Source organism: Variovorax sp. OK212 (genome assembly GCF_900112425.1).
Classification (GTDB): Bacteria; Pseudomonadota; Gammaproteobacteria; order Burkholderiales; family Burkholderiaceae_C; genus Variovorax.
This window is the reverse complement of sequence record NZ_FOLP01000003.1, coordinates 1-111695: the sequence shown is the minus strand read 5'-3', so window position 1 is coordinate 111695 and position 111695 is coordinate 1. Positions and strand designations below refer to the sequence as shown.

At 67.5% G+C, this 111695-nt stretch carries 104 protein-coding genes, 2 tRNA genes, 1 other RNA gene and 1 pseudogene (2 of these 108 only partly in view); 43 read left to right on the top strand and 65 right to left on the bottom strand.

Features of this window, described 5'->3' with window-relative positions; translation table 11 throughout:
- Positions 1-7, bottom strand: the start of a protein-coding gene (locus tag BM004_RS10955) for a VOC family protein (protein ID WP_093122620.1). It extends 362 nt beyond the left edge of the window; the window shows 7 of its 369 coding nt (coding positions 1-7); its start codon is at positions 5-7; its stop codon lies beyond the left edge, outside the window.
- Positions 1-900 carry the 5' portion of a helix-turn-helix domain-containing protein gene (locus tag BM004_RS10950; protein WP_093213206.1) on the bottom strand. The gene continues 15 nt to the left of window position 1, outside the view, so 900 of the gene's 915 nt are visible here — the first part of the coding sequence; its start codon is at positions 898-900; the stop codon falls past the left edge of the window. The genes BM004_RS10955 and BM004_RS10950 overlap by 22 nt, the downstream gene beginning before the upstream one ends.
- A gap of 37 nt (positions 901-937) precedes the next feature.
- Positions 938-3268, bottom strand: a complete 2331-nt coding sequence (locus BM004_RS10945; RefSeq protein ID WP_093213204.1) for a xanthine dehydrogenase family protein molybdopterin-binding subunit — start codon at positions 3266-3268, stop codon at positions 938-940.
- Positions 3269-3493: 225 nt separating this feature from the next.
- Here BM004_RS10945 and aat point away from each other — a divergent pair, with 225 nt between their 5' ends.
- The 3 genes from aat to BM004_RS10930 are packed head-to-tail and all read left to right on the top strand — an operon-like array spanning position 3494 to position 5958.
- The gene (gene aat / locus BM004_RS10940; protein ID WP_093213202.1) at positions 3494-4258 is read left to right on the top strand and encodes a leucyl/phenylalanyl-tRNA--protein transferase; all 765 of its coding nucleotides are present in this window, start codon (positions 3494-3496) and stop codon (positions 4256-4258) included.
- Entirely contained in the window at positions 4255-5088 is an 834-nt protein-coding gene (locus BM004_RS10935) for an arginyltransferase (protein WP_093213200.1), read from the top strand. Before aat ends, BM004_RS10935 begins: the two co-directional genes overlap by 4 nt.
- A 30-nt stretch (positions 5089-5118) precedes the next feature.
- The gene (locus BM004_RS10930; RefSeq protein WP_093213198.1) at positions 5119-5958 is read left to right on the top strand and encodes an IclR family transcriptional regulator; all 840 of its coding nucleotides are present in this window, start codon (positions 5119-5121) and stop codon (positions 5956-5958) included.
- A 98-nt stretch (positions 5959-6056) separates the two neighbouring features.
- Here BM004_RS10930 and BM004_RS10925 read toward each other — a convergent pair whose 3' ends face one another.
- From BM004_RS10925 to BM004_RS10890, 8 genes are all read right to left on the bottom strand, one after another.
- Entirely contained in the window at positions 6057-7247 is a 1191-nt protein-coding gene (locus tag BM004_RS10925; protein WP_093122635.1) for a serine hydrolase, read from the bottom strand.
- A 117-nt stretch (positions 7248-7364) separates the two neighbouring features.
- Entirely contained in the window at positions 7365-8903 is a 1539-nt protein-coding gene (locus tag BM004_RS10920; protein WP_093122637.1) for a 2-isopropylmalate synthase, read from the bottom strand.
- A gap of 59 nt (positions 8904-8962) precedes the next feature.
- Positions 8963-10666: a 2-isopropylmalate synthase gene (leuA, locus tag BM004_RS10915; protein ID WP_093213196.1), complete on the bottom strand. Its 1704-nt coding sequence runs from the start codon at positions 10664-10666 to the stop codon at positions 8963-8965.
- Positions 10667-10873: 207 nt separating this feature from the next.
- Complete coding sequence (gene pssA / locus BM004_RS10910) at positions 10874-11698, bottom strand: CDP-diacylglycerol--serine O-phosphatidyltransferase (RefSeq protein ID WP_093122643.1); 825 nt, start codon at positions 11696-11698, stop codon at positions 10874-10876.
- Between the two features lie 184 nt (positions 11699-11882).
- Positions 11883-12899 carry a ketol-acid reductoisomerase gene (ilvC, locus tag BM004_RS10905; protein ID WP_093122648.1) on the bottom strand — a complete coding sequence of 339 codons (1017 nt, stop codon included), beginning with the start codon at positions 12897-12899 and terminating at the stop codon, positions 11883-11885.
- 55 nt (positions 12900-12954) lie between these two features.
- Positions 12955-13218: a DUF4282 domain-containing protein gene (locus BM004_RS10900; RefSeq protein ID WP_093122651.1), complete on the bottom strand. Its 264-nt coding sequence runs from the start codon at positions 13216-13218 to the stop codon at positions 12955-12957.
- A 53-nt stretch (positions 13219-13271) separates the two neighbouring features.
- Positions 13272-13763 (bottom strand): acetolactate synthase small subunit, encoded by a 492-nt coding sequence (gene ilvN / locus BM004_RS10895; RefSeq protein ID WP_093122653.1) that lies wholly within the window; start codon positions 13761-13763, stop codon positions 13272-13274.
- Positions 13764-13874: 111 nt separating this feature from the next.
- Positions 13875-15659, bottom strand: a complete 1785-nt coding sequence (locus BM004_RS10890; protein WP_093123350.1) for an acetolactate synthase 3 catalytic subunit — start codon at positions 15657-15659, stop codon at positions 13875-13877.
- Positions 15660-15952: 293 nt separating this feature from the next.
- Here BM004_RS10890 and BM004_RS10885 point away from each other — a divergent pair, with 293 nt between their 5' ends.
- From BM004_RS10885 to BM004_RS10860, 6 genes are read left to right on the top strand one after another with little or no spacing between them, the layout of a single operon-like run.
- Positions 15953-16519, top strand: coding sequence for an RNA polymerase sigma factor (locus BM004_RS10885; protein WP_093054421.1), 567 nt, complete (start codon positions 15953-15955; stop codon positions 16517-16519).
- Positions 16516-16941 carry a DUF3619 family protein gene (locus BM004_RS10880; RefSeq protein WP_093122656.1) on the top strand — a complete coding sequence of 142 codons (426 nt, stop codon included), beginning with the start codon at positions 16516-16518 and terminating at the stop codon, positions 16939-16941. Before BM004_RS10885 ends, BM004_RS10880 begins: the two co-directional genes overlap by 4 nt.
- 32 nt (positions 16942-16973) lie before the next feature.
- A complete protein-coding gene (locus tag BM004_RS10875) occupies positions 16974-17804 on the top strand; it encodes a DUF3106 domain-containing protein (protein WP_093122659.1) in 831 nt (276 codons plus the stop codon).
- A 19-nt stretch (positions 17805-17823) separates the two neighbouring features.
- Positions 17824-18417: an RDD family protein gene (locus tag BM004_RS10870; protein ID WP_093213194.1), complete on the top strand. Its 594-nt coding sequence runs from the start codon at positions 17824-17826 to the stop codon at positions 18415-18417.
- Positions 18414-18821 (top strand): diacylglycerol kinase, encoded by a 408-nt coding sequence (locus BM004_RS10865; protein ID WP_093122665.1) that lies wholly within the window; start codon positions 18414-18416, stop codon positions 18819-18821. Before BM004_RS10870 ends, BM004_RS10865 begins: the two co-directional genes overlap by 4 nt.
- Positions 18822-18852: 31 nt before the next feature.
- Entirely contained in the window at positions 18853-19443 is a 591-nt protein-coding gene (locus BM004_RS10860) for an LOG family protein (RefSeq protein WP_093122667.1), read from the top strand.
- 58 nt (positions 19444-19501) lie between these two features.
- Here BM004_RS10860 and BM004_RS10855 read toward each other — a convergent pair whose 3' ends face one another.
- Positions 19502-19840, bottom strand: a complete 339-nt coding sequence (locus tag BM004_RS10855) for a P-II family nitrogen regulator (protein ID WP_093122670.1) — start codon at positions 19838-19840, stop codon at positions 19502-19504.
- Positions 19837-21534, bottom strand: coding sequence for an NAD+ synthase (locus BM004_RS10850; protein ID WP_093213192.1), 1698 nt, complete (start codon positions 21532-21534; stop codon positions 19837-19839). Before BM004_RS10850 ends, BM004_RS10855 begins: the two co-directional genes overlap by 4 nt.
- Positions 21535-21553: 19 nt before the next feature.
- Between BM004_RS10850 and BM004_RS10845 the strand changes: the two genes are divergently transcribed.
- Together BM004_RS10845 and BM004_RS10840 are read left to right on the top strand one after the other, a co-directional pair.
- Positions 21554-22708, top strand: a complete 1155-nt coding sequence (locus BM004_RS10845) for a GNAT family N-acetyltransferase (protein WP_093122676.1) — start codon at positions 21554-21556, stop codon at positions 22706-22708.
- Between the two features lie 92 nt (positions 22709-22800).
- Complete coding sequence (locus BM004_RS10840) at positions 22801-23562, top strand: hypothetical protein (protein WP_093213190.1); 762 nt, start codon at positions 22801-22803, stop codon at positions 23560-23562.
- 66 nt (positions 23563-23628) lie between these two features.
- On the opposite strand, the gene ppa is transcribed toward BM004_RS10840, so the two are convergent.
- Positions 23629-24156 carry an inorganic diphosphatase gene (gene ppa, locus BM004_RS10835; RefSeq protein ID WP_093122682.1) on the bottom strand — a complete coding sequence of 176 codons (528 nt, stop codon included), beginning with the start codon at positions 24154-24156 and terminating at the stop codon, positions 23629-23631.
- A 255-nt stretch (positions 24157-24411) separates the two neighbouring features.
- Between ppa and BM004_RS10830 the strand changes: the two genes are divergently transcribed.
- The 8 genes from BM004_RS10830 to BM004_RS10795 all read left to right on the top strand — a co-directional run bounded on the left by BM004_RS10830 (position 24412) and on the right by BM004_RS10795 (position 34880).
- Positions 24412-26928, top strand: coding sequence for a sodium-translocating pyrophosphatase (locus BM004_RS10830; protein ID WP_093214052.1), 2517 nt, complete (start codon positions 24412-24414; stop codon positions 26926-26928).
- A gap of 1 nt (position 26929) precedes the next feature.
- Positions 26930-27298, top strand: a complete 369-nt coding sequence (locus BM004_RS10825) for a nuclear transport factor 2 family protein (RefSeq protein ID WP_093213188.1) — start codon at positions 26930-26932, stop codon at positions 27296-27298.
- A 71-nt stretch (positions 27299-27369) separates the two neighbouring features.
- The gene (locus BM004_RS10820) at positions 27370-29271 is read left to right on the top strand and encodes a YhgE/Pip domain-containing protein (protein WP_093213186.1); all 1902 of its coding nucleotides are present in this window, start codon (positions 27370-27372) and stop codon (positions 29269-29271) included.
- A gap of 44 nt (positions 29272-29315) precedes the next feature.
- Positions 29316-30038, top strand: a complete 723-nt coding sequence (locus BM004_RS10815) for a MerR family transcriptional regulator (protein WP_093213184.1) — start codon at positions 29316-29318, stop codon at positions 30036-30038.
- A 4-nt stretch (positions 30039-30042) separates the two neighbouring features.
- A complete protein-coding gene (locus BM004_RS10810; protein WP_256219855.1) occupies positions 30043-31530 on the top strand; it encodes a TolC family protein in 1488 nt (495 codons plus the stop codon).
- Positions 31530-32516: an HlyD family secretion protein gene (locus tag BM004_RS10805; RefSeq protein ID WP_093214048.1), complete on the top strand. Its 987-nt coding sequence runs from the start codon at positions 31530-31532 to the stop codon at positions 32514-32516. Before BM004_RS10810 ends, BM004_RS10805 begins: the two co-directional genes overlap by 1 nt.
- A 19-nt stretch (positions 32517-32535) precedes the next feature.
- Positions 32536-33720: an ABC transporter permease gene (locus tag BM004_RS10800; protein WP_093213183.1), complete on the top strand. Its 1185-nt coding sequence runs from the start codon at positions 32536-32538 to the stop codon at positions 33718-33720.
- Entirely contained in the window at positions 33720-34880 is a 1161-nt protein-coding gene (locus BM004_RS10795) for an ABC transporter permease (RefSeq protein ID WP_093214047.1), read from the top strand. The genes BM004_RS10800 and BM004_RS10795 overlap by 1 nt, the downstream gene beginning before the upstream one ends.
- 3 nt (positions 34881-34883) lie before the next feature.
- On the opposite strand, the gene BM004_RS10790 is transcribed toward BM004_RS10795, so the two are convergent.
- Positions 34884-35513, bottom strand: a complete 630-nt coding sequence (locus BM004_RS10790) for a TetR/AcrR family transcriptional regulator (protein WP_093213181.1) — start codon at positions 35511-35513, stop codon at positions 34884-34886.
- 141 nt (positions 35514-35654) lie between these two features.
- Between BM004_RS10790 and BM004_RS10785 the strand changes: the two genes are divergently transcribed.
- Entirely contained in the window at positions 35655-36515 is an 861-nt protein-coding gene (locus tag BM004_RS10785; protein WP_093213179.1) for a metal-dependent hydrolase, read from the top strand.
- Positions 36516-36522: 7 nt separating this feature from the next.
- Here BM004_RS10785 and BM004_RS10780 read toward each other — a convergent pair whose 3' ends face one another.
- The 8 genes from BM004_RS10780 to BM004_RS10745 all read right to left on the bottom strand — a co-directional run bounded on the left by BM004_RS10780 (position 36523) and on the right by BM004_RS10745 (position 44128).
- Positions 36523-37110, bottom strand: coding sequence for a hypothetical protein (locus BM004_RS10780; RefSeq protein ID WP_093122701.1), 588 nt, complete (start codon positions 37108-37110; stop codon positions 36523-36525).
- 255 nt (positions 37111-37365) lie between these two features.
- Positions 37366-37596: a hypothetical protein gene (locus tag BM004_RS10775; RefSeq protein ID WP_093122703.1), complete on the bottom strand. Its 231-nt coding sequence runs from the start codon at positions 37594-37596 to the stop codon at positions 37366-37368.
- Complete coding sequence (locus BM004_RS10770; protein ID WP_093213178.1) at positions 37583-37945, bottom strand: hypothetical protein; 363 nt, start codon at positions 37943-37945, stop codon at positions 37583-37585. The genes BM004_RS10775 and BM004_RS10770 overlap by 14 nt, the downstream gene beginning before the upstream one ends.
- Before the next feature lie 27 nt (positions 37946-37972).
- On the bottom strand, positions 37973-38884 hold the full coding sequence (locus BM004_RS10765; protein ID WP_093213176.1) for a DUF6999 family protein: 912 nt from the start codon (positions 38882-38884) through the stop codon (positions 37973-37975).
- A gap of 19 nt (positions 38885-38903) precedes the next feature.
- The gene (locus BM004_RS10760; protein ID WP_093213174.1) at positions 38904-40829 is read right to left on the bottom strand and encodes a StlD/DarB family beta-ketosynthase; all 1926 of its coding nucleotides are present in this window, start codon (positions 40827-40829) and stop codon (positions 38904-38906) included.
- A 4-nt stretch (positions 40830-40833) separates the two neighbouring features.
- A complete protein-coding gene (locus BM004_RS10755) occupies positions 40834-41790 on the bottom strand; it encodes a fatty acid desaturase (RefSeq protein ID WP_093213173.1) in 957 nt (318 codons plus the stop codon).
- Positions 41768-42544 (bottom strand): sterol desaturase family protein, encoded by a 777-nt coding sequence (locus BM004_RS10750; RefSeq protein ID WP_093213171.1) that lies wholly within the window; start codon positions 42542-42544, stop codon positions 41768-41770. The genes BM004_RS10755 and BM004_RS10750 overlap by 23 nt, the downstream gene beginning before the upstream one ends.
- A gap of 9 nt (positions 42545-42553) precedes the next feature.
- Complete coding sequence (locus BM004_RS10745) at positions 42554-44128, bottom strand: phospholipase D family protein (RefSeq protein ID WP_093213169.1); 1575 nt, start codon at positions 44126-44128, stop codon at positions 42554-42556.
- A 130-nt stretch (positions 44129-44258) separates the two neighbouring features.
- Here BM004_RS10745 and BM004_RS10740 point away from each other — a divergent pair, with 130 nt between their 5' ends.
- Positions 44259-44813 (top strand): peroxiredoxin, encoded by a 555-nt coding sequence (locus tag BM004_RS10740; protein ID WP_093122721.1) that lies wholly within the window; start codon positions 44259-44261, stop codon positions 44811-44813.
- A gap of 75 nt (positions 44814-44888) precedes the next feature.
- On the top strand, positions 44889-46322 hold the full coding sequence (locus BM004_RS10735; RefSeq protein WP_093213168.1) for an aldehyde dehydrogenase family protein: 1434 nt from the start codon (positions 44889-44891) through the stop codon (positions 46320-46322).
- Positions 46323-46365: 43 nt separating this feature from the next.
- On the opposite strand, the gene BM004_RS10730 is transcribed toward BM004_RS10735, so the two are convergent.
- Positions 46366-47238, bottom strand: a complete 873-nt coding sequence (locus BM004_RS10730; protein ID WP_093214045.1) for a ZIP family metal transporter — start codon at positions 47236-47238, stop codon at positions 46366-46368.
- 68 nt (positions 47239-47306) lie between these two features.
- Complete coding sequence (locus tag BM004_RS10725) at positions 47307-47942, bottom strand: superoxide dismutase (RefSeq protein WP_093213166.1); 636 nt, start codon at positions 47940-47942, stop codon at positions 47307-47309.
- Between the two features lie 194 nt (positions 47943-48136).
- On the opposite strand from BM004_RS10725, the gene BM004_RS10720 reads away from it, so the two are divergent.
- The 5 genes from BM004_RS10720 (at position 48137) to glp (ending at position 53454) form a co-directional block, all read left to right on the top strand.
- Positions 48137-48850 (top strand): hypothetical protein, encoded by a 714-nt coding sequence (locus BM004_RS10720; RefSeq protein ID WP_093213164.1) that lies wholly within the window; start codon positions 48137-48139, stop codon positions 48848-48850.
- Between the two features lie 97 nt (positions 48851-48947).
- Positions 48948-50258, top strand: coding sequence for a serine hydrolase domain-containing protein (locus tag BM004_RS10715; protein WP_093122728.1), 1311 nt, complete (start codon positions 48948-48950; stop codon positions 50256-50258).
- A gap of 58 nt (positions 50259-50316) precedes the next feature.
- Positions 50317-51480 (top strand): GTP 3',8-cyclase MoaA, encoded by a 1164-nt coding sequence (moaA, locus tag BM004_RS10710; protein WP_093213162.1) that lies wholly within the window; start codon positions 50317-50319, stop codon positions 51478-51480.
- Between the two features lie 14 nt (positions 51481-51494).
- Positions 51495-52127 (top strand): molybdenum cofactor guanylyltransferase MobA, encoded by a 633-nt coding sequence (mobA, locus tag BM004_RS10705; protein ID WP_256219854.1) that lies wholly within the window; start codon positions 51495-51497, stop codon positions 52125-52127.
- A gap of 4 nt (positions 52128-52131) precedes the next feature.
- Entirely contained in the window at positions 52132-53454 is a 1323-nt protein-coding gene (gene glp / locus BM004_RS10700) for a molybdopterin molybdotransferase MoeA (protein WP_093213158.1), read from the top strand.
- Here the strand turns inward: glp and BM004_RS10695 are convergent.
- From BM004_RS10695 to BM004_RS10635, 13 genes are all read right to left on the bottom strand, one after another.
- A complete protein-coding gene (locus BM004_RS10695; protein ID WP_093213156.1) occupies positions 53451-53942 on the bottom strand; it encodes a GAF domain-containing protein in 492 nt (163 codons plus the stop codon). The genes glp and BM004_RS10695 overlap by 4 nt on opposite strands.
- Before the next feature lie 95 nt (positions 53943-54037).
- Positions 54038-55027 (bottom strand): acetamidase/formamidase family protein, encoded by a 990-nt coding sequence (locus tag BM004_RS10690; RefSeq protein ID WP_093213154.1) that lies wholly within the window; start codon positions 55025-55027, stop codon positions 54038-54040.
- An 18-nt stretch (positions 55028-55045) separates the two neighbouring features.
- Positions 55046-55744 (bottom strand): ABC transporter ATP-binding protein, encoded by a 699-nt coding sequence (locus BM004_RS10685; protein WP_093213152.1) that lies wholly within the window; start codon positions 55742-55744, stop codon positions 55046-55048.
- Between the two features lie 180 nt (positions 55745-55924).
- Positions 55925-56647: an ABC transporter ATP-binding protein gene (locus BM004_RS10680; protein ID WP_093122747.1), complete on the bottom strand. Its 723-nt coding sequence runs from the start codon at positions 56645-56647 to the stop codon at positions 55925-55927.
- Entirely contained in the window at positions 56644-57741 is a 1098-nt protein-coding gene (locus tag BM004_RS10675) for a branched-chain amino acid ABC transporter permease (protein ID WP_093122750.1), read from the bottom strand. Before BM004_RS10675 ends, BM004_RS10680 begins: the two co-directional genes overlap by 4 nt.
- Positions 57742-57796: 55 nt before the next feature.
- On the bottom strand, positions 57797-58663 hold the full coding sequence (locus BM004_RS10670; protein WP_093122752.1) for an ABC transporter permease subunit: 867 nt from the start codon (positions 58661-58663) through the stop codon (positions 57797-57799).
- A gap of 24 nt (positions 58664-58687) precedes the next feature.
- Positions 58688-59926, bottom strand: a complete 1239-nt coding sequence (locus tag BM004_RS10665; protein WP_093213150.1) for an urea ABC transporter substrate-binding protein — start codon at positions 59924-59926, stop codon at positions 58688-58690.
- 42 nt (positions 59927-59968) lie between these two features.
- Positions 59969-61378, bottom strand: coding sequence for an amidase (locus BM004_RS10660; protein WP_093213148.1), 1410 nt, complete (start codon positions 61376-61378; stop codon positions 59969-59971).
- Between the two features lie 130 nt (positions 61379-61508).
- Positions 61509-62918, bottom strand: a complete 1410-nt coding sequence (locus tag BM004_RS10655) for an amidase (RefSeq protein ID WP_093213147.1) — start codon at positions 62916-62918, stop codon at positions 61509-61511.
- Positions 62915-63139 carry a hypothetical protein gene (locus BM004_RS10650; RefSeq protein ID WP_143072425.1) on the bottom strand — a complete coding sequence of 75 codons (225 nt, stop codon included), beginning with the start codon at positions 63137-63139 and terminating at the stop codon, positions 62915-62917. The genes BM004_RS10655 and BM004_RS10650 overlap by 4 nt, the downstream gene beginning before the upstream one ends.
- A 181-nt stretch (positions 63140-63320) precedes the next feature.
- Positions 63321-64256, bottom strand: a complete 936-nt coding sequence (locus BM004_RS10645) for a helix-turn-helix domain-containing protein (protein ID WP_093122765.1) — start codon at positions 64254-64256, stop codon at positions 63321-63323.
- A 121-nt stretch (positions 64257-64377) separates the two neighbouring features.
- Complete coding sequence (gene rnhA / locus BM004_RS10640; RefSeq protein WP_093213144.1) at positions 64378-64827, bottom strand: ribonuclease HI; 450 nt, start codon at positions 64825-64827, stop codon at positions 64378-64380.
- Between the two features lie 53 nt (positions 64828-64880).
- Positions 64881-65651: a class I SAM-dependent methyltransferase gene (locus BM004_RS10635; protein WP_256219853.1), complete on the bottom strand. Its 771-nt coding sequence runs from the start codon at positions 65649-65651 to the stop codon at positions 64881-64883.
- Between BM004_RS10635 and gloB the strand changes: the two genes are divergently transcribed.
- Positions 65650-66429: a hydroxyacylglutathione hydrolase gene (gene gloB / locus BM004_RS10630; protein ID WP_093213142.1), complete on the top strand. Its 780-nt coding sequence runs from the start codon at positions 65650-65652 to the stop codon at positions 66427-66429. The two genes, BM004_RS10635 and gloB, sit on opposite strands and share 2 nt — an antisense overlap.
- On the top strand, positions 66426-68030 hold the full coding sequence (locus BM004_RS10625) for a transglycosylase SLT domain-containing protein (protein ID WP_093213140.1): 1605 nt from the start codon (positions 66426-66428) through the stop codon (positions 68028-68030). Before gloB ends, BM004_RS10625 begins: the two co-directional genes overlap by 4 nt.
- 78 nt (positions 68031-68108) lie before the next feature.
- On the opposite strand, the gene BM004_RS10620 is transcribed toward BM004_RS10625, so the two are convergent.
- The 8 genes from BM004_RS10620 to dnaX form a co-directional block, all read right to left on the bottom strand.
- Complete coding sequence (locus BM004_RS10620) at positions 68109-69290, bottom strand: low temperature requirement protein A (protein ID WP_093213138.1); 1182 nt, start codon at positions 69288-69290, stop codon at positions 68109-68111.
- A 119-nt stretch (positions 69291-69409) separates the two neighbouring features.
- The gene (locus BM004_RS10615) at positions 69410-70255 is read right to left on the bottom strand and encodes an ABC transporter permease (RefSeq protein WP_093122780.1); all 846 of its coding nucleotides are present in this window, start codon (positions 70253-70255) and stop codon (positions 69410-69412) included.
- Entirely contained in the window at positions 70255-71070 is an 816-nt protein-coding gene (locus tag BM004_RS10610) for an ABC transporter ATP-binding protein (protein ID WP_093213137.1), read from the bottom strand. Before BM004_RS10610 ends, BM004_RS10615 begins: the two co-directional genes overlap by 1 nt.
- Before the next feature lie 65 nt (positions 71071-71135).
- Positions 71136-72173 (bottom strand): ABC transporter substrate-binding protein, encoded by a 1038-nt coding sequence (locus BM004_RS10605; RefSeq protein ID WP_093213135.1) that lies wholly within the window; start codon positions 72171-72173, stop codon positions 71136-71138.
- A 150-nt stretch (positions 72174-72323) separates the two neighbouring features.
- A complete protein-coding gene (locus BM004_RS10600) occupies positions 72324-72716 on the bottom strand; it encodes an MAPEG family protein (protein ID WP_093213134.1) in 393 nt (130 codons plus the stop codon).
- A 13-nt stretch (positions 72717-72729) separates the two neighbouring features.
- Positions 72730-73320: a recombination mediator RecR gene (gene recR / locus BM004_RS10595; protein WP_093122790.1), complete on the bottom strand. Its 591-nt coding sequence runs from the start codon at positions 73318-73320 to the stop codon at positions 72730-72732.
- 7 nt (positions 73321-73327) lie between these two features.
- A complete protein-coding gene (locus BM004_RS10590) occupies positions 73328-73660 on the bottom strand; it encodes a YbaB/EbfC family nucleoid-associated protein (RefSeq protein WP_093213132.1) in 333 nt (110 codons plus the stop codon).
- A 73-nt stretch (positions 73661-73733) separates the two neighbouring features.
- Entirely contained in the window at positions 73734-75644 is a 1911-nt protein-coding gene (gene dnaX, locus BM004_RS10585; RefSeq protein WP_093213130.1) for a DNA polymerase III subunit gamma/tau, read from the bottom strand.
- Positions 75645-75823: 179 nt separating this feature from the next.
- Here dnaX and ffs point away from each other — a divergent pair.
- An RNA gene (ffs, locus tag BM004_RS10580) (signal recognition particle sRNA small type) lies at positions 75824-75920 on the top strand.
- A 90-nt stretch (positions 75921-76010) separates the two neighbouring features.
- Here ffs and BM004_RS10575 read toward each other — a convergent pair.
- The 3 genes from BM004_RS10575 to BM004_RS10565 are packed head-to-tail and all read right to left on the bottom strand — an operon-like array spanning position 76011 to position 83097.
- The gene (locus BM004_RS10575; protein WP_093213128.1) at positions 76011-77249 is read right to left on the bottom strand and encodes a TIGR03862 family flavoprotein; all 1239 of its coding nucleotides are present in this window, start codon (positions 77247-77249) and stop codon (positions 76011-76013) included.
- On the bottom strand, positions 77246-80545 hold the full coding sequence (locus BM004_RS10570) for a UvrD-helicase domain-containing protein (RefSeq protein WP_093213126.1): 3300 nt from the start codon (positions 80543-80545) through the stop codon (positions 77246-77248). The genes BM004_RS10575 and BM004_RS10570 overlap by 4 nt, the downstream gene beginning before the upstream one ends.
- Positions 80542-83097: a PD-(D/E)XK nuclease family protein gene (locus tag BM004_RS10565; RefSeq protein ID WP_093213124.1), complete on the bottom strand. Its 2556-nt coding sequence runs from the start codon at positions 83095-83097 to the stop codon at positions 80542-80544. Before BM004_RS10565 ends, BM004_RS10570 begins: the two co-directional genes overlap by 4 nt.
- Before the next feature lie 168 nt (positions 83098-83265).
- Between BM004_RS10565 and trxA the strand changes: the two genes are divergently transcribed.
- Both trxA and rho read left to right on the top strand, forming a co-directional pair.
- Positions 83266-83598, top strand: coding sequence for a thioredoxin TrxA (gene trxA / locus BM004_RS10560; RefSeq protein WP_042578306.1), 333 nt, complete (start codon positions 83266-83268; stop codon positions 83596-83598).
- A gap of 179 nt (positions 83599-83777) precedes the next feature.
- On the top strand, positions 83778-85043 hold the full coding sequence (gene rho, locus BM004_RS10555) for a transcription termination factor Rho (RefSeq protein ID WP_081266259.1): 1266 nt from the start codon (positions 83778-83780) through the stop codon (positions 85041-85043).
- Positions 85044-85106: 63 nt separating this feature from the next.
- Here the strand turns inward: rho and BM004_RS10550 are convergent, their stop codons facing one another.
- The gene (locus BM004_RS10550) at positions 85107-86165 is read right to left on the bottom strand and encodes an oxidoreductase (RefSeq protein ID WP_093213122.1); all 1059 of its coding nucleotides are present in this window, start codon (positions 86163-86165) and stop codon (positions 85107-85109) included.
- A 173-nt stretch (positions 86166-86338) separates the two neighbouring features.
- On the opposite strand from BM004_RS10550, the gene BM004_RS10545 reads away from it, so the two are divergent.
- The 3 genes from BM004_RS10545 to BM004_RS10535 all read left to right on the top strand — a co-directional run bounded on the left by BM004_RS10545 (position 86339) and on the right by BM004_RS10535 (position 89768).
- The gene (locus BM004_RS10545) at positions 86339-86608 is read left to right on the top strand and encodes a type B 50S ribosomal protein L31 (RefSeq protein WP_093122806.1); all 270 of its coding nucleotides are present in this window, start codon (positions 86339-86341) and stop codon (positions 86606-86608) included.
- Between the two features lie 76 nt (positions 86609-86684).
- A complete protein-coding gene (locus BM004_RS10540) occupies positions 86685-88421 on the top strand; it encodes a hypothetical protein (protein ID WP_093213120.1) in 1737 nt (578 codons plus the stop codon).
- A 3-nt stretch (positions 88422-88424) separates the two neighbouring features.
- On the top strand, positions 88425-89768 hold the full coding sequence (locus BM004_RS10535) for an MATE family efflux transporter (RefSeq protein WP_093122812.1): 1344 nt from the start codon (positions 88425-88427) through the stop codon (positions 89766-89768).
- 22 nt (positions 89769-89790) lie between these two features.
- Here BM004_RS10535 and phoR read toward each other — a convergent pair whose 3' ends face one another.
- The 7 genes from phoR to pstS are packed head-to-tail and all read right to left on the bottom strand — an operon-like array spanning position 89791 to position 96446.
- Positions 89791-91134, bottom strand: coding sequence for a phosphate regulon sensor histidine kinase PhoR (gene phoR / locus BM004_RS10530; RefSeq protein ID WP_093122814.1), 1344 nt, complete (start codon positions 91132-91134; stop codon positions 89791-89793).
- A 44-nt stretch (positions 91135-91178) separates the two neighbouring features.
- Entirely contained in the window at positions 91179-91871 is a 693-nt protein-coding gene (gene phoB / locus BM004_RS10525; protein ID WP_007836652.1) for a phosphate regulon transcriptional regulator PhoB, read from the bottom strand.
- Positions 91872-91899: 28 nt separating this feature from the next.
- Positions 91900-92601 carry a phosphate signaling complex protein PhoU gene (gene phoU / locus BM004_RS10520; protein WP_093122816.1) on the bottom strand — a complete coding sequence of 234 codons (702 nt, stop codon included), beginning with the start codon at positions 92599-92601 and terminating at the stop codon, positions 91900-91902.
- Positions 92602-92617: 16 nt separating this feature from the next.
- Positions 92618-93400: a phosphate ABC transporter ATP-binding protein PstB gene (gene pstB, locus BM004_RS10515; RefSeq protein WP_093122819.1), complete on the bottom strand. Its 783-nt coding sequence runs from the start codon at positions 93398-93400 to the stop codon at positions 92618-92620.
- 17 nt (positions 93401-93417) lie between these two features.
- The gene (gene pstA / locus BM004_RS10510) at positions 93418-94302 is read right to left on the bottom strand and encodes a phosphate ABC transporter permease PstA (RefSeq protein ID WP_093122822.1); all 885 of its coding nucleotides are present in this window, start codon (positions 94300-94302) and stop codon (positions 93418-93420) included.
- On the bottom strand, positions 94299-95381 hold the full coding sequence (gene pstC, locus BM004_RS10505; RefSeq protein ID WP_093122825.1) for a phosphate ABC transporter permease subunit PstC: 1083 nt from the start codon (positions 95379-95381) through the stop codon (positions 94299-94301). Before pstC ends, pstA begins: the two co-directional genes overlap by 4 nt.
- 30 nt (positions 95382-95411) lie before the next feature.
- On the bottom strand, positions 95412-96446 hold the full coding sequence (pstS, locus tag BM004_RS10500) for a phosphate ABC transporter substrate-binding protein PstS (RefSeq protein WP_093122828.1): 1035 nt from the start codon (positions 96444-96446) through the stop codon (positions 95412-95414).
- 306 nt (positions 96447-96752) lie between these two features.
- Between pstS and BM004_RS10495 the strand changes: the two genes are divergently transcribed.
- On the top strand, positions 96753-98273 hold the full coding sequence (locus tag BM004_RS10495; RefSeq protein ID WP_093213118.1) for a Ppx/GppA phosphatase family protein: 1521 nt from the start codon (positions 96753-96755) through the stop codon (positions 98271-98273).
- 42 nt (positions 98274-98315) lie between these two features.
- On the opposite strand, the gene BM004_RS10490 is transcribed toward BM004_RS10495, so the two are convergent.
- From BM004_RS10490 to BM004_RS10480, 3 genes are all read right to left on the bottom strand, one after another.
- Positions 98316-98777: a SixA phosphatase family protein gene (locus BM004_RS10490; RefSeq protein WP_177206482.1), complete on the bottom strand. Its 462-nt coding sequence runs from the start codon at positions 98775-98777 to the stop codon at positions 98316-98318.
- A 19-nt stretch (positions 98778-98796) separates the two neighbouring features.
- Positions 98797-100935, bottom strand: coding sequence for a polyphosphate kinase 1 (gene ppk1, locus BM004_RS10485; protein WP_256219852.1), 2139 nt, complete (start codon positions 100933-100935; stop codon positions 98797-98799).
- 239 nt (positions 100936-101174) lie between these two features.
- Positions 101175-102083, bottom strand: coding sequence for a GNAT family N-acetyltransferase (locus BM004_RS10480; RefSeq protein ID WP_093213114.1), 909 nt, complete (start codon positions 102081-102083; stop codon positions 101175-101177).
- 189 nt (positions 102084-102272) lie between these two features.
- Between BM004_RS10480 and BM004_RS10475 the strand changes: the two genes are divergently transcribed.
- The 4 genes from BM004_RS10475 (at position 102273) to BM004_RS10460 (ending at position 105222) form a co-directional block, all read left to right on the top strand.
- Positions 102273-103952: an FAD-dependent oxidoreductase gene (locus tag BM004_RS10475; RefSeq protein WP_177206480.1), complete on the top strand. Its 1680-nt coding sequence runs from the start codon at positions 102273-102275 to the stop codon at positions 103950-103952.
- Positions 103953-104029: 77 nt separating this feature from the next.
- Positions 104030-104293, top strand: a complete 264-nt coding sequence (locus BM004_RS10470; protein WP_093122846.1) for a UBP-type zinc finger domain-containing protein — start codon at positions 104030-104032, stop codon at positions 104291-104293.
- Between the two features lie 95 nt (positions 104294-104388).
- Positions 104389-105096 carry a glutathione binding-like protein gene (locus BM004_RS10465; RefSeq protein WP_093122849.1) on the top strand — a complete coding sequence of 236 codons (708 nt, stop codon included), beginning with the start codon at positions 104389-104391 and terminating at the stop codon, positions 105094-105096.
- Positions 105097-105145: 49 nt separating this feature from the next.
- Positions 105146-105222: transfer RNA gene (locus tag BM004_RS10460), tRNA-Pro, on the top strand.
- A gap of 69 nt (positions 105223-105291) precedes the next feature.
- Here the strand turns inward: BM004_RS10460 and BM004_RS10455 are convergent.
- The 5 genes from BM004_RS10455 to BM004_RS10435 all read right to left on the bottom strand — a co-directional run bounded on the left by BM004_RS10455 (position 105292) and on the right by BM004_RS10435 (position 109792).
- On the bottom strand, positions 105292-106146 hold the full coding sequence (locus tag BM004_RS10455; RefSeq protein WP_093213112.1) for an alpha/beta fold hydrolase: 855 nt from the start codon (positions 106144-106146) through the stop codon (positions 105292-105294).
- Between the two features lie 26 nt (positions 106147-106172).
- Positions 106173-107249 (bottom strand): alkene reductase, encoded by a 1077-nt coding sequence (locus BM004_RS10450; protein WP_093214044.1) that lies wholly within the window; start codon positions 107247-107249, stop codon positions 106173-106175.
- Between the two features lie 56 nt (positions 107250-107305).
- Complete coding sequence (locus BM004_RS10445) at positions 107306-108010, bottom strand: SDR family oxidoreductase (RefSeq protein ID WP_093213110.1); 705 nt, start codon at positions 108008-108010, stop codon at positions 107306-107308.
- A gap of 67 nt (positions 108011-108077) precedes the next feature.
- The gene (locus BM004_RS10440) at positions 108078-109079 is read right to left on the bottom strand and encodes an NADP-dependent oxidoreductase (protein WP_093213108.1); all 1002 of its coding nucleotides are present in this window, start codon (positions 109077-109079) and stop codon (positions 108078-108080) included.
- 107 nt (positions 109080-109186) lie between these two features.
- Positions 109187-109792, bottom strand: a complete 606-nt coding sequence (locus BM004_RS10435; protein ID WP_093213106.1) for a TetR/AcrR family transcriptional regulator — start codon at positions 109790-109792, stop codon at positions 109187-109189.
- A 220-nt stretch (positions 109793-110012) separates the two neighbouring features.
- Between BM004_RS10435 and BM004_RS10430 the strand changes: the two genes are divergently transcribed.
- The 3 genes and pseudogenes from BM004_RS10430 to BM004_RS40635 form a co-directional block, all read left to right on the top strand.
- Positions 110013-110089 (top strand) — tRNA-Arg (locus BM004_RS10430).
- Between the two features lie 174 nt (positions 110090-110263).
- Complete coding sequence (locus BM004_RS10425) at positions 110264-111502, top strand: tyrosine-type recombinase/integrase (RefSeq protein WP_093213104.1); 1239 nt, start codon at positions 110264-110266, stop codon at positions 111500-111502.
- Between the two features lie 71 nt (positions 111503-111573).
- A pseudogene (locus BM004_RS40635) lies at positions 111574-111695 on the top strand (IS3 family transposase); the annotation flags it as partial.

Below are 111695 nucleotides of genomic sequence, written 5' to 3'. Positions count from 1 at the left end.
CGTACATGATGGCTTCCTGCTCGATGGGTGGATCAGGCGGTCATCATCTAAAAGTGCGGCGATCCGGTCTTGGAAAATCTTGCGGTCGCCGCGCGCGGCCTTGCGAAAGCCGCCCGGCGACACGCCCGCGGCGCGGTGGAAGGTGCGCACGAAGTTGCTGAGGTCGGCAAAGCCCACGTCGAGCGCCACGTCGGTGACGGGACGGCCCGCGTCGTCGGCCAGCAGCCGCGCGGCATGCCGAAGGCGCGAGCGCACGAGGTACTGGTGCGGCGTGACGCCCAGCACCTGCGAGAACAAGCGCAGGAAATGAAAGGCGCTCAGCCCGGCCTCGGCGGCGGCGCCTTCCAGGCCGATGTCGCGCTGCGAATGCGCGTCGATCCACATGGCGGCGTCGACCGCGCGGCGGCGGTCGCGCGGCGCGGCATCCGATGGCCTGGCGGCCTTCTTGCCGCCGGAGACGACCTCGACGAAACGGCTCGCGAACCACATGCCCAGTTCGTCGAGCCCGGCATCGCCCTGCCCATCGGCCGCGGCCTGCGCGAGTTCACCGATGACCACAAGCTCGGCCAGGGGCGGCAGGCCGCCGGTGCGCCAGGTCTTGCGGTCGCCGCCGATCAGCTCGACGAAGCCGGGCGACAGGTGGAAGGCCAGGCATTCGTCGCCGCACACATGGTGGTCGTGCGTGCACATGTACTCGTCGCCCGGGTGGCCCACGAGCACCGAGCCTGCAACGAGTTCATAGGCCTGGCCGCGCGTGCGGTAGCCGAAGCTGCCCTTGCGCACGTAGGACACCGAGTAGCCCTCGTGCAGCTCGGTGAAGGGCTGCGCGTCGGGCCCCGCGTCGCAGCGGTAGCTGGCGACGCGGATGGGGTCGGTCTGCAGTTCGGTGGTGACGAGCATGGCTTTCGCCCTTCGAGCGGCACCTTCCGGTGCGGCGTCAGTCGACGGTCTGCATGGCCTGCCACACGCGCGCCGGGCTCAGCGGCATGTGCAGGCGCGGCGCGCGCGTGGCGAGGCCGTTGCGCGCGAAGGCGTCGGCCACCGCGTTGACGATGGCCGGCGTGGCGCCGATGGTGCCGAGCTCGCCCACGCCCTTCACGCCCAGCGGGTTGTTCTTGCAGGGCGTCGATTCGTCCATTTCCATGTTGAACATGGTGTCGACGATGTCGGCGCGCGGCGCGGCGTAGTCCATCAGGCTGCCGGTGACGGGCTGGCCGGTTTCGTTGTCGTACACCACCTGCTCGTACAGCGCCTGCCCGATGCCCTGCACCGCGCCGCCTTCGAGCTGGCCGCGCACGATCATCGGGTTGATCACGCGGCCCACGTCGTTCACCGAGCTGTAGGCCACCACGCTGATCTCGCCCGTGGGCGGATCGATCTCGATCTCGCAGATGTGGCAGCCGTTGGGCCAGGTGGGGCCGGCCACGGTGCTGGTGGAGTCGACGAAGATCTCGCGGTCGGGCTGCTTGCCCGCCAGCGTGAACAGGTCGAGCTCGAGGTCGGTGCCGGCCACGGTGAAGACGCCGCGGCTGTAGGTGATGTCGTCGAGCGCGGCTTCGAACTCCTGCGCCGCGAGTTCGCGGGCCTTGTCGATGGTGCGCTCCGCGCCGACGCGCACGGCCGAGCCGCCGGTGAACAGCGAGCGCGAACCGGCGCTGCCGAAGCCGTCGCCGCGGTCGGTGTCGCCGAGCACCACGCGCACCTTGTCGATCGGCACGCCGAAGGCATCGACCGCCAGTTGCGCCAGCGAGGTGGCAATGCCCTGCCCCATGGCGTTGACGGCAGAGAACACCTCGATCACGCCGTCGGCCTGCACCGAGACCGTGACGCGCTCTTCGAACACGTTGCCGCCGGTCCATTCGAGAAAGGTGGCAATGCCCAGGCCGCGCTGGCGGCCGTTGCGCGCCGACTCGGCCGCGCGGCCGTCGAAGCCCTGCCAGTCGGCCAGCGCCAGGGCCTGGTCCATCACCGACTCGAAGTTGCCGGTGTCGTAGGTCTGCGCCATCGGGTTCTGGTACGGCATCTGGTCGGGGCGGATGAAGTTGCGCCGGCGCAGCACGATGCGGTCGATGCCGGTCTGGCGCGCGGCCTCGTCCATCAGTCGCTCGATGGTGAAGATGGCCTCGGGGCGCCCCGCGCCGCGATAGGCGCCGGTGGGCGCGGTGTTGGTGAGCACCGCCTTGAAATGGAAGTCGATGGTCTGGATGTCGTAGACGCTGGTCTGCACCCAGGGCCCGATCAGCAGCTGGATCGCGACGCCGGTGCCGGTGGCGTAGGCGCCGACGTTGGCGAGCGTCTTGATGCGCAGCGCAAGGATCTTGCCGCTGGCGTCGAGTGCCATCTCGGCGCGGGCTTCGATGTCGCGGCCATGCGCGCTGGAGAGAAACTCTTCGCTGCGGTCGGCCACCCACTTCACGGGCCGGTCGACCTGCAGCGCGGCGAAGGCGACCGCGATGTCTTCGGGGTAGGCGCCGGTCTTCATGCCGAAGCCGCCGCCGACGTCGCCCACCACCACGCGGACCTTGTCCTTGGCCAGGCCGATGGCCGCGCAGACGGAATCACGAACGCCCGAGGGCATCTGCGTGCTCATGCGGATCGTGAGGCGGCCGCTTTCGGCGTCGTTCGCGGCGAGCACGGAGCGCGGCTCGATCGTCAGGGCGACCACGCGCTGGTTGTTCACGTCGAGCGCCACCACATGGCTGGCCTTGGCGAAGGCCGCGGTGGCGGCGTCGCTGCTGCCGTGGCGCATCTCGGCGGCGATGTTGCCGGTGGCCTCCTCGCACAGCTGCGGCGCGCCGTCGGCCGTGGCGCTGGCCAGGTCGACCACCATCGGCAGGTCTTCGTAGTCGACCACGATGGCCTCGGCCGCATCGCGCGCCTGCTGCACGGTGTCGGCCACCACGGCGGCCACCGCCTCGCCCACGAAGCGCGTGCGCTCGTGCGCAATGGCGCGGCGCGGCGGGCTGGCGCTGTCGCTGCCGTCGGCGCGCTTGAAGCCCGCGGCGCCCGGCATGGGCTGCACGCCGGCCTCGACCATCTCGGCGCCGGTGATCACGCGCAGCACGCCGGGCATGGCCGCGGCGGCGCTGGTGTCGATCGACACGATGCGCGCGTGCGGGTAGGAAGAACGAAGGAAAACGAGGTGCGCCTGATGGGGGAGCGTGACGTCGTCGGTGTAGCGTCCGGCGCCCGACAGCAGGCTTTCGTCCTCCAGGCGGCGCACCGCCTGGCCGCTGCCAAAGCGGGTGGGATTGGGTTCAGTGGTCAACGTGGTCCTCTTGTGCTGGTCCCCGCGCAAAGCATGCATGCCTGCCGGATCCGCTGTGGTACTGCGAACGCAAGCTGTGCACTATATGGTCTTCGACGGGTCTTGTGGGTGTGTCGTGCCAACGGTTGCAGTGCCCCGCGGACTGTCGGTTGGACGGACCCGGGACATACGCAATTTTCCCGCAACCGGATTCAGTTTCTCGGGAAGCCGTGTATACCTGCATCCATGCGACAACTGCCTTGGCTCGAACCCGGAGACGCCCTTCCCGACCCCGCATCCGCATGGGGCATGGCCGACCCCGTGCCCGGACTTCTTGCCGCCGGCGGTGCACTCGATGTCGATACTTTGATGCAGGCCTACAGCAACTGCGTCTTTCCGTGGTTCAGCGAGGACCAGCCGATCCTGTGGTGGAGCCCGGACCCGCGCATGGTGCTGCGGGTGGCCGACTTCAAGCTGCACCGCTCGCTGCGCAAGACCTTGATCCGATTTGCGGAAACGCCGGGGTGCGAGGTGCGCATCGACCATGGTTTCGAGGCCGTCATCGAGGCCTGCTCGCGCTCGCCGCGCGTGGGCCAGTCGGGCACCTGGATCGTGCCGGACATGGTGAAGGCCTATACGCATTTGCATCGCGCCGGCTTCGCGCACAGCGTCGAGACCTGGATCGACGGCGAGCTGGCGGGCGGCCTCTACTGCGTGGCGCTGGGCCGGGCGGTGTTCGGCGAGTCGATGTTCACGCGCCGGCCCGACGCCTCGAAGATCGCGCTGGCGGCGCTGGTGTCGCTGTGCCGCCATTCCGGCGTGCAGATGATCGATTGCCAGCAGAACACGGCCCACCTCGCGAGCCTGGGCGCGCACGAAATGGCGCGCAAACGCTTCGTCGCGCACGTGGCTGCCGCGCGACAGCTGGAGGGCCCACGGTGGCGATTCGAGCCCGTATACTGGGCCGAAATCCTTTCCGCGCGACCTCATTCTCCCGATGTGACGACGTGACGCACCTCAAGGACCTTCCGCTTCACACCCTGCAGTTCTACGCGACGGCGCCCTATCCTTGCAGTTACCTGCCGGATCGCCAGGCCCGCTCGCAGGTGGCCACGCCCAGCCACCTGATCCACAACGACGCCTATTCCGACCTGGTGCTCAGCGGCTTCCGGCGCAGCGGCATGTTCACCTACCGGCCCTACTGCGACGGCTGCCGCGCCTGCATTCCGCTGCGGGTGCTGGCCAACAGCTTCCACCCCAACCGCAGCCAGCGGCGCGCACTCAAGCAGCATGCCGACCTGCAGGCGCGCGTGCTCAAGCTGTGCTTCATGCCCGAGCACTACCAGCTCTATCTGCGCTACCAGAACGGCCGCCACGCGGGCGGCGGCATGGACCACGACAGCATCGACCAGTACACGCAGTTCCTGCTGCAAAGCCGTGTGAATTCGCGGCTGGTCGAGTTCCGCGAAACGCTGCCCGACGGCAGCGCGGGCGCGCTGAAGATGGTGTCGATCCTCGACGTGCTGAACGACGGCATCTCGGCGGTCTATACCTTCTACGAGCCGGACACCCGCGCCGCGCCGGGCAGCGCCAGGCAAGCGAATGGCCCCCAGGGGGGGCAGCAAGAACACGAAGTGTCCAGCGCGGGGACGACGTCCAACGGGTACGGCACCTACAGCGTGCTTTGGCAGATCGAGCAGGCGCGCAAGCTGGGCCTGCCGCACGTCTACCTCGGCTACTGGATCGAGCACAGCCCGAAGATGAACTACAAGGCCCGCTTCTCCCCGCACGAAGTGCTGGTGGATGGACATTGGCAGGCATCAGCTGATTTCACAAGGTAAAATGGCGCCCGGTCTTCACCGCAGAGCGCCATGAGAAAAAACCAATCAGACATTCCCGCCGTTCCCGTGATCCAGGTGATCGAGCGCATGTTCGCGCTGATCGACGTGCTGGCATCCCGCGAAGAGGCGATTTCGCTGAAGGAGATCAGCGAAAAGACCGGACTCCACCCGTCCACCACCCACCGCATCCTCAATGACCTGGCGGTCGGCCGCTTCGTCGACCGGCCCGAGGCCGGCAGCTACCGGCTGGGCATGCGCCTGCTGGAGCTCGGCAACCTGGTGAAAGGGCGGCTCAACGTGCGCGACGCCGCGCTGGGCCCCATGCGCGAGCTGCACAAGCTCACCCAGCAACCCGTCAACCTGAGCATGCGCCAGGGCGACGAGATCGTGTACATCGAGCGTTCGTACAGCGAACGCTCGGGCATGCAGGTGGTTCGCGCCATCGGCGGGCGCGCCGCGCTGCACCTCACCTCGACCGGCAAGCTGTTCCTGGCGGCGGACGACCCGCAACGGGTGCGCAGTTACGCCACGCGCACCGGCCTGGCCGGCCATACGCGCAACAGCATCACGCAACTGCCCGCGCTCGAGCGCGAGCTCTCGAAGGCGCGCCAGTACGGCATCGCGCGCGACAACGAAGAGCTGGAACTGGGCGTGCGCTGCATGGCCGCCGGCATCTACGACGACCAGGGCAAGCTGGTGGCCGGCCTGTCGATCTCGGCACCGGCCGACCGTCTCGACGAAGGCTGGCTGCCCAAGCTGCAGGCGACGGCGAATGAAATCTCGGGGGCGCTGGGGTTCAAGGACGGCATGGCTGCAACGCCTGCGCCGGGCAATGGGGCATCTGGCGGCGCATCTGCCACGGGCGCCTGAGTCGCTGGCGCTCACGCTCTTGCCCTGCCCCGAAAAGCAAACAGGCCCTGAGAAGGGCCTGTTTTTCGTTGCGGGTCGGTCGACTCCGAGACTCTGAATCAGCCGGCCTGATAAGCCGCGATGTTGCGCGACGCGGCCGGCGAACCGGCGGCATGCGTCGCCTCGACCCAGCGGCGCACGCGTTCGGCATCGGCGATGCGGCTGAACTTGCCTGCCGAATCCAGGAACACCATGATCAGCTTGCGGCCGGCCACGCGGGCTTGCAGCACGAGGCACTGGCCGGCTTCGGAGATGTAGCCGGTCTTCTGCACGCCGATTTCCCAATCCGGGCTCTTCACGAGGCGGTTGGTGGTGTTGAACTGCAGCATGCGGTTGCCGACTTCGACCTGGTATTCAGGCGAGGTGGACAGCGAGCGCACCGTGGCGTCGGCATACGCGGCATTGACCAGCAGCGCCAGGTCTTGCGCGCTCGACTGGTTGCGGCTCGACAGGCCCGTGGGCTCGACGTAGCGCGTGTCCTTCATGCCGAGCATCTTGGCCTTGGCGTTCATGATGCTCACGAAGGTCGACAGGCCACCCGGGTAGGTGCGGCCCAGCGCGTGCGCTGCGCGGTTTTCGCTCGACATCAGCGCCAGGTGCAGCAGTTCGCCGCGCGACAGCGTGGTGCCGACCGTCAGGCGCGAGCTGCTGCGCTTTTCGGTGTCGACGTCGTCCTGGGTGATGGTGATCAACTCTTCATTGGGCAGATGCGCCTCGCTGATGAGCAGGCCGGTCATGAGCTTGGTGAGCGACGCGATGGGCAGCACCGCATGGTCGTTCTTGCTGAACAGCACTTCGTGCGTGTCCTGGTCGATGACCAGGGCGACGCTCGACTTCAGGTCGAGCACGTCTTCCGTGCCATGCAGGCCGGCCATCTGGCCGAAGGACTGGCGCGGCGGGGTTTCGACGCGCACCACCGAGCGGCGCTGCACGGCCACCACGGTCTTGCCGTTCTTCTTGTGCAGGGTCGCCACCACGTTGCGGCCACCGCGAACGACCTTCTCGGCTTTCTCGGGCTTTTCGGCCCGGCCGGCGCGTGCCGTCTTGGACGACGCGCTGCGCTTGACTTCGACCGGCACGGGACCCTTCGCCTTCTTGGCGACGGCGGTCTTGGTGGCGGCGGGCTTTTCTTTCTTCGCGGCCTGGGCGCCAGGCAGCAAAAACGCCGTGGCGCACAGCGCGACGGCGAGGAATCGGAATGCGGGTAGGAACCGCTGGCTGGAAACTCGGCGGAGACGGGCTTCAGGCATTAATAAATCTCCAGCGGCGACAAACGAGGACCGCAGTGTATCGAAATCAAAAAAGGCACGCAATATCAGTTACTTGCATCCCCTTCCTCAATCGAATACCAAGGAACGCCCGATAACCTAACCCTGTGCCGCAACTCTCTCAGCTTGGCTCTGTAACTTATTGAGGGCACTCAAATAAGCCTTTGCCGAAGCAACCACGATGTCTGGGTCTGCACCCACACCGTTCACCACCCGCCCTGCGTTTTGTAACCGGACTGTAACTTCTCCCTGGCTTTCCGTCGAGCCGCTGATGGCATTTACAGAGTAAAGAACCATCTCAGCGCCACTCTTGACGTGGGACTCGATCGCCTTCAAGGAAGCATCGACCGGGCCGTTCCCGTCGGATTCGCCCGTGACTTCCTTGCCTTGGACCGTGAAGACGACTTTCGCCTGGGGGCGTTCGCCGGTTTCGCTGTGTTGGGAGAGAGAGACGAAAGCAAACTGCTCACCAACGTTCGACACCTCTTCCGCGCTGACGAGCGCGAGGATGTCTTCGTCGAATATTTCGGACTTTCGGTCCGCCAGCTCCTTGAAGCGGAGGAAGGCGGCATTGATCTCGCCCTCGCTGTCCATTGTCACGCCAAGCTCGAGCAGGCGCTGCTTGAAGGCATTTCGGCCGCTGAGCTTGCCCAGCACGATCTTGTTGGCGGCCCAGCCCACGTCCTCGGCACGCATGATCTCGTAGGTGTCGCGCGCCTTGAGCACGCCGTCCTGGTGGATGCCGGAGGCATGCGCGAAGGCATTGGCGCCCACCACCGCCTTGTTCGGCTGCACGACGAAGCCGGTGGTCTGGCTCACCATGCGGCTCGCGGCCAGGATGTGCTGTGTGTCGATGTTGAGGTCGAGCCCGAAGTAGTCCCTGCGGGTCTTCACCGCCATGACCACTTCCTCGAGCGAGCAGTTGCCGGCGCGCTCGCCCAGGCCGTTGATGGTGCACTCCACCTGGCGCGCGCCGCCGATCTTCACCCCGGCCAGCGAATTGGCCACGGCCATGCCGAGGTCGTTGTGGCAGTGCACCGACCAGATCGCCTTGTCGCTGTTGGGAATGCGCTCGCGCAGCATCTTGATGAAGTTGCCGTAGAGCTCGGGAACGGCGTAGCCCACGGTGTCGGGCACGTTGATGGTGGTGGCGCCCTCGTTGATGACGCTCTCGAGCACGCGGCACAGGAAGTCCGGGTCGCTGCGGTAGCCGTCTTCGGGGCTGAATTCGACGTCGCCCAGCTGGTTGCGCGCAAAGCGCACGGCGAGCTTTGCCTGCTCGTGCACTTCGTCGGGCGACATGCGCAGCTTCTTTTCCATGTGAAGCGGCGAGGTCGCAATGAAGGTGTGGATGCGTCCGCGGGCCGCGCCCTTCAGGGCTTCGGCGGCACGCGCGATGTCGCGGTCGTTGGCGCGCGAAAGGCCGCACACCGTCGAGTCCTTGATTGCATTGGCAATGGCCTTCACGGCCTCGAAGTCGCCGTTCGAGCTGGCGGGAAAGCCGGCTTCGATGACGTCGACCTTCAGCCGCTCCAGCAGCTTGGCGATGCGCATCTTTTCGTCGCGCGTCATCGAGGCGCCGGGCGACTGTTCGCCGTCGCGCAAGGTGGTGTCGAAAATAATGAGTTGGTCGGTCATCGTGGATCTCCTTTGTTCGTTCCCACCTTGCGTACCCGGCTCAAGCGAGCGCTGCAGCGTCAGGCGGCTTCAACCGCCGATTGTGCGCTGTGCGCGCCGCGGCCTCTTGCGCGCTGCACGCCCGAAACGATGGCCTTCAGCGACGCCGTGATCACGTTCGCATCGATGCCCACGCCGAACAGCGTCTGGCTTTCGTCGACGCGCAGTTCGAGGTAGGCCACCGACTTCGCATCGGCGCCGGCGCCGATGGCGTGCTGGTGGTAGTCCATCACGCGCACCGTGTGGCCGGTGGCCTTGCTCAGCGCCTGCGTGAAGGCATCGATAGGGCCGTTGCCGCGGCCTTCGATGGCGCGCACTTCACCGTCCCATGGCAGGTCGCCGCGCAGCATGACGGAGGCTTCGGCGCCCTCGCCTTCTTCCTCGATCACGCGGTGCTGCAGCGACTGCGCGGTCTCGATGCCGTACTCGCGCACGAACAGCTGCCAGAGGTCGGCGGCGGTGAGTTCCTTGCCGGCGACGTCCATCACGCGCTGCACGGTCTGCATGAACTCCATCTGCAGGCGGCGCGGCATCTCGATGCCGTATTCGCTTTCGAGCAGGTAGGCCATGCCGCCCTTGCCCGACTGGCTGTTCACGCGGATCACGGCTTCGTAGCTGCGGCCCACGTCCTTCGGGTCGATCGGGAGGTACGGCATGTCCCAGATGTCGCCTTCCTTGCGTGCGGCGAAAGCCTTCTTGATCGCGTCCTGGTGCGAGCCCGAGAACGAGGTGTAGACCAGGTCGCCCACGTACGGGTGGCGCGGGTGCACGGGAATCTGATTGCAGTGCTCCACCGTGGCGCGGATCTCGTCGATGTTGGAGAAGTCGAGTTCGGGCGACACGCCTTGCGTGTAGAGGTTGAGCGCGACGTTCACGAGGTCGAGGTTGCCGGTGCGTTCGCCGTTGCCGAAGAGGCAGCCTTCGATGCGCTCGGCGCCGGCCATCAAGGCCAGCTCGCCTGCCGCGGTGCCGGTGCCGCGGTCGTTGTGCGGGTGCACGCACAGCACGATCGAGTCGCGGCGCGCGAGGTTGCGATGCATCCACTCGATCATGTCCGCGAAGATGTTCGGCGTGGAATGCTCGACCGTGGTCGGCAGGTTGACGATGCACTTGCGCTGCGGCGTCGGCGCCCACACTTCGGTGACCGAGTCGACCACGCGCTTGGAGAACACGACGTCGGTGCCCGAGAACATTTCGGGCGAGTACTGGAAGGTCCACTGCGTGTTCGGCTGCTTGGCGGCGAACTCGTTGAACATGCGCGCATGGGTGCTGGCGAGTTCGACGATCTGGTCTTCGTCCATGCCGAGCACCACGCGGCGCATGACGGGCGCCACGGCGTTGTAGAGGTGCACGATGGCGCGCGGCACGCCTTGCAAGGCTTCGAAGGTGCGGGCGATGAGGTGGTCGCGTGCCTGCGTCAACACCTGGATCGTCACGTCGTCGGGAATGCGGTCTTCCTCGATGAGCTTGCGCACGAAGTCGAATTCGACCTGCGACGCCGAGGGAAAGCCGACTTCGATTTCCTTGAAGCCGATGGCCACGAGGGTTTCGAACATGCGCATCTTGCGCGCGATGTCCATGGGCTCGACCAGCGCCTGGTTGCCGTCACGCAGGTCCGTCGACAGCCAGATGGGCGCCTTGGTCAGCACGGCATCGGGCCAGGTACGGTCCGTGAGGCCGATCGGGGCGAATGCGCGGTATTTGCTTTGAGGTTGCTTGAGCATGTCGATTTCTCTGAGTGGTTGGAATTCAACCAGCAACCCCAAAAACAAACGGCCCGTTGCTGGTGCGAACGGGCCGTGGTGAGGGATTAGCGCGTGCGCTACCGTCTCCGCCCGTGAGGGAGGGCTAGTAGGGCCAGCAGCGAAATCTTGGTCATGAGGGTTGCGAATGTAGCACAGCCTCCGCGGGCCTGTGAAGGCCCGCGAATCTCAGTTGTGCAGCCCCCGCTCGTCGGGCTCTTCGGTCGAGGTGCTGATCACGCTCACCGGCTGGCCCTTGGCCTTGCGCCACGCATAGACCACATAGCCGCTCAGGCCGTAGATGACGAACAGGCCGAACAGCACGGTCGGCGGATGGATGTTGATGACCGCGATGCCCAGCGCGATCAGAACGATCGCGGCGAAGGGCACGCTCTTCTTCATCTGGATGTCCTTGAAGCTGTAGAACGGCGCGTTGGTGACCATCGTGAGGCCCGCATACAGCGTGAACGCGAAGGTGACCCAGGTGATCTGCGTCCACGACAGGTACAGCACCTCGCCGCCACGCTTGCCCCATTCGTCCACGAGCCAGATGAAGCCCGCCACGAGGGCCGCGGCCGCCGGCGACGGCAGGCCCTGGAACCAGCGCTTGTCGACCACGCCGGTGTTGACGTTGAAACGCGCGAGACGCAGTGCCGCGCAGGCGCAGTACACGAAGGCCGCGATCCAGCCCCAGCGGCCCAGCCCCTTGAGCGACCACTCGTAGGCGATGAGCGCCGGCGCGGCGCCGAACGACACCATGTCGGACAGCGAATCCATCTGCTCGCCGAACGCGCTCTGCGTGTTGGTCATGCGGGCCACGCGCCCGTCGAGGCTGTCGAGAATCATCGCGGCGAACACGCCGAGCGCCGCGAGGTCGAAGCGCGCGTTCATGGCCATCACGACCGAATAGAAACCGCCGAACAACGCTGCGAGCGTGAACAGGTTCGGCAGGATGTAGATGCCCTTGCGGCGCTTGCGCGGCGGCACCTCGTCGGGAACCGTATCGTCATGCATTGAATTTGCCTCCGTCCCTCATGGGCACTGCGCGGTCAGCTATCCAATCGATAGCATCTTGGTCTGTAAATCGCATGGCCTGCAGTGTAGTTCAGGGGACCTCTTCGGCCCCTGCAAACAAAAGGGCCACCGCGACGGGTGGCCCTTGGGAAACGGGTGCCGAAGCACCCTCTCGCCGGGAAGATCAGTTGCGGGTCTGGTCGACCAGCTTGTTTTTCTTGATCCAGGGCATCATCGCGCGCAGCTTTTCGCCGACGACTTCGATCTGGTGCTCCGAATTCAGGCGGCGGCGGCTGATGAGGGCCGGCTGGCCAGCGGCGGCTTCGAGCACGAAGCTCTTGGCGTATTCGCCGGTCTGGATGTCCTTGAGCACTTGCTTCATGACCTTCTTGGTCTCGTCGGTCACGATGCGCGGGCCCGTGACGTACTCGCCGTACTCGGCGTTGTTCGAGATCGAGTAGTTCATGTTGGCGATGCCGCCTTCATAGATCAGGTCGACGATGAGCTTGAGCTCGTGCAGGCATTCGAAGTACGCCATTTCGGGCGCGTAGCCGGCTTCCACCAGCGTTTCGAAACCAGCCTTGATCAGCTCGACCGTGCCGCCGCACAGAACCGCTTGTTCGCCGAACAGGTCGGTCTCGGTTTCTTCGCGGAAGTTGGTCTCGATGATGCCGGCCTTGCCGCCGCCGTTGGCGGTGGCGTAGCTCAGCGCGAGGTCACGCGCCTTGCCGGTCTTGTCCTGGTGCACGGCCACGAGGTGGGGCACGCCGCCACCTTGGGTGTACGTGCTGCGCACGGTGTGGCCCGGGGCCTTGGGAGCGACCATCCACACGTCGAGGTCGGCGCGTGGCTGCACGAAGCCGTAGTGCACGTTGAAGCCGTGCGCGAAGACGAGCGAAGCGCCTTCCTTGATGTGCGGGGCGACGTCGTTCTTGTAGACGTTGGCGATCTGCTCGTCGGGCAGCAGGATCATGACCACGTCGGCCGACTTCACGGCATCGGCCACTTCGGCGACCTGCAGGCCGGCCTTGCCGACCTTGTCCCACGAAGCACCGCCCTTGCGCAGGCCGACCACGACCTTGACGCCGCTGTCGTTCAGGTTCTGCGCATGCGCGTGACCTTGCGACCCGTAACCGATGATTGCGACCGTCTTGCCCTTGATGAGGCTGAGGTCGGCGTCCTTGTCGTAGTAAACCTTCATGATGCGTCTTTCCTATTTAGTCTCGATGCACCCCCATGTGCGGGGGTGCGTTCACTCACAGTTGGCCGGAAGAATTCCGGTCCTTCATTTGCTGGTTGATGGACACGAGGTTGTCGTGAATGCGGAACAGCAGGATCAGCAATTCGCTATAGACGCGAACCATGATCGCGCCGAAGACCAGGATGCCGATGGCCGGCAGGATGTTCCCCTGGAACAATGACACGACGGTCATCACGAGCACACCCAGCAGTCCAAGGAAATACAGAATCCGAATGATGATGGGGGTCACCATCTTGTCGAAACCCAGCAAGTCTTGCATTCACCTTCTCCTCATGTGTTGATAGATATTGAAACTGAGGGGATCTGCACCCCCTACACGCGCAGAATGCGCTCGCCGCGCCCGATGCCGCTGGCACCAGTGCGGACAGTCTCGAGGATAGCGCTACGTTCGATCGCTTCCAAGAAAGCGTCGTTCTTGCCGTGGTCGCCGGTGAGTTCGATGGTGTAGCTCTTGTCGGTCACGTCGATGATGCGGCCGCGGAAGATTTCCGCCATGCGCATCATTTCCTCGCGCTCCTTGCCGACCGCGCGCACCTTCACCATCATGAGCTCGCGCTCGGTGTAGGCACCTTCGGTCAGGTCGACGACCTTCACCACTTCGATGAGGCGGTTCAGGTGCTTGGTGATCTGCTCGATCACGTCGTCCGAACCGTTCGTGACGATGGTCATGCGCGAGAGGCTGGCGTCCTCCGTGGGCGCCACCGTCAGCGACTCGATGTTGTAGCCACGGGCCGAGAACAGGCCCACCACGCGGGAAAGAGCACCCGGCTCGTTTTCCAGCAGCACTGCAATGATGTGTTTCATGTTTGCGTGACTCCTCTTTTCGCCGCCCTCCCCCACGCACGGTAATGCGCGGGCTCGGCGGGCAATAGATTCGTCAGTGAAAGTTGCGAGAAAGAAATGCCCGAGGATCGTTCAGAGATCTTCGGAACCCATCAGCATCTCGGTGATGCCCATGCCTGCCTTCACCATCGGGAACACGTTCTCGGTGGGGTCGGTGCGGAAGTCCATGAACACCGTGCGGTCCTTGAGCTTGCGTGCTTCGCGCAGCGCGGGCTCCACGTCTTGTGGACGTTCGATCAGCATGCCGACGTGGCCGTAGGCCTCGGCGAGCTTCACGAAGTTCGGCAGTGCATCCATGTAGCTGTGGCTGTAGCGGCCGGAGTATTCGATCTCCTGCCACTGGCGCACCATGCCCAGGTAGCGGTTGTTGAGCGAGCAGATCTTGATCGGCGTGTTGTATTGCAGGCAGGTGGAGAGTTCCTGGATGCACATCTGCACCGAGCCTTCACCGGTGATGGTGAACACTTCCGAGTCGGGCTTCGCGAGCTTGATGCCCATGGCGTAGGGAATGCCCACGCCCATGGTGCCCAGGCCGCCGGAGTTGATCCAGCGGCGCGGCTCGTCGAAGCGGTAGTACTGGGCGGCCCACATCTGGTGCTGGCCCACGTCCGACGTGATGTACGCGTCGGCGTCCTTGGTCATGTTCCAGAGCGTCTCGACCACGTACTGCGGCTTGATGACGTCCGTGTTGCCGCGGTCGTACTTCAGGCAATCGCGCGAGCGCCAGGCCTCGATGGTCTTCCACCAGTCGGCCAGCGCGCCGGCGTCGGGCTTGGCGGTGCTCTCGCGAATCATCGAGATCAGCTCGGTGAGCACGTCCTTCACGTCGCCGACGATCGGAATGTCGACCTTCACGCGCTTGGAGATGCTCGACGGGTCGATGTCGACGTGGATGATCTTGCGTTCGTTCTGCGCGAAGTGCTTGGGGTTGCCGATGACGCGGTCGTCGAAGCGCGCGCCCACGGCCAGCAGCACGTCGCAGTTCTGCATCGCGTTGTTGGCTTCGATGGTGCCGTGCATGCCCAGCATGCCCAGGAACTTGCGGTCGCTCGCCGGGTAGGCGCCCAGGCCCATCAGCGTGTTGGTGACCGGATAGCCGAGCATGTCGACCAGCGTGCGCAGTTCGTTGGTGGCATTGCCCAGCAGCACGCCGCCGCCGGTGTAGATGTACGGGCGCTTGGCGGCCAGCAGCAGCTGCAGCGCCTTGCGGATCTGGCCGCCGTGGCCCTTGCGCACGGGGTTGTACGAGCGCATCTCGACCTTGTCGGGATAGCCGGCGTAAGGGGTTTTCTTGAACGAAACGTCCTTGGGCACGTCCACCACCACCGGGCCCGGACGGCCGCTGCGTGCGATGTGGAAGGCCTTCTTCATCGTCATGGCCAGATCCTTGGGATCCTTGACGAGGAAGTTGTGCTTGACGATGGGGCGGGTGATGCCGACCGTGTCGCATTCCTGGAAGGCGTCGAGGCCGATGGCCGCCGTCGGCACCTGGCCCGAGATGATCACCATCGGGATCGAGTCCATGTACGCCGTTGCGATGCCGGTGACCGCATTGGTCAGGCCGGGACCGGAAGTGACCAGCGCCACGCCGACTTCGCCGGTCGCGCGCGCATAGCCGTCCGCCGCATGGACTGCCGCCTGTTCGTGGCGCACCAGCACGTGCTGGATGGTGTCCTGCTTGTAGAACGCGTCGTAGATGTACAGAACCGCGCCGCCTGGGTAGCCCCAGATGTACTGGACGCCTTCGGCCTGCAGTGCCTTGACCAGCACTTCGGCACCCATGAGTTCTTGCGTGGAGTTGCCGGCGCCTGAAGACGCGGCTGCTGCGGAAGCGATTTCCGCCTTGGAGATTTCCATGATCAACCTTTGTTTATTTCGGGAACGAAATACCTTGGGTGCCCCTTGCCAACCCTTGTGAGGTCGCGCCAGGACTTGAGGCCAAAGCCATGAGCGGACTGATGTTCCGCCGGACCGTGACCCGTTTGCCTTTTGACTTGCAACGGCGATTATGGCACTTCCGCGCGTTCAGATTCGCTTCATCTGACTTGTAAACCTATAAAGGCATAATTCGCGGCCATAAGACACATAAGCGATCGCTAGCCCCTTTTCCCACGCTTCCCATGCGGCGCGCCCTGCGCGCCCCCTCTCGCTTGGCCACTGAACAAGAACTCTCCGATTTCCTGAAAAGCGTCGAACGACGCGCTTTCAAGCGCTCGGTCTATCACGTGCGGGATGAAGAAGCGGCGCTCGATATCGTGCAGGACAGCATGATGAAGCTCGCGCAGCACTACGGCGACAAGCCCGCCGCCGAGCTGCCGATGCTGTTCCAGCGCATCCTCTCGAACTGCACGCTCGACTGGTTCCGCCGCCAGAAGACCCGCCGCGCCCTTTTCTCCAACCTCAGCGACTTCGATTCCGTCGACGACGACGGAGATTTCGACCTCCTTGAGAACTTCGTCTCGCCGACCGACTCTAGGGAATCGGAGAGCGCCGAAGACACGACCCGCCGCGCCCAGGTCTTCCACGAAATCGAGGAACAGATCGCGGCATTGCCGGGCCGTCAACGCGAGGCTTTCCTGATGCGTTACTGGGAGGAAATGGACGTCGCAGAGACGGCCGCCGCAATGGGCTGCTCCGAAGGCAGTGTCAAAACCCATTGTTCGCGAGCCGTTCACGCTCTGAGCAAGGCGCTCAAGGCCAAGGGAATATCGCTATGAACACTAAGGTTCCAACCACATCATCCACCGCCGCCGAGGACGAGTTCGGCCAGCGCCTGACTGCCCGCCTTTCGGCCGGCAATCGCGAGTTGCCGCACGACATCGGCGAGCGGCTGCGCGTGGCGCGTGCGCAGGCCGTGGCCGCGCGCAAGCTGGCGCCGCAATTGCGAACCGCCCCCGTGGTGGTGCAGTCGGGCCACACGGTCGCGCTGGGCGGCGGCTGGTGGACGCGCATCGGTTCGGTGGTGCCCCTGATCGCACTCGTGGCCGGCCTGATCACCATCAGCGTGATGCAGGACGACGACCGCGCCAGCGAGCTGGCCGAAGTGGACTCCGCGCTGCTCACCGGCGACCTGCCGCCCGCCGCCTACACCGACCCCGGCTTTGCCCAATTCCTGAAGGCCGACAGCGCCTCCGACTGAACCTCTACAGACAGAAATTCCCGACCGACCGAATGCGACGCCGTTCCTCCTCCAGCGCGAACACGCCACGCCCGACGCGCCCGCTCCCGGCGGGCGCCGTCGTTTGGGCAGGCGCGCTTGCAGTCGCCGCCTTCGGCCTGACGCTTGCCAACGCCCAGCCGCACGCGGGCTCGGCCTCTGCCACCTCCGCGGCCGCGAGCAGCCCCAAGGCCGTCTCGACGACCAAGCCGCTGTGGAGCGAACTCACCGCCGAGCAGCAGCAGGCCCTGAAGCCGCTGAGCGTGCACTGGAACACGCTCAACATCGGCCAGAAGAGAAAGTGGCTGGCCCTCTCGCGCAACTTCGCGAGCATGTCGGCCGACGACCAGAGCACGCTGCACAGCCGGATGATCGAATGGGCCGCGCTCAGCAACCAGCAGCGCAGCCAGGCCCGGTTGAACTTCGCCGAGGTCAAGCGCATTCCGCCGGACGAGCGCAAGGCCAAGTGGGAGCAGTACCAGGCCCTGAGCGAAGAAGAAAGGCGCAAGCTCGCCGAGAGCGCGCCGATCAAGCCTCGCGGCGCGGCCATTCCGGTGCGCCCGGTGTCGTCGCAACGGCTCGTGCCGGTGCCGGCGGTCACGCCCGGCGGCCAGCACACGCCGAGGATCCTGCTCGCCCCGCCTGCCCCGGCGACCGCTCCCGCAACGATCATGGTGGCGTCACCACCCGAACGCGCGTCTGGCGCAACAGCGACGTCCGCGGTCGTCGTCACCCCGGCGGCACCCGCCGCGCCCGCGCCGTCCAGCGCGGCATCGCCGCCGGTTCCTGCCGAAGCCCAGGTGCCCGCACCAGCGGCGGCCGACGCCCCCTCCTCCGCTCCCTGATTTCCGACACAAGGCTTCGATGGTTTCCAGCCCTCCCGAGGCGTCGGGGTCAGACCAGCCCGGCTCGCCCCTTGCGCCCGTCGCGCCTGCAACCACCGCTCCTGTTTCGATAGCCCCAGGCGCTTCCGGCACTCCCGGCCTCTGGCGCCGGATGGCCTGCTGGCTCTACGAAGGCATGCTGCTGTTCGCGGTGGTGTTCGTGTCGGGGTGGCTCTTCAGCACGCTCGGCCAGATGCGCGACGCCATGGATTCGCGGCGCCACCTGCTGCAGGCTTTTCTTTTCGTCGTATTCGGCGTGTACTTCGTGTGGTTCTGGACCAAGGGCCAGACCCTCGCCATGAAGACCTGGAACATCCGCATCGTCGACACGCACGGCCGGCCCGTCAGCCAGCGCCGCGCCCTTGCGCGCTACCTGCTGAGCTGGATCTGGTTCCTGCCGCCGCTGGCCACCATTGCGCCCTTCAAGCTGTCGGGCGGCGAATCGGCCGTGCTGATCTTCGGCTGGGTCGCCGTCTGGGCCTTGCTTGCACGTTTTCACCCCGAGCGCCAGTTCTGGCACGACGCCTGGGCCGGTACGCGGCTCATCACCTCCAAACCGATGAGTCGCCAATGAGTGCCTTGCCCAAACTGCCCGATCCCGCCGTCAACCCGCAGAAGGCGCGCAAGGGATTCGAGCGCGTGTTCCACGCCACGCTGATTTCCCTGCAAGGCCTGCGCGCCGGCTGGAGCGAGCCCGCCTTCCGCCAGGAAGCCATCCTGTCGATCGTCATGATCCCGGTGGCATTCTGGCTGGGCCGCAGCTGGGTCGAAGTGGCACTGCTCGCGGGCAGCGCCATCCTGGTGATGATCGTCGAGCTGCTCAACACCGCCGTGGAAGCGGCCATCGACCGCATCGGACCCGAATGGCACGACCTCTCCAAGCGCGCCAAGGACATGGGCAGCGCCGCCGTGCTGCTGTCGCTCACGCTGTGCGGCGGCATCTGGGCCGCCGCGCTGTGGCAACGCTTCGTGTCATGAGCCGGCCCGCCGGCTGCGGCATGATGGCAACATGAATCCTGAATTTTCGATCTGTGTGTATTGCGGCTCGCGCCCCGGCGAGCGCCCCGAGTTTTCCCAGGCCGCCCAAGCGGTCGGCCAATGGATCGGCCAGCACCGCGGCCAACTGGTCTACGGTGGCGGGCGCACCGGCCTGATGGGCACGGTGGCCGAGGCCACCCGCCAGGCCGGCGGCCGCGTGGTCGGCGTCATTCCCAAGGCGCTGGTCGACAAGGAACTGGCCAACCCCCTGTGCGACGAGCTGCACGTGGTCGACACCATGCACGAGCGCAAGGCCATGATGGGCGAGCGCGCCGACGCCTTCGTTGCCCTGCCGGGCGGCATCGGCACCTTCGAGGAACTGTTCGAGATCTGGACCTGGCGCCAGCTCGGCTACCACGACAAGCCGACCGGCATCCTGAACACCGCCGGCTATTACGACGGCCTGCTGGGCTTCCTCGCGCACAGCGTGCGCGAGGGGTTCATGGGCGAATGGCAGATGAACCTGATCCGCACCGGCACCGAGGTGCCCGAGTTGCTGACGGCGCTGCGTGCCGAAGTGCCGCTGCATCCGCGCGAAGACAGGCTGTCGGAAAACCTCTGACCCGCCTCCCTCTCGCCATCGCCAGCAAAAAGCCCCCGTCACCGGGGGCTTTCTTGTTTCAGACGGCGTTTTCGTTCTCTTCACCGGTGCGGATGCGCACGATGCGGTCCACGCTGGTGACGAAGATCTTGCCGTCACCGATCTTGCCGGTGCGCGCCGAATTGACGATGGCCTCGATGCAGCGCTCCACATCGGCCTCGTTCACGACCACTTCGACCTTCATCTTGGGCAGGAAGTCGACCACGTACTCCGCGCCGCGGTAGAGCTCGGTGTGCCCCTTCTGCCGGCCGAAGCCCTTGACCTCGGTGACGGTCAGGCCGGTGACGCCCACTTCGGCCAAGGCCTCGCGCACGTCCTCGAGCTTGAAGGGTTTGACGATGGCGGTGATCTGCTTCATGGGATTTGTGCTCCGGCGGTTTCGTTGAATTTGCTGGTGATAGGGTAACGCCAATCCTTGCCGAAGCTTCGATGGGTCACCCGGATGCCTACCGGCGCCTGGCGCCGCTTGTATTCGTTGATCTTGATCAGCCGTGCAACACGCTCGACCACCGCGCGGTCGTAGCCCGCGGCAATGATCTCGTCGATGCCCTCGTCGTCCTGCATGTAGCGTGCCAGGATTCCATCGAGGATGTCGTAGGGCGGCAGGCTGTCCTGGTCGGTCTGGTCGGGCCGCAGCTCGGCGCTGGGGGGGCGCGTGATGATCCGCTCGGGAATCGGCTGCGTGCCGGTTCCGTACGGGTCGTGGGCGTTACGCCAGCGCGCCAGCGCGAACACCGTGGTCTTCAACAGGTCCTTGATGACCGCGAAGCCGCCCGCCATGTCGCCGTACAGCGTGCAGTAGCCGGTGGCCATCTCGCTCTTGTTGCCGGTGGTGAGCACGATCGAGCCGAACTTGTTCGACAGCCCCATGAGCAGCGTGCCGCGGATGCGGGCCTGGATGTTCTCCTCGGCCGTGTCGTCGGGCCGGCCCTTGAACTCCTCGGCCAGCGCGCCCTTGAACGACTCGAAGGTGTGCTTGATGGAAATCTCGTCGTAGCGCACGCCCAGGCGCTCGGCCATGTCGCGCGCGTCGATCCAGCTGATGTCGGCGGTATAGGGCGAAGGCATCATCACCGCGCGCACCTTGTCCTTGCCCAGTGCATCGACCGCGATGGCAAGCACCAATGCGGAGTCGATCCCGCCCGAAAGCCCCAGGATGGCGCCCGGAAAGCCGTTCTTGCCGATGTAGTCGCGCACGCCCAGCACCAGGGCGTCCCACAGCTGGGCCTCGGCGTCGCGCACCGGCGCAATGGCTGTGCGTTCGGCCGTGAAGCCCACGCCGCCCTGCGCCGTGCGCTCCAGCTGCACAAACAGCAGCTTCTCCCGGAAGCTCTCGGCCTGCATGGCGAGCGCGCCATCGGCCTGCAAGGCGAAGGAAGCGCCGTCGAACACCACCTCGTCCTGCCCGCCGACCAGGTGCGCGTACACCAGCGGCAGCCCCACGGATCGCGCGCGGTCGGCCATGCGCGCGACGCGCTCGCCTTCCTTGCCCACGTGGTACGGCGAGGCATTGATCACCGCCAGCACCTCGGCGCCGCTTTCGCGGGCCAGTTCGGCCGGCTGGTCGAACCACGCGTCTTCGCAGATCAGGAGGCCGACCGACACACCGCCCGCCTCGAACACGCAGGTGCCTTGCCCCGGCGTGAAGTAGCGGCGCTCGTCGAACACCTGGTAGTTGGGCAGCTCGCGCTTGGCATAGGTCTCTAGGATGCGGCCTTCCTTGATGACGCTGGCCGCGTTATGGCGCATCTGAACGGCCACCGAACGGCTGCGCAGGCTGCCACCGGTCGGATGCCCCACCACCACGACCATGTCTTTGAGGTCGGCCAGAGCGGCGGCAATGCCTTTCACGGCATCATCACAGGCTTCGGTGAAGGCGGGACGGAGGAACAGGTCCTCCGCTGCGTAGCCGGCAATCGAGAGTTCGGGCGTCAACAGCAGGCGCGCGCCCTGTGCATGGGCCCGGCGCGCGGCGTCGACGATCTTTTTTGCGTTGCCGGCGAGGTCGCCCACCACAAAATTGAGTTGCGCGATGGCGAGCTTGAGCGTCATACAGAAGGAAGAAAAAGGCTTGAACGATTATGTCATTCGGGTTCTGTCGTCGCCGTCGGACGTGAGCCCGGAAGCATGGAACGCGCTGCTCGCCGCCGAGGCCGAGCCCTCTCCTTTCATGCGCCACGAATACCTCGCGGCGCTGAACGACAGCCGCAGCGCCACGCCCGACAGCGGGTGGATGCCCCAGTTCGTCACGCTGTGGCAAGGCGACACCTTGCAGGCGGCGTGCCCGTTCTACATCAAGGACCATTCGTACGGCGAGTACGTGTTCGACTGGGCCTGGGCCAACGCCTACGAACAGCACGGCCTCGCCTACTACCCGAAGGCCGTGGTCGCGGTGCCCTTCACGCCCGTGCCCGGTGCAAGGCTGCTGGCGCGCGACGCCCAGAGCCGCACGTTGCTGGTGCAGGGGCTCATCGCGCTGTGCAAGCAGGAGGCACTGTCGTCGCTGCACCTGCTGTTCGGGTCCGACGCCGACATCGCGGCCTGCACCGAGGCCGGCCTCATGCTGCGCAACACGGTGCAGTTCCACTGGACCAACGCGCAGTACGCGGATTTCGACGCCTTCCTCGCCAGCCTCTCGCACGACAAGCGCAAGAAGATCCGCCAGGAGCGCCGCAAGGTGGCCGACGCGGGCGTGAGCTTTCGCTGGTCGCGCGGGGCCGACATCTCGAAGGCCGACTGGGACTTCTTCTACCGCTGCTACGAGCGCACCTACCGCGAGCACGGCAACCCGCCCTACCTCACACGCGACTTCTTCCGGCGCATGGCCGACACGATGCCCGAGGCCTGGCTGCTGTTCATCGCCGAGCGCAACGGCAAGCCCATGGCCGCCAGCCTGATCGCGCTGTCGACGCAGCCCGGCGAGCCGCCGGTCGCCTACGGCCGCTACTGGGGCGCGCTGGAGCGCGTCGACTGCCTGCACTTCGAGGCCTGCTACTACCAGCCGCTGGCCTGGTGCATCGCGCACGGGGCGACGCGCTTCGAGGGCGGCGCCCAGGGCGAGCACAAGATGGCCCGCGCACTCATGCCGGTGAAGACCACCAGCGCGCACTGGCTGGCGCATCCGTCGTTCGCCGACGCGGTCGAGCGCTTCCTGGAGCGCGAGGGCGAAGGCATCGAGAACTACATGGACCACCTGGGCGAGCGCAGCCCGTTCAAGGCCGCCTGAGCGGGGCCACGGCCGCCAGAACTGCCCCCGCCCGGCCATGCGGGGCTGCTATAAACGCGCCCGACATCCACAACAACACAGAGGGAAACCCGATGCCATTCGTCGGACTGGGGCTGCACATCTTCATCGCGCTGTTCTTCGCCGTGCATGCGATGCGCCATGGCAAGCAGATGTACTGGCTCATCATTCTTTTCAGCTTCCCGCTGCTCGGCAGCATCGTGTACTTCGTGGTCGAGTACCTGCCCGCCTCGCGCATGCAGCGCACCGCCGGCAAGGTGGCCAACGCGGCCATCGGCTTCATCGATCCCGAGCGCGAATACCGCGCCGCCGCCGAGGCCTACGACCTCGCCCCCACCGCGCAGAACAAGCTGCGCCTGGCCAAGGCCGCACTCGACCGCGGCCAGGCCGCCGATGCCGTGGGCCACTACCGCGACGCGCTCAAAGGCCCCCTCGCCTCCGACCCCGAACTGCAGTTCGGCCTGGCCAGCGCGCTGCTGGCCGCGGGCGGCCCCGCCGCCGGCCGCGAGGCGCTGCAGGCGCTCCAGTCCCTGCGCGCCACGCGCGACGACTACCGCCGCGACGAGGTCGCCGTGCTCACCGCCCGCGCCCTGGCCGCCGACGGGCGGCAACAGGAGGCACGCGAGGCCTTCGAAAGCGCACTGCGCCAGCACAACACGGTCGAGACCCGCGCCCGCTACATCGCATGGCTGGCTGAACAAGGGGATGCCACCGGCGCGCAACGCCAGTGGAATGAGCTCCAGCAGGCGGCACGCCACTGGAACTCCCACGCGCGAACGGTCAATCGCGAGTGGATGCGGCTGGCCTCGGAAGCCTCGAACAGGCTCCGGGCCTGAAGCCGCTGGTCCGAGGGGCCGCATGCGCATGCGGCCCCTCGGACGCCGCCTTGCGGCGGCAACAACTTACTTCTTGTAAGCGGCGATGCCGTCCAGGATTTCCTTCTTGGCGGAGTCGATGCCTTCCCAGCCCAGCACCTTGACCCACTTGCCGGCTTCCAGGTCCTTGTAGTGCTCGAAGAAGTGGCTGATGGCCTTCAGGCGCATCGGGTTCACGTCGTCGACCGACTTCCAGTGGCTGTAGATCGGCAGCACCTTGTCGGTGGGCACGGCCAGCACCTTGCCGTCGACGCCGGCTTCGTCTTCCATCATCAGGATGCCCAGGGGGCGGCACGGCACCACCACGCCCGGCAGCAGCGGGTACGGTGCGATCACCAGCACGTCGACCGGGTCGCCGTCGCCCGACAGCGTCTGCGGCACGTAGCCGTAGTTGGCGGGGTAGTACATGGCCGTCGTCATGAAGCGGTCGACGAAGATCGCGCCCGATTCCTTGTCGACTTCGTACTTGATCGGGTCGGCGTTCATCGGGATTTCGATCACGACGTTGAAGGCATCGGGGACGTTCTTGCCGGGGGAAACTTTGTCGAAGGACATGACGTTTTTCGAGTAGTTGAAAAGTATGAGAAGGATGGGGACAAACCCGGAGTTTACTTTCCGTGTCACCGCACGGTCGCACACGCGCTCGTTTTTGCCTGTAAATTGCAACCGTTGGCCAATCGGCTCCGCACCCAAAGTGCAGTGAGCTTCGAGGAAGCAACGCGGCGGAAATCATGCTCCCGTACGCGTTGCACGCAGGGTTCATGGCGTCCGTCTCCACAAGTCTTAAACGAACGAATGGAGAAGCAAAGCATGATCGGCAACACCCCCCTGATACTGGCCGTCGTCTGTGGCCTCGTGGCCGTGGCCTACGGTTTCTGGGCCCGAAGTTGGATTCTCGCGAAGGACCCCGGCAACGCCCGCATGCAGGAGATTGCAGCGGCCATCCAGGCCGGCGCCTCCGCCTACCTTGCCAAGCAGTACAGCACCATTGCCATCGTCGGCGTGGTGCTGGCCGTGCTCATCGCCCTCTTCCTCGACCTGACCACCGCGGTCGGCTTCGTGGTGGGCGCGGTGCTGTCGGGGGCCTGCGGCTTCATCGGCATGAACGTGTCGGTGCGCGCCAATGTGCGCACGGCGCAGGCCGCCACGCACGGCATCGGCCCGGCACTCGACGTCGCGTTCCGCGGCGGCGCCATCACCGGCATGCTGGTGGTGGGCCTGGGCCTGCTGGGCGTGTCGGTCTTCTACTGGGTGCTGGCCGCCGGCGGCATTCCGGCCGGGCCGCACGGCCTCTCGGCCCTGCTCAACCCGCTGATCGGCTTTGCCTTCGGCTCCTCGCTGATCTCGATCTTCGCGCGGCTGGGCGGCGGCATCTTCACCAAGGGCGCCGACGTGGGCGCCGACCTGGTGGGCAAGGTCGAGGCCGGCATCCCCGAAGACGACCCGCGCAACCCCGCCGTCATTGCCGACAACGTGGGCGACAACGTCGGCGACTGCGCCGGCATGGCGGCCGACCTGTTCGAGACCTACGCCGTGACGCTCATCGCCACCATGGTGCTGGGCGCGCTGATGGTCACGGCCGCACCCACCAACGCGGTGCTGTACCCGCTGGCGCTGGGCGGCGTGTCGATCATCGCGTCGATCATCGGCTGCTTCTTCGTGAAGGCCTCGCCGGGCATGGTCAACGTGATGCCGGCGCTCTACAAGGGCCTGGCGGTGGCGGGCGTGCTGTCGCTGATCGCCTTCTGGTTCATCACGAGCTGGCTGATTCCCGACAACGCCATTGCGCCCAGCGGCAGCCAGCTGAAGCTGTTCGGCGCCTGCTTCGTGGGCCTGGCGCTCACGGCGGCGCTGGTGTGGATCACCGAGTACTACACCGGCACGCAGTACAAGCCCGTGCAGCACATCGCGCAGGCGTCGACCACCGGGCACGGCACCAACATCATCGCGGGCCTGGGCGTGTCGATGCGCTCCACGGCCTGGCCGGTGATCTTCGTGTGCATCGCCATCCTGGCCTCGTACACGCTGGCGGGCCTGTTCGGCATCGCGGTGGCCGCCACGTCGATGCTGAGCATGGCCGGCATCGTGGTCGCGCTGGACGCCTACGGCCCCATCACCGACAACGCCGGCGGCATTGCGGAAATGAGCGACCTGCCCGCCAGCGTGCGCGCCGTGACCGACCCGCTCGACGCCGTGGGCAACACCACCAAGGCCGTGACCAAAGGCTATGCCATCGGCTCGGCCGGCCTCGCCTCGCTGGTGCTCTTTGCCGACTACACGCACAAGCTCGAGAGCTTCGGCCAGGCGATCAGCTTCAACCTGAGCGACCCGATGGTGATCGTCGGCCTGTTCATCGGCGGGCTGATTCCCTACCTCTTCGGCGCGATGGCCATGGAAGCCGTGGGCCGCGCGGCAGGTGCGGTGGTGGAAGAAGTGCGCCGACAGTTCCGCGACATCCCCGGCATCATGGAAGGCACCGGCAAGCCCGAGTACGGCAAGGCCGTGGGCATGCTGACCGGCGCGGCCATCAAGGAAATGATGATCCCGTCGCTGCTGCCGGTGCTGGTGCCGATCGTGGTGGGCCTGGTGCTCGGGCCGAAGGCGCTGGGCGGGTTGCTGATGGGCACCATCGTCACGGGCCTGTTCGTGGCCATCAGCATGTGCACGGGCGGCGGCGCGTGGGACAACGCCAAGAAGTACATCGAGGACGGCCACTTCGGCGGCAAGGGCAGCGAGACGCACAAGGCCGCCGTCACCGGCGACACCGTGGGCGACCCCTACAAGGACACCGCCGGCCCGGCCGTGAACCCGCTGATCAAGATCATCAACATCGTGGCGCTGCTCATCGTGCCGCTGGTGGTGAAGTTCCATGCCGGCGATGCAGCCGCGGCCGTGCCGGCCAAGGTCGAGACGCCGCCTGCGGCCATGGCACCGGCCGCGATGGCGCCATCGACACCCGCGGTCGTGGTGGCGGCAGGCGCCGTGTCGGCCGCGGAAGCCGCGGCGGTGAAGGTCGAGAACGGCGTCGTGAAGTTCTACTTCGCGAGCGCCAGCGCCGAGGTGGCGCCCAACGCCAAGGAGGCGCTGGCCGACGTCATCAAGGCCGTGCAGAGCGGCAGCACCGTGCTGGTGAGCGGCTACCACGACGCCAGCGGCGACGCGGCCAAGAATGCCGAGCTGGCCAAGCAGCGCGCCATGGCCGTGAGCGACGCGCTCAAGGCGGCCGGCGCGCCCGAAGACAAGATCGAGCTGGCCAAGCCCGAGCAGTCGCAGGCCGACGGCCCGCCCTCCGAGGCGCGGCGGGTGGAGGTCAAGGTCAAGTCCTGACATGCCCACGCCCGAGCGGCTCGAAGCCTTCATTGCCGCCGTCGAAGGCGGCGCGCATGCCAAGGCCATCGAGGACTACTACACCGAGGACGCCACCATGCGCGAGAACCAGGCCGAGCCGCGGCGCGGCCGCGCCACGCTGGTGGCACAGGAAAGCGCCGTGCTCGCACGCACCGAATCGGTGGCGTCCACCTGCGTGCGGCCGGTGCTGGTGAACGGCGACCACGTGGCGATCCACTGGGTCTTCGACTTCACCTTCAAGGAGGGCAGCGCCATGCGCATGGAAGAAATCGCCTGGCAGCGCTGGGAAGGCGAGTGCATCGCAGAGGAACAGTTCTTCTACGACCCCGCGCAGCGAAAGCCGGCCTGAACGGGCCTGAACAGTCCTGAACGGGCCTCGCTTGCAACAGACCATCATGGCGCTTGAGACACACTAGCGCCATGCAGTACCTCCACGCACTGTTTGCCGGCACCTGGGCCATCGCCCGGGCCGAGCTGGCGATCGTGCGGCGCTTTCCGCGCATCCTGCTGGCGGTGGTGGCGGTGGGCGTGGTGCCGGCGATCTACGCGCTGATCTACCTCACGAGCGTGTGGGACCCGGCCGGCCACACGGCCGACCTGCCCGCGGCCATCGTGAACCAGGACAGCGGCGTGACCTACATGGCGCACTCCGTGAACGTGGGCGACGAGCTCACCCGCTCCCTGCTCGAGAAGCGCGCCTTCGGCTTTCGCACGATGACCGACCCCGAGGCCGCGCGCGCCGAGGTGCGGCGCGGCACCCTGGCCTTCGCGCTGCTGATTCCGGCCGACTTCAGCGCCAATGCCGTGCCAGGCACGCACCGCGGTGCCGGCCAATTGGTGGTCTACACCTCGGAGGGCAACAACTACAGCTCGGCCGGCCTGGCCCGCCGCTTCGCGGGCGAGCTCGGGCACCAGGTCAACGAGATGCTCAACGAGCAGCGCTGGGAGCTGGTGCTGAACGCCGCCTCGGGCTCGCAACAGCGGCTGGAGCAGCTCAAGCAGGCGCTGCTGCAGCTGCGCGACGGCAGCCAGACGCTGGCCAACGGCGCCATCCAGTACAGCGCCGCGGCCCAGCAGGTGGGCAGCGGCTTCAAGCAGGTCAACGGCGGCATCCGCACCATCCAGTCGAAACTGCCGGCCGATGCCGACCTGCGCGCGCTCAAGTCCGGCGCACAGCAGCTCACGGCGGGCCAGCGCGAACTCGGCAGTGGGCTCGCGCAGCTCGACGACGGCCTCGACCAGTTGACCGGTGGCGCCAGCCAGCTCGGCGACGGCGCGCGACGGATGCAGAAGGAGTCGGCCGACATTCCCTTCGTGGGCGACCGCCTCGCCCGGGGCGCCGGCGAGCTTGCGGCCGGCGCCGACAAGCTGCGCGGCGGCCTCGGCCAGGCGCAGGCCGCCATGGCCAAGGCCGAGGAAGGCAACCAGAAGCTCGTGGCCGGTGCCTCGGCGCTGGAAGGCGGCGTCGGCAAGCTCACCGACGGCATGGGGGCGCTGTCCGCCGGCATCCGCACCATGGCCGGCAAGCTGCCCGAAGACCGCAAGCTCGACGAATTCATGCAGGGCGGCGCGCAACTCTCGCAAGGCGCGCAGCGGCTGCTGACGGGCGTGCGCACCATCGAGGCCGCCCTGCCCGCTTCGATCACGCGCATCCAGGGCAGCGCCTCGGGCCTGGCCGACTCGGTCGAGCCCAAGGTCGAGGTGGTGGCGCCGGTGGCCAACAACGGCAGCGCCTTCGTGCCCAACATGGTGTCGGTGGCGCTGTGGATCGGCGCGGTGATGGCCGGCTACCTGTTCAACATCCGCATCGTGCTGGCCGACCACACCCACTACCCGAGGCTGGCGAAGACGCTCGGCAAGATCACCATGCCGGCGCTCATCGTGCTGCTGCAGGTGGCGCTGGTGCTGGCCACGCTGCTGGGCGTGCTGCAGGTGCAGGCGCCGCGGGTGGCGGCGCTGGCGCTCACGATGGCGCTGGCCTCGCTGGTGTTCCTGGTGGTGCTGTTCGCCATCCTGCATGTGTTCGGCGACTTCGGGCGCATCCTGACCGTGCTGCTGCTCACGCTGCAGCTGTCGGCCGGCGGCGGCGTGCTGCCGGTGGAGCTGTCGGCCGGCTTCTTCCGCGACGTGCACAGCTGGCTGCCCTTCAGCTGGGTGGTGCAGGCCTTCCGCGCCGTGATGTTCGGCGCCTTCGACAACGGCTGGGCGCACGCCTGCGGCGTGGTGGTGCTGTCGGGCGCGGTGGCGGTCGGGTTGATGGCACTCTTCGGCAAGTGGAAGGAAGTGCTGCTCGCCGACTACAAGCCGACCATCCAGATCTAGAACCGATCGATGTGACATTTGCGATGTAACATTCAATCCGTCACATGAACACCACCGCCGCTCCCGACGCCGATCGAGCCCGTTCCATCGAGGAACTGGCCGCGCGCACGGGCGTCACGGTGCGCAACATCCGCGCCTACACCACGGCCGGGCTGCTGCCGCCGCCCCGCCTGCGCGGACGCCTGGGGCTGTACGGCGACGAGCATGCCCAACGCCTCGGGCTGATCCGCGCGCTGCGCGACCAGGGCTTCGGCATCGAGGCCATCCGCCGCATCTTCGCGCGCGCGCCGGCCTCGTCCTGGCCCGACCTGGTGGCCGTGGCGCGCTCCGTCTCGGGCAGCCTGTTCGCCGAAGAGCAACCGGTGGTGGTCTCGGCCAAGGCGCTGGCCGCCAAGTGGCAGGGCCAGATGACGCCCGCCCTGCTCGCGCGGGCCACCAAGGCCGGCCTGATGCGCGAGCTGCCCGACGGCCAGGTGCAGATGCTCAGCCCCGCGCTCGGCCAGGTCGCCGAACAACTGGCCGCGCTCGGGCTGCCGCTGGAAGCCGCGATCGGCATGCAGGAAACCATGGCCCGCACCTTGCGGACCGTGGCACGCCACTGGCTGCGCACGCTGGCCGACAGCCTGCTGAGCGGCAACGCCATCGACCTCGAGCGCACCGCCCAGCTGCTCGAGAAGGCGCGCCCGCTCGCTACCGGCGCGGTGCAGGCCGCGTTCCCCGTGATCCTGCAGCAGGAGCTCGACGCCCTGCTGCGCAAGGCCGCCTGAAACGATGACACGACCTCGCCCCGCCCTTCTGCCCTCCTTGCTTCTGCTGCCGGCCATGCTCGGGCTTGGCGCCGCGGCCTTCGCGCAGGTGCAGGCGCAAACGCAAACGCAAACGCAGACGCAGACGCAGGTGCAAACGCAGGCCCAGCCCCGGGGCGACGCCCTGTCGCTGAGCTTCGACGCCGCCCGCGCCCGCATGATCGACCGCTCCGACAAGCTGGCCGCCGCCCGCGCCGCGGTCGAGTCCAAAGAGCTGCAGGGCGAAGGCGTCAAGCGCCTGGGCGGCCCGGTGGTCAGCATCTCTGGCCTGGCCTATGCCTACAACGCCAACCTGAACCTCGACCTCGATCCGCTCAACCAGAAGCTCGGGCAGATCGGCTCCTCGCTGCCCTCGTCGATCCAGAGCTTCATCTCGCGCGTGCCGATTCCGCAACTGCCCAACAGCTACACGCTGAACCGCCACGACACCGGCACCAACACCTCGATCTCGGCGGTGTGGCCGCTGTACGTGGGCGGCGCCACCGACGCGGTGCGCGGCTTCGTGTCGGCGCAGACGCGCGAGGCGCAGGCCGATGCCGAGCAGGCCGGCCACGAGGTCGACACGCTGCTGGTGCAGCGCTACTTCGGCGCCCAGCTCGCGCAGCGCGCGGCCACGCTGCGCGCGCAGGCCGAGCGCACCATCGCGCAACACGATTCGGCGGCGCAGAAGATGCTCGCGGCCGGCGTGATCTCGCGCGTCGAGCGGCTGCAGGCCAGCGCGGCGTACGAGGAAGCCCGCCGCAATGCGCGCAAGGCGGAAGACGACGCCGCGCTGGCGGCCGTGGCGCTGGCGCGCACGGTGCGCGCCGACGGCAGCGTGGCACCGCAGACGCCGCTGTTCATCATCAGCACGCCGGTCGAGCCGCTGGGCTACTTCATCGATTCGGCGCTCACGCGGCACCCCGGCCTGGGCAAGGTAGCCGCCAAGAAGTCGCAGGCCGAGCAACTGCACGAAGGCGAGGAGGCACTGCGCCGCCCGCAGATCATTGCCTTCGGCACGCGCGAACTCAAGAGCGGCAATGCCGACTGGGTGGCCGGCGTCGGCGTGCGCTGGACGCTGTACGACTCGGTCGACCGCAGCGCCCTGTCGGCCGCCTCGCTCAAGCAGATCGAGCAGGCCGAGCGCACCGACGCGCAGGCGCGCAGCGACATCTCGCTGCTGGTGGAGCGCAACTGGCGCGCGCTGGAGAACGCGCGGCGCCAGTACATGGAAATGAAGGCCTCGGTCGCGCTGGCGCAAGAGGTCGTCAAGCTGCGCACCTCGGGCCTGCGCGAAGGCACGAGCACCACGCTCGACCTGATCGACGCCGAGACCAACCAGGCCAAGGTGCTGACCGAACGCGCGCAGGCCGCCAACGACTACGTGCAGGCGCTCGCGCAACTGCTCGAGAGCGCCGGCCTTTCCGACAGGTTTTCCGACTACGTCGCGCGTGCCGACGTGAGGGTGAATTGATGATGAGTGCCAAGACCCGCAAACTGATCGCGATACTCGCCGCCCTGCTGGTGCTGGCGGTGCTGGTGTGGGGCTTCTGGCGCGCGTCGCAGCCCGCGCCCGAGGTGTTCCAGGGCCAGATGGAGGCGCGCGAGACCGACGTGGCCGGCAAGGTGACGGCGCGCGTGGCCGAAGTGCTGGTGAAGGAAGGCGACCGCATCGCCGCCGGCGCGGTGCTGGTGCGCATGGACAGCCCCGAGGTGCGCGCCAAGCTGGCCCAGGCCACCGCCGCCGAACAGGCCGCGCAAGCCGTGGCCGAGAAGGCGCAGAACGGCGCGCGGCCGCAGGAAATCGAGATGGCGCGGATGCAGTGGCAGCGCGCCGAAACCGCGGCGCAGCTTGCGCAGACCTCGTTGCGCCGTGTCGACGGGCTGGCGCGCGAAGGCCTGGTGGCCGACCAGAAGCGCGACGAGGCCGAAGCCAACTGGAAGGCCTCGCGCGACGCCGCCATCGCGGCCAGGGCGCAGTACGACATGGCCCGCAGCGGCGCACGGCCGGAAGACAAGGCCGCGGCCAGCGCGCAGGCCCGCCAGGTGGCCGGCGTGGTCGCCGAGGCCGAAGCCGCCAAGGCCGAGACCGAGCTGCGCAGCCCCGTCGGCGGCGAGGTGGCGAAGGTGCTGGCCAAGGTCGGCGAGCTGTCGCCGCAAGGCGTAGCGGTGGTCACCGTGGTCGACCTGGCCGACCAGTGGCTGGTGCTGAACGTGCGCGAGGACCGTCTCGCGCGCTTCGCGCTCGGCAGCGAATTCGACGCGCGCCTGCTCGCGCTGGCGGAAGGCAAACGCACGGCGCGCTTCAAGGTCTACTACAGCGCCGTGCTGCCCGACTTCGCGACGTGGCGCGCCACGCGCGGCGGCAACGGCTTCGACGTGCGCACCTTCGAGGTTCGCGCGAGGCCCGTGCAGCCGATCGAAGGCGCGCGGCCCGGCATGAGCGTGCTGGTCGACTGAGCCCGCACGGACTTCTTCGATGAGCCTGCGCGGCTTCTCCACCGCCAGCGCACGGCGCGAATTCGCGCTGCTGCGCACGCGCCCGTGGGACCTCGCCATGATCTCGTGGGTGCCGCTGCTCGCGGTGTGGCTGATCTGGTGGATCTTCTCGGCCGGCCTGCCCGAGCGACTGCCGATCGGCGTGCTCGACCAGGATCACTCGTCCCTCTCGCGCCAGCTGGTGCGCTTTCTCGACGCCACGCCGGGCCTGCGCGTGGTGCAGCAATACGGCGACGAAGGCGAGATGGCGCGCGCACTCACCAGCGGCGCGGTCGATGCGGCGGTGCAGCTGCCGCGGGACCTGAGCCGCGACGTGAAGCAAGGCCGCGTCGGCCAGGTCGTGCTGCTGCACAACGCGCAGCTGGGCACGCATTCGAGCCTGATCCAGCGCGACGTGCGCACCGCGGTGGCCACCGTGTCGGGCGGCGTGGAGCTCACGGTGCGCAACAAGCGCGGCGAGTCGATGCGGGCCGCGCGCGTGAGCATGGAGCCGATCAAGGCCAGCATGGTGGCGCTGTTCAACACCTCGACCGACTACGAACAGTTTCTGGGCGCCGCGCTGATCCCGGCGCTGCTGCACATCCTTGCGATGACGGCGGGCGCGTGGGCCGTGGGGCGCGAGCTGCGCGACCGCAGCATCGGCGAATGGCTGGGCGCGGCGCCGCGCTGGCACGAGGCGCTGGCCGCGCTGGCGGGCAAGCTCGCGCTGCCGTTCGCGAGCCTTTCGGCGGTGGCGGTCGCGGCCATGCTGTGGATCACGGCGGGACGCGGATGGCATCCGCCCGGCTCGCTCGGCTGGACGCTGTTCGCGCTGGTGGTGTTCCTGGCGCTGTCGATCGCGCTCGGCGCTTTCGTGTCGGGTCTCACGCGCTCGCTGCGCACCGCGCTGTCGGCCACGGGCTTCATCACCGCGCCGGCCTTCGCGTTCGGCGGCGTGGGCTTTCCGCTGGTGGCAATGCCCTTCTTCGCGCACGCATGGGCCAGCCTGCTGCCCTACACGCACTACATCCGCGTGCAGATGGAGCAGCTGCAGATGGGCGCGCCGCTGGCGTACTCGGCGGCGACGCCGCTGTGGATGGTGCTGGGCACGGGCGTGCTGCTGGCGCTGTGCGCCGGGGCGCTGGCGCGGGCCGCCAGGGCACCCGAGAGCTGGGGCGCACGCTGATGGCGACCAACGAACGCACCCACCTCGGCGCCGCATGGCGCGACACCGCGCTGGCCGTGCTGCGCGACAAGGGCGTGGTGCTGATCATGCTGCTCGCGCCCATCATCTACGGCTTCTTCTACCCGTGGCCCTACGGCACGCAGGCCGTGACGCGCGTGCCGGTGGCGGTGGTCGACCAGGACCACAGCTCGCTGTCGCGGCAGATCGCGCGCTTTGCAATGGCCAACCCGCGGCTCGACGTGCGCATGGTCACGGGCGACGTGCACGAGGCACAGCAGGCGCTGTGGCGCGGCGAGATCGAGGGCTACGCGCTGCTGCCGGCGGACCTCAAGCGCGACGTGCTGCGCGGCACGCCGGCGGTTGTCACCATCGAGGGCAACGGCGCGTATGCCTTGCTCAACAAGGCGGTGCTGTACGGCTTCTCCGAGGCCGTGGGCACGGTGTCGGCGGGCGTGGAAATCCGCAAGCTGCAGGCCGGCGGCCAGAGCGCGGTCCAGGCCGCACGCAGCCGCAGCCCGCTCAACACGCAACTGGTCGCGCTGTTCAACCCGACCGAAGGCTACGGCAGCTACGTGGTGCCGGCGGTGGCGCTGCTGATCCTGCAGCAGACGCTGCTGATGGGCGCCGCAATGCTCGCGGGCACCTGGGCCGAGGCCGGGCGGCTGCGGGCCTCGATGGGTGCGTGGCTGGGACGGCTGGGGGCGCTCTCGGTGTTCGGCTACCTGAGCGGGCTTTTCTACTTCGGCTGGGTGTTCTTCCTGCAGGACTATCCGCGCGGCGGCAACCCGTGGGGCGCGCTGGTGCTGCTGGCGTTCTACGTGCCGGCGATCTGCACGCTCGGCCTGCTGCTGGGCTGCTGGTTCCGCGACCGCGAGCGGGCCCTGCAGGTGCTGCTGTTCACCGCCCTGCCGATGGCCTTTCTCTCGGGCTTCTCGTGGCCCGTGGAGGCCTTGCCGGGGCCGCTGCAGGCGCTGCGCTGGGTCTTCCCGAGCACCTCGGGCATCCAGGCCTCGCTGCGGCTGAACCAGATGGGCGCGCCGCTGCATGACGTGCTGCCCTGCCTCGGCGTGCTGGCCGCCCTGATCGTCGCGGGCCTCCTGACGCTGTGGCTCGCGGCCACGCCGCGCGCCGCCGGCGCGAAATCCGTTCAATCAGCCTAGCGTCTAGCGTCGGCTCTCGGCGGCCACCGCGCGCACCAGCCGCGTGGCGGGTGCCACCAGCTCGCGCAGGTCGCCCGCGCGGTCCTGCTCGATGGCCTGCAGCACCAGTTCGTTGATGCCACCGACCACGGTCATGGCCATTTCGCCGGTCAGGTGCACCGGAGGGCCTTCGGCACTGCCGCTGCTGTTGATTGCCACCTGGATGAAGTTGGCGATCTCGTCGTTCACGCGGCGCCGCACCACCAGGCCGGGCATGCCCAGGCCGAGAATCTCGACGAAGAGCGTGCGCAGCAGCACGGGGTCTTGCGCCAGGTAATCGAAGTACGCGGTCATCGCCTGCTCGACCTGCGCGTGCCAGGGCTGCACCGGGTCGAAGGCCTCGCTCACGGCCTGCAGCGCGAGGCGGCTGGCGGTTTCATAGAGCGCGATCAGGCACTCGGTCTTGGTGCTGAAGTGTTCGTAGAAGGTGCGGCGCGACACGGCGGCCTCGCGCACGATGTCGGCAATGGTGGTCTCGGCATAGCCCTTGGCGGCCACGGCTTGCGCCATGCCCTGGAGAAGACGCGTGTAGTGCTCGCTGCCCGGGCCCTCGGCGGACTTGGAGGGGGCTGCTTTATCGATGGTTTCGCTCATGGAAGGTACATTTTCCTACGGCCCGGTACTTGACAGTACCAGCTCACAATTGCACCATGACGGCATGCGGTACGACGTTGTACCAACGTTGCACCGGTTTTCCACTCCACGTATGCCGTGTTTTCCCGAGGCCCGCTCCCCATGACCGAACTCGTCGTCCGCCGTCTCCTGATCGACCTGCAGTCGCCCTTCGCCCGCAACTGGTGTGGCGGCGACGCCTTCTCGAGCGCCTTTTTCAACGCCCTGTCGATGAGCTTCCCCTTCGGCGAGCAGTTCTTCATCGACGCGGTGCGCGACGCCGTGGCCACGCTGCCGCCCGAGGCGCAAGACAAGCACCGCGCCGACGTGCGCGGCTTCATCGGGCAGGAAGCGACGCACCGGCGCATCCATTCGCTGTTCAACAACCACCTCGAGAGCCAGGGCCTGGTCGACGGCTGGACCGCGCGTGCCAGCAAGCGCTTGACCCTGATGGAGCAAGCCGATCCGCGCCACGCCTTGGCGGTGACGGCGGCCACCGAGCACTTCACGGCGATGTTCGCCGAGTGGCTGCTGGCGCACCCGCAGATCCTCGACGGCGCCGAGCCCCGGCTGCGCACCATGTGGCTGTGGCACAGCGCCGAAGAACTGGAGCACAAGAGCGTGGCCTTCGACGTCTACAAGGCCGCAGGCGGCTCCGACGAATGGCGCAACCGCTGGTTCCGCCGCGTGACGATGATGTTTCTCGGCGACCTGATGCACCAGACCATCGACAACCTGCGCCACGAGAAGCAGCTGTGGAAGTGGTCGACCTGGAAGAGCGCCGCGCGCATCCTGCTGAGCCGCGACGGGCTGCTGCGCGGCAACCTGGCCGGCTGGCGCAGCTACCTGCGCGCGGACTTCCATCCGGCGCAGCAGGACAGCAGCCTGTCGGAGCGTTGGCTGGCGGACAACCGCGCGCAGTACACGCCGGTGGGTGCCGGCGCCACAGCCTCGGAGGCTGCAGCTACCCCTACCGCTGCTTGAAGCCGAATCAGTTGTAGCTGGAGCGCTGCGGCACGCCAGTGGCGATCTGCTGGTGCTCGGGGCGCAGCGTGAGGTCATGCAGCGTGTCGAAATCGGAGGGTGCATCGGGCACGCGCATCACGGTTTCGAGCTCGTGCATCGAGATGACCCAGCGGCCGGCCGGCGACTCGGCCGGTTCGTCGTTGGCGAACACACCGTCGCGGATGTAGAAGGTCTCGCCTTCCGAGCGTTCGGCGTGCAGTTCGAGCAGGCGGGCGATCGAGAAGTTGTACGTCACGAGCTTCTCGCGCGTCTTGCGGTCCTTGCCACCGCAGTTGAACGAGCCTTCGGCCGCGATGACGATGCAGGAGCCGTCGACGCCCCCGTCCATGTCGATCTCGTTGCCCGAGCGCCAGATGGCGTTGGGCAGGCGCACGCGGACCTTGTCGATCACCAGGTCGCGTTGCCGGTTGAGGCTTCCCAGGGGCGGCACCAGCGAGCGCAGCTGACGCAGGCGCTCGGCGAAGTTGTCGTCCATCAGGAACTCGACATGGTGGGTCGCGCTGCCCGAGGAGCGCTTGACCACCTGCATGATGACGGCGCGCGGTTTAGCCATGGCTCAAACCCTTTGCAAGCATTGAATTCCATGTGGTCCCGCCCGGGGCGTCGATGGCGTGGCTGCAATTCATTGGAAATCGACTACAAATTAGAACTTAGGAATAAATGCAATTAGCTGCATCATTTGTTTCCAACTGTATAGCGATTGGGGCCGATGTGGAAGCCAATCCGTGACTTATGCACGTGGGAATGTCGCCAAAACGTCTCGCGGGCGTGCTAACAGGGTACCCTGTCGGCCGCCCGATTCTGGCCCCTATTCCAGGGATTCGTCGAGCGCCTTGCACGAAGGCGCGCAAACGGTCTGGGACTTGCCCAGCACCTGACGGGTGCGCAACTGCGAGCGCACGCGGTGCTTGCCGCACATGAAGCACGACATGGTCGCGCCGCTGAAAGACGCCGAAGCGCGGAACGGCGAACCCGGCGCCTTGGACTTGTAACGCAGGCCGTCCGCCACCACCGCCGTTTTCACTTCACCCTTCGCCATGCATCTTGTCCTTGCTGTTCGGTTCGGCACGGCGCATGGCGCGTGCAATGGCTTCCCGGGCGCTGACTTCAGCAGCCAGGGAAGCGTCGAGCGCCGAGCGGCAAAGCCCGGCGTGCTGGTAGTTGAGGTTCTCATAAACCTCGGCCGCGGCCGGATAGGCATCGAGCAGGCGGCCGAGTTCGGCGCCTTGTTCGATATCTTCGAACTCGTGCACAAGGTGCTCGACGACGGAGCGGTATTGCTCTGCGCCGACGGGCACCGGGCTGTGCTCGAGCTTTTCCAGCAGTTGCGCCAGCACGTGGGTCACTGCCAGATCGGTCTTGGGAGACGGATTATCGGTGGTGTTCATGATTTTCCATCTGGGGGCAGCATACGCCTATGCAAGTGGCTGCTCGTACAGGGATGTCTCCGGCTCCCCCGCGCGCTGCGCCGCCTGCATCCGCTGGAGCAGGCTGTGGAGCATTTCGGTCGACAAACCGTGGATCACCAGCCGGTGCCCGGCCCGCAGGGTCGACAGCGGCACCAGCGGGTGCTTGTTGTTGACCAGGATCAGGTGCTCCGGCGCGTCCAGCAGGGTTGCCGTGTAGATGCCGATGGTTTCGTCCAGTTGCAAGGAATTCGCCGCCCGCCAGAAATCGTTGTCCGTGAGCATCAGCTGGTAGAGCGGCGTGAACAGCTCGATGGCGCTTTGCAGGTCGAGGAAGTTGAGCTTGCCCTGGGGCATGTCCTCCAGCCGCAGCCCGGGCTCCTTGATCATCGAGAAATCGACGTTCTCGGCCTTGCACAGCGTCAGGCCCTTGTCGCGCAGGGCCGTGTTCAGGCGGATCACGAAATTGAACAGGTTCAGGTCGTGCTTGAGGAACATCTCGTCCTTCAGCGCGTCGATGTCGGCCGGTTCCAGCGGGTTCGTGGCCACCGGCGCCGGCGAGTTCCGCCCGATGAAGGCCAGCACCTGCGACCCCAGGTGAAAGTGCCGCAGGATCAGCCAGTTGGCCTCCGGCGACACGAAGCGCTTGAGCCCCCACGCCAAAAACCGGTGCAGCAGCATCGAATGCGACCAGTTGCGCGGAACAAACACTTTCACGATCTGGATCAGGATGATCGTCAGCCGCGCCAGCGGCCGCAGGAACGGCAGCAGGTACTGCCGCGAGCCCGAACTCGAGTCGGCCAGCCACGCCGACTTCACGTTGTCGGGCAGCGGCGTGCTCTGGTCGAGGTACAGCGCCAGCCAGGGGCTGGGGTCGCGCTCGTCGTGCGCCTGGGTCAGGAAATCAGGGGTTCGGTCCATGGGGCCTGTGCTCGGTGATTCATTCGGAGACTGGTTCGGTGCGGTTTTCGGTGATGTGCTGGAACTGCATCAGGTACAGCGCGGCCGTGTGGCGCGCGGTGTCGGCAATCTGGCGCGCGGCACGTGCCTGCCCTTCCACGGCCATCACCATCTCGACCGCCGTGAGCCAGCGGCTCAGGTGATGTTCGTCGTTGTGGCCGTGGTACTCGAGGAAGCGGAAGGCGTCGGGCGGCAGCTTCAGGCTGGCCTTCAGCAGCGGCAGCAGCGCCGGCACGATGCGCTGGCCTGTGCCCTCGATGATGTAGATCGCGCCCAGCAGCCCGATCGGGTCGCGCGTGGCCGCCAGCCCGTGCAGGTAGGCGTTGAGCGCTTCGCCGCCGGGGTTGCGGCGCAGGTCTTCGATGCGCTCGACCGTGCCGCCCGCCTTGCGGTAGTCGCTGAAGAGGATGTTGAAGTCGTTCTGCTCCTCGCCCGCATGCACGCCGATCAGCGAGGCCAGCATCTGGTACGGCTCGCTCAGCGAGGCCGCGCCCTCGCGCATCCACAGGCTGCCTTCGCGCACCTGCGGCACCCATTGCGCCATCCAGTTCAGGTAGTCGGGCACGGCGAAGCGGCGCTCGCGGATCTGGCGCACCAGCGGCGTGCGCCAGACGCGCGAGCGGTAGTCGTGCCAGATGGCGGCCAGCTCGGTGAGCAAGGCGCCCAGGCCTTCGGGCGCGGCGGCCGGGTCGTGCGGGGGCGCGATGACCAGGTCGTCGTCGGGCACTGCCGCGGCGCGGGGCGCAACCGCCACGGGCGCGGCCCCCACCGGTTCCACCGCCTCCACCTCGAGCAGCATGTACGCCGCCATGAAGCGCCCCGACTCCGGCACGTAGCAGAAGATCTGCTCGCCGGGCTTCAGCGTCTTCGTGTGCAGAAACTCGGCCAGCATCACCAGGATCGACGCCGCCCCGGTGTTGCCGCGCCAGGCCAGGTTGCTCCACCAGCGTTCGCGTGGAATCGACAGGTCGGCCTTGGCCATCAGGTCCTCGACCACCGGGATGAATTTTTCCGACGAGTAGTGGCACAGGAAGTGATCGACCCGCTTCGGATCGACCCAGCCGTAGCGCACGAGACCCGCGTACTCGTGGATGCCGATGTCGAACAGGTGCGGCAGCAGGCGAATGTCCTGCCGCAGCGACAAGGCGCCCGCCGCTTCCGCCTCGGCCCACGAGCCGAAGTCGAGGTGCCCTCGCGCGCGGTCTTCGGTCAGGCCCAGCTGCATGCAGACCGGGTAGTCGCCCGAGAAGGCGCGCTGGTGCACCCACTTCAGCTTCAGGCGCAGCCCCGGCACACCGGCCAGTGCGGGCGTGCCGTCGGACAGCAGCAAGGCGCCCGCGCCATCGGACAGCATCCAGCGCAGGAAGTGCGAGTCGAAGTCGGTCTCGTAGCCGCGCGCCGCGAAGCGCGAACGCTTGAACAGGCGCGACGGCATCTCGCTGGCCACCGCCATGGCCGAGCGGTGCGCGCCCAGCTCGATGCCCTGCGCCGCCGTCTGGATCGCCGATACGCCCGCCGCGCAGATGCCGTGCACCGAGTGCGTTTCCATCGGCTGCGCGGCCAGTTCGCCCTGGATCATGTTGGCGAAACCCGGCATCAGCGTGTCGCCGCCCGACGAGCCGCTGGCCAGCAGCGACACGCGCGACAGCTCCGCCCCGCCGCGCCGCAGGCAGTCGCGAATGGCGCCGGCCGCCAGTTGGGCGTTGGTGTGCTGCGTCACGCCTTCCGCGTCGATGGCGTAGTGCCGCGTGAGGATGCCGTTCTCCGCCAGGATGCGCCGCTTGATGCGCTCCGACATGCGGTTGAGCGGCGCGATGTACGCGTCCATGCGGTCGTTGGGAACGGGCTCGCCCGGCATGAAATAGCCGGCGCTTTCGAGGTAGACGCGTTGGAATGAAACGGGCATGGGTTCAGGTGATGGATGAATCGGGAGGCATCAGCGGGCGGCTGCGAAAACGCGGCCACACGGGCCCCAGCACGAACACGCGCACCATGTACGGCACCAGCCCGCCCTCGTTGAGCACCGGGTCCACCTGCGCGCGGTAGCGCGTGTCGTGCAGGCGGGTGAGCTCGGACCAATGGGCATGCGGGTTCTCGTGGTGTGCGGTGTGCAGGCCGATGTTGAACAGCAAGGGGTTCACCAGCCCCTCGAAATTGCGGGCGTAGTTCAGCCGGGTACCTGGGGTATCGCCGGGCGCCTCCTTCGAGGAGGACGCGGGCCGCGTCTTTCGGCCGTCGGCGTGCGCGTGCTGCAGGTAGTTGGTCGCCAGCAGCCAGTGCAGGCCGTGCAGCTGCGGCACGATCACGAAGACCAGCGCCTTGCGCCAGTCGAGCGCCAGCAGCACCGCCCAGCTGCCCAGCCACAGCACGTACTGCGCCATGCAGTAGCGCCACGCGCCGCGCCGGTGCCGCCTGAGCCGCCCGAGCCACGCGAAGAACACCGGCATCAGCACCCACACCGCCTGGAACGGGTGCAGCAGGTAGCCCCGCAGGTGGTTGGTGTCGCCGCCGAAACGGTAGGTGCGCGCCACGTCCTTCGGGCCATGCCGATGGCGATGGTGGTTGGCCACGTGCGCGGGCCAGAACACGAAGGTCGGGTGGCCCTGCAGCAGCGTGATCCACGAGTCGGTCAGCCGGTTCATGCGCCGCCCGCGCCACATGCGCAGGTGCACGTGGTTGTGGTGGATCACGCCCACGCCCAGCGTGAGGAACAGCATCAGCGCATAGAGCACGGCATGGAAGCCGTGCACCCACTGCCACGCCGCCAGCGCGGGCAGCGCCGCGAGATAGGCCAGGCTCTGCCAGTCCCGCCAGTGGCGCAGCCTCGGCCAGCGAGGTCGTGCGTCAGGCGGTGGTCGTGGCGCCATGCTTCTTGCGAAAGGCCTGGAAAAGCGGCTCGGCGGCGTCGGCCGCGATGCGGGTGCGGAACAGCCGGTCCATGAACGTGAACTGGAAGCCGTAGTTGCCGTTGTGCACGGCGTGGTGCAGGTGGTGCCGCCGGCTCGCCGCGAACCAGTGGCTGTACGACACGCCCGTGAAGAAGTCGTAGTTCGAATGCCCGACGCAATTGAAGAACAGGCTGAACACCGGCACCGCCGCCAGCGCCCAGAAGCTGAAGTCGTGCACCACCATCGGCAGCAGGATCACGTTGCCCAGCATCAGCGCCTCGATCGGGTGGAAGCTGTAGGTGGCCCACGGCGTGGTCACGAACGAGCGGTGGTGCGGCCCGTGAAAGCGCCGCAGCCAGCGCGTGTGCAACAGGCGGTGGTTGACCCAGAAATGCACGTCGTTCCAGACCGCGAGCACGAGGATTTCAAGCGCGACCTGCCGCCAGCCCGCATCGCCGTCGAGCCGCGCCCAGCCCAGCTGCAGCAAGCCCCACGGAAACACCATGCCGAACCCGAAGATCAGCACCGACACGCCCGACTGCCCCAGTTCGCGCCGCAGCTGGCCCGGCTGAAGCGGCCGCGGGTCGAGCACGCGCCCGATGCCCAGTGCCGGCAGCACGCGCTTGGTCAGCAGCCACGTGAGGCCGCCGAAACCAAGGTAGATACCGCCAAAAAAAAGTACGCCCCACAGCATGACCTGGGGGGCGGACAACGAGGTGAAAGTCTGCGCCATCCCCCGAGGCTACAACAGCATCTCGGGAACGATCGGCGCAATGAGCATGTTGTAGAAGCGCTGGAAGAATCCCGACTCCGGCTCCGAGGTCAGGATCATTTCCTTCTCGCCGTCGTTGGTGAGCCATTGCAGCGTGCCGGTGTCCTTGGCCAGCCGCAGCCGGTAGGAGTTCTGCAGCTTGCTGATGTTGATGATGCGCAGCATCTCGCGCGCCAGCTGCGGGCTGTCGACCACCACGCCCATCTCGGTGTTCTGGCTCGCCGAGCGCGGGTCGAGGTTCATCGAGCCGATGAAGATGCGCGTCTTGTCGATGGCCGCCGTCTTGGCATGCAGCCGGCCGAGCGACTTGCCGAACATGCCGAAGCGCTCGCCCGCGCTGGTGCGCTGCGGGCTCAGCTCGTACAGGTCGGCGCCGCTTTCCAGCAGCCGCTGGCGGTAGCGCGCATAGCCGGTATGCACCAGCGGCTCGTCGTTGGCCGCCAGCGAGTTGGTCAGCAGCGTGAGCTTGACCTTGCGCTTGGCCAGGTCCTCGAAGGCGGCCATGCCGCGCTCGCCCGGCACCAGGTACGGCGAGGTCAGGTCGACCTCGGTCTTGGCGTCCATCAGCAGGCCCCAGACCTTCATCGTCACGCTGGTGGCGATGGCCTCGTCGGCCGTCATGGTGGCGGGCTTGGTGGGCGGATCGGCGATGGCGCGGGCCTCGCCCCACAGCAGGCCCATGCGCCCGGCGTCGAGCTCTTCGGCGATCGGGCCGTAGCCCAGGATGTCGGACGGCGGCAGCACGATCTTGGGCGGCGGCGCGGCCATGCCCACCCAGTTGTCGAAGTCGGCGCCGCCGGGCTTGCGCCCGCCCTCGCCCGTCACGATGTCGGCAATGGGCCAGACCTGCACGCTGTTCCAGTAGGCGTCGAAGATGTTCTCGAGCTGCGGCACCACCTTGCCGACCACCAGCGCGTCCATGTCGATGAAGTTCTGCGCTTCGCTCAACACGAAATATTCGTCGGCGATGTTGCGCCCGCCCACCACCGCCATCACGCCGTCGGCAATGAAGAGCTTGTTGTGCATGCGGTGGTTCAGGCGCCCAATCTCCCAGGGCGACGCCGCGAAGCGCGACAGGAAGCCGTTGCGCCCGCAGCAGAACGGGTTGAACAGGCGCACGTCCACATTGGGCGTTTCGGACAGCGCCAGCAGCAGTTGCTGGCTCTTCACGGTGTACAGGTCGTCCACCAGCACGCGCACCTTCACGCCGCGGTGGGCGGCTTCGCGCAGCGTGCGCAGCAGCAGCCGGCCGACCGCGTCGTTCTCGAGCTGGTAGTACTGCACCTCCAGCGTGCGCTGGGCCCGCTGGGCCAGCTGGATGCGCGCGTCCAGCGAGTACACGCCCAGCGGCATGAGCCGGAAGCCCGAGTGCTCGTCGGGCGGCGTGGAGGCGGTGGCGATCTTGGCGAGCGTGGTGGTGGGATCGACGGCGGCGGAGAATTCCGCGGGCCGCTCCCGCGCCGGCGGCAGCGAGCCGCAGGCGCCGAGCGCCGCGAGCAGCGCGCCCGCCAGCGCGATGCGCAGAAAGGAAAGCCAGGCGTTCATGATGGTGCGTCCATTGCGTGGTTTTTCAGTTGTTGTATTCAGTACGCCAGCCGGCCGGTGCCGGTTTCAGGGGGCCTTCCCGCGGGTGCGCAGGCCTAGAATTCTGCCCATCCCGCTCAGGAGTTACATCATGGTCCGTTCGCTTTTTTCTCGCATCGCCCTGATGACGGTTCTTGCAGCCTCGACCCACGCCGCCTGGGCTGCCCTGGACATCGGCGACCCCGCGCCCAAGTTCACCGCCAATGCCGCGCTGGGCGGCAAGACCTTCCGCTACTCGCTGGCCGACGCGCTCGCCAAGGGGCCGGTGGTGTTGTACTTCTTTCCGGCCGCCGACTCCAATGACTGCTCGATCGAAGCCCATGCCTTCGCCGAGGCCATCGACAAGTTCGCCGCGCTCGGCGCCACGGTGATCGGCGTCTCGGCGGACGACATCGACACCCTGTCGAAGTTCTCGGTCAAGTCGTGCCAGAGCCGGTTCCCGGTGGCGTCGGACGAAGGCAAGTCGGTGATCCAGGGCTTCGACGCCGTGATGCAGACGCGGCCCGACTTCGCCAACCGCCTGTCTTACGTGATCGCGCCGGACGGCAAGGTCGCGTACTACTACCAGAACCTGAATCCGGACAAGCACGTGGAGCGCACGCTGAATGCGGTGCGGGCGCTGCCGAAGGCGACCGCGGCGAAGTAAGCCGAAGCCCGGGACTCGAGGGACGGCGGCCCGCCCGGCCACGGATTTCGCGCGCTTCGCGCAAAATCCGACCCCATGCAGCTCAACTACATCGCCAACGCGGACGTTCCGTCCTCCTCCGGCCGCACCCTGCCGGTCATCGACCCCTCCGACGGCCAGGTCTTCGACGAAATCCAGCGCAGCAACGCCGCCGACATCGACTCGGCCGTGCGCGCCGCGCGCGACTGCTTCGAAGGCGTGTGGCACAAGGTCAGCGCCGCCGACCGCGGCCGCCTGCTCTACAAGCTCTCGCAGAAGATCGCCGAGCATGTCGACGAGCTCGCGCTGATCGAGCAGCGCGACTGCGGCAAGCCCGTCAAGCAGGCTCGCGCCGACGCGGTGGCGCTGGTGCGCTACTTCGAGTTCTACGCCGGCGCCTGCGACAAGCTGCACGGCGAGACCATCCCCTACCAGGACGGCTACAGCGTGTTCACCTGGCGCGAGCCGCACGGCGTCACCGGCCACGTCATTCCCTGGAACTACCCGATGCAGATCTTTGGGCGCAGCGTGGGCGGCGCCCTGGCGGCGGGCAACGTGTGCGTGGTGAAGCCGGCCGAAGACGCCTGCCTCTCGCTGATCCGCGTGGCGCAGTTGGCGGCCGAGGTCGGCTTTCCGGCCGGCGCGCTCAACATCGTGACGGGCTACGGCCACGAGGTGGGCGACGCGCTGGCGCGGCACGAGGGCATCGACCACATCAGCTTCACCGGCAGCCCGAAGATCGGCACGCTGATCCAGCAGGTGGCGGCCGAGCGCCATTGCCCGGTCACGCTGGAGCTGGGCGGCAAGAGCCCGCAGATCGTCTTTGCGGACGCCGACCTGGACGCGGTGATCCCGGTGGTGATCAACGCCATCGTGCAGAACGCCGGCCAGACCTGCTCGGCCGGCTCGCGCCTGCTGGTCCAGCGCGACATCTACGAGCCCCTGCTCGAGCGCCTGGGCCATGCCTTCGAAGCCCTGCGCGTCGGCCCCGCCGCGATGGACCTCGACGTGGGCCCGCTGATCCGCCAGACGCAGCAGCAGCGCGTGTGGGACTTCCTGAGCGACGCGCAGCATGCCGGCATCCCGATGGTGGCGCAGGGCATCGTGGTCGACGAAGCGCCCGAGACCGGCTTCTACCAGGCGCCCACGCTGCTGCGCGACGTGCCGGTGGGCCACCGGCTGGCGCAGGAAGAAGTGTTCGGCCCGGTGCTGGCCGCCATGTCGTTCACCGACGAGGACGAGGCCGTGGCGCTCGCCAACGCCACGCAGTTCGGCCTGGTGGCCGGCGTGTGGACCACCGACGGCGCGCGCCAGTTCCGCATGGCCAAGCGCGTGAAGAGCGGCCAGGTGTTCATCAACAACTACGGCGCGGGCGGCGGCGTCGAGCTGCCCTTCGGCGGCGTGAAGTCCTCGGGCTACGGGCGCGAGAAGGGTTTCGAGGCGCTGTACGGCTTCACGACGCTGAAGACCGTCGCCGTCAAGCACGGCTGAGGCCTGCGAGGCCCTGAAGCTCTTCGGCCCGCGCCGGGCTGCCTCAGCCCAGCGCGGTGTCCAGCAGCATCATCAGCACGAAGCCGATCATCAGCCCGCCGGTGGCAAAGGCTTCGTGCCCCTTGCGGTGCGATTCGGGAATGATCTCGTGGCTGATCACGAACAGCATCGCGCCCGCCGCAAAGCCCAGCCCCCAGGGCAGCAGCATCGCCGAATGGCCGACCACGGCCGCGCCCAGCACGGCGCCCAGCGGCTCCACCAGCCCTGACGCCATGCCGATCAGCACCGCGAACAGGCGGCTGTAGCCGGCGGCCAGCAGCGCCACCGCGACCACCAGGCCTTCGGGCACGTCCTGGATGGCAATGCCGGTGGCCAGCGCGTCCGCGCGCAGCCCGTTGTTGGCCGCGTAGCCCACGCCGATCGCCAGGCCCTCGGGCACGTTGTGCAGCGCAATCGCGAACACGAAGAGCCAGGTGCGGCGCAACTGCCTGGCCGTCTGCCCTTCGCGGCCCTTGATGAAGTGCTCGTGCGGCAGCACGTGGTCCATCAGCATCAGCACGGCGCCGCCCAGCAGGATGGCCGAGCCGATCACGCCGCCCGCGGCCCAGCTGCCGCCGCCGAACACGCCCACGTGCCTGGCCGCTTCCAGCCCCGGAATGATCAGCGAGAAGGCGCTGGCCGCCAGCATCACGCCGGCGCCGAAGCCGAACAGCGTGTCCTGCACGCGGTCGGGCAGCTTCTGCGAGAACAGCACCGGCAAGGTGCCGAGCGCTGTGGCCAGCGCGGCCACCGAGCCGCCGAGCAAGGCGCTCCACACCAGCGGGTCGGCGCGCACGAACTGCCAGAACTGCGCGGCCAGCACAAGCACGCCCGCCGCGACGATCGCGAAGCCGAGGCGTTCGCGCGTCGAACGCATCCAGCGCGCGGGCCTGGGCCGCTCACCTGCCACCGTGACCTGCCGCGGATCGTTCATGGGGCTGCTCCTCAGCCGCCGGTTGCGGCGGCGTAGCGCCGGGCCACTTCGGCCCAGTTCACCACGTTGTAGAAGGCCGCGATGTATTCCGGGCGGCGGTTCTGGTACTTGAGGTAATAGGCGTGCTCCCACACGTCCAGCCCCAGGATGGGCGTGTTGCCGGAGCCGACGCCCTTCATGAGCGGGCTGTCCTGGTTGCCGCTGCTTTCCACGGCGAGCTTGCCGCCGGCGCCAACCGACAGCCAGGCCCAGCCGCTGCCGAAGCGCGTGAGCGCGGCCTTGGTGAAGGCGTCCTTGAAGGCATCGAGGCCGCCCAGGTCGGTGTCGATGGCCTTGGCCAGCGCGCCCGCGGGGGCACCGCCGCCGCCCTGGCCGACCGGCGCCATCACCTGCCAGAACAGGCTGTGGTTGGCGTGGCCGCCGCCGTTGTTGCGCACCGGGGCGCGCAAGGCGTCGGGCAGCTGCTCGACGCCGGCGATCAGTTGTTCCACCGGCGTTTCCCCGTGCGGCGTGTCTTTCAACGCGGCATTGAGGTTGTTCACATAGGTCTGGTGGTGCTTGCCATGGTGGATTTCCATCGTCTGCGCGTCGATGTGAGGCTCGAGCGCGTCGAAGGCATAAGGCAGGGCTGGCAGGGTGTACGGCACGGTCGAAAAGCTCCTTGGTTGGAAGAGCCCTTTGCGTTGTCGACGTGTTGCGTACTCAGGCACCCAAATGATAGGAATTCTCATTGTCCACGTCAAGACATCGCAGCCGACGATGGCGCAAACCGGCCAGCACCAGGACGCGTTTGGCAACGCTCGATACACTGCCCTGGGTAGCCTTCCGGGAGATTCCAACGATGAGTTTCAAGCGCATCCTTCCCCTTGCCCCGAGCTTTGCCCTCGCCCTTTCCCTGGCCCTCGGCGCCAGCATCGCCGCCGCCCAGAGCGCCACCCCACCCGCCGGCGACTACATCTACGAGCGCGGCAGCGGCCAGTTGCGCGTCAAGGCCGACGGGCACTTCGACATCACCACCATCGGCGCCAACGCCCACACCTGCGCGCTCGACGGCGCCATCGTGCGCGGCAAGGCCAGGATCGACGAGACCACCTGCGTGGTGAACTTCGCGGTCGATGCCGACAAGGTGAAGGTCACGACCAACGGCGCCGACCAGTGTCGCGACAGCTGCGGCGCGCGCGCCATGTTCGAGGGCACCTACACGCGCCCTGCCCCGGGCTGCACCGACAAGGCCGTGGCCGGCGCGCGCAAGACCTTCAAGCGCCAGTACGACGCCAAGAACTACGCCGCCGCCCGCACCACGCTGGCGCCCGTGCTGTCGGACTGCGACGCCACGCTCGACTGGATCACCCAGGGCTGGATCCGCAACGACCTCGCGCTCACGCAGTACAAGCTCGACGACCGCGCCGCCTGCCTGAAGACGCTGCAGCCGCTGGCCGAAGACGCCGCCCTGAGCGACGACGGCGTGAAGGAAAACTACCCGCCGGCCGACGCCGAGATCTTCCTGCCCGTGGTGCGCGCCACCCGCACGAACCTGAAGCTCTGCCGCGGATAGCCCAGGGGCCGCCAAGGCTCGCCAGGGACTCGAGATACAGGCGGCGCCAAGACCGCCCTGCCCGGTTTTCCATTCACCACAAGACGGAGACAAGACCATGAGATTGCTCAAGCGCAACCTGAGCGCGGCCGTGCGGGGCTTCGGGCTGGCCCTTTCCCTTGGCCTTACCCTTGCCCAGCTTCCCCTGCTGGCGGCGGCGCAGCCGCTGCCCACGGCCCGGCCCGAGCAGGTCGGCCTGTCGAGCGAGCGCCTGCAGATGCTCACCGACGTGCTCAAGGCCGATGTGGCCGCCGGCAAGATCCCCGGCGCAGTGCTGCTGGTGGCGCGCCAGGGCAAGGTGGCGTGGTTCGAGCCGGTCGGCAAGCTCGACCCCGCCAGCGGCGCGCCGATGCCGCGCGACGGCATCTTCCGCATCTACTCGATGAGCAAGCCCATCACCACGGTCGCCGCGATGATGCTGGTCGAGGATGGCCGCCTGAAGCTGGACGACCCCGTCGCCGCCTACCTGCCCGAGTTCGCCAGCATGACGGTGGGCGTCGAGAAGCCCGGCGCCGACGGCAAGCCGGTGCTCGACACCGTGCCCGCGCGCCGCCCCATCACCGTGCAGGACCTGATGCGCCACACCTCGGGCCTGACCTACGGCTTCTTCGGTCCCGGCCTCGTGAAGCAGGCCTACAACGCCGCCAACCTGGGCGCCGGCGACCCGACGCTGGCCGAGTTCTCCCAGCGGCTGGCCAGGCTGCCGCTGGCCTACCAGCCCGGCACGACCTGGGAGTACAGCCAGTCGACCGACATCCTGGGGCGCGTGATCGAGGTGGCCTCGGGCCAGTCGCTCTACCAGTTCGAGAAGACCCGCCTGCTCGACCCGCTGGGCATGAAGGACACCAGCTACTACGTGCCCGAGCCGGCGCGCCAGCCGCGCATTGCCGAGCCGCTGCCCAGCGACCGCAGCTTCGGCGTGGGGGCCGACTTCAACGACCCGCGCACCGTGCGCAACTACGAGTCGGGCGGCGGCGGGCTGGTGTCAACCGCGAACGACTACGCGCGCTTCCTGCAGATGCTGCTCAACGGCGGCACGCTCGACGGCAAGCGCTACCTGGGCCCGCGCACCCTGGCGCTGATGACCTCCGACCACGCCAACGCGGGCGCCGGCATCGTGCCCGGCCCGCTGTACCTGCCGGGCCCGGGCTACGGCTTCGGCCTGGGCTTCGCGGTGCGGCGCAACGACGGCGAGGCGCCCTACCCGGCGGCCGGCGGCGAATACAACTGGGGCGGCGCGGGCGGCACCTACATGTGGGTCGACCCGAAGAACGAGATGTTCGTGGTGCTCATGCTGCAGTCGCCCAAGTACCGCACCCACTACCGCAGCCTCGCGCGCAACATGGTCTATGCGGCGGTGCTGAAGTAGCCTGCGGCCAGTGGGTCCATGGGGGATGGCGCAAAATCGGCGCCTCCCCCGTGAAGCCATGAAGAACAGCAGCAGCACTGTCATCCCGATCTCCGCCGTCGGCCACGCGCGTCCCGCCGTCGCCGTGCCGGAGACGGCCGTGCCCGCCACCGGCGTGCTGCACGACCGGCTGGGCCGGCCCCTGACCGACCTGCGCATCAGCGTGACCGACCGCTGCAACTTCCGCTGCAGCTACTGCATGCCGAAGGACGTGTTCGACAAGGACTACAAGTACCTGCCGCACAGCGCGCTGCTGAGCTTCGAGGAAATGACGCGGCTGGCCCGCCTGTTCGCGGGCCACGGCGTGCGCAAGATCCGCCTGACCGGCGGCGAGCCGCTGCTGCGCAAGAACATCGAGGGGCTGATCGAGCAGCTCGCCGAGATCCGCACGCCCGGCGGCGAAGCGCTGGCGCTCACGCTCACCACCAACGGTTCGCTGCTCGCGCGCAAGGCCGCCGCGCTGAAGGCCGCCGGGCTGCAGCGCGTGACCGTGAGCCTCGACAGCCTCGACGACGCCGTGTTCCGCCACATGAACGACGTCGACTTTCCGGTGGCCGACGTGCTGGCCGGCATCGACGCGGCGCTGGCCGCGGGCCTCGGGCCCATCAAGGTCAACATGGTGGTCAAGCGCGGCACCAACGAGCAGGAGATCCTGCCGATGGCGCGCTATTTCCGCGCGCACCACGGCGCCAAGGTGGTGCTGCGCTTCATCGAATACATGGACGTGGGCGCCACCAACGGCTGGCGCATGGACGAGGTGCTGCCGTCGGCCGACGTCATCGCGCGCATCCATGCCGAATTTCCGCTGGTGCCGCTCGAAGCCGCCACGCCCGGCGAGACCGCGCAGCGCTGGGCATATGCAGATGGCGGCGGCGAGATCGGCGTCATCAGCAGCGTGACCCAGGCCTTCTGCCACGACTGCAGCCGCGCGCGCCTGTCGACCGAAGGCAAGCTGTACCTGTGCCTCTTCGCCACCGCGGGCCACGACCTGCGCCCGCTGCTGCGCGGCGCCGCGAGCGACGACGACATCGCCTCGGCCATCGGCCACATCTGGCAGGGCCGCGCCGACCGCTACTCCGAACTGCGCGCCCTGCAAGGCCCCGATGACGGCAGCGGGAGCGGCAACGGCAATGGCAGCGACAAGGCGCCGCGCCGCGTCGAGATGAGCTACATCGGCGGATGACGCAGGCGGCCGCCATGCCCGCGCACGCCATCGCGCCTGCCGACATCACGGGACTGCTGCTGGCCGGCGGCCGCGGCTCGCGCATGGGCGGCGTCGACAAGGGGCTGCAACCGTTCAACGGCGAACCGCTCGCGCTGCACGCGGTGCGCCGGCTGGGGCCGCAGGTCGGCACGCTGATGGTGAACGCCAACCGCAACCTGGGCGACTACGAGGCGCTCGGCGCGCCGGTGTGGCCCGACAGCCTGGCCGACTACCCGGGCCCGCTCGCGGGGTTCCTGAGCGGCCTCGCGCACTGCACCACGCCCTGGCTGCTGACCGTGCCGTGCGACACGCCGCTGTTCCCGCTCGACCTGGCCGCCCGGCTCGCCGAAGCCGCTGCTGCCGGCGACGCAGAGATCGCCATCGCCAGCGCGCCCGAAACCTTCGACGGCGCCGTGGCGCTGCGCCCCCAACCCGTCTTCTGCCTGCTGCGCGCCGACCTGCGCGAGAGCCTGCGCCGCTACACCGAAGCCGGTGGGCGCAAGGTGCAGGCGTGGACCGCGCAGCACCGCAGGGTGCTCGTGCCCTTCGACCGCCCCGGCGACGCACCCGACGCCTTCTTCAACGCCAACACCCTTGCCGAACTGCACGCCCTCGAGAACCGATGAGCCCATGAGCCGCATTGCAGACATCGCCGCTGCCCTCCCGGGCTACAACGACGCCGACCTGAGCGTCGAGGCCGTCCACGCCTTTCTCGCGCGACTGGCGGCGGGCGCCGTGGTCACGCAGCGCGAAAGCGTTGCGCTGTTCGACGCGCTCGGCCGCGTGCTGGCCGAGGACATCGTCTCGCCCATCAGCGTGCCGCCGCACGACAACTCGGCCATGGACGGCTATGCCTTCGACGGTGCCGTGCTGCCGGCCGACGCGCCCATCGACGCGCCGGTGACCCTGCGCGTGGCCGGCACGGCGCTCGCCGGTGCGGCCTGGCGCGGTGCGCTGGGCGCCGGCGACGCGGTGCGCATCATGACCGGCGCGATGATGCCGGCCGGCTTGGACACGGTGATTGCGCAGGAGTTCTGCAAGGTCGACGGCGACCGCGTGAGCTTTCCGGCGCGCGTGCTGCGCCGCGGCGACAACCGCCGCCTGGCCGGCGAAGACCTCATGCAGGGCCAGCCCGCGCTGCGCCGCGGCGAGCGGTTGTCGCCGGCCGCGCTCGGCATGGTCGCGAGCCTGGGCCTGCCGAGCGTGCCCGCGCTGCGGCGCCTGCGGGTGGCCTACTTCTCGACCGGCGACGAGATCCTGAGCCTGGGCGAGACGCCGCGCGAAGGCGCCGTGTACGACAGCAACCGCTACACCGTGTTCGGCCTGCTCACGAAGCTCGGCTGCGAGGTGATCGACCTCGGCCTGGTGCGCGACGACCCCGCCAGCCTGGCCGCCGCTTTGCAACGCGCCGCGCGCGAGGCCGACGCCATCGTCACCAGCGGCGGCGTCAGCGCCGGTGCGGCGGACCACACGCGCGACGTGATGCAGCAGCTGGGCGACATGGCTTTCTGGCGCGTGGCGATGCGCCCGGGCCGCCCGCTCGCGGTCGGGCTGATCCCGCGCGAAGCCGACGCGCCAACGCCGCTCCAGCCGGCCGTGCTGTTCGGCCTGCCGGGCAATCCGGTGGCGGTGATGGTGACCTTCCTGGCCTTCGTGCGCCCCGCGCTGCTGCGCATGATGGGCTGCCACGAGGCGGCCTGCGCACCGCCGCCGCTGCTGCGCGCGCGCAGCACGGGGCCGATCCGCAAGAAGCCGGGCCGCACCGAGTACCAGCGCGGCTTTGTCAAGCCCGTGACGGGCGCCTTGCCTGAAGTGACCGTGAACGGCAATCAGGGTTCGGGCGTGCTGAGTTCGATGGTCGAGGCCAATGGACTCGTGGTGCTGCACCACGCCCAGGGCAGCGTCGCGCCGGGCGACGAGGTCGACGTGATGATGTTCGACGGCGCGATCTAAGCCTGCGAAGGGTTCTCGCGCCCGCGTTCCTCGAGCATGGTCACCACCTGCTGCGCCAGGAAGCGCAGTTGCTCCAGGTCTTCCGCGCTGACCGTGCGCGGCTGCGTGTCGATCACGCACACCGTGCCCAGTGCCTCGCCGTTGCTCATCACCAGCGGCGCGCCCGCGTAGAAGCGGATGCTCGGGTCGCCGGTGACCAGCGGGTTCGCCCTGAACCGGTCGTCCGCCAATGCGTCGGCCACGACCATCACCTGGCCGGGCATCTGGATGGCATGCGCGCAGAACGCATGCTCCCGGGGCGTTTCGGTCGCCTTGAGCCCCACACGCGACTTGAACCACTGGCGCCGCTCGTCGATCAACGAAATGAGCGCGATGGGGGTGCCGCACATCTGCGCCGCCAGCCGGGTGATTTCGTCGTAGGCGGCCTCTTCGCTCGTGTCGAGGATGGCCACGCGGCGCAGTTCCGCCAAGCGTGAGAGTTCGGTCATGCCCCGATTATCGGCGGCTGGCCAGCATCTTTTGCTGTTGCGCGAAGCCTCGCCGGCCATGTCAGAGCCATGTCAAAAAACCATCTGAGGCCTTGTCAGGGCGCGAGATAGGTCTTTGAAATGCCCGCCCCCACCGTGTACTTCGGGTCGACAAAGTTGCCCAGGCGCACCTTGCCGCACTGGCTCAGCATCATGTAGGCATCCCAGCGGTCGTAGCCGTATTCGGCCTCCATCCAGAGCACCAGTTCCTTGTAGGCGATGCGGGTGGCGTCCTCGAGCGGCCGGGCACTGCCGATGGCCATGATCATCTCGTCCGTCTCCAGCCGCGGCCATTCGAGCTTCCAGCCCTTGATGAGGTCGACGCGAATGGTCGTCAGGCTCGGGTACTCCACCGCCGTGCCGCACACCTCGCCGTCGCCCTGGCAGGCATGCGCATCGCCAATGAACAGCCGCGCGCCCGGCGTGCGCACCGGCAGGTAGGTGATGCTGCCCGGCCCCATGTCGGGCAGGTCCATGTTGCCGCCGTGCTGGTCGGGCGTGAGGCTGTTGATGGAGTCGATTTCCGGCGAGGTGCTCAGCGTGCCGATGTGCGGCTTGTAGGGCAGCGTGACGCGCTTGCTCCAGTACACGCCCTGCTCGTCCACGTCGATCTTGCGCACGCGCTCGGGCAGCGGCTCGTTCAGCAGCGCGGTAAAGGCGGTGCCGCTGAGCGCGCCGAACTCCGGAATCATGCAGCAGGTGCCGCGCGGGTTGGGCCCGCGCGGTGCCATCGACTCGATGTGCACCGCCAGCGTGTCGCCGGGCTCCGCGCCTTCGACCATGATCGGGCCGTTTTGCGGGTTGACGAAGGGCATGGTGAGCACCTTGGAGGGCAGATCTTGCTCGGTCTTCACCTTGCCGTTGAAGGCGTCGCGCGTTTCCACCACGATGCGGTCGCCGGGCTTCACGGTCATCACGGCGCTGGAGTACGGCCCGATGGTGAAGTGAAATGTGCCCTGCTTCGCCTCGGTGAGTTCGTGCGTGACGGTGCTGCGTTCGCGGCCGATGCCGCGGGTGTGCATGATCGATTGGTCGAGCCAGCTCATGGGGTGTCCCTTGCGTTGTCAGATCATCAGGTGGTTGCGCACGGTCTGCGCGTTCATGTGGCCCGCATCGATGCGGCCCACCACACGGCCCTTCTCCATCACGTAGGCGCGTTCGCCGACGTCGAGGATGGTGTCCAGGTTCTGTTCGACGAAAAGAATCGTCGTGCCCAGGTCGCGGCGAATGGCGCGCAGCACGTCGCAGATGAGCTGCACGATGGAGGGCTGGATACCTTCGGAGGGCTCGTCGAGCAGCATGAGCGCGGGGTTGCCCACGAGCGCGCGGCCGATGGCCAGCTGTTGCTGTTCTCCGCCCGACATGGTGCCGGCCAGCTGGTTGCGACGTTCCGCCAGGCGCGGGAAGTACTGGTAGACGAGGTCGGGCAGTTTCTTGCCCTGCGGCCCGCCGACGAGTTCGCCGACCATGAGGTTCTCTGCCACCGTCATGCGGGCGAACACCTCGCGCCCTTGTGGCACGTAGCCGATGCCCAAGCGCGCACGTGCGTCGCTCGGCAGGGTCGCGATGTCCTGCCCCAGGAATCGCACGGTGCCGCCGCGTGTGCGCAGCAGGCCCATGAGGCAGCGCATGGTGGTTGTCTTGCCGACGCCGTTGCGTCCGATGAGGCTGACGATCTCGCCTTTGCGGACCTGCAGGTCGACGCCTTGCAGGATGGGCGTGGCGCCGTAGCTGGCCTGCAGGCCTTTCACTTCCAGGACCATGTCAGTGCTCCGTCTTGCGTTGTTTGTGTTTGCAGTGCTTTTGTTCCGGGGGGTGCCTTGCGCAGCGAAATAAAGGGGGAGCCCGAAGGGCGCAGGACATTCGCGGAGCAAGGTACCCCGTCGGCGTGAGCGCGCCCCGAGCAGCGACCGAGCGGATTCGAAAAGCAGCGCCTCATCCAATCAGTCATGCGTTTTCCCAAGGTAAATCTCAGCCACCCGCGGATCGGCAATGACCTCGCCAATGGAACCTTCGGCGAACACCTTGCCGAAATGCAACACCGTCACGCGCTGCGCGATCTGGCGAATGAAGGCCATGTCGTGCTCCACCACCAGCACAGTCATACCCTCGGCGTTGAGCTTCTGGATGAGCTCTCCCGTCTTGAAGGTCTCTTCGGGCGACAGGCCTGCCGTGGGCTCGTCCATCAGCAGCAGCACCGGCTTGAGGGCAAGCGCCATGCCGATCTCCAGCCACTGCTGCTGGCCGTGCGCCAGTTCGCCCGCCGGCTTCTTCGCATCGGCCGAGAGGTCGAGCAGCGCCAGCAGACGGTCTTCCTCGCGCGTCAGTTCGGCTCGGCCGGCCACGTGGTGCTGCAGCGCGATGTGGATGTTCTGGCGCACCGGCAGTTCCTTGAACACGCTGGGCGCCTGCATCTTGATGCTCATGCCCTGCTGCACGCGCTGGAACGGGCGCTGGCGCGTCACGTCCGCGCCCTGGAAGGCGATGTGGCCCGACGTGGCCTCGTGCGTGCCCACGATCAGCTTGAACAGCGTGCTCTTGCCCGCGCCGTTGGGGCCGATCAGGCAATGGATTTCGCCCTGCGTCACTGACAGGTCCACATCGGACACCGCCGCGTGGCCGCCGAAATGCTTGGTCAGCGAACGGGTTTCCAGCAAGGGGCTCATGCGCGAACCTCCTGCGCGTCGGGCACTTCACGCACCGGCGCCGCGGCAACGGCCGCGCCGGTGCCACGCCGCGCGAACAACCGCCGCACCGCCTGCACCACCCCGATGACGAACCCCTGCGGCGCCACCATCACCGTGCACAGCAGCATTGCGCCCATCAACAGCAACGCGGCTTGCTGGCTGTACACCGTGATCGTCTGGAACGCCCACAGCACCAGGAACGAACCCACCAGCGTGGCCGTGATGTCCCCGCGCCCCGAGAACGCCACCCACACGATGGGCATCGCCGCCGCTGGCAGGCCGATGCTCGCCGGTGTGATGAACTGCCCCCACGAGGTGTAGAGCACGCCGCTCACGCCCGCCAGCGCCGAGCCGATGACGAAGGTCGCCAGCTGGTACTTGCGCACGTCGTAGCCCAGCAGCTCGGCACGCTGCGGGTCTTCTCGCACCGCGACGATCACGTTGCCGAAACGGGAGTTCAACAGCATGCGCAGGCCCAGGTACACCACCAGGATCAGCCCCACCACCAGGTAGTAGAGCGCCATGCCGTCGAAGTACAGCGTGTCGCCGCCCAGCCACGGCACGTTCAGCGGCGCCATGTCCTTCATGCCGTTGAAGCCGTTGAGCCGCGCGCTGCCGATGTGCCATTCAGGCCCCGCCGTCTGCCCCAGGAAGAAGGCCAGCACCAGCGTGGCCGACAGCGTGACGATGCCGAAGAACACACCACCCACGCGCCCCCAGATCATGAAATAACCCAGCACCGCCGCGGCCAGCGCCGCGAGCAGCAAGGCCACCAGCAGCGCCAGGAAGGTCGTGCCCGCCTCGCCGCCCAGGTTGATGGCGAGCACGCCGTAGCCATAGCCCGCAATGCCGAAGAACAGTGTCTGCCCGAACGACAGCATGCCGCCGTAGCCCCACACCAGGCACAGGCCCATGGCCATGAAGACCCAGGTCAGCAGGTAGGCCATGTTGCCCACGTCGTAGGCGTCGGCGAAAGCCGGGTACAGCAGCACCGCGGCCAGCACCGCCAGAAAAGGAAGCCAGAAGACGCGCGTGGTGCCGAGCGTCTGCGGGCCGTTGATGAGTTGGAACATGCGAGGTGACTCCGTCAATTCAAGAACTTCGACAACTTCAGCAACTTCAACGAGGTCAGCGGGTGCGCCGGGCCAGCCAGCCCGACACCCCTTCGGGCAGGATGCGAATGACGACGATCACGGCCAGCAACATGCCGATCTGCCCCACGATCTGCCCACCCCAGCCGTTCAGCCCGGTGCGGATCACCGCCAGCAAAATACCCGCCGGCGCCGTGCCCAGCAGCACGTTGGCACCGCCCACCACCACCGTGACGAAGCTCTCCACCAGAAAGGCCGCGCCCATGGTGGGAATCAGCGTCATGGTGGGCGCATAGAGCGCGCCGCACAGCCCGGCCAGCGCCGCGCCGATTCCGAAGCTCAGCGCATACACCCGCCCGGTGCGCACGCCGGTGGCCTGCGCGATGCTGGCGTTCTGCATCGTTGCGCGCGCATGCACGCCGAAGCGGGTGCGCATGAAGATGAAATAGATGCCGCCCAGCACCGCCACGGCCGCCGCGAACAGCACCATGCGGTACACGGAGAAGGTGTAGCCCCCCACCACGAAGCTGCCTTCGGGCGTGCCGATGCCGGTGACCGAGGAACCCACCGTCAGCAGCATGCCCTGCGTGACGATCAGGCTCAGGCCCCAGGTGGCCAGCAGCGAGTCGAGCGGGCGCTTGTAGAGCTTGCGCACCAGGCTCCACTCCAGCACCACGCCGATGAGCCCGGCAGCCAGCGTGCCGCACAGCTGGGCGAGCGGCAGCGGAAAGCCCGCATGCACCAGGCCCACCGTCACGTAGGCCCCGCACATGATGAACTCGCCGTGCGCCATGTTGATCACGCCCATCATCCCGAACACGATCGCCAGGCCGGCGGCCGACAGGATGAGGAACGCGAACACGTCCGCGAACTGGTAGAAGAAAGAGAAGATTTCGGCGAACACCGCAAGGTCCTCGGCGCTCGGGTGTCAGGACTTCTTGGGCAGGTCGGACGGCGTGTACTGCTTCTTGTCGTTGTTCTTCGTCAGGTCGCAACCGATCTTGCCCAGCCAGTACGGCTGGATGGTTCCGTAGTCTTTCAGCACGTTGACCTTGTGCTTGTCGTCCACGGCGATCAGCCGCATCTGGTGCGAGGCGTGCTGGCTCTTGGGGTCGATGCAGACCTTGCCTTCTCCCGCGTCGATGCAGGCCTCGCCCGTGGCGATCACCTTGCGCAGGTCGGCCAGCTTGGTCGACTTGGCCTTCTCCACCAGGGTCTTGTACATGTACAGCGCGTTGTAGGCGTTGTAGCCCATGTCGTTGATGTACGGTTCGCTGGGGAACTTGGCGTGCCAGCGCTTCTTGAAGTCGGTGGCCGCGGGCGAATCGATTTCCTCGAACCAGTTGGCCGTGGCGTGCATGCGGTTGAGCGCGGGCGGCGCAAAGCGCTTGTGCTCGAAGCCCAGCATCACCTTCACCGACGAGCCCATGGGCAGGTTCAGCTTGGCGGCCGCGGCCTGCTCGAAGAAGGAGTCTTGCGCGGCGCCCACGTTGAGCATCAGCAGCCAGTCGGGCTTGGCCTTCTGGATGTTCTGGATGGTCTGCGCGAACTGCGACACACCCAGCGGAATGAACTCCTCGCCCACCACCGTGCCGCCGATGTCCTTCAGTATCGAACGGTTCCACTCGGCGCTGATCTGGCCGAAGTTGTAGTCGGCCGCCACCACGTAGACCTTCTTGCCGAACTTCTCGACCATGTAGGGAATGAGCGTGGAGAACTGCTGCTCGGGCACCGCGCCCATGCTGATCATGTTGGCGTCGCACACGCCGCCTTCATATTGGTTGGTATAAAAATACGGCGTCTGCGTGCGGTCGACGATCGGCCGCACGGCCTCGCGCGAAGCCGAGGTGATGCCGCCGATGAGCACGTCGACCTTGTCCTTGCTCAGCAGGCGGCGCGTGAACTCCTGGTAGCGCGCGTTGTCGCCCTGCGGGTCGAGATGAATCAGCTCCACCTGACGGCCCATGATGCCGCCGGCCTTGTTGATCTCTTCCACGGCCAGCAGCGAGCCGTTGAGCTTGGGCTTGCCCATGAAGGCGAGGTCGCCCGAGACGTCTTCCATCAGGCCGACCTTCAGCGGGTCGGCCGCCCATGCGGATGTGACCGAGGTGGAGGTGGCCAGGGCCACGGTGCAACCCAGGGAGAAAAGCGCGCGACGTAGTTTCATGGTGATGCTTTCGAGGGATGTGATGAGAAGAAGAATCGGGTTTCAGAGCGCCGGGTGCCGGCGGTGCCAGTCGGTCGCCTGCTGGAAGGCCGCGCCGGCACGCACCAGCAGGGCTTCGTCGAAGTGGCGCGCCACGAACTGGAAGGCCACCGGCATGCCCGCGGGCGTGAAGCCGCCGGGCAGCGTGAGGGTCGGGCTGCCGGTCATGTCGAAGGGGCAGGTGTAACGCAGCATCGCGGCCATCAGCTCCGCATCCACACCCATCTGCGCCATGCGCGCCATGGTGGGCGAGGCGATGCCAGTGGCGGGAATCAGCAGCAGGTCGATGCCCTCGAACATCGCCCTCACCTTGCCGCTGAAGTCGTGCCGGCGCAGCACGATCTTCTGGTAGTCGACACCGCGTTGCGCCAGGCCCAGCTCGACCAGGCCGGCCACCGCGGGGCCGTACATGTCCTTGCGCGACGGGTAGGTCTTCTCGTGCACCACGGCGGCCTCCATGCCGCACAGCGGGAACCAGTCGTCGATGGCCTGCGTGGGGTCGGGAAAGCTCACCTCGCGGATCTCGCCGCCCAGCGTCTTCACCGTTGCAATGGCCGCGTCGAGCACCGCGCGCGTGGGCGCGTCGACGCCGTCGGTGGTCCAGCGGGTGTCGATGCCCACGCGCAGGCCGGCCAGGCCCTTGCCGATGCCGGCCAGGTAGTCGGGCACGGGCAGCAGGCTGGCGGTCGGGTCTTTCGGGTCGGCGCCGGCAATGGCGCCGAGCATTGCACCCGCATCGGCCGCGCTGCGGGTCATGGGGCCGATATGGTCGAGCGTGGCGGCCAGCTCGAAGGCGCCGTAGCGGCTCACGCGGCCCCAGGTGGGCTTCAGGCCCGTGAGGCCGTTGGCGGCCGAGGGAAAGCGAATGGAGCCACCCGTGTCGGTGCCCAGCGAGCCATAGCAGAGCCCCGCCGCCGTGGCCACGCCCGAGCCGCTGGACGACACGCCCGGCCAGTGCGCCGCGTTCCACGGATTGACCGGTGGCGACACCGAGGGATGATGGTCGGCATACGCGCTCTCGGTGAGCTGCAGCTTGCCGAGGATGACCGCGCCGGCCTCGCGCAGCTTGCGCACCACGGTGCCGTCTTCGGTGGGCACGAAGTCCTGGTAGAGCGTCATGCCGGCGGCGGTGGGCACGCCCGCGGTCCAGCACAGGTCCTTCACGCCCACCGGCACGCCGTGCAGCGGGCCGCGCAGTTGGCCCGAGGCAATTTCTGCATCGGCGCGCGCGGCCTCGGCCAAGGCCGAATCGGTCATCACGCGCACATAGCTCTTCAGCGCGCCGTCGACCTTGTCGATGCGCGCGAATTGCGCCTTCGTCACCTCCACCGAGGACAGCTCGCGGGACTGGATGAGGCGGCCGACTTCAAGAAGTTCGAGATAGTGAAGATCGGGCAGATCGTTGTTCGACATGGCGGGAAGACTCCGGTCGTTGGGGAAGAAAGACGTTGGAAGCTGTGGCCGAAGTTATCGGCCCGAGGCCCGGGGTGCTTTGCTCACAGCGCCATTGCGATGTGCTGGTTCTGTCAGCCGGCGACTTTCGTCAAAGCACAGGGGCGCGTCGATGAAAAGCGGTTGCAAGCTGGAAGGCGTGGCCGGCACGCAGCAGCGTGGCTTCCGCAAAGGGCCGTCCGATGATCTGCATGCCGATGGGCAGGCCACAGGGGTCGAAGCCGCAGGGCACATTCAATGAAGGCAAGCCCGTGAGGCTGGCCACGCCGGTGAACTGCATGATGGCCGAGAGCATGTCCTCGGGCTTGCCGGGTTCGATCTCGACGCGGGTCTCGCCCACCCGCGTGGCCACGAAAGGAAGCGAGGGGCAGATGAACACATCGACCTGACCAAATGCTTCCAGGAATTCATTGCGCAGCAGCGCGCGGTAGCGCTGCGCCTGCAGGTACTGCGTGGCCAGCAGCAGCTCGCCGGCCTCCAGCAGCGTGCGCACGTCGTCGCCGTAGTCGTCGGGCTGCTCGCGCAAGGTGCGCTGGTGGTAGGTGCTGGGCTCGGCCGACTCGATGGTGAGCTGCGCGGAGATGTTGCCGTGGATGTTGCGGATGTCGACATCCACCAGCCGCGCGCCCATGTCGACGAAGGTGGCGAGCGCCTCCTTCACCGCGTCATGCACCGGCGCCTGCAGGTGCTCGAAGAAATAGCCCGGCACCACGCCGATGCGCAAATGCCTGCAGCCGCCGGCCATGTCCCTCAGGCAGTCATCGGTGCCGCGTTGTGCGCTGCCGGCGTCCTTCGCGTCGAAGCCGGCGATGGCGCCGAACATCAGCGCGCAGTCTTCCACGGTGCGCGTCATGGGGCCGACCGTGTCCATGCTCCAGGCGAGCGGCACCACGCCGTGGTTGCTCACGCGGCCATAGGTGGGGCGCAGGCCCACGATGCCGTTGACGGCCGAAGGCAGCCGAATGGAGCCGCCCGTGTCGGTGCCGACGGCACCGAAGCAGAAACGCGCCGCCACCGCCACGGCCGAGCCGCCGCTGGAGCCCGCGGGAAAGCGCGACGGGTCCCAGGGGTTGCGCACCGCGCCATAGTGCGGATTGGCCGAGGTGCCGCCCCAGGCGAACTCGTGCATGTTGGTCTTGCCGATGAACACGGCACCGGCCTGGCGCAGTCGGGTGGCAACGGTGGCATCGGCCTCCGGCAGCCAATCGGACAGCACCTTGCTGCCCGCCGTGGTGCGCGTGCCGCGCACGGCGATGTTGTCTTTCAGCGCAATCGGAATGCCCTGCAGCGGACCCAGCTCGTGACCCGCGCCGGACAGCAACTCGGCCGCGCGCGCCACCTGCATCGCCTGCTCCTCGAACACGGTGATGAAGGACTTGAGCACGCTGTCGTGCGCCCGGATGCGCGCCAGCGAGGCCTCGACCAGCTCCACCGGCGACAGCTTGCGCTCCCGCACCATGCGCGCGGCCTGCGAGAGCGTGAGTTCGAGGATGTCGCTCATGCACCCTCCTCGGGCTGTTCATGCGCGTGCGTGAACGTGGTAACGGGCAGCAGCGACTGGTGCGCGGGCTCGCTCATCTTGCGGCTGAGCTCATTGGCCGCGGGAATCCAGGCGGACAGGATCGCGTCGACAGCGGCCAGGCGCTCGGCACTCAGGTTCAAGGCCGCGCAGCGGGCCAGCGCGGCGACATCCACAGGCTGTGTGGGGGGCGGGGTTTGCATCGTCGTCTCCATGCGTGAAGGGCTGGCTTCACGATAGGGAGCAACGGCAAGGAAGACTTGGCTGCCAGAGCCAATCGGGTGGGCTGGGACCGCCAGCCGCGTTATCGCGTCATCGTTATCGCGTCATCGCGTTATCCCGATCCGGCGATATGGCGATATGGCGATCTCGACCGACTTGCTTCTAGTGCCGGCGCAGCAGCGTCTGCGGCGTCACGCCATACGCTTTCTTGAAGACCCGGCAGAAGTGCGACATGTCGCTGAAGCCGTACTGGAACGCTGCCTGCGTGACCTGCCGCACACGGCCTTCCAACAACGCGCGGTGGCTGGCCTCGAGCCGCTGCTTCCACAGCCACTGGATGGGCGTGGTGCCCTGCTGCGCGAACACCCGCGCCAGCGTGCGGGCCGAGACGTTGTGCGCACGGGCGATCTGCTCGACGTCGAGTTCGCAGTCGTCCAGGTGCGCCACGATGTAGTCGCGCGTTTTCTGGAACAGCGCGTCGTGCGCGGAGCGCGCCGAGTCGGTGCCCGCCACCTGCACCTGCAGCGTGGCCGAGAGCATGTCGAGCAGCGAGCTCGCGATGCTGGCCTGCATGGCGTCACGCCCCGACAGTTCGAGCACCGCGGCCTCGCGGATCATGCTGCCCAGCAGCCTGGCGACGGGGTGGCCTTCCGCCAGGTGCATGGCCGTGAGATGGTGCGCCTCGGGCACCCGGCACAGCAACTGCCGGCGCGGAATGCGCACCAGCAGCGCCGATTCGGGCGCAAGGTCGAAGGTGAAGGGGCGCGCGGCGTCGTACAGCACGATGTCGCCGTTGCGCTGCACCACGCGCCGGCCCGACTGCGAGAGCACGCCGTGCCCCGACACCATCAGGTTGAGCATGAAGTCTTCGTTGGGGCCGCTGCGCAGGTGCTGTTCGTCGCGCTCCCACAGGTGGCGCGGGGACGACATTTCGGCGAGCGTGAGGCTGCCCAGCGAACGCACCGAGAAGCGGGCGTTGAAATGTTCGCGGTCGGGCACCAGGCTCTTGGCGGGAATGAAGTGCCTGCAGACCACGTCGCTCCAGTAGTCGAAGCGCTGGCTGGGGTCGACCGCATCGGTGGAGTAGTCGAGGTTCATGCTGCGAACGAATGAGTGGCCGTGGGACGGGAACCGCCCCCCGAGCGCCTGCGGATACCCGCAGTTGCCCTAAAACACTCTAGCAACATTCATGCCCCTTGCGGAGCGTGCCAACCCTTGCTCAGATCCGCCCGAGCGCCTTGTCCACGCCCTTGTTGGCCAGCATGTCGGCGCGCTCGTTGCCCGGGTCGCCCGAGTGGCCCTTGACCCAGCGCCATTCGATCTGGTGGCCGCCCTCTGCCACCAGCTTGTCCAGCCGCTGCCAGAGCTCGACGTTCTTCACGGGCTGCTTGCTGGCGGTCATCCAGCCCTTGGCCTTCCAGCCGCGGATCCATTCGGTGATGCCCTTGCGCACGTACTGGCTGTCGAGGTACAGCAGCACCTTGCACGGCCGCTTGAGCGCGGCCAGGCCTTCGATGACGGCGGTCAGCTCCATGCGGTTGTTGGTGGTGTTGAGTTCACCGCCGAACAGGTCCTTCTCGGTGGCGCCGGACTTGAGCCACGCGCCCCAGCCGCCCGGTCCGGGATTGCCCTTGCACGCACCATCGGTGTAGATCACGACTTCGGTCAAACTGGCTTTTCCTTCTTCATTCGTTCGTTCATTTTCGTTCCGCTCTTGTTCTTTCAGTTCTTGCCGGCGTCGTTGCGGTGCACCTTGCCCGCAATGGGCACCGGCGCCGTGGCGCGGGCCCCGGCACGCCGCCAGTCGGCGCTCAGCATGCGCATGCCGCGCACGCGCTTCACCGCCACCAGGAAGTAGGCGGCACCGAAGATCGGCCACCAGCGCTCGCCGGCGGCGTCCATCCAGCGCGCGCGCTCCAGCCAGGCCTCGCTGCGCACGGCCGGCCGGTAGATGCCGAAGCGGCCCGACTCCACCTCGAAGCTCAGCAGCCGCAGCCAGTCGCGCATGCGCCAGTAGCCGATGAACTCGCCGCCCTCGGGCAGGTAGAGGTCGCCGAGGCCCAGGCGCCGGTAGATGTGCGCGCGGCGCTGCCGCATGCCCCAGAGGCTGGTCGGGTTGAGCCCGCAGATCACCACCCGGCCCTCGGGCACCAGCACCCGCTCGACCTCGCGCAGCGTGGCGTGCGGGTCGGGGCTGAGTTCCAGCGCATGGGGCAGCACCACCAGGTCGAGGCTGTTGGCCGCGAACGGCAGCGCGGCAAAGTCGGCCAGCAGCGTCGCCTTGCCGGCGCGCGCCGGGTCGTCCAGCGCCAGCCAGCGGTGCGGCATGCGGTTGGCGCGCAGGCCGTCGACCTCGGCCGCGCCCAGCTGCAACGCGTGATAGCCGAACACGTCGGCCACCGCCTGGTCGAACTGGGCCTGCTCCCAAGCCAGCAAGTAGCGGCCCGGGGGGGTCGCGAACCAATCGTGCAAACCTATAATTTGACCGCTCATGACCCTTGTTCCGCTGCCCGCCTTCGCCGACAACTACATCTGGATGCTGCACGACGGGTCCCACGCCATCGTGGTGGATCCGGGCGATGCCCAACCGGTGTTCGACGCGCTGGCGCGCCACAAGCTGCAGCTCGCCGCGATTCTAGTCACGCACCACCATGCCGATCACACCGGCGGCGTGGCGGCATTGCACGCGGCCACCGGCGCGCCGGTGTGGGGCCCCGCGCGCGAGCGCATTCCCGAGCCGTTCACGCCGCTGGCGCAAGGCGACGTGGCCGAGGTGCTGGGCATGCGCTTCCAGGTGATCGACGTGCCGGGCCACACGGCCGGCCACATCGCCTACTTTCTTCCCGCGGCGCCTTCACAGGCGCCGCTCGTTTTCTGCGGCGACACGCTGTTCTCGGGCGGCTGCGGCCGGCTCTTCGAGGGCACGCCCGCGCAGATGCTGGCTTCGCTCGACGCGCTGGCCGCACTGCCCGGCGACACGCGGGTGTGCTGCGCCCACGAATACACACTTGCTAACCTGCGTTTCGCCCTCGCGGTGGAACCCGGTAACGGCGAACTGACTCAGTACAACGCGCGCTGCGAAAGCCTGCGCGCACAGGGGCAGCCCACGCTGCCATCGCAACTGGCCACCGAGCGCCAGGTCAACCCTTTTCTTCGCAGCCGCGAAGCCACTGTCCTTCGAGCGGTGCGTGCCCACGCCGAACTGGCTGCAGATGCAGCCGATGCCGACGTGTTCGCCGCATTGCGCCAATGGAAAAACGACTTCCGATGAAATTTTTCGCTGCCACCTGCCTTGCAGGTTCACTGGTGCTCGCGGGCTGCGCGGGCACGAACACCAACAGCTCCTCCTCTTCGTCATCCCAGGCCGCCGGCACCGGCGCCAAGGTCGCCGGCAGCGCGGCACCGGTCTACCCGCGTGACGCCCTCAGCCCGCTCGGCAACGGCCAGGCCCGCTCGACGAGCGTCGTCACCCTCGCCCCGCCGGTGGACATGTGGGACCGCATTCGCCGCGGCTTCAAGATGCCCAACCTCGAAAGCGACCTGGTGCGCGACCGCGAGCAGTGGTATTCGAGCCGGCCCGACTACATCCAGCGCATGACCGCGCGCTCGGACAAGTACATCTTCCACATCGTCGAGGAACTCGAGCGCCGCAACATGCCGACCGAGCTGGCGCTGCTGCCCTACATCGAGAGCGCGTTCAATCCGCAGGCCGTGTCCAGCGCGCGCGCCGCGGGCATGTGGCAGTTCATGCCGGCCACCGGCAACGACTTCGACCTGAAGCAGAACATCTTCCGCGACGACCGCCGCGACGTGGTCGCCTCCACCCGCGCCGCGCTCGACTACCTGCAGAAGCTCTACGGCATGTTCGGCGACTGGCAGCTCGCGCTGGCGGCCTACAACTGGGGCGAAGGCAGCGTGAGCCGCGCCATCGCCAAGAACCAGCGGCTGGGCCTGCCCACCACCTACAGCGACCTCACCATGCCCGCCGAGACACGCCTGTACGTGCCCAAGCTGCAGGCGGTGAAGAACATCGTGGCCAATCCGCAGGCGTTCAACACCGAGCTGCCGGTGATCGCCAACCACCCGTACTTCCAGACCGTCACGCTCTCGCGCGACCTCGACGTGGAACTGGCCGCCAAGCTGGCCGACGTGCGCCTGGAAGACTTCCGCGCGCTCAACCCCGCCGCGCACAAGCCGGTGCTGCTTGCCGCGGGCACACCGCAGATCCTGCTGCCGTGGGACAACGCGGCCGTGTTCCAGCGCAACTTCGACGCCTACTCGCAAGGCCAGTACGCCAGCTGGACGGCCTGGGTCATTCCCACCACCATGACGGTGGCCGACGCGGCCCAGCGCTCGGGCATGAGCGAGAACGACCTGCGCGCGCTGAACAACGTGCCGCCGCGCATGCTCATCAAGGCCGGCTCCACGCTGATCGTGCCGCGCGGCGCGCGCGTGAAGGAAGACGTGGCCGCCGTGGTGGCCGACGAGGGCCACCTGGCCTTCCAGCCCGAGATCGTCACGCGCCGCACGACGGTGAAGGCCGGCCGTTCGGACAACGTCGCCAGCATCGCTCGCCGCTACAACCTCAAGCCCGCCGCCGTGGCCGAGTGGAACGACGTGCAGCAGAACCACGCGTTCAAGCGCGGCTACAGCGTGGTGGTGTACCTGCCCATCCGCGCGTCGGTCGCGGCGCGCGTGGGCACCGGCGTGCGGCCCGTGTCGCACACGGTGGCCGCGGCACCGCGCCGTGGCGGCGCACCCTCCAAGGCGTCGGCGCCGCGCGGCGCCAACGTGGCCAAGGTGCCTGCCAGCAGCAAGCAGCAGGTCGTGCGCGAGAAGCGCGGCGGCACGCCGTCCAAGAAGAAGCGCTGAGGCGCCGGGAAGCAGCAGCCGGGGTGGCTCTTGGCTCTCGCCGGCCCTCCCGGATGCTTCCGGATGCTTCCGGCTTTTTCAGTGCGTCTTTGCGGCCAGTGCCCTGCGGCGCACCACCGCTTCCAGCGCGGCCACGCCAATCATGATGACCGTGGTCACCGCGCCCACCGCCATCACCGTCATGTGCGACGCGAAGACCGCGAGCACCGCCAGCAGGCCCAGCCCATAGAGGTGCGACTGCGGCAGGAAGCCGCGCACCACGCGCTTGAACAGCGCATTGCCGAACAGGTAGATGGCGGGCCCGCCGATCAGCGCGCCGAGGTACTTGAGCTCGGCGTGATGCGAGCCTTCGCCGATGGTGAGCTCGTCCGCCACCGCGCACACGATGATGCCGGCCACCAAAATCACGTGCGTGTAGTGGAACTTGGCGCCGATGCCGCCCGGGTCCGCCGCATGCTCGATGACGTGGGTCGCCTCCTTGGCGCTGGTGTCGAAGTACATCCACCACATCGCCAGGCTGCCCGCGAAGCCCACCAGCAGCGCGAACAGGTCGACGGCATGCCATTCGGCGTGGTGCCCGAAGGCGATGCCCGTGGCCAGCACCGACTCGCCCAGCGCGACGATCACGAACAGCTGGCAACGCTCTGCCAAGTGGCCGCCGTCGATGGTCCAGTCGCTGGTGAGCGAGCGGCCCAGGCCCGGAAAGCGCAGGCCGATCATCGGCGCGATGTACTCGCACAGCACGCCGCCGAACCACAGTGCCAGCCGCACCGGCCCCTCGGCGAAGCCGCCCGCGATCCAGAACGCCCCCGCCAGGCAGTTCCAGGCCAGCAGCCGGCGGAAGTTGGGCGTGAGCGGGTCGTTCGGACCGATGGCCACCAGCATGCACAGCGTGCGTCCCGCCTGGATGCCGACGAAACACAGCGCGAACACCAGCCCGCGCTCGGCGAACGCGCCCGGCAGCGCCGAGGCCATCACCATGGCCAGCAGCATGATGCCGAACAGCACGCCGCGAACGCGCAGCGTGCCGGGGTCGAACCAGTTGGTGGTCCAGGCCGTGTACTGCCAGCCCAGCCAGACCGCGAACCACATCACCAGCGTCTGCAGCGCCCCCATCAGCGTGAGGTGGTCCAGCAGGTAATGGGACAGCTGCGTGACGGAAAACGCGTAGACCAGGTCGAAGAACAGTTCTTCGTTCGACACTCTGGCCGCCTGGTCGCGCGAGCGCAAGGTCGTGGCCCGTCGGTGGTCGTGGCTCATTGTTACCCCCATGAATCGTTGCGGCGCCCTCGGCGCCGCGCGGGATCATCGCATGGAGGAACGCGCTGCATGGGATGCATGCACTGCACGTGCCGCACGTGCCGCAAGCGCCACGCCTGCTACAGCTTCTCGGTTTCGCCCGTCCTGGGCTGCCACTTCATGAGGCGCCGCTCGATGAGCCCCACGATGCCGTCGAGCACCAGCGCGAAGGCCGTGAGCACCACGATGCCGGCGAACACGGTGTTGACGTCGAAGGTGCCCTCGGCCTGCAGGATCAGGTAGCCCACGCCGCGTGCCGACCCCAGGTACTCGCCCACCACCGCGCCCACGAAGGCCAGCCCGACCGACGTGTGCAGGCTGGAGAACACCCAGCTCGTCGCGCTCGGCAGGTACACGGTGCGCAGCAGCTGCCGCTGGTTGGCGCCCAGCATCTTCGCGTTGGCCAGCACCACCGGGCTCACCTCGCGCACGCCCTGGTAGACGTTGAAGAACACGATGAAGAACACCAGCGTCACGGCCAGCGCCACCTTGCTCCAGATGCCCAGGCCGAACCACAGCGCGAAGATGGGCGCGAGGATCACGCGCGGCATCGAGTTGGCGGCCTTGATGTAGGGGTCGAGGATCAGGCTGGCCGTGGGCGCGAGCGCCAGCCAGAGCCCGCAGGCCAGCCCCAGCACCGTGCCGATGCCGAAGGCCAGCACCGTCTCCAGCAGCGTGGTGCCCAGATGCAGGTAGATGTCGGCGTTCCCCTTGAGCCCGTCGGGAAAGAGCGCGTTGGGCGGCACCTCGAACGGCAGGAACCAGCTCCAGATGCGCCCCGCCACCTGGATCGGCTCGCCCACGAAGAAGGCGAACTGCTGGTTGCGCGAGGCAAGGTGCCACGCCACCAGGATGACCGCCAGCAGCGCCAGCTGCCAGAAGCGCGCGTTGCGCTCGTTGAGGCCGAAGCTTCCGGGGCGGGCCATCACGCGGCCTTCTTCAGTTGCTGCGCATAGCCCTTGAGCACCTCGTCGCGCAGCACCTCCCAGATCTGGGTGTGCAGCTCGACGAAGCGCGGCTGCGTGCGCACCTCGGCCACGTCGCGCGGCCGTGCCAGGTCGATCGCGAATTCGCCGATCGGGTGCGTGGCCGGGCCGGCCGACAGCACCACCACGCGGTCGCTCATGGCAATGGCCTCGTCGAGGTCGTGCGTGATGAAGAGCACCGCCTTCTTCTTCGCGTTCCAGAGGTCGAGCACTTCGTTTTCCATCAGCTGGCGCGTCTGGATGTCGAGCGCGCTGAAGGGCTCGTCCATGAGGATGATGTCGGGGTCGAGCACCAAGGTCTGCGCCAGCGCCACGCGCTTGCGCATGCCACCGGAGAGCTGGTGCGGATAACGGTCGCCGAAGCCCGAGAGGCCCACGCGCGACAACCAGGCCTCGGCCTGCTCGCGCGCCTGCGCATCCGGCACGCCGCGGTACTGCAGGCCCACCATCACGTTGTCAATCGCGCTGCGCCAGGGCATCAGCGCCTCGGTCTGGAACATGTAGCCGGCGCGCGTGTTGATGCCCGCGAGCGTCTGGCCGAACACCTTCACGGTGCCCGACGAGGGCTCCAGCAGCCCTGCCCCCACGTTCAGCAGCGTCGACTTGCCGCAGCCCGTGGGGCCGACCACCGAGACGAACTCACCGGCCTTGATGCGCAGCGTGGTGTCCGCCACCGCCGTGTAGCGCTGGCCGGGGTTGTCCTTCGAATGGAAGGTGCAACTGATGGAGAGGAGTTCGAGTGCGTGGTCGGACATGGTCGCGCCGGGTCGGACGGGGCAGAAAAAACCCGGCCGAGGCCGGGTCGCGGGGACGTTCGGAATCAGGCTTTGAACCTGTCTTTCGCGCGCCGGGCAAAATCGTTGGTGTAGGTTTTCGCGAGGTCGATCTTCTCGGCCTTCACGCTGGTGTCGAAGCTCGCAATCGCGGTGAGCGCGGTCTTGGGGCCGTCGGTCGGCACGAGGCCGTCGGTGGCGATCGACTCGCGCACCTTGTCGAAAGACGCGAGGTACAGCGCGCGGTCGCCGAGCAGGTAGGTCTCGGGCACCGTCTTGATGATGTCGCCGGGGCCCGCCGTCTGCAGCCACTTGAGCCCGTGCACGATGGCATTGGCCAGCGCCTGGCAGGTGTTGGGGTTCTTCTGGATGAACTCGCTCGACGCGTACAGGCAGGCCGCCGGCATCGTGCCGCCGAACACCTGCTGCGTGCCCTTGAGCGTGCGCGTGTCGCTGATGATCTTCACGTCGCCCTTCTGCTCGAGCATGGTCATCACCGGGTCGGTGTTGCTGATGGCGTCGATCTGGCCCGAGCGCAGCGCGGTGAGCGCGCCGGCCGCCACGCCCACGCCGATGAAGCTCACGTCGCTGGCCTTCAGGCCGCCGCGCGACAGCACGAGGTTGGCCACCATGTTGGTCGACGAGCCCGGCGCCGAGACGCCGATCTTCTTGCCCTTGAGATCGGCGATGCCGGTGTAGCCGACCATGTTCTTGGTCGACACACCCACCGCGATCTGCGGCGCGCGGCCTTGCAGCACGAAGGCCTGGAAGAACTGGTTCTTGGCCTGCAGGTTGATGGTGTGTTCGTAGGCGCCCGAGCACACGTCGGCCGAGCCGCCGACCACCGCCTGCAGCGCACGCGCGCCGCCCGCGAAGTCGGAGATCTCCACGTCGAGCCCTTCGGCCTTGAAGTAGCCGAGCTGTTCGGAGATGGTGAGCGGCAGGTAGTAGAACGCCGCCTTGCCGCCGACCGCGATGGAGATCTTCGTCTTCTCCAGCTTTGCCTGTTGCGCAAAGACACGCGGCAGCGCGATGGTTGCGGCAGCGACGGCGGAAGCGGAAATGAGGGTGCGGCGATGGAGCATGAAACGGTGCCTGAAGCTGTGCCTGTGGGCTCTGTGATTCTTGTGGACTGAATCGAGCTTAGGGGCCGCACCACGCCGCTGCATCGGGGTCATCCCGTGCGGGTTTTTACGTAAACACGAAGGCCTCGCCGAGAAGCCTTCGCCGAAGGCTCATCGCGCCAGAAAAAGTATCGCGATGTTGACCAGAAAAGCGAGAGCCCACACGGCACTGCGCGCGCTGCCGATGCCCTTGATGTAGAGCGCGATGTAGATCGTGCGCAGCACCACGTAGGCCGCGGCGAGCATGTCCAGGTGCGGCTGCGATGCGCCGAGCTGGTGGGCGATGACCACCGCGCCGATGAAGAACGGCAGGCCTTCGAAGCTGTTCGCCTGCGCACTGTTGGCACGCGCGCGCCAGCCGCTCTGCTTGGCGGCCCAGTCGCGCGGATGCTGGTTGTCGCGCGGGCCGAAGCTGCCGGCCTTGGCGACCCATGCCGCAAGGTACGGCAGGCCGCAGGCAATGAACACGCACCAGTAGGCGATGGTGAGCAACGAGAAGGTCATGGGTGATGAGGTGTCAGCGGCGATCGACCAGCGCGTGCGCGATGGTGCCGAGGTCGACGTATTCGAGTTCGCTGCCGGCGGGCACGCCGCGCGCGAGCCGCGTGACGTTGAGGCCGCGCTGCTTGAGCCCTTCGCCGATCACGTGCGCGGTGGCTTCGCCTTCGGCCGTGAAGTTGGTGGCAAGGATCACCTCGCTCACCGTGCCGTCGAGCGCGCGGTTGAAGAGCTTCTGCAGGCCGATGTCGTTGGGCCCGATGCCGTCGAGCGGACTGAGCTTGCCCATCAGCACGAAGTAGTAACCGCGGAACGCACCGGTGCGCTCGAGCGCGGCCTGGTCGGCCGGCGTCTCGACCACGCAGAGCTTGGTCACGTCGCGCCGCGAGTCCATGCAGACACTGCAGATCGGCGCTTCGGTGAAGGTGTTGCAGAGTTCGCAATGGCGCACATTGCCCGCGGCCTGTTGCAGCGCGCGCGCGAGCAGCTGTGCGCCGTCGCGGTCGTGCTGCAGCAGGTGGAACGCCATGCGCGAGGCCGACTTGACGCCGACACCGGGCAGGCGGCGCAGCGCATCGACCAAGGCGTCGAGCGAACTGGCGTCAGCCATGTGCCGCTTAGAACGGCAGCTTCATGCCGGGCGGCAGGCCGGGCATGCCGGCCGTGAGCTTGCCCATCTTCTGCTCGCTGGTTTCCTCGGCCTTGCGCACGGCGGCGTTGAAGGCTGCGGCCATCAGGTCTTCGAGCATGTCCTTGTCGTCCGCCAGCAGGCTGGGGTCGATGGTGATGCGCTTCACGTCGTGCTTGCAGGTCATGACGACCTTGACGAGGCCGGCGCCGGACTCGCCTTCGACCTCGATGTGCGCCAGTTCTTCCTGGGCCTTCTTGAGGTTGTCCTGCATTGCCTGCGCCTGCTTCATGAGGCCGGCGAGTTGTCCTTTGTTGAACATCGTGTGGTCCTGATCGGTTGAGATGGGTTGAAAAAGGGGAAGGATAAGAGAGTCGGGCCAGCCAGTGGCGCGATCAGACCGGCTTCAGCGTGCCGGGAACGATCTTCGCGTCGAAGTCGCGCATCAGCGCCTGTACCTCGGGGTCGCTCAGGATGGCGTCTTCGGCCACGCGCTGGCGCTCTTCGGCTGCCTGCTTGTTGCGGCGCGCGGGGCTGTCGACCACGCCGCCGATCTCGATGGCCAGCTTGACGTCGTGGCCCATCGCATTGATCGCGACCGTCAGCTTTTCACGGCTCGACGGCTGGTTGAGTGTTTCACGCTCGATGCGCAGCATCCACTGGTCGGTGTCGCGCCCGACCAGTTGCGACTGCAGCGCCAGTTCACGCGCCAGCGCCGTGATGGCCTCGGCCGCGACCAGTTGGGTGACGGTGGCGTACCAGAAATCGCCGTCTTCGCTGGTCGGAATGGGGACGAAGGCGCGCGGCCGGTCGGCGTTGGGCTCGTCGCGCGCACCGGGCGGGGGCTGCACGCGGATGGGCATGCCGACCACCTTGGCGGGAGCGTCCTGCGAGGCAGGTGCCTGGCGGGGATCGGCGTGGCGGGGTTCGTCGACCACGGCGAGGCGATGGCCGGCCGGAACCGGCGAAACGGCATGAACGGGCGCGGGGGCCGGTGGTGCTTCGACGGGCGGCCGCGCCATTGCCGGTGGTGGTGGCACCGGTGACGGCTGCGCCTGGGGCGCTGGCGCTGGTGTGGGTGCTGGTGGCTGGGGCGCCGGCGCGGGTGGCGCGGCACGCACAGGCGCCTGCGGCGGGGCCGCCGCGGCTTCATTCAGAGTTTTTTTTTCCGTGGAGGCCGTCGAAGCAGCCGCGTTGGAGGGCTTGAAGGCCAATAGCCGCAACAGCACCATGGTCAGTGCGGCGTACTCGTCGGGCGCCAGGCCCAGCTCGCCGCGGCCGTGCAGGCACAGGCTGTAGAGCAGTTGCGTTTCGTCGGCGGGCATCAGCGCGGCCAGGCGCGCGGTGTCGGCAGCATCGGGATCGGTGGCCGCATCGGCCGACTCGGCGCGCGAGGGCACGGCCTGCAGCACGGCCATGGCTTGCAGCACCGCCGTCATTTCCTCGAGCGTGGAGGCGGCGGACATGCCGTCGACGCGCAGCGCCTCCGAGGTCTCGACCACCGTCTTGCCGTCGCCTTGCGCCAGCGCCTCGATCAGCTTGAAGACATGGCCGCGGTCCACGCTGCCCAGCATCTGGCGCACGCCGGCTTCGAGCAGTTCGCCGTTGCCGAAGGCAATGGCCTGGTCGGTCAGCGACAGCGCATCGCGCATCGAACCGCGTGCGGCACGCGCCAGCAGGCGCAGCGCCTGCTGCTCGGCCGGCACCTGCTCGGTCTGCAACACGCTCGTGAGGTGTTCGAGCACCGTCTCGGGCGCCATCGGCCGCAGGTTGAACTGCAGGCAGCGCGACAGCACCGTCACCGGCACCTTCTGCGGATCGGTGGTGGCCAGCACGAACTTGAGGTATTCGGGCGGCTCCTCGAGCGTCTTCAGCATCGCGTTGAACGCGGTGTTGGTGAGCATGTGCACTTCGTCGATCATGAAGACCTTGAAGCGCCCCTGCACCGGCTTGTAGACGGCTTGCTCGAGCAGCGACTGGACCTCGTCCACGCCGCGGTTGGAGGCCGCGTCGAGCTCGGTGTAGTCCACGAAGCGGCCGGAGTCGATGTCGCGGCAGGCCTGGCAGACGCCGCACGGCGTGGCCGTGATGCCGCCCTGCCCGTCCGGGCCCTGGCAGTTCAGCGACTTCGCCAGGATGCGCGACACCGTGGTCTTGCCCACGCCCCGCGTACCGGTGAAAAGGTAGGCGTGATGCAGGCGCTGCGTGGTCAGCGCGTTCTCGAGCGCCTGCACCACATGCCCCTGGCCGACCATCTCAGCGAAGGTTTTCGGGCGGAACTTGCGAGCGAGCACGAGATAAGACATTGCGGGCATTCTAAAAGGCACAAGGCGCCGATCCGGCCGGGTCCGCAAGAAACGCGGTGCTTCTGTTCCCTTTCCACAGGGCCGCCGCGCACGGCCGTCCGCAGCAACCGCCCCGCCCCCTGAAGGGGGTTAGTGAAGCGGCATGAAGTGCCTAAAAACTCAGGGTTAGAATGCAGGTTGACGGGCCTCCCTGCATGGTGAAGTGGCCAACCGGGTCAGGTGGGGAACCAAGCAGCCCTAACTGCGTAGTCAGTGCCAGGGGTAAGGCTCGTCAACCTCTTCAAAGCTTCGTTTCATTCCATGCGAAATGAAACGGGGCTTGCAAAAACTCTCAGCGAAAAACGAAACTCCAACGGCAAGAGGCCTTCACAGGCCCAGCCGCTGGATGGCGCCGCGCGCCGCCGCAGCACCGCTGGCCATCGACGCCGTCAGCAGATAGCCGCCGGTCGGCGCCTCCCAGTCGAGCATCTCCCCTGCCGCGAACACGCCGGGCAGTGCCTTGGCCATGAGTTGCGCATCGAGCGCATCGAAGCGCACGCCGCCGGCCGTGCTGATCGCCTCGTCCACGGGCCGCGTCGCGACCAGCTTCAACGGCACCGCCTTGATCGTGGCGGCCAATTGGGCCGCATCCGCCATCGCCTCGCGGCTCAGCACCTCGTGCAGCACGCCGGTCTTGATGCCTTCCAGCCCGAGCCGGCTCTTCAAATGGCTGCTCAGCGAACGCGCGCCGCGCGGATGCTTGACGGCCCCCAGCACCTGTTCGGCGCTGCGGTCGGGCAGCAGGTCGAGCAACAACGTGGCGCTGCCGTTCGCGGCGATCTCGTCGCGCAGCAAGGCGGAGGCCGCATAGATCAGGCTGCCCTCGATGCCCGTCGCCGTCGCCACGAACTCTCCCTTGCGCGCAAAGTGCCGCCCCTGGCTGTCGGTGAACGAAATTGCCACCGACTTGAAGGGCTGCCCCGCAAAGCGGCTGGAGAAATGCTCGGTCCAGCCGCTGGCGTCGAAGCCGCAATTGGCGGGCAGCAGCGACGCGATGTCCACACCGCACGCCTGCAGCCACGGGGCCCAGGCACCGTCCGACCCCAGTCGCGCCCAGCTCGCACCGCCCAGCGCCAGCACCACCGCATCGGCCTTCGCCGTGGCCTCGCCCGCGGGCGTTGCAAACCGCATAGCGGCCAGATCCACCGCGCCTTCGCCGAGCCAGCGATGCCGCATGTGAAATTGCACGCCCGCCGCACGCAGCCGCTGCAGCCATGCACGCAGCAGCGGCGCAGCCTTCATGTCCTTCGGAAACACGCGTCCCGAGGTGCCGACGAAAGTCTCGACGCCCAGGCCCGTCGCCCAGTCGCGCACCTGCTGCGGACCGAACTGCGCGAGCATCGGCTCGAGCTCTGCGCGCCGTCCGCCGAAGCGCCCCATGAACACGTCGAAAGGCTCGGAATGCGTGAGGTTGAGCCCCCCGCGGCCGGCCAGCAGGAACTTGCGGCCCACCGAGGGCATGGCGTCATACACGTGCACCTGCGCGCCGGACGCGCTCAGTACTTCGGCCGCCATCAGCCCGGCGGGTCCGCCGCCGATCACGGCAACGGTAGGAGAAACAGTCATTCGAGATTTACCAGTTCGCCCTGCCCGGTGAGGAACGCGACGCGCACCGTGGCACCGGGGTAGGCATGTTGCACTGCGGCGCGGTAGCGCTGCATCTGTGCGATCAGCGCGGCGTCCCGTTCGGGGCGCGCCGCGGATTTGTAGTCGAGGATCCACCAGGCGCCGCCGTCGCGCTCGCGCACCAGACGGTCGATGCGCAAGGTCTCGCCTTCATGCACCAGCGTGACTTCATTGCCATGCCAGTCGACCCTGCGATCGTCCCACACCCAGGCACCCTCGCCCGCGCGGATGCGCTGGGCCAGCGCCGCGGCGCCGCGCGCCTGCTGGGCATCGAGCATGAATTCGCGGGCCGCGGCACGCACATGCGCCGCCGGCAGCGCCTCGCCCGGCACGGCCCATTCGAGCAGCCGGTGCATCGCCTGACCGAACGCGGCGGCTCGCGCGTCGACGGTGGTGTCCGCGGCCTTCTTCTTGGCGTCCTTCGCGCCCTGCGCGTCCTTTGCATCCTTGGCGACGGGCGCCTCGGCCGACGGCGGCACCTCGGGCATCCGCTTCATCGAGAAACTCGCTGCACCGCCCGCAACAGCCAGCTCGACGAGCGGCTCGCCGGCCTCCGTGGGCTCGCACAGCGGCTCCAGCCGGCTCCACCAGCTGCTTTCGTTGGCGCGCGCCGGACGCACCGACGACAGCACCAGCCGCTCGCGCGCCCGCGTGGTCGCGACGTAGAGCCCGTTGAGTTCCTCGCGATGCCGCGCGCGCTGTTCTTCCTCCAGCAGCGAGGCCGCGCAGGCAGGCGGCGTCTTCTCGCTCGCGAGGAACACGAAGCGCGTGGGCGCGCTGTCGCTGCCCTTCCATTCGACCAGCACGCCCATGGTCTGTGCGCGCGGCGGTGCGGCGTCGCAGTCGAGCATCAGCACGGTGTTGGCCTCGAGGCCCTTCGCGCCGTGCACGGTCAGCAGTTGCACCGCGTCGGGCGCGGCCACGGTCGGCGCACGCACGCCGCCTGCGCGCAATGCACGCACCAGCGCGTACGGTGTGACGAAGCGCGCACCGTCGATCTCCAGCGACGCGGTCAGCACGCCGCGCAGGTTGGCCAGCGCGCTGGCGCGCATGGTGGCCGGCACGGCGGCGCCGAATTTGGCGAGCAGGTCGCCGTCGTGAAAGATCGCGTCGAGCGCGTCGTGCGGCGGCAGCGTCATCAGCCAGCGCTGCCACTTCTTGAGCTTCACACCCGCCTCGATCAGCACCGGCGGCAGGGTCTCGTCCTTCTGCACCAGCGCGAACCAGCTGACCATGCCGCGCTCGCGCTGGCGCAGCGCGAGCTGCACCAGGGCCTCGTCGTCGACGCCGAACACCGGCGACTTGAGCGCGCGCGCCAGCGACAGGTCGTGCGCGGGCGACACCAGCACGTCGATCAGCGCGACCACGTCCTGCACCTCGGGCGCGTCGTACAGCTCGTTCTTCTCGGGCTGCTGCACGGGAATGTGGCGCTGGCGCAGCGCGTCCTGCATGGCCGACAGGCGGCTGCGACGCCGCGCCAGCACCATGATCTGCCGCGGCGGCGTGCCGTCGGCGATGCGCTGCGCCACCCATTGCGCGGCCTGCTCGCATTCCTTCTGCAGCAGTTGCTCCTCGGGCAGCACGCGCGGCGTGACGAGGCTGTCGCGCCAGTGCAGCATGCCGTCGTCCGCAGGCGCCGCCTCGGTGGCGTCGCCGAGCGCATCGCGGTCGATGGCCGGCAGCTTCAGCAATTCGCCTTCGTCGGCGCGCTCGGTGGTGTGGGCGCGGTAGCCGTCGAACTCGCCGGCGTCCTGCGCGGCCAGCATGGCCGCATTGACCAGCCCGACCACGTTGCGTGCGTTGCGGTGCGTGTGGTCGCAGTTGAGCAGCTCGCCGCCCAGCCCTTCGCGCACGAACTTCTTGGCCGCGATGAACACCTGCGGCTCGGCGCGGCGGAAGCGGTAGATGCTCTGCTTGGGGTCGCCCACGATGAACACGCGCGGCGCGCTGCTGCCCGCGCCGACGTAGGCGCTGAGCCAGCCGTACAGCGCCTGCCATTGCAGCGGGTTGGTGTCCTGGAACTCGTCGATCAGCAGGTGCGCGACGCGCGCGTCGAGCCGCTCCTGCACCCAGCCCGACAGCGCCGACTGGCCGAGCAGCAGCTGCGCGGCCTGCTCCACGTCGTTCATGTCGACCCAGCCGTGGGCGCGCTTGACCTCGGCGAAGGCGACGATCAGCAAGCGAGTGAGGCGCGTCATGCGCTGCTGGTAGAGCCACGCCGCGTGCTGCGCCTGCGCGCCGCACAGCACCTGCAGCTCGGTCTCGGCCTCCACGGCCGCGGCGAACTTCAGCAGGTTCTTGTTGAGCCGGTCTTCGGTGGCAACGAAGAAGTTCTTGCGCAGGTGCGCGAGCGCGGCCGGCAGCGAAGCGGCATCGGGCTCGCCGGTGCCGAAGATGTCGATGATGGCTTCGGCCGCCTTCTGCGGCGTCTTGTTGGTCTCGCGGCCCAGCGCGGCCGCGCGGTCGAGCCAGCGGCGGCGCACGTGCTCGCCGCGCAGCGCGTCGGTCGGCTCGCCCAGTCCGTCGAGCGAGGGATAGAACGCGCTGAAGTGCTGCACGGCGTTTTCCGCATCGGCCAGCGAGAACTCGACCCGCTTGGACAGTGCCTCGCCCAGCGCCTTGGCGGTCTGCGAGCGGCCGTGCGTGGCAACCACCGCGTAGTAGTCGGCCAGCGCGCCCTTGTCGGCCGTGACGGCCTCGAAGAACGGGCGCCACGTGTGGCCGCGCGCCTCGGCATCGTCCTCGAGCAGTTCGTAGTTCGACGGCAGGCCCAGTTCGCGCAGCACCGCCAGCGGCGCATTGCGCAGCAGGCCGGCAAACCACGCGTGGAAGGTGCGGAACTGCACCGGCCGGCCGCCTTCGAGCAGGCGCCGGTACAGACCCTTCAGGCGTGGCACGGCGGCCTGCGCTGCGGCGGGCTCGACGCCACGGACCACGAGTTCGCGCACCAGTTCTTCGGGCGGGCGCTCGGCGAAGTCTTCGAGCCACTGGTCGAGGCGCTCGCGCATTTCGCCGGCGGCCTTCTTGGTGAAGGTGATGGCCAGGATCTCGTGCGGCTCGCAGGCCGATTCGCCCTCTTCCAGCAGCGCGCGAAGAATGCGAGAGACCAGCATCCAGGTCTTGCCCGCGCCGGCGCAAGCCTCCACGGCGACCGAACGGCGCGGGTCGCAGGCGACGGTATAGAAGGCCTCGCGCTCGACGTGGCGGCCGTTGTGTTCGTAGGCGGCGCCGCTCATTTCGACAGTTCCCAGAAGTCCTTGCGGCACAGGCCGCGGGCCGCGCAGTAGTCGCACACGGCGCCCTCGCCCAGCGGCGGCAGCGCCGCGCCCTGCGCGATGCGCGTGAAGTCTTCGATGATGCCGGCCACCAGGGCGTCGCGCGCCTCGACCACGGCCGGCTGCTCGACGGTCTGCGTGCCCGACGACTTCTCGCCGACGTTCACGTAGGCCGCGCGCAAGGTGTCGTCGGCCACCAGTGCCGCGTAAAAGGCAAGCTGCGTGTCTTCGGTCGGGTCCTTCACGCGTTCCTTGGTCACCGACGACGACTCGGTCTTGTAGTCGATCACGAAGGCCTGGCCGTCGGGCATGCGGTCGATGCGGTCGAGCCGGCCGACGAGCCGCAGGTTGCCCAGCGCCTGCTCCTTCCAGGGCTCGGCCTCGACGAAGACGGCGCCATTGGCCTCGTGGCCCGCGAGCCAGAGCAGGTAGCCGTCGCGCACCGCCGGCCATGCCGCGGCGAACGGCAGGAACTCGGCGTCGGACAACGCCATTTCGCGCGTGGTGCGTCGGGCCGCATCTTCGATGAATGCCAGGCGTTGCTGCGCGTCCTGCGTCGGGGTTTCGACCAGCGCTTCGTGGAAGTGACCCAGCACGGCGTGCAGCCAGTTGCCGAAGTCGCGCTTGTCGACTTCGGCGTCGAGCTCGTCGGCGCTGCGCAAGCCCAGCTGGCGCAGCGCGAAGAAGCGGTAGGGGCAGCGGCGCAGGTCCTCGTAGACGCTGGTCGAGATGTTCTCCAGCGGCAGCAGCGCACCGGAGGGCTGCGGGTACGCGGTCGGCTGCACGGCCACCTCGCGCGGCAGGCGCGGATCGGCGGACGGCTGCAAGAGGTGGTCGAGCCGCAGCGCCTGCACCAGCGGGCTCGGGCTCACGGGTTCGCCCGTGACGTCGGACTGGCGCCAGAGCAGCTCGCAACACGGGTTGCGCAAGGCCGCGGCCCATGCGGCGCGTTGCGCGGCCTCGAGCGTTTCGCGCAGCGGCAGCCCGAGCTCCTGGCGCTGGGCTGCGCTCCAGTTGCCCGGCGGCTCGGGCGATGCAGGCAGGCGCCGGTCGTCGCAACCCGGGATGACCACGGCGCCGAAGGCACGGCCGAGCAATTGATACAGCGGAAGCACGACGACGCGCGGGGCCTGGTCGCCCGCGGGCGGCACGAAGCTCGCGTCCTCGAGCACGTCGCGCGCCCAGGCGGTGAACTCGGCCAGCGTGTGGCGCCCGCCGGGGAATTCGTCGTCGTCGCCGTGCGCGCCGGCATCGAGCCACAGTGCACCGATGACCTTGCCGCCAGCGAAGTCGTCGACCAGCAGTTGCCATTGCCCACCGGCTTCGAGCAATTCACGCAGTGCGCCGAGCCATTCGGCCAGCGGGCGCGAGCGGGCCATCGGCATGCGGCGGGCCTCGATGGCTTCGGTGAAAGGCAGCAGCGCGACGTCTTGCGGCTTTTCGCTGCGCGCTACCAGTGCGCACCACACGGACCAGTCGCGCAGGCCTTCGCGGCGCAGGCGCGCCTCGAGCGACTGCACGGTGGGCGCGTCGCCGTCGGCGCCGCCCTTGAGCCATTCGAGCACCTGGTCGCTGCTGGCGTCGTGCGCGCAGGCGCGCAACGCGGTCATCAGCGTGGCGGCCGCGCGCGTGGTCGACAGCTTCCAGCCGGTCTCGTCGTGCGTGACGATGCCTTGCGCCGCGAGCTGGGCGCTGATGCGGCGGGTCAGCGCGCGGTCGGTGGCAATCAGCGCGACCGGGGCGCGCTCTTCGCCCAGGTGGCGCAGCACGCAGGCGGCGGCGAGCTGGGCTTCGTCCTCGGGGTCGAGCGCGACGTGGAAGGCCGCGGGCGCCGGTGCGGCGCCAGCGGGCACGAGCGAGAAACGCAACGCGTCGCCGCCCCAGATGCCGCACAGGGACTGCGTCAACGGGTCGGTCTGGAAGCCCTCGAGCACGATCAGCGCATCGACCTGCGCGCGCGTGGACGCGCGCATCAGCACGTCGGTCGCGTAGCCCGAGGTCGACACCCACGCGACGGCGATGCGGATCAGCGCGCTTTCCATGCGGAACCACTCCGATTCGCTGCCCGCCTCCGCCACGCCCGCGGCACGCAGGGCCCAGTCGCCGACGCGCTCTTCAGGTGTCACTGCCGCAGCGAGCGGTGCCAGCTGATAGGCCAGCTCGACCACGCGCCCGGCCATGGCGAAGCGCTCGGCATGGAAGCCGGCCTGCGACAGCAGCGCCTGCGCGGTCACGAGATCGCGGGCCATGTCGTGCGCGATGTCGTAGCCGGTGGGCACGAAACCGCCCGCGCTGCGGGCCCAGTTGTGGGTGGTTTCGAAGCGCGGCACGAAGCCCGCGCTGCCGCAGCGGGTCCACATGGCACGCGCCACGCCCATGAGTTGCGCGTAGGGCACCAGCACCACGGTGCGGGCGGCATGCAGCTCGCGTTCGGCCAGCGCGCGGACGATCCGCGCGACGACGCCGTCGGCGGGATCGCACCACAGGGCCTGGACGGGGTGGCCTTCGTTCATGTTCTATCGAGGGTTTGAGAGCGTGGGTGCGAGCGTCGGAGCGTTGTGCGCAAGGGCTTTGGCTATCGTCGCCATAGCGTCCCCGCATGGCACGCCACCCCTTGGTTTCTGTCACAATGACCAGCACTTTAGCTGCACCGAAACTCTCTGCGCACAAGGACCCATCACATGGCCAGCGAACTCATCAAACACATCTCCGATTCCTCTTTCGAGGCCGACGTGCTCAAGTCCAGCCAGCCCGTTCTGGTCGACTACTGGGCCGAATGGTGCGGCCCCTGCAAGATGATCGCCCCGATCCTCGACGAAGTGTCGGCCACCTACGAAGGCAAGCTGCAGATCGCCAAGCTGAACGTGGACGAGAACCGCGACATCCCCGCCAAGTTCGGCATTCGCGGCATCCCCACCCTGATGCTGTTCAAGGACGGCCAGCTGGCCGCCACCAAGGTCGGCGCCATGAGCAAGGCGCAACTCACGGCCTTCATCGACCAGCAGCTCGCCTGAGCGATTTCAGCCGGCCAGCGCGCAATGCGTTGGCCGGCGCGTTTTTCCTGTCATAATCTCCCACAGATCACCGGCCCTTTCAGGCAACCGGTTCGAGTTCCCCGGTTAGTGAAGCACTTCTCGCTTCACATTCAACCTCCCCCCGTTTTCCGTTCGATTACCCCGCGAGGGGTCATTCCATGCACTTAAACGAACTCAAGGCACTCCACGTGTCTGAAGTCCTCAAGCAAGCTGAAGCGCTTGAGATCGAAAACGTCGGCCGCATGCGCAAGCAGGAGCTGATGTTCGCGATCATCAAGAAGCGCGCCAAGGCCGGCGAGCAGGTCTTCGCCGACGGCGTGCTCGAAATCCTGCCGGACGGCTTCGGCTTCCTGCGCAGCCCCGACACCAGCTTCACGGCCAGCACGGACGACATCTACATCTCGCCCAGCCAAGTGCGCCGCTTCAACCTGCACACCGGCGACATGATCGAAGGTGAAGTGCGCACGCCCAAGGACGGCGAGCGCTACTTCGCGCTGACCAAGCTCGACAAGGTCAACGACGGTCCGCCCGAGCAGAACAAGCACAAGGTGATGTTCGAAAACCTGACGCCGCTGTTCCCCAAGGAGCAGATGAAGCTCGAGCGCGACGGCATCAAGGGCGAAGAGAACATCACGGGCCGCATCATCGACATCATCGCCCCCATCGGCAAGGGCCAGCGCGCCCTGCTCGTGGCGCCGCCCAAGAGCGGCAAGACGGTGATGATGCAGCACATCGCCCACGCGATCAGCGCCAACTACCCCGACGTGCACATGATGGTGCTGCTGGTGGACGAGCGCCCTGAAGAAGTGACCGAAATGCAGCGCACCGTGAAGGGCGAAGTCATTGCTTCGACCTTCGACGAGCCCGCTGCACGCCACGTGCACGTGGCCGAAATGGTGATCGAACGCGCCAAGCGCCTGGTCGAGCTCAAGAAGGACGTCGTGATCCTGCTCGACTCGATCACCCGCCTCGCCCGCGCCTACAACAACGTCGTGCCCTCGTCGGGCAAGGTGCTGACCGGCGGTGTCGACTCCAACGCGCTGCAGCGTCCCAAGCGCTTCCTGGGCGCCGCGCGCAACGTGGAAGAAGGCGGCTCGCTGACCATCATCGGCACCGCGCTGATCGATACCGGCAGCCGCATGGACGAAGTGATCTTCGAAGAGTTCAAGGGCACCGGCAACTCCGAAATCCACCTCGACCGCCGCCTGTACGAAAAGCGCGTGTTCCCGTCGATCCAGCTCAACCGCAGCGGCACGCGCCGTGAAGAGTTGCTGCTGGCTCCCGAGATCCTGCAGAAGACCCGCATCCTGCGCCAGCTCATGTACAACATGGACGAGATCGAGTCGATGGAGCTGATGCTCAAGAACATGAAGGCGACCAAGACCAATGTCGAGTTCTTCGACATGATGCGTCGCGGCGGCTGAGCACCACGCTCTTCCGCAAAAGCGCGTCGGCCCTCACGGGTCGACGCGCTTTTTTCATGGGCCTCAGGTCTTGATGGCGCGGCCCTCGAGGGCGCTCTGGCGGCCGATGTCGAGCAACTCCATCAGCGCGACGGCCTGATCGGGCGGCACGGGATTCGGGCCGCGCCCCAGGATCGCATCGCGCACCGCGGCGTAGTAGTCGACGTAGTTGCCGGGGCGCGTGGGCACGCTGCGACAAATGGACGCCCCCTTGCCGTCGACCAGCGTGAGCTCGCCGTCGAGCGGATCGGCGCCCCACCCTTCAGCCGGCGGCCGCTGGCCGGCGCGCAACGCGTCTTCCTGCGTGTCCACGCCGTGCTTGACGTAGCTGCCGCGCGTGCCGTGCACGATGTAGCGCGGCGCGGCATGGGCCGCCAGCGTCGTCGAGTGCAGCACCACGCGCAGCGGTGCGTGCGGGCCTTGCTCGTAGCGCAGCACGGCATGAAAGTAGTCCTCGACCAGCGCGCCGTCGCGCAGCACGGCGGTGTCGAGCTGCAGCGTGTCGGGCCGGCCGAAAAGCTGCACCGCCTGGTCGACCAGGTGGGCGCCCAGGTCGACCCAGAGGCCCGAGCCCGGCACGGCCTGCTCGCGCCAGCGCACCTTCACTTCAGGCCGGAAGCGGTCGAAATGCGACTCCAGGTACACCGGGCGGCCCAGTTCGCCACTGGCCAGCAGGTCTTTCAGCGTCAAAAAATCGGCGTCGAAGCGCCGGTTCTGGTAGACGGCCAAGACACGATTGTTGCGCTTCGACAACAATTCAAGCTCTCTCGCCTCCGAGACGTCGAGCGTGAAAGGCTTGTCCACCACCACGTGCTTGCCGGCCTCCAGCGCCGCCTTGGCAACCGGGTGGTGTTGGGCGTTGGGCGTGGCGACCACGACCAGGTCGATGTCCGGCCGGGCGACCAGCGTGGCCACGTCGGGCACGACGGCCACGCCGGGCCAGTCCGCGTGGACCTTGTGCGGCTGCGAGCTGGCCACGGCCGCCAGTTCGAGGCCGGGCACGGCGGAAAGCACCGGCGCATGAAACGTCTGGCCGGCAAAACCATAGCCGACAAGGCCGGCGCGAAGGGGTGTAGCGGTCATGGGATGGGCTGGTTTGCTGGGAAAAGCGGCAGTATGCGATAATCATGGGCTCCGCGAAAAGTGCGGCTGGGCACGTCGTCCGGCTTCCCTAGAAGGCAGCGCGCCAGACCACTGGCCGCTGGTGGCTCTCGCATCGACCGCGCATTGATTCCAACAGCGCAAAAGGAAACACCATGGCAAAAGAAGGCATCCACCCGAATTACCGCGACGTTCTGTTCGTCGACATGTCGAACGGCTTCAAGTTCGTGACCCGTTCGTGCGCGAACACCAAGGAAATGGGCAAGACCGAAGACGGCCGTGAACTGCCGCTGTTCAAGCTCGACACCACGAGCGAATCGCACCCGTTCTACACCGGCACGCAGAAGTCGGTCGACAACATGGGCGGCCGCGTCGAGAAGTTCCGCAACCGCTTCGGCAAGACCACCGGCGCTGCTTCGAAGTAAGGCACGCGCTTTTGCGTCGAGGGCAGCCCGGTTTACCGCGCTGCCCTTTTTGTTTCCGAATCCAGCTCTTCGCCACTTGAACCAGCCCACCCCCGCGATCGTTGCCCAGAATGCCGTGCGCCGCTTGCCGCGCATCGCGTTGCTGCTGTTGTGCGCGGCCTACCTGCTGCCGGGCCTGGTCGGCCGGGGTCCCTGGAAGAGCGCGGACATCACCGCCTTCGGCTACATGGCCGAACTGGCCCGCAGCACCGAAGGCATCGCACGCTGGTTCGACCCGATGCTGCTGGGCCTGCGCCCCGAAACGCCCGCGCTCATTCCCTACTGGATCGGCGCGCTGGCCATCAAGATCGCCCCGTCGTGGCTGAACCCCGACCTGGCCGTGCGCATCGTGTTCGCGTTCCTGCTGTGGGGCACGTTCACCGCCACCTGGTACGCCGTGTACTACCTGGCCCGCACCGCGCGCGCCCAGCCCGTGGCGTTCGCCTTCGGCGGCGAGGCCCGCCCGACCGACTACGCGCGCGCCATTGCCGACGGCGGCCTGCTCGCGCTGATCGCCTGCCTGGGCCTGGCCCAGCTCGGCCATGAAACCACGCCCGCGCTGGCGCAACTGTTCTTCGCCTCGCACCTGTTCTACGGCGTCGCCGCCTTGCCCTACCGCCGCGCCGGGCCGGTCACGGCGCTGGTGGTGGGCACCCTCGGCATCACGCTGAGCGGCGCGCCCACCGTGGGCCTGGCGCTGGCCATCGGCAGCGCGCTGTACATCGCCTACGAACGCCGGCTCGCCGCGCGCGCCCAGGCCGATGCCCTCTACGACGAAGACAGCGGCCCCGGCTACACGCGTGGCGCCCTGCTCACGATGGTCGGCGTCACCGCGCTTGCCGCCGTGCTGGTGTTCGGCCTGAAGCTGCCGCAATGGAAGATCACGATGACCGGCGGCTCGCTGCTCGTCGACGTGCGCAGCCAGGCCAAGCTGCTGCTGTGGTTCACCTGGCCGGTCTGGCCGCTCGCCCTCTGGACGCTCTGGCGCTGGCGGCGGCAGCTCACCGCGCGCCATGTCGCGCTGCCTTTCTGGTTCGCGCTGGTGCCGCTGGCCGCCACCTGGAGCACCGACTTCTCCGACCGCTCGCTGCTGCTGGCCCTGCCCGCCTTCGCCACGCTGGCCGCCTTCGCCCTGCCCACCTTCCGGCGCAGCGCCTCGGCGCTGATCGACTGGTTCAACGTGTTGTTCTTCAGCGGCCTGGCCGTGCTGGGCTGGATCTACTGGATCGCCATGCAGACCGGCGCACCGCCCAAGCCCGCGGCCAGCGTGGCCCGCCTGGTGCCCGGCTTCGTGCCCGAGTTCTCGCCCATCGCCGTGGTGCTGGCCGCCGCCGCGACCCTCGCGTGGTGCTGGCTGGTGCGCTGGCGCACCGGGCGCCACCGCGCCGCGCTCTGGAAGACGCTGGTGCTGCCCGCGGGCGGCACGGCCCTTTGCTGGATGCTGCTCATGACGCTGTGGCTGCCGCCCATCGACTACGCGCGCAGCTACGTGCCGCAGGTCAACGCGGTGGTCGAGCGCGTGGGCAAGCAGCCGGGCTGCATCGCCGAGCTGGCACTGAGCCGCGCGCACATCGCGGCACTGCGCCACCACGGCCAGCTCGACATGAAGCCCCTGCTGCTCGACAACAGCTGCACCTGGCTGCTGGCCAGCCCCGAGACCATCGAGCGGCTGCACACCATCATCCCGTTCGACCAGTGGCGCTTTGCCGGCACGCTGCGCCGTCCCAGCAGCCCCGCGGACGACCTGCTGCTCTACCAGAAGATCGCGCCCTAGCACGTGGCCGGCGAACGCAGCCTGATCGCGCGGCACGCAGGCACGGTGCTGGTCGGCCAGCTGGCCGTGATGGCGTTCGGCGTGACCGACACCATCATCGCGGGCCGCTATTCCGAGCACGCGCTCGCCGCCCTTTCGGTCGGTGCCGCCGTCTTCGTGAGCGTGTATGTCTCGCTCATGGGCGTGCTGCAGGCGCTGCTGCCGGTCTGGGCCGAGCTGCACGGCGGCGGCCGCGGCGCCGAGGTGGGCCGCTCGGTGCGGCAGTCCCTGTACCTGGCGGGCATCGCCGTGGTGGCCGGCATGGCGGTGCTGCTGTCGCCGGGCGCCGTGCTGCGGTTCACGCAGGTGCCGCCCGAGATGCGCGGCGAGGTCGAGGCCTACCTGGTCGTGCTGGCCTTCGGCCTTGCGCCCGCGCTGCTGTTCCGCCTGTTCAGCACGCTCAACCAGAGCCTGGGGAAGCCACAGCTCGTCACCTGGCTGCAGCTGGGTTCGCTGTTCGTGAAGCTGCCCCTGTCGATCTGGTTCACCTTCGGCGGCGCCGGCCTGCCGGCCATGGGCCTCGTGGGCTGCGGCTGGGCCACGCTGTGCGTCAACTGGGCCATGCTGGGTTGCGCCGTCTGGCTGCTGCGCAGCAGCCCGTTCTACCGCGGCTACCGGCTGTGGCAACGCATCGAGCCGCCCGACTGGCACACGATCCGCCAGTTCGCGCGCATGGGCGTGCCCGGCGGCCTTGCCGTGCTGGTCGAGGTGACCTCGTTCACGCTGATGGCGCTCTTCATCGCGCGCCTGGGCACGGTGGCCGCCGCGGCGCACCAGATCGCCGCCAACCTGCTGGCCGTGGCCTACATGGTGCCGCTGTCACTGGCCATTGCGACCAGCGCCCGCGTGAGCTTCTGGCTCGGGGCGCGCGACGCCGCCAAGGCGCGCCACGCCTGCAGGCTCGGCTTCGAGCTGACGGTGCTGTGCGCCCTGCTCTTCGCGGCGGCCATGCTCACGCTGCGCTTCCAGCTGGCCAACGTGTATTCCGACAACCCGGCGGTGATCGCGCTGGCCGCCACGCTGCTGCTGGTGGTGGCGGCCTACCACCTCGCCGACGCGCTGCAGACGCTGTGCGTGTTCGTGCTGCGCTGCTACCGCGTCACGCTGGCGCCGCTGGTCATCTACTGCACGATGCTCTGGGGTATCGGCCTGGGCGGCAGCTACCTGCTGGCCTACCGCGGCCTGGGGCCATGGCCCGCGATGCAGTCGCCGCTGGCGTTCTGGATCATGAGTGCCGGCGCGCTGGCATTGGCGGCGCTGCTGTTCGGCACGCTGCTGCGCTGGACCATGGCCCAGCGCGCCAGATAAGCCGAAGATCGCGAAAGAAGGTTTACTTGGTAACCAGCACGCGTGCTTCGTGCACGCGCGTCGCCGGGAACACCAGCGCAAAGCGCGAGCCCTTGCCCACCGAGCTCTCGATGCGCAACTCGGCGCCGTGCCGCTGCGCAATGTGCTTCACGATCGCCAGACCCAGCCCCGTGCCGCCCGTCTCGCGCGAGCGGCTGCGGTCGATGCGGTAGAAGCGCTCGGTCAGCCGCGGAATGTGCTCGGCGGCAATGCCCGGGCCCGTGTCCTTCACGGCATATTCGCCGCGGCCGTCGGGCAGCACGCGCCAGCTCACGGCCACCTCGCCGCCGCCCGGCGTGTAGCGGATGGCATTGCTCAGCAGGTTCGACATGGCGCTCTGCAGCTCGGTCGGCGCGCCCGACACCTCCGACTCGGCATCGATGGTGAAGGACAGCTTGTGCCCCAGCGGCGCCAGGCGCCCCGAGAGCCCGCGCCCTTCGTCCTCGCACTGCGCAAGCAGCGCGCGAATGCGGATCCACTGGTTGCCCGAAGGCGCCGCGCTGCCTTCGAGCCGCGACAGCGTGAGCAGGTCGTTCACCAGCGTTTCCATGCGGTGCGACTGCTGCCCCATCAACGACAGGTAGCGCGTGCGCTCGTCCACGTCCAGCGGCAGGTTCTGCAGCGTCTCGACAAAGCCTGCCAGCACGGTCAGCGGCGTGCGGATCTCGTGCGACACGTTCGCCACGAAGTCGCGCCGCATCGCCTCGGCCTGTTCCAGCGCGGTGATGTCGCGCGTGAGCAGCATGCGGCGGTTGCCGGCGTAGGGATGCACCTGCACCGACAGCCGCACCACATGGCCGCGCTGGTGGGCGTGGCTGCCGATGCCGGGCGCGTCGATGACCACGTCGCGGCTGTAGTTCCAGGACGCCAGGTAGGCCACGAAGGCCGGGTCGCGCACCAGGTTCGCCAGGTGCTGGGCCAGGTCGCGCTCGGCGTCGATGCCGAACTGCGCGGCCGCCGTCTGGTTGCACCACTCGATGCGGCCGTGCTCGTCGAGCAGCACCACGCCGTTGGGCGAAGCCTGGATGGCCGCCAGGAACTCCTGCAGCCGGTCTTCCGCCTGCCGGGTCTGTTGTTCACGTTCGCGCAGCAGCTTGCGGATGCGCTCCGACAGCTCGCCCCACACGCCCGGTCCGCGCGTCGGCAGGCCGGCCGCGTCGTTGCGCAGCACCTGAAGCAGCCGTTCGGCGCGCCAGGCGTCCAGCACCAGCCAGACCACGGCTCCCACCCAGGCGCCCAGCCATATGAACTTCAAGCCGAAAGCAGCAACAGCGCCCGCTCCGATGACGAGAGACGCTATTAAAAATGTAGCAATGCGAAAAGGCATGGCGGGCGATTATCCGCGCCCGCCACCGGCGGACACCACAGCGTTCAAACCGTCACTTGGGCCGTCAGGCGATAGCCGGCACCGCGGACGGTTTCCACCATCGGCGCGGCCGCACCCAGCGACTCGCGCAGGCGCTTGACGTGCACGTCGACCGTGCGCTCCTCGATGTAGACGTGGTCGCCCCACACCTTGTCCAGCAGCTGCGCGCGGCTGTGCACGCGTTCAGCGTGCTGCATCAGGTAGGCCAGCAGCTTGAACTCGGTCGGGCCGACCTTCAGCGCGCCGCCCTGCCAGGTCACGCGGTGCGTGGAGGTGTCGAGCGCGAGCTCGCCGATTTCCACGCGCTCCGTCACCACTTCCGGCGCCCGGCGGCGCAGCACCGCACGGATGCGGGCCAGCATTTCCTGGGTGGAAAAAGGCTTGGTGATGTAGTCGTCGGCACCGGCGTCCAGGCCGGCCACCTTGTCGGGTTCGTCGCCGCGCGCGGTCAGCATCAGGATCGGAATGGCCTTGGTGCGCGGGTCCTTGCGCCACTGGCGCGCGAGCTGCAGGCCGCTCTGGCCCGGCAGCATCCAGTCGAGCAGGATCAGATCCGGCAGGAAGGCGTCGATCTCGCGCTGGGCTGCCGCGCCATCCTCCGACCAGATCGGCTCGAAGCCGTTGTGGCGCAGGTTGACGGCGATCAGCTCGGCGATCGAGGACTCGTCTTCGACGATCAGGACTCGGGGTTTCTTCATGCTTTTTTGGGGAGTCTTGCCGCCATCTTCACTGCAGCGCGGACTCGATTTCTTGCATCGAAGTGTGCCGCACATCGGCACCCTTGACGATGTAGATGATGAACTCGGCGATGTTCTTCGCGTGATCGCCGATGCGTTCGATCGCCTTTGCCAGGAACAGCAGGTCCAGGCTGGCGGAGATGGTGCGCGGGTCTTCCATCATGTAGGTGACCAGCTTGCGCACGAAACCGTCGAACTCCTTGTCGATCAGGTCGTCGTCTTTCAGGATCGACAGCGCCGCGGCGGTGTCCAGGCGCGCGAACGCGTCCAGCGCCGTGCGCAGCAGGCCCGAGGCCAGGTCGGCCGCGATGCGCAGCTCGGTCGTGGGCAGTTGGCGCGCCGATCCGCTCTCGATGATCGACTTGACCATGCGCGCGATCTTGTTGGCCTCGTCGCCCACGCGCTCGAGGTTGGCGGTGGTCTTGCTGATGGCGATCAGCAGGCGCAGGTCGCGTGCGGTCGGCTGGCGGCGCGCGATGATGGATGACAGCTCGCGGTCGATGTCGATCTCCATCGCGTTCACGCGATGCTCGGTCTCCATCACGCGGTCGGCTGCGTCGGCGTCGAACTGCAGCAGCGCGTACACGGCCTGGTGAATCTGCGATTCGACCATGCCGCCGAGCTCCATCACGCGCGACGAGACGCCATTGAGTTCGCTGTCGAACTGGCTGGAAAGGTGTTTCTCGGTCATGTTGTCTCCTTTGACTTCAACCGAAACGGCCGGTGATGTAGTCCTCGGTCTCCTTGCGCTGCGGCTTGAAGAACATCTGTTCGGTGGCACCGAACTCGATCAGGTCGCCGAGGTACATGTACGCGGTGTAGTCGCTGCAGCGGGCGGCCTGCTGCATGTTATGCGTCACGATGACCACCGTGTATTCATTCTTCAGTTCGGCGATCAGTTCCTCGATCTTCGCGGTGGAGATCGGGTCCAGGGCCGAGCAGGGTTCGTCGAGCAGCAGCACTTCGGGCTTGATCGCGATGCCGCGTGCAATGCACAGGCGTTGCTGCTGGCCGCCGGACAGGCCCGAGCCGCTTTGCTGCAGCTTGTCGCGCACTTCGGTCCACAGGGCCGCCTTCTTCAGCGCCCATTCGACGCGGTCGTCCATTTCGCTGGCCGAGAGGTTCTCGAACAGCTTCACGCCGAAGGCGATGTTGTCGTAGATCGACATCGGGAACGGCGTGGGCTTCTGGAACACCATGCCGACCTTGGCGCGGATCAGCGCCACGTCCTGCTTGGACGTGAGCAGGTTCTCGCCGTCCAGTGCAATCGTGCCTTCGGCGCGTTGCTCCGGGTAGAGCTCGAACATGCGGTTGAAGGTGCGCAGCAGGGTCGACTTGCCGCAGCCCGACGGGCCGATGAAGGCCGTGACCTTGTTCTCGGGAATCTCGAGGTTGATGCTCTTGAGCGCGTGGAACTTGCCGTAGTAGAAGTTCAGGTCCTTGACCGAGATCTTCGAGCGCGACGGTTGTTGTGCAACGGTGTTTGGCATGTTGGCGTCTTCTTTGATTAGTGTTTGGTGCGCGTCAGCACACGCGCCAGGATGTTGAGTGCAAGCACGGCGACGGTGATCAGGAACACGCCGGCCCATGCCAGTTGTTGCCAGTTCTCGTACGGGCTCATCGCGAACTTGAAGATCGTGACCGGCAGGCTGGCCATCGGCTGGCTCACGTCGGCGGTCCAGAACTGGTTGTTCAGCGCAGTGAACAGCAGCGGCGCGGTTTCACCGGCGATGCGGGCCACGGCCAGCAGGATGCCCGTGACCACACCGGCGCGTGCGGCGCGCAGCGTGATGCTCAGGATGACCTTCCACTTCGGCGTGCCCAGTGCATAGGCCGCTTCGCGCAGGCCGGGCGGCACCAGCTGCAGCATGTTCTCGGTGGTGCGAATCACCACCGGGATCACGATCAGCGCCAGCGCCAGCGCACCGGCCAGGCCCGAGAAGCTCTTGAAGTAGGCCACCACGACGGCATACACGAACAGGCCGATCACGATCGACGGCGCCGACAGCAGGATGTCGTTGACGAAGCGCGTGACGGAAGAGAGCCAGCCCTTGGGGTTGTACTCGGCCAGGTAGATGCCGGCCATGATGCCGATGGGCGTGCCCACGAAGGTGGCCAGCGCCACCATCACGAACGAACCGAAGATCGCGTTGGCAATGCCGCCCGCTTCGTTCGGCGGCGGCGTCATTTCGGTGAAGGTGGCAATGGCCAGGCCGCCGATGCCCTGGCGCAGCGTTTCCCAGAGGATCCACACCAGCCAGAACACACCGAACGCCATCGCGGCGAGCGACAACGTCAGCGCGATCTTGTTGACTCGGTTGCGCGAGGCGAACTTCGCCTGGCGCATGTCGGCGAGCGCCTGCGCGCTCAGGAGGTTTTGGGCTGTACTCACGACTTGGTTCCTTCGCTCTTCTTCATCTGGGCCAGCAGCATCTTGGACAGCGACAGCACGACGAAGGTGATGAAGAACAGCACGAGGCCGAGGTACATCAGCGCGGCCTGGTGCAGGCCGGCGCCGGCTTCGGCGAATTCGTTGGCGAGTGCCGAGGTGATGCTGTTCGCAGCCTCGAACACGGAGAGGGAGTTGAGCTGGTTCATGTTGCCGATCACGAACGTGACCGCCATCGTTTCACCCAGCGCGCGGCCCAGGCCGAGCATGATGCCGCCGACGACGCCGGCCTTGGTGTACGGCAGCACCACCTTGGAGACGACTTCCCAGGTGGTCGAGCCCAGACCGTAGGCCGATTCCTTCAACAGCGGCGGCGTCACTTCGAACACGTCGCGCATCACCGAGGCGATGAACGGAATGATCATGATCGCCAGGATGATGCCGGCCGACAGGATGCCGATGCCCACCGGCGGGCCGGAGACCAGCGCGCCGAGGTACGGGATGCCGCCCAGCAGCTTCTGCAGCGGCTGCTGCACCCAGGCCGACAGGATCGGGCCGAACACCAGCAGGCCCCACATGCCGTACACGATGGAGGGCACGGCCGCCAGCAGTTCAATGGCGGTACCCAACGGGCGCTTGAGCCAGTTGGGCGAAAGTTCGGTAAGGAAAAGCGCGATGCCGAAGCTCACCGGCACGGCGATCACCAGTGCGATGAACGAGGTGGCCAGCGTGCCGTAGATCATGACCAGGCCGCCGTACTCTTCCTTGACGGGGTCCCACACGCTGCTGGTGAGGAAGCTCAGGCCGTACTTCGAAATGGCGGGCCAGGCACCTGCGATGAGCGACAGCAGGATGCCGATGAGCATCGCCAGCGTCAGCAGCGCGGCGCCCTTGGCGGCCCAGCCGAACAGGCGGTCGGCCATGGGGCCGGAGCGGGGAGCCTTTGCAGGCGGCGGAGAGGCAGTGGCGCGACCGCGCTCGGCCGAGAGGTCGAGGGAGGTGGCTGCAGCGGGAAAGGTGGATGACACAGGTCGCTCCGGCAAAGACGAAAGCGGCGCGTCCTTGAGCGAAGGAATGCTCATGGTCGCGCCGTTCTGGACTGAAGGTTGGATTTACTTGAACGCGACGGCCTTGCCCGACGCGTCCTTCACATCGCCCCATGCCTTGGCAATGGTGGCCTTCACGGCGTCAGGCATCGGCACGTAGTCGAGGTCGTCAGCCGTCTTGTCGCCGCTCTTGTAGGCCCAGTCGAAGAACTTCAGCACGGTGGTCGCGTTGGCGGGCTTGTCCTGCACCTTGTGCATCAGGATGAAGGTCGCGCCGGTGATGGGCCATGCGCCCTTGTCGGCCTGGTTGGTCAGCACCTGGTAGAACGTCTTGCTCCAGTCGGCGCCGGAAGCGGCAGCCTTGAAGGCCGAATCGTCGGGCGACACGAAGGTGCCGGCGGCGTTCTGCATCTGGGCGTACGTCATCTTGTTCTGCTTGACGTAGGCGTATTCGACGTAGCCGATCGAGTTGGGCAGGCGGTTCACGAAAGCGGCGACGCCTTCATTGCCCTTGCCACCCGCACCGGTGGGCCAGTTCACGGCCGTGCCTTCGCCGACCTTGCTCTTCCACTCGGCGTTGACCTTGCTCAGGTAGTTGGTGAACAGGAAGCTGGTGCCCGAACCGTCGGCGCGGCGAACCGGGGCGATGGCAGCGTCAGGCAGGTTCAGCGAACCGTTCAGGGCCTTGATGGCGGGGTCGTTCCACTTGGTGATCTTGCCCAGGTAGATGTCGCCCAGGACCTGGCCGTTGAGCTTCAGTTCGCCGGGCTTGATGCCGGTGATGTTCACCACGGGGATCACGCCGCCGATGACGGTGGGGAACTGCATCAGGCCCTTGGCTTGCAGTTCGTCGTCCTTCAGGGGAGCGTCCGAAGCGCCGAAATCGACGGTCTTGGCTTCGATCTGCTTGATGCCGGCGCCCGAACCGACCGACTGGTAGTTGATCTTGACGCCTGTGGCCTTGTTGAAGTCCGAAGCCCACTTGGCGTACAGCGGTGCCGGGAAGCTGGCGCCAGCGCCGGTCACGTCTTGTGCGAAGGCGGGAATGGTGAACATCGCGGCCAGCAGGCCGGCTGTTGCAAATTTGAACGTCGTTTTCATGAAGCTTCCTTTTAGAGGTAAGAAGTAGTCCCTTTCGGGCTTGGCACGGACTCTAAAAAGCTTCTGTGACATCGGTGTGACACCCCTCTGTCGAGGGAAAATGCCTTTCTTTGCTCGGTGCTTCATGTGACGCTGTCACATAACCGTCATGCGCCGCGCCTAGCCTTGCGACCCTCGCCACTGCGCGATTGGGGAGGCGGCGCGCCCGGATACAGCCGATCAGGGCCGATCACGGTCCATCACGGGCCGGTCCTGGCGCTACGATCAAACACAACAAAGACAACCCCGCTTCTTCTTCGGAATTACATGCAAAACGGCACCCGCCTCGCAGCAGTCGACCTCGGCTCGAACAGCTTCCGGCTCGAAATCGGCCAGGTCGACCACGGCCAGATCCACCGCACCGAATACCTCAAGGAAACCGTGCGCCAGGGCAACGGCCTGGACAGCGCCCGCAACCTGACCACCGAGGCCATGCAGCGCGGCTGGGACGCCCTCGCCCGTTTCGGCGAGCGGCTGGCCGGCTTCAAGCGCTCGCAGGTGCGTGCCGTGGCCACGCAAACGCTGCGCGAAGCGCGCAACCGCGAAGAGTTCCTGTTGCGCGCGCGCACCATCCTGGGCTTCGGCATCGACGTGATCCCGGGCCGGGAAGAAGCCCGCCTTATCTACCAGGGCGTGGCGCACATGCTGCCGCACACCGACGCATCCGACTCCGAACGGCGGCTGGTGGTCGACATCGGCGGGCGTTCCACCGAAATGATCATCGGCCAGGCGCTGGTGGCCGACCGCATGGAGTCGTACCGCGTGGGCAGCGTCGCCTGGTCGATGAAGCATTTCAGCGAAGGCCTGTTCACCCCCGCCGCCTTCCGCGCCGCCGAGGTGGCGGCCAAGGCCGTGCTCGACGACGCGCTTGCCAGCTACACCCGCGACCAGTGGGACGTGGCGTACGGCGCCTCCGGCACCATCGGCGCGGTCGGCGACGTGCTGGCCGCCTCGGGCGCCGAGCCCGGCATGGTCACGCGCGAAGGCCTCGACTGGCTGCTCGACCGGCTGCTGAAGGCCGGCAGCGCCGACAAGCTGCGCATCGACGGCATGCGCGAAGACCGCAAGGCCGTCATCGGCGGCGGCGTGAGCGTGCTGCGCGCGGTGTTCGAGCTGCTCGGCATCGAGGAAATGAAGGTTGCCCAGGGCGCGCTGCGCCACGGTGTGCTCTACGAACTGCTGGAACGCGACGAGAGCGTGGCCGACATGCGCACCGCCACGGTCGCGCGGCTGGCCAACCGCTTCGCCGTGGACACGGCGCAGGCCAAGCGCGTGGGCGACATCGCCGCCGCGTTGTTCGTGCAGCTCTCGCCGGCCGCGCGTGGCGGCAGCACGTCGAGCCGCGCCGGCCGCGCGCTGCGCAAGCTGGGCTGGGCCGCGCAGCTGCATGAAATAGGCACGCAGATTTCGCACAGCGACTATCACAAGCATGGCGCCTACATCCTCGACAACACCGACGCTCCGGGCTTCGCGGTGAACGAGATGCATGCGCTCGGCCAGCTGGTGCTGGGCCAGCGCGGCAAGCTGCGCAAGCTCGAATTGGCGCTGGACGACGAAACCTTCGTCATGCAGCTGCTGTCGCTGCGGCTCGCCATCATCCTGTGCCATGCGCGACGCGACCCCGATCCGCAGGCGCTGCATGTCGCGGCACTGGGCGTGCGGGCCTTCACGATTGCCTGCGCGCCGGACTGGGCCGATGCCTATCCGCAATCCGCGCACCTGCTGCGCGAGGAAGTGCTGGCCTGGCAGAAGACCAGCAACTGGCGCGTGGAACTCAGCGGCTGCTGAGCCGCTCGCCCCCTAAAACCCCAAAAACCAAGACCGAAAGCGTCAGAGCAGCTCCGGCGACTGCACCGTCACCACGACGGTCTGCACGTCGCCGTCGCGCTCGCGCGTGCGGATCCACCACAGCGCGCCCTTGCGCACCGGGCAGCTGTCCTGCTTGAGGCCCAGCAGCAGCGAAATCGCCTGCCCCACCGACGGCTGGTGGCCGATCATCAGCACCACCGACTTGCCGTTGGGCCAGCCGGCCGCGCCGAGCATGGCTTCGGCCGTGGTTTCGGGTGCCAGCTCGGAGCGCAGCTTGTACTTGCGGCCCAGCGCCAGGGCCGTCTGCTCGCAGCGCCGCGCGGGGCTGCAGATGATGCGCGTACCGTCGGGCAATTGCCGGTCGAGCCAGCTGGCCATCCGCTTGGCCTGTTTTTCGCCGCGTGCGGTGAGCGAGCGCTGCATGTCGTCGCAACCCTCGGTCCAGTCCTCGGCTTCGGCGTGGCGCCAGAAGATCAAGTCCATGGTCATCGTCTTTCGGTCGTCAGTTGCTGGATGCATCTCTGAGATGCCCTCTTGATGCGTAGCGGTTCATGAGCGCGGCCTGCGCACCGTGGGCCTCGATGGCGCGCGACGCGCCCTCCTCGCCCGGGTGCGTGTCGTGGTCGATGCGCGTGTAGATGCCGTCGGCGCCCAAGTCCCAGGCGTCGCGTCCGTCGTGCAGGTAGGCCACCAGGCATTCGTCGATCAGGCGCTGGCGCAGGCCGGGGTCGGTCACCGGCCAGGCCAGCTCGATGCGCCGCATCATGTTGCGGTTCATCCAGTCGGCGCTCGACAGGTACAGCGACTCGTCCTCGCCGTTGCGGAAATAGAAGACCCGCGAGTGCTCCAGGAAGCGCCCGATCACCGAGCGCACGCGGATGTTGTCGGTCAGCCCCGGCACCTGCGCGGGCAGCGTGCAGGCGCCGCGCACGATCAGGTCGATCTTCACGCCCTTCTGCCCGGCACGGATCAGTGCGCCGATGATTTCCTCGTCGGTCAGCGCGTTCATCTTGGCGACGATGCGCGTGGTCTGCCCCGCTGCAGCGGCCAGGCCCAGCGCATCGATCTGCGCCACGATGTTCTTGTGCAGGTCGAACGGTGCCAGCCACATGCGGTTGAGCTTGGGCAGCCGGCTCTGGCTGGCCAGGTGCACGAACACCGCTTCCATGTCTGCGGTCAGCAGCGGGTCGGCCGTGAGGTGGCTGATGTCCGTGTACAGCCGCGCCGTGCGCGGGTTGTAGTTGCCGGTGGAGAGATGGCCGTAACGGCGCATCTGCTTGCCCTCGCGGCGCGTCACCAGCAGCATCTTGGCGTGCGTCTTCAGGCCGACCACGCCGTACACCACCTGCGCGCCGATCGACTCGAGCATTTCGGCCCAGTTGATGTTGGCCTCTTCGTCGAAGCGTGCCTTCAACTCCACCACCACCGTCACTTCCTTTCCGCGGCGCACGGCTTCGCGCAGCAGGTCCATCAGCTCCGAATCGGCGCCCGTGCGGTAGATGGTCTGCTTGATGGCCAGCACCTGCGGGTCGAGGACCGCTTCGCGCAGGAACGCGAGCACGCCCTCGAAGCTCTCGAAGGGCTGGTGAATCAGCACGTCGCCGCGCTGCAGCCGCTCGAAGAACGACTGCGAGGGCGACAGCGTGACCGGGTAAGAGGCCGGGTACGGCGGAAAGCGCAGCTGCGGCTCTTCGAGCAGGTCGGCCAACTGCGTGAGGCGGGCCAGGTTCACCGGCCCGTGCACGCGGTACAGCGCCTCGGGCGGCAGGTTGAACTGCGCCAGCAGGAAGCTCGCGAGCGACTCGGCGCAGCTCGCCGACACCTCCAGCCGCACGGCCTGGCCGTAGTGGCGGTGCTGCAGGCCCTGGCGCAAGGCGGTGCGCAGGTTCTTCACGTCTTCCTCGTCCACCGCCAGGTCGGAATGCCGCGTGACGCGGAACTGCGAGAAATCGCCCACCTCGCGCCCGACGAACATGCTCGCCAGGTGCGCGCGCACCACGCTCGACAGCGCCACGAACAGCGTCTTGCCGTCCGACACCTTGGCCGGCATGCGGATCAGGCGCGGCAGCACGCGCGGCACCTTGACGATCTGGATCGGGTTCTCGCGGCCGAAGGCGTCCTTGCCGCCCAGGCGCACGATGAAGTTCAGCGACTTGTTGGCCACCTGCGGGAACGGGTGCGCCGGGTCGAGGCCGACCGGAATCAGCAGCGGGCGCACTTCGCGCTCGAAATATTCGCTGACCCACTTGCGCTGCGCCGGGTTGCGCTCGCCGTGCGAAATGATGTGGATGCCGTGCGTGGCAAAGGTCGGCATCAGCTCGTCGTTGTACAGCGCGTACTGGCGCGCCACGAGCTTGTGGGCCGCCTCGGCCAGCCGCTCGAACGACTCGACCGTGTAGGTGCCCTTGTGGTCGCCGGCGCTGCCCGCGATCAGGTGTGGCGCGGCGCGAACCTCGAAGAACTCGTCGAGGTTGGAAGACACGATGCAAAGGTAGCGCAGCCGCTCGATCAGCGGCACCTCGGGGCGATGGGCCCAGTCGAGCACCCGTTCATTGAACGACAGGATGCTGTGGTCGCGGTCGAGCAGCGTGAACGTGGGCGCCGCGACGGCGGGCAACCGGTCTGCGGAGGCGATTGGCATGGGGACTGATTCTGGAGCAAGCGGCACGGGAGCACACGTAGGCGGAAATATGACAGTGTCGACGTCGTTTGTGACGTTCTCATGACATTCCCGTGACGCCTTCAAAAGCCCCGTTGCGTGGGCCTTGTGCGGCTCCATCATGCCTGGAGACAAGGCGGGCGGCCCGCTGTGCGGCGAGGCGGCCGCTGCGGGGTGTGACGGAGCGGCCGCCCCTGTTTGTGACAGGACGGCCGCTGCTTTCATGCGCCCAGGAAGTGCTTGCGGTAGCGCGCCGGCAAGTCGTCGATGCGCATCAGCATCGGCAGGTCGGCGGCGTTGAAGTCCGGGTCCCAGGCCGGTGCGCCCAGCACCTTGGCGCCCAGGCGCAGGTAACCCTTGATGAGCGCCGGCGGCTCCACGTCGAGCGTGCTGTCCAGCCGTTCGACCGGCAGCGGCAGGCGCGGCTGCACCTGATATTGAATCGGGGCCATGTGCTTGGCCGACACCTGGCGCCAGATGCTGGCCGCCGCGTCACCGTTGGTCACGCCGTTGTGCGACATCGGGATGCTGGCGCAGCCGATCATCGTGTCCAGCTTGTTGCGGTGCATGAAACCGGCCAGCGCACCCCACAGCGCGAGGATCACCCCGCCCTGGCGGTGCTCGTGGTGCACGCAGCTGCGGCCCAGCTCGACCATGCGCTCGCGCAGGTCGCGCAGGCGGGTCAGGTCGAATTCGGTGTCGCTGTAGGTGCTGCCCACGCGGCGGGCCTGGGCCGGCGTCAGCACGCGGTAGGTGCCGATGACTTGCTGGGTCAGTTCGTCGCGCACCAGCAGGTGCTCGCAGAAATCGTCGAACAGGTCGATGTCGTGGCCGGCCAGCGGCGAGGACACGCGGGCGCCCATTTCACCGACGAACACGTCGTAGCGAAGGCGCTGGGCGGCGCGCACGTCGTCGAGGTGGCGGGCCCAGCCCACCGTGATGCCTTGCCTGGATTCGACGGCCGGCGGCAGGATGGCGGCCGGGGCCGGGGCCGGGATGGAGACAACCGAGGAAACCGAAGGCATCGATGGCTGGGCAACCGTCGAAACGCCGGTTGCGGGAGCGGGCCACAAGGCCGCGCGCAGCCCGATCTGCGAAAGCGGAAACGTCGGGTTGGGCAGTTCTTTCATGGGGAACCCTTTCTGCCGAGGGAGTCTCCGCACCTGCCATGAAGCGTGCATGTCAGGAAGATTGCAGGTGCATGACGGTGTTACAGGGCGTCAAAACCCCGGCAAACCCGCTCTGGCATTGCATGCGCGCCGCTCGGGCACCAGGTTCGTCGTTTAATGCGATGGATTCGCGACATGGAGTTTTCAGACATGGCCCTCGACGCAAACGGCACCGACACCAGCCGCCTTCACCAGACTTTCCCCGTTCTCAGTGACACCGAGATTGCGCGCATTGCGCGCTTCGGCAGCGTGCAGCAGTTCGCGCGCGGCAGCCGGCTCTTCACCGCCGGCGAAACCGCCCCCGGCATGTTCGTGCTGCTCAAGGGTGTGGTGGCCGTGACACAGCGCGACGGCCTTGGCCACGTCGTGCCCATCGTGCGGCAGGGGCCGGGCGAATTCCTGGCCGAAGTCGGCCAGTTGAGCGGCCGCCCGGCACTGGTCGACGGCCATGCCGACGAAGACGTCGAAGCCCTGCTTGTCTCGCCCGCGCAACTGCGCGCCCTGCTGGTGGCCGAGGCCGACCTGGGCGAGCGCATCACCCGCGCACTCATCCTGCGGCGCGTGGCGCTCATCGAGTCCGGCGCCAGCGGGCCGGTGCTCATCGGCGCGCCGCAGTCGCCCGACATGGCACGGCTGGAGAACTTTCTTCGCCGCAACGGCTATCCCTATCACCTGGTCGACGCCGAGCACGACCCCGACGCCGCCGCCCTCCTCGCGCAATACGGCGCCAGCAAGCTGCTGGCCGTGTGCCCCGACGGCTCCGTGCTCGTCAACCCCGGCGACGACGCGCTCGCGCGCTGCCTGGGCATGGTCGACACCGCCGAGCGCGACGAGCTGTTCGACGTGGCCGTGGTCGGGGCCGGGCCGGCCGGGCTCGCCACCGCCGTGTATGCGGCTTCCGAGGGCCTGCGCGTCATCGTGCTCGACTGCCGCGCCTTCGGCGGCCAGGCCGGCGCCAGCGCGCGCATCGAGAACTACCTGGGTTTTCCCACCGGCATCTCGGGCCAGGCGCTGGCGGGCCGGGCCTTCGTGCAGGCGCAGAAGTTCGGCGTGGAGATGCTCATTCCGGCCAAGGTGACGTCGCTCGACTGCTCGCGCAACAACGCACTCGACTGCCTGCGCATTGCGCTGGCCGACGGCCGCACCATCAACGCGCGCACCGTCGTCATTGCCAGCGGCGCGCGCTACCGCCGCCCGAACGTGCCGCGCCTTGCCGAGTTCGAAGGCCGCGGCGTCTGGTACTGGGCCTCGGCCATCGAAGCCAAGATCTGCTCGCAGCAAGAGGTGGCGCTGGTCGGCGGCGGCAACTCGGCCGGCCAGGCCGCCGTGTTCCTGTCGCGCCATGCGGCCAAGGTCAACGTGCTGGTGCGCGGGCCGTCGCTGGCGGCCAGCATGTCGCGCTACCTCATCGACCGCATCGAGGCCACGCCCAACATCTCGCTGCAGCCGTACACGGAGCTCGTGCGCCTGCACGGCGGCTCCGACGAAGGCCTGACCGGCGCGACATGGCGCTGTCACACCACCGGCGCCGAACATGACTGCCCGGCGCGCAACATCTTCCTGTTCGTCGGTGCCGAGCCCGAAACCTCGTGGCTCGAAGGCTGCGGCGTGGGCGTCGACAAGAACGGCTTCGTGCTCACCGGCAGCGCCGCGAGCAGCGGCTTTCCGGCGCGGCCGGCCACGCAGCTCGAGTCCAGCGTGTCGGGCGTGTTTGCCGTGGGCGACGTGCGCTCGGGCTCCGTCAAGCGCGTGGGCGGCGCCATCGGCGAAGGCGCCGCGGCCGTTGCGCTCATTCACCAGCACCTGTCGCAGTCGACCGCCGTGGCGTGACGCCGCGGCACGGCACAGCACACCGCCGAACACAGCAACACGACACACACACAACACAAAGACCGAGGAGCTTTCACTTGCAAATCAAACCTTGCGACCACGTGCCAGCCGACATTGCGCAACCCCACACCCTGCGCGGCTGCGAAGAGTGCCTGAAGACCGGCGACACCTGGGTCCACCTTCGCCTGTGCGTGCACTGCGGCCACGTCGGCTGCTGCGATTCGTCGCTGAACCGGCATGCCACGAAGCATTCACGCGCCGAAAACCATCCTGTCATCCAGTCGCGCGAGCCCGGCGAAGACTGGATGTGGTGCAACGCGCACCAACGCCAGGTCGGCTGAATTCCCGCGCCTGCACGCGTTGCGGAGGCCGCGTATATGCTGCCGGGCTCCCGTCACACGCGTCCACGCGCATCACATTCACCGGAGTCCGAGACATGCCTGCTGCATCGCCCATCGAGGTCTATTCCTGGCCCACGCCCAACGGCCACAAGGTTCACGTCATGCTCGAGGAGTGCGGCCTGCCGTACCACGCGCACCCGGTGAACATCGGCAAGGGCGACCAGTTCGCGCCCGAGTTCTTGCAGATCAGCCCGAACAACAAGATCCCCGCCATCACCGACCCCGACGGTCCGGACGGCAAGCCCATCTCGCTGTTCGAGTCCGGCGCCATCCTCGTGTACTTGGCGGGCAAGACCGGCAAGTTTCTGCCCACCGGCGACCGCGAGCGCTACGACGTGCTGCAGTGGCTCATGTTCCAGATGGGCGGCGTCGGCCCCATGCTGGGCCAGGCGCACCACTTCCGCCTGTACGCGCCCGAGAAGATCGCCTATGCCATCGACCGCTACAGCAACGAAGCCAAGCGTCTGTACGGCGTGATCGACAGGCAGCTGTCGAAGAACAAGTTCATTGCCGGCAAGACCTATTCGATTGCCGACATCGCCATCTTCCCGTGGCTGCGCAGCTGGGAGAACCAGGGCATCACCCTCACCGACTTCCCGCACCTGAAGGCCTGGTTCGACGGCGTCGCCGCCCGCCCCGCGGTGCAGCGCGGCGTGAAGGTGCTGGCCGACCTGCGCCAGCCCCTCACCGGCGACAAGGAGCGCGAAGTTCTCTTCGGCAAGACGCAGTATGTGAAGCGTTGAAGAGAAATTCTGGAACCGGCCAATATCCGGGCTAGAATAGAAGGCTTGTCGGGGTGTAGCGCAGCCTGGTAGCGCATCTGGTTTGGGACCAGAGGGTCGAAGGTTCGAATCCTTTCGCCCCGACCAAAAAATGTGAACGGTGACAGCAACTCAGGTTGCTGTCACCGTTTTGCTTTGTGGCCCTGCCCCGCGCAGTCAGGCGAGAAATGCGAGCGCCCTGCTCACGAAGTCGGTGTGAAACTGGAACACCGCGCCGTGCCCGGAGTCGGGATAGATGACAAGTTCGCTGTTCGGAAGCCGCAGCGCCAGATCCCGCGTGTTCTGACTCGGAACCATCCGATCGCTGTCGCCGTTGGCAACGAGAACCGGGTGCCGAACCCCCGACAGATCCATCGGTTTCTTCCCGCCCCACCGGCGCAGCGCTTTCAGCTGCGCCTGCAGCGCGGTCACCGTGATCTCCTTGTCGCGATTTCCTGAGCGTTCCTTCAAGCGCAGCAGAAACGCTTTTCCCGCTTGAATGCCGGCGGGCGTCCTGGTGAAAAACAGAAACTGCTTCGGATCCTGGCGGGTGAGCAAACCCCGGACCATGTCGAGGTACGTCACCCGCGCCACCTTGCCGATGCCTTCGCCGCCCGCGGGACCTGTCCCCGTGACGATCATCCGGCGCACGAGTTGCGGTGCCATCAAGACAATTTCCTGCGCAATCATCCCGCCCATCGAAAAGCCGAACAGGTCGACCTGTTCGAACCCCATGGCCTCGATGAAGGTGATGGCGTCCCGGGCCATCTCCTCGATCGACGACGCCGGCTTGCCGCTGGACGCGCCGACGCCCCGGTTGTCGAAGGTGACGACGCGATGCTTTGCCGCGAAGCCGTCGACAACCCGCGGGTCCCAGTTGTCCAGGACGGCCGCCAGGTGGATGAGAAAGATCACCGGCGTGCCCGTGTTCTGCGTTCCGAGTTCGCGGTAGGCGAACTCCACGCCGCCCGCGGTGAGCGTCCGCGTCGGAACGTCCTTCCAGGTCACGTTCGGCCTTTGCGTCGCACTCATGGTGTTCGGCCTTCGAGGTATCTCGATCAGCCCGCGAGGGCCGGATAGTCGGTGTAGCCCTTGGCACCCGGCGTATAGAACGTCGCCATGTCCAAGGCGTTCAGCGCCGCATCGGTCCGCATGCGCTCCACCAGGTCGGGATTGGCGAGGAACGGGCGCGCAAAGGCGATGAGATCCGCCTGGCCGGCCTTGAGCGCTGCATCGGCACTGGCGCGATCGAAGCCTCCGGCCAGGATGAACAGGCCCTTGAACGCAGCGCGAAGCCGGGACTTCAACTCGCCAGGCACGGGCGGAGCGCCCATGGCCGAATGGTCCAGCAGGTGCACGTACCGCAGGCCAAGCGCCGACAGCGCCTGCACGAGCGCCAGGTACTGCGATTCGACATCGGGAAAGGCGCCCGAGCTGTTGAACACGCCATGAGGCGACAGCCGCACGCCGACGCGATCGGCACCGATGACGTCGGCGGTGGCGCGGGCCACCTCGAGCGCGAAACGGTTGCGGCCTTCAATGCCGCCGCCGTAGGCATCGGTGCGCTGGTTCACATTGGCGTTCAGGAACTGCTCGATCAGGTAGCCGTTCGCGGCATGCAGCTCGACACCGTCGAATCCCGCCTCGATGGCGAGTTGCGCCGACTTCGCGTACTCGCCCACGGCGTGGGCAATGTCGGCGGCCGTCATCGCGCGCGGCGTGCTGTGCGGCTGCATGCCCTGCGTGTCGGTGTACATCTCGCCGGGGCAGACATCGGCCGTCGGCCCGATCACCTCCGCCCCCACCGGCAGGTTGGCCGCGTGGCTCACGCGGCCAGTGTGCATGAGCTGCACGAAGATCTTGCCGCCCTTGGCATGGACCGCGCCGGTGACTGCTTTCCAGCCGCGCACCTGCGCGTCGTTGAAGAGCCCGGGGATGCGTGCGTAACCCAGGCCGTTGGGCGACGGCGAAGTGCCTTCGGTGACGATCAGCCCGGCGGTTGCACGCTGGCCGTAGTACTCGGCCATCAGGTCGTTGGGCGTGTTGGCATCGACGGCGCGGCTGCGCGTCATGGGCGCCATCACGGCGCGGTTGGCAAGTTGAAACGCAGGCGTGGCGAGAGGTTCGAAGAGCATGGTCATTCCTGGAAGAGACGAAAGAAGCGGATCGCTGGCAACTGGCCGGAGCCGGCTCAGGCCAGCTGCGGCAGATAGCTCGGCCGTGCCGCCGTCATTCCTTGCTTGACCTGCAGCGTGAGCGCATCGGCCAGCACCTCGTCGAGGCCCGATTCGAGGCCGTCGAGCGCGCGCCGGACGATTTCCTCGGGGCTGGACTTCGGCACCTCGAACCCGCGCGTCAGGTCGGTATCCACATAGGCCATGTGCAACCCCAGCACCTGCGTCTTCTGCGCCGCGAGCTCGTTGCGCAGCGCGTTGGTGAGCGACCAGGCAGCCGACTTGCTGGCCGAGTACGCGGCCAGCTCGCCGCCATTCACCCATGAGGCGACCGACAGCACGTTGAGCAGCGCGCCGCCATTGTTGGCTTTGAGGATCGGCGCGAAGGCCTTGCTCATGCGCAGCACGGCGAAGAAGTTGGTTTCGAAAATGCGCCGGGCGACGTCTTCGCTGTCCGCTGCAAGAAAGCCGCCGGGCTGGGCGATGCCGGCGTTGTTGATCACCAGCGTGACGTCCGGCGCTTGCGCTGCGGCAGCGGCCACGTCTTCAGGCTGGTTGACGTCGAGCCGCAGGGGCGTCACCCCGGCCTGCGTGACGGTGACGGGGTCGCGTGCGCCGGCGTAGACCTTGCGGGCGCCTCGGGCGAGCAGTTCGCGCGCAAAAGCCAGGCCGATGCCGCGATTGGCCCCGGTGACGAGGGCGACGGCGTTTTCAATCTTCATGAGAGGCTCCAAAAAAACGGATGGGTGGGTTGATGGGGTTCGCGGGTTGGCGGCTGAGGAATCGGGTTCACTTGACCTGCACGACGACCTTCCCCTTCGCACGGCCGGCCTCGACATAGGCCAGGGCCTCGTTGGTGGCGGCAAACGGAAAGATCCGGTCGATCACGGGGCGGATGGCGCCGGCATCGATGAGCCGTGCAATCTCTCGCAGTTGCGCGCCGTTCGCCCTCATGAACAGGAAGGCGTAGTCGACGCTCCGGGCCTTCGCCCTTCGCCTGACGCCCAGGCTCAGCAGGCGCATGACCAGCTTCACGAACCCGGGGGCTGCGATTTCCTTGCCGAAGTCGGGGTCCGGTGGCCCGGAGATGGAAATCAGCTTTCCGCCGGGCTTGAGCACACGCAGCGATTTCTCGAGCGTCGTGCCGTCCTGGCTGTTCAGGACCACGTCGTAGTCGCGCAAGAGCGCCTCGAAGTCCTGCGTCTTGTAGTCGATGACCACGTCCGCACCCAGGCTCTTCACCAGTTCGACATTGGCCGTGCTCGTCGTCGTGGCGACGGTGGCGCCCAGGTGCTTGGCCAGCTGAATGGCAAAGGTGCCCACGCCGCCCGAGCCCGCCTGGATGAAGACCTTCTGCCCCTTCTTCAGCTTCGCGTTCTCGACCAGTGCCTGCCAAGCCGTCAGGCCCACCAGGGGGATCGACGCGGCTTCGGCCATCTTGAGGCCCTTGGGCTTGAGCGCCAGCGACGCCTCCTTGACCGCGACGAACTCGGCGAAGGTGCCGATGCGGAAGTCGTCCTGCCGCGCGAACACCTCGTCGCCCAGCCTGAACTGCTGCACGCGCCGGCCCACCTGCACCACGACGCCAGCCACGTCGTGCCCCAGCACCAGCGGCAGCCGATAAGGCAGGATCAGCTTGAACTCGCCGTCACGGATCTTGGCGTCCAGCAGGTTCACGCCCGCGGCATGCACCTCGACCAGGACCTCGTCGTCGCGCAGTTCCGGCGTCGGCATGTCCGTCGATCGCAATGCGCGCTTTTTTCCATAGCGCTCCAGCACGAATGCCTTCATCGTTCTTCCTTGTTCCCGGCACGCCAGGTGTTGTCGATCTCTTCATTTCGCATGATGTTCGTCATATGTGGAGGCGAAAAAATGGGCAGCTGCGTCCATCGGCGGATTCAGCTGCCCGTGGGGCTCAGGTGCTTGAGCGCGGCCTGGCGCAAGGCGTCGGACAGCGCAGGCTCGTCGACTGCGCGCGCCAGCAGCAAGGCGCCCACCATTGTCGAGATGGTCACGAGCGCCCGTTCATGGGCGCCCGGTTGTCCCCAGTCCGGCAACTGGCGAGCCATGAGGTCGATCATTTCCTTGATGTGCAGCGTGGTCACCCGGCGCACTTCAGGCACCTGGCGCGAGGTTTCGCAGCCCAGCGCGGCCAATGGGCACCCCACGTCGATGTGCTCCAGATGCTCCTTGGAGAGATAGGCGCCCAGCATGGATGCCAGCGCCTTGTCGGTGGGCGTGGTGGCCACGACCTGCGCGGCCGCGGAAGCGGACTCCGCGCACGCCCTGCCCGCAGCTTCGGCCAGCATGGCCTCGCGCGAGGCAAAGTGGGCATAGAAGGCGCCGTGCGTCAGGCCGGCCTCCTTCATGATGTCCGCGACGCCCGTGCCGTCGTAGCCACTGCGACGGATCGCGCGGGCGGCCACGGACACGATGCGCTCGTGCGTGGCATCTTTCGCGGCGGCCCTGGCGTTGGTCTTCTCTTTTCGCATGATATGCATCATATCGAATGCGCCAGCAGCCTGCAACCGTTGACAGAACACCTGCCGGAATCCGGCCTCGGCGCACCGTGCTTGCTGAGGCCATTCACCGGGAGCGGGAGCCGCCGCAGCCCGAGCTCACAGGCGCGAGGCCAATGAGGAACTGGGTAGAATTCGCCGCGGCCAGCCTGGAAAGAATGACGTCTAAGTCATTGATTCTTCAGGCTTCTCTCAGGCCGCAAATCTGCCCGTAGCTCAGTTGGATAGAGCACCTGCCTTCTAAGCAGGTTGTCGGGGGTTCGATCCCCTCCGGGCAGGCCAATTGAGTGCTTCACGAAGCCCCACAAGGCGCCACGAGCACCCAATTTCCCCTCTGTAGAGGCGGAATTTAGGCCCCACGAGCAACCACGATGAACCGCTGAGATTCATCAAATTTGGGGGAACATCCGGGGGAACGGGTACAGTTTCTACCTCCGTCGTCGAATTTGTTCCCCCATGCTCACCGACACCGCCTGCAGGAAGACCATTTGCCCCGCCGACAAGCTGCGGCTGCGCCTCTCCGACTCCGGAGGGCTCTACCTGCAGATCGAGCCCAGCGGCTCGCGGAGGTGGTTCTGGAAGTACCGCTTCGAAGGCAAGGAAAAGCGCCTGTCGCTGGGCAGCTACCCCGAGGTGACGCTCAAGGCCGCGCGCACCGGCCGCGACGATGCCCGCAAGATCCAGCAGCAGGGCATCGACCCCGCGCAGCGCCGGCAACTCGAAAAGCTCGAGCGGAAGGTCGACACCAACGCCAGCTTCGAGGCGGTGGCGCGCGAGTATCACAAGACCAAGAGCTCGGCCTGGAGCCCACGCTACGCGGCGCGCTGGATCTCGATCATGGAGAAGGATGCATTTCCGTGGCTCGGCAGCCTGCCGCTTTCCATCATCACGGCGCCGATGCTGTTGCAGGTGCTGCGCCGCATCGAGGCTCGCGGCGCGCACGAGACCGCGCACACGCTGCGCCAATGGTCGGGCCAAGTGTTCCGCCACGGCATAGCAACAGGCCGGTGCACCAGCAACCCAGCGCCGGACCTGCAGGGCGCGCTGGTGCCCGTCCAGGTCAAGCACATGGCTGCAGTGCTCGAGCCGGTGAAGGCCGGCGAGTTGATGCGCGCCATCGCCGCCTACGCAGGCCAGCCTGCCACGCGCGCGGCGCTGCACCTCTCCGCTCTTCTCTTCCAGCGGCCCGGCAACATCCGGCAAATGCGATGGGCGAATGTCGACCTCGAGAAGGCGGTGTGGACGATTCCCGCAGCGGACATGAAGCGCACGAAGACCGCCAAGCTGAACGGCCGGCCGCACTTGGTGCCGCTGCCCACGCAGGCCGTTGCTGTCTTGGAAGACCTCAAGCCGCTCACCGGCCATGGCCAGTACGTCTTCCCAAGCCTGTTGACTGGCGAGCGGCCGATGAGCGACAACACCGTGAACACCGCGCTTCGTCGCATGGGCTTCGACAACACCGAGATGACGGCGCACGGTTTCCGCGCGATGGCGCGCACGATCATGGTCGAGCAGATGGACGTCGAGCCCGAGGTGATCGAGGCGCAACTCGCGCACGGCAAGAGCGGGCCGCTGGGCGCCGCCTACGACCGAGCAGAGTTTGTGGTGAAGCGCCGCAAGATGATGCAGCTGTGGGCCGATCATCTCGACGAGTTGCGCCAAGGGGCGCAAATTCTGGCCTTCAGGGCGGCGTAGTAACGCGCTACAGTGCAGTTTTGAATCGCCCCGGATTTTGTGGAGGCTCAACACTCTGAGAGGATTGAGCCATGAAGAAGTCGAACAAGTTCTCACCCGAGGTGCGTGAGCGCGCGGTGAGGATGGTGCAGGAGCACCGCGGGGAGTACCCGTCGCTGTGGGCGGCGATCGAATCGATTGCACCGAAGATCGG

What these genes read in the sequence shown, in the direction of transcription:
- aat (WP_093213202.1), top strand. Translation starts at nt 3,494, where the DNA reads ATGCGACAACTGCCTTGGCTCGAACCCGGAGACGCCCTTCCCGACCCC.
- BM004_RS10930 (WP_093213198.1), top strand. Translation starts at nt 5,119, where the DNA reads ATGAGAAAAAACCAATCAGACATTCCCGCCGTTCCCGTGATCCAGGTG.
- BM004_RS10925 (WP_093122635.1), bottom strand. Translation starts at nt 7,247, where the DNA reads ATGCCTGAAGCCCGTCTCCGCCGAGTTTCCAGCCAGCGGTTCCTACCC.
- BM004_RS10920 (WP_093122637.1), bottom strand. Translation starts at nt 8,903, where the DNA reads ATGACCGACCAACTCATTATTTTCGACACCACCTTGCGCGACGGCGAA.
- leuA (WP_093213196.1), bottom strand. Translation starts at nt 10,666, where the DNA reads ATGCTCAAGCAACCTCAAAGCAAATACCGCGCATTCGCCCCGATCGGC.
- pssA (WP_093122643.1), bottom strand. Translation starts at nt 11,698, where the DNA reads ATGCATGACGATACGGTTCCCGACGAGGTGCCGCCGCGCAAGCGCCGC.
- ilvC (WP_093122648.1), bottom strand. Translation starts at nt 12,899, where the DNA reads ATGAAGGTTTACTACGACAAGGACGCCGACCTCAGCCTCATCAAGGGC.
- BM004_RS10900 (WP_093122651.1), bottom strand. Translation starts at nt 13,218, where the DNA reads ATGCAAGACTTGCTGGGTTTCGACAAGATGGTGACCCCCATCATCATT.
- ilvN (WP_093122653.1), bottom strand. Translation starts at nt 13,763, where the DNA reads ATGAAACACATCATTGCAGTGCTGCTGGAAAACGAGCCGGGTGCTCTT.
- BM004_RS10890 (WP_093123350.1), bottom strand. Translation starts at nt 15,659, where the DNA reads ATGGAAATCTCCAAGGCGGAAATCGCTTCCGCAGCAGCCGCGTCTTCA.
- BM004_RS10880 (WP_093122656.1), top strand. Translation starts at nt 16,516, where the DNA reads ATGAACACTAAGGTTCCAACCACATCATCCACCGCCGCCGAGGACGAG.
- BM004_RS10875 (WP_093122659.1), top strand. Translation starts at nt 16,974, where the DNA reads ATGCGACGCCGTTCCTCCTCCAGCGCGAACACGCCACGCCCGACGCGC.
- BM004_RS10870 (WP_093213194.1), top strand. Translation starts at nt 17,824, where the DNA reads ATGGTTTCCAGCCCTCCCGAGGCGTCGGGGTCAGACCAGCCCGGCTCG.
- BM004_RS10865 (WP_093122665.1), top strand. Translation starts at nt 18,414, where the DNA reads ATGAGTGCCTTGCCCAAACTGCCCGATCCCGCCGTCAACCCGCAGAAG.
- BM004_RS10860 (WP_093122667.1), top strand. Translation starts at nt 18,853, where the DNA reads ATGAATCCTGAATTTTCGATCTGTGTGTATTGCGGCTCGCGCCCCGGC.
- BM004_RS10855 (WP_093122670.1), bottom strand. Translation starts at nt 19,840, where the DNA reads ATGAAGCAGATCACCGCCATCGTCAAACCCTTCAAGCTCGAGGACGTG.
- BM004_RS10850 (WP_093213192.1), bottom strand. Translation starts at nt 21,534, where the DNA reads ATGACGCTCAAGCTCGCCATCGCGCAACTCAATTTTGTGGTGGGCGAC.
- BM004_RS10840 (WP_093213190.1), top strand. Translation starts at nt 22,801, where the DNA reads ATGCCATTCGTCGGACTGGGGCTGCACATCTTCATCGCGCTGTTCTTC.
- ppa (WP_093122682.1), bottom strand. Translation starts at nt 24,156, where the DNA reads ATGTCCTTCGACAAAGTTTCCCCCGGCAAGAACGTCCCCGATGCCTTC.
- BM004_RS10830 (WP_093214052.1), top strand. Translation starts at nt 24,412, where the DNA reads ATGATCGGCAACACCCCCCTGATACTGGCCGTCGTCTGTGGCCTCGTG.
- BM004_RS10825 (WP_093213188.1), top strand. Translation starts at nt 26,930, where the DNA reads ATGCCCACGCCCGAGCGGCTCGAAGCCTTCATTGCCGCCGTCGAAGGC.
- BM004_RS10820 (WP_093213186.1), top strand. Translation starts at nt 27,370, where the DNA reads ATGCAGTACCTCCACGCACTGTTTGCCGGCACCTGGGCCATCGCCCGG.
- BM004_RS10815 (WP_093213184.1), top strand. Translation starts at nt 29,316, where the DNA reads ATGAACACCACCGCCGCTCCCGACGCCGATCGAGCCCGTTCCATCGAG.
- BM004_RS10810 (WP_256219855.1), top strand. Translation starts at nt 30,043, where the DNA reads ATGACACGACCTCGCCCCGCCCTTCTGCCCTCCTTGCTTCTGCTGCCG.
- BM004_RS10805 (WP_093214048.1), top strand. Translation starts at nt 31,530, where the DNA reads ATGATGAGTGCCAAGACCCGCAAACTGATCGCGATACTCGCCGCCCTG.
- BM004_RS10800 (WP_093213183.1), top strand. Translation starts at nt 32,536, where the DNA reads ATGAGCCTGCGCGGCTTCTCCACCGCCAGCGCACGGCGCGAATTCGCG.
- BM004_RS10795 (WP_093214047.1), top strand. Translation starts at nt 33,720, where the DNA reads ATGGCGACCAACGAACGCACCCACCTCGGCGCCGCATGGCGCGACACC.
- BM004_RS10790 (WP_093213181.1), bottom strand. Translation starts at nt 35,513, where the DNA reads ATGAGCGAAACCATCGATAAAGCAGCCCCCTCCAAGTCCGCCGAGGGC.
- BM004_RS10785 (WP_093213179.1), top strand. Translation starts at nt 35,655, where the DNA reads ATGACCGAACTCGTCGTCCGCCGTCTCCTGATCGACCTGCAGTCGCCC.
- BM004_RS10780 (WP_093122701.1), bottom strand. Translation starts at nt 37,110, where the DNA reads ATGGCTAAACCGCGCGCCGTCATCATGCAGGTGGTCAAGCGCTCCTCG.
- BM004_RS10775 (WP_093122703.1), bottom strand. Translation starts at nt 37,596, where the DNA reads ATGGCGAAGGGTGAAGTGAAAACGGCGGTGGTGGCGGACGGCCTGCGT.
- BM004_RS10770 (WP_093213178.1), bottom strand. Translation starts at nt 37,945, where the DNA reads ATGAACACCACCGATAATCCGTCTCCCAAGACCGATCTGGCAGTGACC.
- BM004_RS10765 (WP_093213176.1), bottom strand. Translation starts at nt 38,884, where the DNA reads ATGGACCGAACCCCTGATTTCCTGACCCAGGCGCACGACGAGCGCGAC.
- BM004_RS10760 (WP_093213174.1), bottom strand. Translation starts at nt 40,829, where the DNA reads ATGCCCGTTTCATTCCAACGCGTCTACCTCGAAAGCGCCGGCTATTTC.
- BM004_RS10755 (WP_093213173.1), bottom strand. Translation starts at nt 41,790, where the DNA reads ATGGCGCCACGACCACCGCCTGACGCACGACCTCGCTGGCCGAGGCTG.
- BM004_RS10750 (WP_093213171.1), bottom strand. Translation starts at nt 42,544, where the DNA reads ATGGCGCAGACTTTCACCTCGTTGTCCGCCCCCCAGGTCATGCTGTGG.
- BM004_RS10745 (WP_093213169.1), bottom strand. Translation starts at nt 44,128, where the DNA reads ATGAACGCCTGGCTTTCCTTTCTGCGCATCGCGCTGGCGGGCGCGCTG.
- BM004_RS10740 (WP_093122721.1), top strand. Translation starts at nt 44,259, where the DNA reads ATGGTCCGTTCGCTTTTTTCTCGCATCGCCCTGATGACGGTTCTTGCA.
- BM004_RS10735 (WP_093213168.1), top strand. Translation starts at nt 44,889, where the DNA reads ATGCAGCTCAACTACATCGCCAACGCGGACGTTCCGTCCTCCTCCGGC.
- BM004_RS10730 (WP_093214045.1), bottom strand. Translation starts at nt 47,238, where the DNA reads ATGCGTTCGACGCGCGAACGCCTCGGCTTCGCGATCGTCGCGGCGGGC.
- BM004_RS10720 (WP_093213164.1), top strand. Translation starts at nt 48,137, where the DNA reads ATGAGTTTCAAGCGCATCCTTCCCCTTGCCCCGAGCTTTGCCCTCGCC.
- BM004_RS10715 (WP_093122728.1), top strand. Translation starts at nt 48,948, where the DNA reads ATGAGATTGCTCAAGCGCAACCTGAGCGCGGCCGTGCGGGGCTTCGGG.
- moaA (WP_093213162.1), top strand. Translation starts at nt 50,317, where the DNA reads ATGAAGAACAGCAGCAGCACTGTCATCCCGATCTCCGCCGTCGGCCAC.
- mobA (WP_256219854.1), top strand. Translation starts at nt 51,495, where the DNA reads ATGCCCGCGCACGCCATCGCGCCTGCCGACATCACGGGACTGCTGCTG.
- glp (WP_093213158.1), top strand. Translation starts at nt 52,132, where the DNA reads ATGAGCCGCATTGCAGACATCGCCGCTGCCCTCCCGGGCTACAACGAC.
- BM004_RS10695 (WP_093213156.1), bottom strand. Translation starts at nt 53,942, where the DNA reads ATGACCGAACTCTCACGCTTGGCGGAACTGCGCCGCGTGGCCATCCTC.
- BM004_RS10690 (WP_093213154.1), bottom strand. Translation starts at nt 55,027, where the DNA reads ATGAGCTGGCTCGACCAATCGATCATGCACACCCGCGGCATCGGCCGC.
- BM004_RS10685 (WP_093213152.1), bottom strand. Translation starts at nt 55,744, where the DNA reads ATGGTCCTGGAAGTGAAAGGCCTGCAGGCCAGCTACGGCGCCACGCCC.
- BM004_RS10680 (WP_093122747.1), bottom strand. Translation starts at nt 56,647, where the DNA reads ATGAGCCCCTTGCTGGAAACCCGTTCGCTGACCAAGCATTTCGGCGGC.
- BM004_RS10675 (WP_093122750.1), bottom strand. Translation starts at nt 57,741, where the DNA reads ATGTTCCAACTCATCAACGGCCCGCAGACGCTCGGCACCACGCGCGTC.
- BM004_RS10665 (WP_093213150.1), bottom strand. Translation starts at nt 59,926, where the DNA reads ATGAAACTACGTCGCGCGCTTTTCTCCCTGGGTTGCACCGTGGCCCTG.
- BM004_RS10660 (WP_093213148.1), bottom strand. Translation starts at nt 61,378, where the DNA reads ATGTCGAACAACGATCTGCCCGATCTTCACTATCTCGAACTTCTTGAA.
- BM004_RS10655 (WP_093213147.1), bottom strand. Translation starts at nt 62,918, where the DNA reads ATGAGCGACATCCTCGAACTCACGCTCTCGCAGGCCGCGCGCATGGTG.
- BM004_RS10650 (WP_143072425.1), bottom strand. Translation starts at nt 63,139, where the DNA reads ATGCAAACCCCGCCCCCCACACAGCCTGTGGATGTCGCCGCGCTGGCC.
- BM004_RS10645 (WP_093122765.1), bottom strand. Translation starts at nt 64,256, where the DNA reads ATGAACCTCGACTACTCCACCGATGCGGTCGACCCCAGCCAGCGCTTC.
- gloB (WP_093213142.1), top strand. Translation starts at nt 65,650, where the DNA reads ATGACCCTTGTTCCGCTGCCCGCCTTCGCCGACAACTACATCTGGATG.
- BM004_RS10635 (WP_256219853.1), bottom strand. Translation starts at nt 65,651, where the DNA reads ATGAGCGGTCAAATTATAGGTTTGCACGATTGGTTCGCGACCCCCCCG.
- BM004_RS10625 (WP_093213140.1), top strand. Translation starts at nt 66,426, where the DNA reads ATGAAATTTTTCGCTGCCACCTGCCTTGCAGGTTCACTGGTGCTCGCG.
- BM004_RS10620 (WP_093213138.1), bottom strand. Translation starts at nt 69,290, where the DNA reads ATGAGCCACGACCACCGACGGGCCACGACCTTGCGCTCGCGCGACCAG.
- BM004_RS10615 (WP_093122780.1), bottom strand. Translation starts at nt 70,255, where the DNA reads ATGGCCCGCCCCGGAAGCTTCGGCCTCAACGAGCGCAACGCGCGCTTC.
- BM004_RS10610 (WP_093213137.1), bottom strand. Translation starts at nt 71,070, where the DNA reads ATGTCCGACCACGCACTCGAACTCCTCTCCATCAGTTGCACCTTCCAT.
- BM004_RS10605 (WP_093213135.1), bottom strand. Translation starts at nt 72,173, where the DNA reads ATGCTCCATCGCCGCACCCTCATTTCCGCTTCCGCCGTCGCTGCCGCA.
- BM004_RS10600 (WP_093213134.1), bottom strand. Translation starts at nt 72,716, where the DNA reads ATGACCTTCTCGTTGCTCACCATCGCCTACTGGTGCGTGTTCATTGCC.
- recR (WP_093122790.1), bottom strand. Translation starts at nt 73,320, where the DNA reads ATGGCTGACGCCAGTTCGCTCGACGCCTTGGTCGATGCGCTGCGCCGC.
- BM004_RS10590 (WP_093213132.1), bottom strand. Translation starts at nt 73,660, where the DNA reads ATGTTCAACAAAGGACAACTCGCCGGCCTCATGAAGCAGGCGCAGGCA.
- dnaX (WP_093213130.1), bottom strand. Translation starts at nt 75,644, where the DNA reads ATGTCTTATCTCGTGCTCGCTCGCAAGTTCCGCCCGAAAACCTTCGCT.
- BM004_RS10575 (WP_093213128.1), bottom strand. Translation starts at nt 77,249, where the DNA reads ATGACTGTTTCTCCTACCGTTGCCGTGATCGGCGGCGGACCCGCCGGG.
- BM004_RS10570 (WP_093213126.1), bottom strand. Translation starts at nt 80,545, where the DNA reads ATGAGCGGCGCCGCCTACGAACACAACGGCCGCCACGTCGAGCGCGAG.
- BM004_RS10565 (WP_093213124.1), bottom strand. Translation starts at nt 83,097, where the DNA reads ATGAACGAAGGCCACCCCGTCCAGGCCCTGTGGTGCGATCCCGCCGAC.
- trxA (WP_042578306.1), top strand. Translation starts at nt 83,266, where the DNA reads ATGGCCAGCGAACTCATCAAACACATCTCCGATTCCTCTTTCGAGGCC.
- rho (WP_081266259.1), top strand. Translation starts at nt 83,778, where the DNA reads ATGCACTTAAACGAACTCAAGGCACTCCACGTGTCTGAAGTCCTCAAG.
- BM004_RS10550 (WP_093213122.1), bottom strand. Translation starts at nt 86,165, where the DNA reads ATGACCGCTACACCCCTTCGCGCCGGCCTTGTCGGCTATGGTTTTGCC.
- BM004_RS10545 (WP_093122806.1), top strand. Translation starts at nt 86,339, where the DNA reads ATGGCAAAAGAAGGCATCCACCCGAATTACCGCGACGTTCTGTTCGTC.
- phoR (WP_093122814.1), bottom strand. Translation starts at nt 91,134, where the DNA reads ATGCCTTTTCGCATTGCTACATTTTTAATAGCGTCTCTCGTCATCGGA.
- phoB (WP_007836652.1), bottom strand. Translation starts at nt 91,871, where the DNA reads ATGAAGAAACCCCGAGTCCTGATCGTCGAAGACGAGTCCTCGATCGCC.
- phoU (WP_093122816.1), bottom strand. Translation starts at nt 92,601, where the DNA reads ATGACCGAGAAACACCTTTCCAGCCAGTTCGACAGCGAACTCAATGGC.
- pstB (WP_093122819.1), bottom strand. Translation starts at nt 93,400, where the DNA reads ATGCCAAACACCGTTGCACAACAACCGTCGCGCTCGAAGATCTCGGTC.
- pstC (WP_093122825.1), bottom strand. Translation starts at nt 95,381, where the DNA reads ATGAGCATTCCTTCGCTCAAGGACGCGCCGCTTTCGTCTTTGCCGGAG.
- pstS (WP_093122828.1), bottom strand. Translation starts at nt 96,446, where the DNA reads ATGAAAACGACGTTCAAATTTGCAACAGCCGGCCTGCTGGCCGCGATG.
- BM004_RS10495 (WP_093213118.1), top strand. Translation starts at nt 96,753, where the DNA reads ATGCAAAACGGCACCCGCCTCGCAGCAGTCGACCTCGGCTCGAACAGC.
- BM004_RS10490 (WP_177206482.1), bottom strand. Translation starts at nt 98,777, where the DNA reads ATGGACTTGATCTTCTGGCGCCACGCCGAAGCCGAGGACTGGACCGAG.
- ppk1 (WP_256219852.1), bottom strand. Translation starts at nt 100,935, where the DNA reads ATGCCAATCGCCTCCGCAGACCGGTTGCCCGCCGTCGCGGCGCCCACG.
- BM004_RS10480 (WP_093213114.1), bottom strand. Translation starts at nt 102,083, where the DNA reads ATGAAAGAACTGCCCAACCCGACGTTTCCGCTTTCGCAGATCGGGCTG.
- BM004_RS10475 (WP_177206480.1), top strand. Translation starts at nt 102,273, where the DNA reads ATGGCCCTCGACGCAAACGGCACCGACACCAGCCGCCTTCACCAGACT.
- BM004_RS10465 (WP_093122849.1), top strand. Translation starts at nt 104,389, where the DNA reads ATGCCTGCTGCATCGCCCATCGAGGTCTATTCCTGGCCCACGCCCAAC.
- BM004_RS10455 (WP_093213112.1), bottom strand. Translation starts at nt 106,146, where the DNA reads ATGAGTGCGACGCAAAGGCCGAACGTGACCTGGAAGGACGTTCCGACG.
- BM004_RS10450 (WP_093214044.1), bottom strand. Translation starts at nt 107,249, where the DNA reads ATGCTCTTCGAACCTCTCGCCACGCCTGCGTTTCAACTTGCCAACCGC.
- BM004_RS10445 (WP_093213110.1), bottom strand. Translation starts at nt 108,010, where the DNA reads ATGAAGATTGAAAACGCCGTCGCCCTCGTCACCGGGGCCAATCGCGGC.
- BM004_RS10440 (WP_093213108.1), bottom strand. Translation starts at nt 109,079, where the DNA reads ATGAAGGCATTCGTGCTGGAGCGCTATGGAAAAAAGCGCGCATTGCGA.
- BM004_RS10435 (WP_093213106.1), bottom strand. Translation starts at nt 109,792, where the DNA reads ATGATGCATATCATGCGAAAAGAGAAGACCAACGCCAGGGCCGCCGCG.
- BM004_RS10425 (WP_093213104.1), top strand. Translation starts at nt 110,264, where the DNA reads ATGCTCACCGACACCGCCTGCAGGAAGACCATTTGCCCCGCCGACAAG.